At 71.0% G+C, this 112,039-nt stretch carries 103 protein-coding genes, 2 tRNA genes and 3 pseudogenes (1 of these 108 cut by a window edge); 65 read left to right on the top strand and 43 right to left on the bottom strand.

Annotation, left to right across the window (positions count from 1 at the left end; all coding sequences use genetic code 11):
• Positions 1 to 108: 108 nt before the first annotated feature.
• Positions 109 to 945, bottom strand: a complete 837-nt coding sequence (locus ACFWEE_RS08890) for a siderophore-interacting protein (RefSeq protein WP_386887711.1) — start codon at positions 943 to 945, stop codon at positions 109 to 111.
• A 428-nt stretch (positions 946 to 1,373) separates the two neighbouring features.
• Between ACFWEE_RS08890 and ACFWEE_RS08895 the strand changes: the two genes are divergently transcribed.
• The 5 genes from ACFWEE_RS08895 (at position 1,374) to ACFWEE_RS08915 (ending at position 10,824) form a co-directional block, all read left to right on the top strand.
• A complete protein-coding gene (locus ACFWEE_RS08895; protein ID WP_386887713.1) occupies positions 1,374 to 3,491 on the top strand; it encodes a glycosyl hydrolase family 28-related protein in 2,118 nt (705 codons plus the stop codon).
• Between the two features lie 341 nt (positions 3,492 to 3,832).
• Positions 3,833 to 6,136: an esterase-like activity of phytase family protein gene (locus ACFWEE_RS08900; protein WP_386887715.1), complete on the top strand. Its 2,304-nt coding sequence runs from the start codon at positions 3,833 to 3,835 to the stop codon at positions 6,134 to 6,136.
• A 757-nt stretch (positions 6,137 to 6,893) separates the two neighbouring features.
• Positions 6,894 to 7,655 carry a polysaccharide deacetylase family protein gene (locus ACFWEE_RS08905; protein ID WP_386887716.1) on the top strand — a complete coding sequence of 254 codons (762 nt, stop codon included), beginning with the start codon at positions 6,894 to 6,896 and terminating at the stop codon, positions 7,653 to 7,655.
• 569 nt (positions 7,656 to 8,224) lie between these two features.
• Positions 8,225 to 8,824, top strand: a complete 600-nt coding sequence (locus ACFWEE_RS08910; RefSeq protein WP_386887718.1) for a hypothetical protein — start codon at positions 8,225 to 8,227, stop codon at positions 8,822 to 8,824.
• Positions 8,825 to 9,111: 287 nt separating this feature from the next.
• Positions 9,112 to 10,824, top strand: a complete 1,713-nt coding sequence (locus ACFWEE_RS08915; RefSeq protein WP_386887942.1) for a serine/threonine-protein kinase — start codon at positions 9,112 to 9,114, stop codon at positions 10,822 to 10,824.
• A gap of 90 nt (positions 10,825 to 10,914) precedes the next feature.
• On the opposite strand, the gene ACFWEE_RS08920 is transcribed toward ACFWEE_RS08915, so the two are convergent.
• The 9 genes and pseudogenes from ACFWEE_RS08920 to ACFWEE_RS08960 all read right to left on the bottom strand — a co-directional run bounded on the left by ACFWEE_RS08920 (position 10,915) and on the right by ACFWEE_RS08960 (position 17,267).
• Positions 10,915 to 11,550 carry an SUKH-4 family immunity protein gene (locus ACFWEE_RS08920; RefSeq protein ID WP_386887719.1) on the bottom strand — a complete coding sequence of 212 codons (636 nt, stop codon included), beginning with the start codon at positions 11,548 to 11,550 and terminating at the stop codon, positions 10,915 to 10,917.
• Positions 11,551 to 11,763: 213 nt separating this feature from the next.
• A complete protein-coding gene (locus ACFWEE_RS08925) occupies positions 11,764 to 12,495 on the bottom strand; it encodes a hypothetical protein (RefSeq protein WP_386887944.1) in 732 nt (243 codons plus the stop codon).
• Between the two features lie 335 nt (positions 12,496 to 12,830).
• Positions 12,831 to 13,676 (bottom strand): PIG-L family deacetylase, encoded by an 846-nt coding sequence (locus ACFWEE_RS08930; RefSeq protein ID WP_386887720.1) that lies wholly within the window; start codon positions 13,674 to 13,676, stop codon positions 12,831 to 12,833.
• A gap of 299 nt (positions 13,677 to 13,975) precedes the next feature.
• Positions 13,976 to 14,365: a DNA-binding protein gene (locus ACFWEE_RS08935; protein ID WP_386887721.1), complete on the bottom strand. Its 390-nt coding sequence runs from the start codon at positions 14,363 to 14,365 to the stop codon at positions 13,976 to 13,978.
• Positions 14,362 to 14,610: a hypothetical protein gene (locus tag ACFWEE_RS08940; RefSeq protein WP_386887723.1), complete on the bottom strand. Its 249-nt coding sequence runs from the start codon at positions 14,608 to 14,610 to the stop codon at positions 14,362 to 14,364. Before ACFWEE_RS08940 ends, ACFWEE_RS08935 begins: the two co-directional genes overlap by 4 nt.
• Positions 14,611 to 14,784: 174 nt before the next feature.
• Positions 14,785 to 15,417 carry a hypothetical protein gene (locus ACFWEE_RS08945; protein ID WP_386887724.1) on the bottom strand — a complete coding sequence of 211 codons (633 nt, stop codon included), beginning with the start codon at positions 15,415 to 15,417 and terminating at the stop codon, positions 14,785 to 14,787.
• Positions 15,414 to 15,851, bottom strand: coding sequence for a hypothetical protein (locus tag ACFWEE_RS08950; RefSeq protein ID WP_386887726.1), 438 nt, complete (start codon positions 15,849 to 15,851; stop codon positions 15,414 to 15,416). Before ACFWEE_RS08950 ends, ACFWEE_RS08945 begins: the two co-directional genes overlap by 4 nt.
• A 404-nt stretch (positions 15,852 to 16,255) precedes the next feature.
• Positions 16,256 to 16,923 (bottom strand): annotated as a pseudogene (locus ACFWEE_RS08955) (nucleotidyl transferase AbiEii/AbiGii toxin family protein); the annotation flags it as partial.
• On the bottom strand, positions 16,920 to 17,267 hold the full coding sequence (locus ACFWEE_RS08960) for a transcriptional regulator (RefSeq protein WP_386887728.1): 348 nt from the start codon (positions 17,265 to 17,267) through the stop codon (positions 16,920 to 16,922). The pseudogene ACFWEE_RS08955 and the gene ACFWEE_RS08960, both read right to left, overlap by 4 nt.
• 909 nt (positions 17,268 to 18,176) lie before the next feature.
• On the opposite strand from ACFWEE_RS08960, the gene ACFWEE_RS08965 reads away from it, so the two are divergent.
• On the top strand, positions 18,177 to 18,692 hold the full coding sequence (locus ACFWEE_RS08965; RefSeq protein ID WP_386887730.1) for a hypothetical protein: 516 nt from the start codon (positions 18,177 to 18,179) through the stop codon (positions 18,690 to 18,692).
• 7 nt (positions 18,693 to 18,699) lie between these two features.
• Entirely contained in the window at positions 18,700 to 19,455 is a 756-nt protein-coding gene (locus ACFWEE_RS08970; RefSeq protein WP_386887732.1) for a hypothetical protein, read from the top strand.
• Between the two features lie 223 nt (positions 19,456 to 19,678).
• On the opposite strand, the gene ACFWEE_RS08975 is transcribed toward ACFWEE_RS08970, so the two are convergent.
• From ACFWEE_RS08975 to ACFWEE_RS09005, 7 genes are all read right to left on the bottom strand, one after another.
• Positions 19,679 to 20,008: a MazG-like family protein gene (locus tag ACFWEE_RS08975; protein WP_386887734.1), complete on the bottom strand. Its 330-nt coding sequence runs from the start codon at positions 20,006 to 20,008 to the stop codon at positions 19,679 to 19,681.
• Positions 20,009 to 20,034: 26 nt separating this feature from the next.
• Complete coding sequence (locus tag ACFWEE_RS08980) at positions 20,035 to 21,357, bottom strand: UDP-glucose dehydrogenase family protein (RefSeq protein ID WP_386887736.1); 1,323 nt, start codon at positions 21,355 to 21,357, stop codon at positions 20,035 to 20,037.
• 106 nt (positions 21,358 to 21,463) lie between these two features.
• Positions 21,464 to 22,696 (bottom strand): hypothetical protein, encoded by a 1,233-nt coding sequence (locus ACFWEE_RS08985; RefSeq protein WP_386887945.1) that lies wholly within the window; start codon positions 22,694 to 22,696, stop codon positions 21,464 to 21,466.
• 135 nt (positions 22,697 to 22,831) lie between these two features.
• Complete coding sequence (locus ACFWEE_RS08990; RefSeq protein WP_386887738.1) at positions 22,832 to 23,053, bottom strand: hypothetical protein; 222 nt, start codon at positions 23,051 to 23,053, stop codon at positions 22,832 to 22,834.
• Entirely contained in the window at positions 23,050 to 23,496 is a 447-nt protein-coding gene (locus tag ACFWEE_RS08995) for a hypothetical protein (protein WP_386887740.1), read from the bottom strand. Before ACFWEE_RS08995 ends, ACFWEE_RS08990 begins: the two co-directional genes overlap by 4 nt.
• A 55-nt stretch (positions 23,497 to 23,551) precedes the next feature.
• Complete coding sequence (locus ACFWEE_RS09000) at positions 23,552 to 24,781, bottom strand: helix-turn-helix domain-containing protein (RefSeq protein WP_386887741.1); 1,230 nt, start codon at positions 24,779 to 24,781, stop codon at positions 23,552 to 23,554.
• Between the two features lie 219 nt (positions 24,782 to 25,000).
• Positions 25,001 to 25,071: transfer RNA gene (locus ACFWEE_RS09005), tRNA-Gly, on the bottom strand.
• Positions 25,072 to 25,380: 309 nt separating this feature from the next.
• Between ACFWEE_RS09005 and ACFWEE_RS09010 the strand changes: the two genes are divergently transcribed.
• The 3 genes from ACFWEE_RS09010 to ACFWEE_RS09020 all read left to right on the top strand — a co-directional run bounded on the left by ACFWEE_RS09010 (position 25,381) and on the right by ACFWEE_RS09020 (position 26,910).
• The gene (locus ACFWEE_RS09010) at positions 25,381 to 25,611 is read left to right on the top strand and encodes a hypothetical protein (RefSeq protein WP_386887961.1); all 231 of its coding nucleotides are present in this window, start codon (positions 25,381 to 25,383) and stop codon (positions 25,609 to 25,611) included.
• 175 nt (positions 25,612 to 25,786) lie between these two features.
• The gene (dcd, locus tag ACFWEE_RS09015; RefSeq protein ID WP_386887743.1) at positions 25,787 to 26,362 is read left to right on the top strand and encodes a dCTP deaminase; all 576 of its coding nucleotides are present in this window, start codon (positions 25,787 to 25,789) and stop codon (positions 26,360 to 26,362) included.
• A 44-nt stretch (positions 26,363 to 26,406) separates the two neighbouring features.
• A complete protein-coding gene (locus tag ACFWEE_RS09020; RefSeq protein WP_386887745.1) occupies positions 26,407 to 26,910 on the top strand; it encodes a phosphoribosyltransferase in 504 nt (167 codons plus the stop codon).
• Between the two features lie 89 nt (positions 26,911 to 26,999).
• Here the strand turns inward: ACFWEE_RS09020 and ACFWEE_RS09025 are convergent, their stop codons facing one another.
• The 3 genes from ACFWEE_RS09025 to ACFWEE_RS09035 all read right to left on the bottom strand — a co-directional run bounded on the left by ACFWEE_RS09025 (position 27,000) and on the right by ACFWEE_RS09035 (position 31,144).
• Complete coding sequence (locus ACFWEE_RS09025; protein ID WP_386887747.1) at positions 27,000 to 27,962, bottom strand: YIP1 family protein; 963 nt, start codon at positions 27,960 to 27,962, stop codon at positions 27,000 to 27,002.
• Between the two features lie 283 nt (positions 27,963 to 28,245).
• Positions 28,246 to 30,507 (bottom strand): (Fe-S)-binding protein, encoded by a 2,262-nt coding sequence (locus ACFWEE_RS09030; protein ID WP_386887749.1) that lies wholly within the window; start codon positions 30,505 to 30,507, stop codon positions 28,246 to 28,248.
• A gap of 82 nt (positions 30,508 to 30,589) precedes the next feature.
• Positions 30,590 to 31,144, bottom strand: a complete 555-nt coding sequence (locus tag ACFWEE_RS09035; RefSeq protein ID WP_386887750.1) for a sugar transferase — start codon at positions 31,142 to 31,144, stop codon at positions 30,590 to 30,592.
• 585 nt (positions 31,145 to 31,729) lie between these two features.
• Between ACFWEE_RS09035 and dnaK the strand changes: the two genes are divergently transcribed.
• From dnaK to ACFWEE_RS09055, 4 genes are all read left to right on the top strand, one after another.
• Complete coding sequence (gene dnaK, locus ACFWEE_RS09040) at positions 31,730 to 33,580, top strand: molecular chaperone DnaK (protein WP_386887752.1); 1,851 nt, start codon at positions 31,730 to 31,732, stop codon at positions 33,578 to 33,580.
• Positions 33,577 to 34,215, top strand: coding sequence for a nucleotide exchange factor GrpE (grpE, locus tag ACFWEE_RS09045; protein ID WP_386887754.1), 639 nt, complete (start codon positions 33,577 to 33,579; stop codon positions 34,213 to 34,215). Before dnaK ends, grpE begins: the two co-directional genes overlap by 4 nt.
• 174 nt (positions 34,216 to 34,389) lie before the next feature.
• Entirely contained in the window at positions 34,390 to 35,577 is a 1,188-nt protein-coding gene (gene dnaJ / locus ACFWEE_RS09050; RefSeq protein WP_386887756.1) for a molecular chaperone DnaJ, read from the top strand.
• 1 nt (position 35,578) lies between these two features.
• The gene (locus ACFWEE_RS09055; protein ID WP_386887758.1) at positions 35,579 to 36,025 is read left to right on the top strand and encodes a heat shock protein transcriptional repressor HspR; all 447 of its coding nucleotides are present in this window, start codon (positions 35,579 to 35,581) and stop codon (positions 36,023 to 36,025) included.
• Between the two features lie 147 nt (positions 36,026 to 36,172).
• Here the strand turns inward: ACFWEE_RS09055 and ACFWEE_RS09060 are convergent, their stop codons facing one another.
• Entirely contained in the window at positions 36,173 to 37,156 is a 984-nt protein-coding gene (locus tag ACFWEE_RS09060; RefSeq protein ID WP_386887760.1) for a helix-turn-helix transcriptional regulator, read from the bottom strand.
• 140 nt (positions 37,157 to 37,296) lie between these two features.
• On the opposite strand from ACFWEE_RS09060, the gene ACFWEE_RS09065 reads away from it, so the two are divergent.
• Both ACFWEE_RS09065 and ACFWEE_RS09070 read left to right on the top strand, forming a co-directional pair.
• Positions 37,297 to 37,626: a hypothetical protein gene (locus tag ACFWEE_RS09065; RefSeq protein ID WP_386887761.1), complete on the top strand. Its 330-nt coding sequence runs from the start codon at positions 37,297 to 37,299 to the stop codon at positions 37,624 to 37,626.
• Entirely contained in the window at positions 37,623 to 37,943 is a 321-nt protein-coding gene (locus ACFWEE_RS09070; protein WP_275492963.1) for a (2Fe-2S)-binding protein, read from the top strand. Before ACFWEE_RS09065 ends, ACFWEE_RS09070 begins: the two co-directional genes overlap by 4 nt.
• Positions 37,944 to 38,090: 147 nt before the next feature.
• Here ACFWEE_RS09070 and ACFWEE_RS09075 read toward each other — a convergent pair whose 3' ends face one another.
• Complete coding sequence (locus ACFWEE_RS09075; RefSeq protein ID WP_386887763.1) at positions 38,091 to 38,495, bottom strand: pyridoxamine 5'-phosphate oxidase family protein; 405 nt, start codon at positions 38,493 to 38,495, stop codon at positions 38,091 to 38,093.
• Between the two features lie 183 nt (positions 38,496 to 38,678).
• On the opposite strand from ACFWEE_RS09075, the gene clpB reads away from it, so the two are divergent.
• The 4 genes from clpB (at position 38,679) to ACFWEE_RS09095 (ending at position 43,157) form a co-directional block, all read left to right on the top strand.
• Entirely contained in the window at positions 38,679 to 41,306 is a 2,628-nt protein-coding gene (clpB, locus tag ACFWEE_RS09080; protein ID WP_386887765.1) for an ATP-dependent chaperone ClpB, read from the top strand.
• A gap of 219 nt (positions 41,307 to 41,525) precedes the next feature.
• Positions 41,526 to 42,074, top strand: a complete 549-nt coding sequence (locus ACFWEE_RS09085; protein WP_386887767.1) for a YbjN domain-containing protein — start codon at positions 41,526 to 41,528, stop codon at positions 42,072 to 42,074.
• Between the two features lie 250 nt (positions 42,075 to 42,324).
• Entirely contained in the window at positions 42,325 to 42,810 is a 486-nt protein-coding gene (locus tag ACFWEE_RS09090; protein ID WP_386887768.1) for a prevent-host-death family protein, read from the top strand.
• Positions 42,807 to 43,157: a hypothetical protein gene (locus tag ACFWEE_RS09095; RefSeq protein WP_386887770.1), complete on the top strand. Its 351-nt coding sequence runs from the start codon at positions 42,807 to 42,809 to the stop codon at positions 43,155 to 43,157. The genes ACFWEE_RS09090 and ACFWEE_RS09095 overlap by 4 nt, the downstream gene beginning before the upstream one ends.
• Positions 43,158 to 43,235: 78 nt before the next feature.
• Here ACFWEE_RS09095 and ACFWEE_RS09100 read toward each other — a convergent pair whose 3' ends face one another.
• On the bottom strand, positions 43,236 to 44,402 hold the full coding sequence (locus tag ACFWEE_RS09100) for a pyridoxal phosphate-dependent aminotransferase (RefSeq protein WP_386887772.1): 1,167 nt from the start codon (positions 44,400 to 44,402) through the stop codon (positions 43,236 to 43,238).
• Positions 44,403 to 45,280: 878 nt separating this feature from the next.
• On the opposite strand from ACFWEE_RS09100, the pseudogene ACFWEE_RS09105 reads away from it, so the two are divergent.
• From ACFWEE_RS09105 to ACFWEE_RS09160, 12 genes and pseudogenes are all read left to right on the top strand, one after another.
• Positions 45,281 to 45,793 (top strand): annotated as a pseudogene (locus ACFWEE_RS09105) (DUF2617 family protein); the annotation flags it as partial.
• 318 nt (positions 45,794 to 46,111) lie between these two features.
• On the top strand, positions 46,112 to 47,713 hold the full coding sequence (locus tag ACFWEE_RS09110) for a polyamine aminopropyltransferase (protein WP_386887774.1): 1,602 nt from the start codon (positions 46,112 to 46,114) through the stop codon (positions 47,711 to 47,713).
• Positions 47,714 to 47,747: 34 nt separating this feature from the next.
• Positions 47,748 to 48,761 carry an SRPBCC domain-containing protein gene (locus ACFWEE_RS09115; RefSeq protein WP_386887775.1) on the top strand — a complete coding sequence of 338 codons (1,014 nt, stop codon included), beginning with the start codon at positions 47,748 to 47,750 and terminating at the stop codon, positions 48,759 to 48,761.
• A 21-nt stretch (positions 48,762 to 48,782) separates the two neighbouring features.
• Positions 48,783 to 49,574 (top strand): aldose 1-epimerase, encoded by a 792-nt coding sequence (locus ACFWEE_RS09120; RefSeq protein WP_386887777.1) that lies wholly within the window; start codon positions 48,783 to 48,785, stop codon positions 49,572 to 49,574.
• Positions 49,575 to 49,606: 32 nt separating this feature from the next.
• Complete coding sequence (gene pyrE / locus ACFWEE_RS09125; RefSeq protein ID WP_386887779.1) at positions 49,607 to 50,146, top strand: orotate phosphoribosyltransferase; 540 nt, start codon at positions 49,607 to 49,609, stop codon at positions 50,144 to 50,146.
• A 205-nt stretch (positions 50,147 to 50,351) separates the two neighbouring features.
• On the top strand, positions 50,352 to 51,374 hold the full coding sequence (gene fbaA, locus ACFWEE_RS09130) for a class II fructose-bisphosphate aldolase (RefSeq protein WP_327177002.1): 1,023 nt from the start codon (positions 50,352 to 50,354) through the stop codon (positions 51,372 to 51,374).
• Between the two features lie 181 nt (positions 51,375 to 51,555).
• On the top strand, positions 51,556 to 52,716 hold the full coding sequence (locus ACFWEE_RS09135) for a MalY/PatB family protein (RefSeq protein ID WP_386887781.1): 1,161 nt from the start codon (positions 51,556 to 51,558) through the stop codon (positions 52,714 to 52,716).
• A gap of 68 nt (positions 52,717 to 52,784) precedes the next feature.
• The gene (locus ACFWEE_RS09140; protein ID WP_386887783.1) at positions 52,785 to 54,437 is read left to right on the top strand and encodes an MFS transporter; all 1,653 of its coding nucleotides are present in this window, start codon (positions 52,785 to 52,787) and stop codon (positions 54,435 to 54,437) included.
• Between the two features lie 128 nt (positions 54,438 to 54,565).
• Complete coding sequence (locus tag ACFWEE_RS09145) at positions 54,566 to 54,979, top strand: DUF3151 domain-containing protein (protein ID WP_386887784.1); 414 nt, start codon at positions 54,566 to 54,568, stop codon at positions 54,977 to 54,979.
• A 274-nt stretch (positions 54,980 to 55,253) separates the two neighbouring features.
• Positions 55,254 to 56,102, top strand: a complete 849-nt coding sequence (locus ACFWEE_RS09150) for a tryptophan 2,3-dioxygenase family protein (protein WP_386887785.1) — start codon at positions 55,254 to 55,256, stop codon at positions 56,100 to 56,102.
• A complete protein-coding gene (kynU, locus tag ACFWEE_RS09155) occupies positions 56,095 to 57,318 on the top strand; it encodes a kynureninase (protein WP_386887787.1) in 1,224 nt (407 codons plus the stop codon). The genes ACFWEE_RS09150 and kynU overlap by 8 nt, the downstream gene beginning before the upstream one ends.
• A gap of 212 nt (positions 57,319 to 57,530) precedes the next feature.
• A complete protein-coding gene (locus ACFWEE_RS09160; RefSeq protein ID WP_386887789.1) occupies positions 57,531 to 58,421 on the top strand; it encodes an alpha/beta hydrolase in 891 nt (296 codons plus the stop codon).
• A gap of 51 nt (positions 58,422 to 58,472) precedes the next feature.
• Here ACFWEE_RS09160 and ACFWEE_RS09165 read toward each other — a convergent pair whose 3' ends face one another.
• The gene (locus tag ACFWEE_RS09165) at positions 58,473 to 59,054 is read right to left on the bottom strand and encodes an XRE family transcriptional regulator (protein ID WP_386887791.1); all 582 of its coding nucleotides are present in this window, start codon (positions 59,052 to 59,054) and stop codon (positions 58,473 to 58,475) included.
• Positions 59,055 to 59,101: 47 nt separating this feature from the next.
• Here ACFWEE_RS09165 and ACFWEE_RS09170 point away from each other — a divergent pair, with 47 nt between their 5' ends.
• The 4 genes from ACFWEE_RS09170 to ACFWEE_RS09185 all read left to right on the top strand — a co-directional run bounded on the left by ACFWEE_RS09170 (position 59,102) and on the right by ACFWEE_RS09185 (position 63,521).
• Positions 59,102 to 60,073: a class I SAM-dependent methyltransferase gene (locus ACFWEE_RS09170; RefSeq protein WP_386887793.1), complete on the top strand. Its 972-nt coding sequence runs from the start codon at positions 59,102 to 59,104 to the stop codon at positions 60,071 to 60,073.
• 82 nt (positions 60,074 to 60,155) lie between these two features.
• A complete protein-coding gene (locus ACFWEE_RS09175) occupies positions 60,156 to 61,514 on the top strand; it encodes a sensor histidine kinase (protein WP_386887794.1) in 1,359 nt (452 codons plus the stop codon).
• A 32-nt stretch (positions 61,515 to 61,546) separates the two neighbouring features.
• Positions 61,547 to 62,173: a response regulator gene (locus ACFWEE_RS09180; RefSeq protein WP_386887947.1), complete on the top strand. Its 627-nt coding sequence runs from the start codon at positions 61,547 to 61,549 to the stop codon at positions 62,171 to 62,173.
• Between the two features lie 142 nt (positions 62,174 to 62,315).
• Positions 62,316 to 63,521 carry a cytochrome P450 gene (locus tag ACFWEE_RS09185; RefSeq protein WP_386887796.1) on the top strand — a complete coding sequence of 402 codons (1,206 nt, stop codon included), beginning with the start codon at positions 62,316 to 62,318 and terminating at the stop codon, positions 63,519 to 63,521.
• Positions 63,522 to 63,607: 86 nt separating this feature from the next.
• Here the strand turns inward: ACFWEE_RS09185 and ACFWEE_RS09190 are convergent, their stop codons facing one another.
• Together ACFWEE_RS09190 and ACFWEE_RS09195 are read right to left on the bottom strand one after the other, a co-directional pair.
• Complete coding sequence (locus ACFWEE_RS09190; protein ID WP_386887798.1) at positions 63,608 to 65,248, bottom strand: ABC transporter permease; 1,641 nt, start codon at positions 65,246 to 65,248, stop codon at positions 63,608 to 63,610.
• Positions 65,245 to 66,183 carry an ABC transporter ATP-binding protein gene (locus ACFWEE_RS09195; protein ID WP_386887800.1) on the bottom strand — a complete coding sequence of 313 codons (939 nt, stop codon included), beginning with the start codon at positions 66,181 to 66,183 and terminating at the stop codon, positions 65,245 to 65,247. Before ACFWEE_RS09195 ends, ACFWEE_RS09190 begins: the two co-directional genes overlap by 4 nt.
• 185 nt (positions 66,184 to 66,368) lie before the next feature.
• On the opposite strand from ACFWEE_RS09195, the gene ACFWEE_RS09200 reads away from it, so the two are divergent.
• Together ACFWEE_RS09200 and ACFWEE_RS09205 are read left to right on the top strand one after the other, a co-directional pair.
• Entirely contained in the window at positions 66,369 to 66,941 is a 573-nt protein-coding gene (locus ACFWEE_RS09200) for a GbsR/MarR family transcriptional regulator (RefSeq protein WP_386887802.1), read from the top strand.
• A 70-nt stretch (positions 66,942 to 67,011) separates the two neighbouring features.
• On the top strand, positions 67,012 to 67,815 hold the full coding sequence (locus ACFWEE_RS09205) for a hypothetical protein (protein ID WP_386887804.1): 804 nt from the start codon (positions 67,012 to 67,014) through the stop codon (positions 67,813 to 67,815).
• 157 nt (positions 67,816 to 67,972) lie between these two features.
• On the opposite strand, the gene ACFWEE_RS09210 is transcribed toward ACFWEE_RS09205, so the two are convergent.
• Positions 67,973 to 68,851, bottom strand: coding sequence for a diacylglycerol kinase (locus ACFWEE_RS09210; RefSeq protein WP_386887805.1), 879 nt, complete (start codon positions 68,849 to 68,851; stop codon positions 67,973 to 67,975).
• Positions 68,852 to 69,036: 185 nt separating this feature from the next.
• Between ACFWEE_RS09210 and ACFWEE_RS09215 the strand changes: the two genes are divergently transcribed.
• On the top strand, positions 69,037 to 70,320 hold the full coding sequence (locus ACFWEE_RS09215) for an adenylosuccinate synthase (protein WP_386887806.1): 1,284 nt from the start codon (positions 69,037 to 69,039) through the stop codon (positions 70,318 to 70,320).
• Positions 70,321 to 70,571: 251 nt separating this feature from the next.
• Here ACFWEE_RS09215 and ACFWEE_RS09220 read toward each other — a convergent pair whose 3' ends face one another.
• The gene (locus ACFWEE_RS09220; protein WP_386887808.1) at positions 70,572 to 72,086 is read right to left on the bottom strand and encodes a PstS family phosphate ABC transporter substrate-binding protein; all 1,515 of its coding nucleotides are present in this window, start codon (positions 72,084 to 72,086) and stop codon (positions 70,572 to 70,574) included.
• Between the two features lie 218 nt (positions 72,087 to 72,304).
• On the bottom strand, positions 72,305 to 74,626 hold the full coding sequence (locus tag ACFWEE_RS09225) for a protein kinase (protein WP_386887810.1): 2,322 nt from the start codon (positions 74,624 to 74,626) through the stop codon (positions 72,305 to 72,307).
• Between the two features lie 519 nt (positions 74,627 to 75,145).
• On the opposite strand from ACFWEE_RS09225, the gene ACFWEE_RS09230 reads away from it, so the two are divergent.
• Together ACFWEE_RS09230 and ACFWEE_RS09235 are read left to right on the top strand one after the other, a co-directional pair.
• A complete protein-coding gene (locus tag ACFWEE_RS09230) occupies positions 75,146 to 76,036 on the top strand; it encodes a glycoside hydrolase family 19 protein (RefSeq protein WP_386887811.1) in 891 nt (296 codons plus the stop codon).
• 156 nt (positions 76,037 to 76,192) lie between these two features.
• A complete protein-coding gene (locus ACFWEE_RS09235) occupies positions 76,193 to 76,726 on the top strand; it encodes a hypothetical protein (protein ID WP_386887813.1) in 534 nt (177 codons plus the stop codon).
• A 217-nt stretch (positions 76,727 to 76,943) separates the two neighbouring features.
• Here ACFWEE_RS09235 and ACFWEE_RS09240 read toward each other — a convergent pair whose 3' ends face one another.
• A complete protein-coding gene (locus ACFWEE_RS09240) occupies positions 76,944 to 77,189 on the bottom strand; it encodes a DUF6332 family protein (RefSeq protein ID WP_386887815.1) in 246 nt (81 codons plus the stop codon).
• A gap of 246 nt (positions 77,190 to 77,435) precedes the next feature.
• Here ACFWEE_RS09240 and ACFWEE_RS09245 point away from each other — a divergent pair, with 246 nt between their 5' ends.
• From ACFWEE_RS09245 to ACFWEE_RS09265, 5 genes are all read left to right on the top strand, one after another.
• Positions 77,436 to 77,597, top strand: coding sequence for a hydrophobic protein (locus tag ACFWEE_RS09245; protein WP_266707077.1), 162 nt, complete (start codon positions 77,436 to 77,438; stop codon positions 77,595 to 77,597).
• A gap of 254 nt (positions 77,598 to 77,851) precedes the next feature.
• The gene (locus tag ACFWEE_RS09250; RefSeq protein ID WP_386887817.1) at positions 77,852 to 78,205 is read left to right on the top strand and encodes a PRC-barrel domain-containing protein; all 354 of its coding nucleotides are present in this window, start codon (positions 77,852 to 77,854) and stop codon (positions 78,203 to 78,205) included.
• A gap of 723 nt (positions 78,206 to 78,928) precedes the next feature.
• Positions 78,929 to 80,311 carry an aspartate aminotransferase family protein gene (locus ACFWEE_RS09255; RefSeq protein WP_386887819.1) on the top strand — a complete coding sequence of 461 codons (1,383 nt, stop codon included), beginning with the start codon at positions 78,929 to 78,931 and terminating at the stop codon, positions 80,309 to 80,311.
• A 294-nt stretch (positions 80,312 to 80,605) separates the two neighbouring features.
• Positions 80,606 to 81,295, top strand: coding sequence for a GntR family transcriptional regulator (locus tag ACFWEE_RS09260; protein ID WP_386887821.1), 690 nt, complete (start codon positions 80,606 to 80,608; stop codon positions 81,293 to 81,295).
• Between the two features lie 265 nt (positions 81,296 to 81,560).
• Positions 81,561 to 82,211, top strand: coding sequence for a hypothetical protein (locus ACFWEE_RS09265; protein ID WP_386887823.1), 651 nt, complete (start codon positions 81,561 to 81,563; stop codon positions 82,209 to 82,211).
• A gap of 85 nt (positions 82,212 to 82,296) precedes the next feature.
• Here ACFWEE_RS09265 and ACFWEE_RS09270 read toward each other — a convergent pair whose 3' ends face one another.
• Positions 82,297 to 83,097: an SLATT domain-containing protein gene (locus ACFWEE_RS09270; RefSeq protein ID WP_386887824.1), complete on the bottom strand. Its 801-nt coding sequence runs from the start codon at positions 83,095 to 83,097 to the stop codon at positions 82,297 to 82,299.
• 368 nt (positions 83,098 to 83,465) lie between these two features.
• Here ACFWEE_RS09270 and ACFWEE_RS09275 point away from each other — a divergent pair, with 368 nt between their 5' ends.
• From ACFWEE_RS09275 to ACFWEE_RS09285, 3 genes are all read left to right on the top strand, one after another.
• On the top strand, positions 83,466 to 83,801 hold the full coding sequence (locus ACFWEE_RS09275; protein ID WP_386887826.1) for a YbaB/EbfC family nucleoid-associated protein: 336 nt from the start codon (positions 83,466 to 83,468) through the stop codon (positions 83,799 to 83,801).
• 148 nt (positions 83,802 to 83,949) lie between these two features.
• Positions 83,950 to 84,549, top strand: a complete 600-nt coding sequence (recR, locus tag ACFWEE_RS09280; RefSeq protein WP_327177030.1) for a recombination mediator RecR — start codon at positions 83,950 to 83,952, stop codon at positions 84,547 to 84,549.
• A 62-nt stretch (positions 84,550 to 84,611) separates the two neighbouring features.
• Complete coding sequence (locus ACFWEE_RS09285; protein ID WP_386887828.1) at positions 84,612 to 85,277, top strand: DUF5063 domain-containing protein; 666 nt, start codon at positions 84,612 to 84,614, stop codon at positions 85,275 to 85,277.
• A 15-nt stretch (positions 85,278 to 85,292) separates the two neighbouring features.
• On the opposite strand, the gene ACFWEE_RS09290 is transcribed toward ACFWEE_RS09285, so the two are convergent.
• A complete protein-coding gene (locus ACFWEE_RS09290; protein WP_386887830.1) occupies positions 85,293 to 86,057 on the bottom strand; it encodes an SDR family NAD(P)-dependent oxidoreductase in 765 nt (254 codons plus the stop codon).
• Between the two features lie 145 nt (positions 86,058 to 86,202).
• On the opposite strand from ACFWEE_RS09290, the gene ACFWEE_RS09295 reads away from it, so the two are divergent.
• From ACFWEE_RS09295 to ACFWEE_RS09315, 5 genes are all read left to right on the top strand, one after another.
• A complete protein-coding gene (locus ACFWEE_RS09295) occupies positions 86,203 to 86,874 on the top strand; it encodes a TetR/AcrR family transcriptional regulator (RefSeq protein ID WP_386887832.1) in 672 nt (223 codons plus the stop codon).
• Positions 86,875 to 87,178: 304 nt separating this feature from the next.
• Positions 87,179 to 88,450, top strand: coding sequence for an aspartate kinase (locus ACFWEE_RS09300; protein WP_386887834.1), 1,272 nt, complete (start codon positions 87,179 to 87,181; stop codon positions 88,448 to 88,450).
• A complete protein-coding gene (locus tag ACFWEE_RS09305; RefSeq protein WP_386887835.1) occupies positions 88,447 to 89,526 on the top strand; it encodes an aspartate-semialdehyde dehydrogenase in 1,080 nt (359 codons plus the stop codon). Before ACFWEE_RS09300 ends, ACFWEE_RS09305 begins: the two co-directional genes overlap by 4 nt.
• Before the next feature lie 633 nt (positions 89,527 to 90,159).
• Positions 90,160 to 90,744, top strand: coding sequence for a SigE family RNA polymerase sigma factor (locus ACFWEE_RS09310; RefSeq protein WP_386887949.1), 585 nt, complete (start codon positions 90,160 to 90,162; stop codon positions 90,742 to 90,744).
• A complete protein-coding gene (locus ACFWEE_RS09315) occupies positions 90,741 to 92,147 on the top strand; it encodes a hypothetical protein (protein ID WP_386887837.1) in 1,407 nt (468 codons plus the stop codon). The genes ACFWEE_RS09310 and ACFWEE_RS09315 overlap by 4 nt, the downstream gene beginning before the upstream one ends.
• 81 nt (positions 92,148 to 92,228) lie before the next feature.
• Here the strand turns inward: ACFWEE_RS09315 and ACFWEE_RS09320 are convergent, their stop codons facing one another.
• Both ACFWEE_RS09320 and ACFWEE_RS09325 read right to left on the bottom strand, forming a co-directional pair.
• Entirely contained in the window at positions 92,229 to 93,110 is an 882-nt protein-coding gene (locus ACFWEE_RS09320; protein WP_386887839.1) for an SURF1 family protein, read from the bottom strand.
• A 97-nt stretch (positions 93,111 to 93,207) separates the two neighbouring features.
• Complete coding sequence (locus tag ACFWEE_RS09325; RefSeq protein WP_386887840.1) at positions 93,208 to 95,079, bottom strand: S9 family peptidase; 1,872 nt, start codon at positions 95,077 to 95,079, stop codon at positions 93,208 to 93,210.
• 344 nt (positions 95,080 to 95,423) lie between these two features.
• Between ACFWEE_RS09325 and ACFWEE_RS09330 the strand changes: the two genes are divergently transcribed.
• Entirely contained in the window at positions 95,424 to 95,870 is a 447-nt protein-coding gene (locus ACFWEE_RS09330) for a nuclear transport factor 2 family protein (protein ID WP_386887842.1), read from the top strand.
• Positions 95,871 to 96,052: 182 nt separating this feature from the next.
• Here the strand turns inward: ACFWEE_RS09330 and ACFWEE_RS09335 are convergent, their stop codons facing one another.
• Positions 96,053 to 96,847: an SGNH/GDSL hydrolase family protein gene (locus tag ACFWEE_RS09335; RefSeq protein ID WP_386887844.1), complete on the bottom strand. Its 795-nt coding sequence runs from the start codon at positions 96,845 to 96,847 to the stop codon at positions 96,053 to 96,055.
• A gap of 457 nt (positions 96,848 to 97,304) precedes the next feature.
• Here ACFWEE_RS09335 and ACFWEE_RS09340 point away from each other — a divergent pair.
• Positions 97,305 to 97,454, top strand: a pseudogene (locus ACFWEE_RS09340) (class I tRNA ligase family protein); the annotation flags it as partial.
• Positions 97,449 to 97,544, top strand: a complete 96-nt coding sequence (locus ACFWEE_RS09345) for a hypothetical protein (protein WP_386887951.1) — start codon at positions 97,449 to 97,451, stop codon at positions 97,542 to 97,544. The pseudogene ACFWEE_RS09340 and the gene ACFWEE_RS09345, both read left to right, overlap by 6 nt.
• Positions 97,545 to 97,682: 138 nt before the next feature.
• On the opposite strand, the gene ACFWEE_RS09350 is transcribed toward ACFWEE_RS09345, so the two are convergent.
• The gene (locus tag ACFWEE_RS09350) at positions 97,683 to 98,903 is read right to left on the bottom strand and encodes a helix-turn-helix transcriptional regulator (protein WP_386887846.1); all 1,221 of its coding nucleotides are present in this window, start codon (positions 98,901 to 98,903) and stop codon (positions 97,683 to 97,685) included.
• Positions 98,904 to 99,077: 174 nt separating this feature from the next.
• Between ACFWEE_RS09350 and gltX the strand changes: the two genes are divergently transcribed.
• Complete coding sequence (gene gltX / locus ACFWEE_RS09355; RefSeq protein WP_386887952.1) at positions 99,078 to 100,448, top strand: glutamate--tRNA ligase; 1,371 nt, start codon at positions 99,078 to 99,080, stop codon at positions 100,446 to 100,448.
• 125 nt (positions 100,449 to 100,573) lie between these two features.
• Positions 100,574 to 100,828 carry a Sec-independent protein translocase subunit TatA gene (tatA, locus tag ACFWEE_RS09360; protein ID WP_386887848.1) on the top strand — a complete coding sequence of 85 codons (255 nt, stop codon included), beginning with the start codon at positions 100,574 to 100,576 and terminating at the stop codon, positions 100,826 to 100,828.
• Positions 100,829 to 100,919: 91 nt separating this feature from the next.
• Here tatA and ACFWEE_RS09365 read toward each other — a convergent pair whose 3' ends face one another.
• From ACFWEE_RS09365 to ACFWEE_RS09380, 4 genes are all read right to left on the bottom strand, one after another.
• On the bottom strand, positions 100,920 to 101,153 hold the full coding sequence (locus tag ACFWEE_RS09365) for a hypothetical protein (protein ID WP_327177043.1): 234 nt from the start codon (positions 101,151 to 101,153) through the stop codon (positions 100,920 to 100,922).
• Between the two features lie 303 nt (positions 101,154 to 101,456).
• Positions 101,457 to 101,530 (bottom strand) — tRNA-Pro (locus ACFWEE_RS09370).
• Positions 101,531 to 101,595: 65 nt separating this feature from the next.
• The gene (locus ACFWEE_RS09375) at positions 101,596 to 102,345 is read right to left on the bottom strand and encodes a Pr6Pr family membrane protein (protein WP_386887850.1); all 750 of its coding nucleotides are present in this window, start codon (positions 102,343 to 102,345) and stop codon (positions 101,596 to 101,598) included.
• 167 nt (positions 102,346 to 102,512) lie between these two features.
• Complete coding sequence (locus ACFWEE_RS09380) at positions 102,513 to 103,451, bottom strand: metallophosphoesterase (RefSeq protein WP_386887852.1); 939 nt, start codon at positions 103,449 to 103,451, stop codon at positions 102,513 to 102,515.
• Between the two features lie 93 nt (positions 103,452 to 103,544).
• Between ACFWEE_RS09380 and ACFWEE_RS09385 the strand changes: the two genes are divergently transcribed.
• Positions 103,545 to 104,009, top strand: coding sequence for a GatB/YqeY domain-containing protein (locus tag ACFWEE_RS09385; protein ID WP_386887853.1), 465 nt, complete (start codon positions 103,545 to 103,547; stop codon positions 104,007 to 104,009).
• Between the two features lie 115 nt (positions 104,010 to 104,124).
• Here ACFWEE_RS09385 and ACFWEE_RS09390 read toward each other — a convergent pair whose 3' ends face one another.
• Positions 104,125 to 106,374 carry a transglycosylase domain-containing protein gene (locus ACFWEE_RS09390; RefSeq protein WP_386887854.1) on the bottom strand — a complete coding sequence of 750 codons (2,250 nt, stop codon included), beginning with the start codon at positions 106,372 to 106,374 and terminating at the stop codon, positions 104,125 to 104,127.
• A gap of 617 nt (positions 106,375 to 106,991) precedes the next feature.
• On the opposite strand from ACFWEE_RS09390, the gene ACFWEE_RS09395 reads away from it, so the two are divergent.
• Complete coding sequence (locus ACFWEE_RS09395) at positions 106,992 to 107,342, top strand: WhiB family transcriptional regulator (RefSeq protein ID WP_327177088.1); 351 nt, start codon at positions 106,992 to 106,994, stop codon at positions 107,340 to 107,342.
• Between the two features lie 183 nt (positions 107,343 to 107,525).
• Here ACFWEE_RS09395 and ACFWEE_RS09400 read toward each other — a convergent pair whose 3' ends face one another.
• Positions 107,526 to 108,953: an ArsA-related P-loop ATPase gene (locus ACFWEE_RS09400; RefSeq protein WP_386887856.1), complete on the bottom strand. Its 1,428-nt coding sequence runs from the start codon at positions 108,951 to 108,953 to the stop codon at positions 107,526 to 107,528.
• Positions 108,950 to 109,924: an ArsA-related P-loop ATPase gene (locus ACFWEE_RS09405; RefSeq protein WP_386887858.1), complete on the bottom strand. Its 975-nt coding sequence runs from the start codon at positions 109,922 to 109,924 to the stop codon at positions 108,950 to 108,952. The genes ACFWEE_RS09400 and ACFWEE_RS09405 overlap by 4 nt, the downstream gene beginning before the upstream one ends.
• 70 nt (positions 109,925 to 109,994) lie before the next feature.
• Here ACFWEE_RS09405 and ACFWEE_RS09410 point away from each other — a divergent pair, with 70 nt between their 5' ends.
• From ACFWEE_RS09410 to ACFWEE_RS09425, 4 genes are all read left to right on the top strand, one after another.
• Positions 109,995 to 110,153, top strand: a complete 159-nt coding sequence (locus ACFWEE_RS09410) for a DUF4177 domain-containing protein (protein ID WP_003967454.1) — start codon at positions 109,995 to 109,997, stop codon at positions 110,151 to 110,153.
• The gene (locus ACFWEE_RS09415) at positions 110,153 to 110,623 is read left to right on the top strand and encodes a RidA family protein (protein ID WP_386887860.1); all 471 of its coding nucleotides are present in this window, start codon (positions 110,153 to 110,155) and stop codon (positions 110,621 to 110,623) included. The genes ACFWEE_RS09410 and ACFWEE_RS09415 overlap by 1 nt, the downstream gene beginning before the upstream one ends.
• A 260-nt stretch (positions 110,624 to 110,883) precedes the next feature.
• A complete protein-coding gene (locus tag ACFWEE_RS09420) occupies positions 110,884 to 111,780 on the top strand; it encodes an NUDIX hydrolase (RefSeq protein WP_386887862.1) in 897 nt (298 codons plus the stop codon).
• On the top strand, positions 111,777 to 112,039 hold the 5' portion of the coding sequence (locus tag ACFWEE_RS09425) for an MBL fold metallo-hydrolase (RefSeq protein WP_386887864.1). 568 nt of this gene lie beyond the right edge of the window; 263 of the gene's 831 nt are visible here — the first part of the coding sequence; its start codon is at positions 111,777 to 111,779; the stop codon falls past the right edge of the window. Before ACFWEE_RS09420 ends, ACFWEE_RS09425 begins: the two co-directional genes overlap by 4 nt.

Consider the following 112,039-nt stretch of genomic DNA (forward strand, 5'->3'; position numbering starts at 1 on the left):
CGGCACGGTGATCCGTGCCGCCCGCGCCCCTGCCCGTCGTTCGTCGTCTGCCGTCTGCCGTCTGCCGTCTGCCGTCGTCGCCGTCGTGCCTCGTCCCGCGCCACGCCCTCAGGCGGCGGCGCGTACGACCCGCTCCGCCCTCTCGCTCTTCCAGAAGCCGGAGAAGGTGATCCGGTCCTTCGGCAGGCCCGCGCGGACGAGGTGGCGGCGGCCCTCGGTGGCGAGGGTGGACTCGCCGACGACGAAGGCGTACCCGGCCGCGTCCACGGTGGCGTGGCGGCGGAGCTCCTCCAGGGCGGCGGTGCCGGGCACCGCGGTCGCGTCGTCGCGGACGACCCAGGTCACGGAGACGCCGGCCGGTGCGTCGAGCGGGCGGCGGTCCTCGGCGAGCGGGATCTCCTGGATGACCCGTCCCACGGTGTCGCGCGGGAGGGAACGGAGGATGCCGGCCGTCGACGGCAGGCCGCTCTCGTCCGCCACCACCAGCACCTCGGTGGCATCGTCGGGGCGGTCGAAGATGCCTCCCTGGTCCAGCAGGGCGACCGGGTCGCCGGGGCGGGCCGCGCACGCCCAGATCGCCGCGCCGCCCTCGGGCTCGCCCCCGGGGCCGAAGTGCACCACGAAGTCGATGTCCATCTCGGCCGCCTCGGGGCGGAAGTCGGCCACGGTGTAGTTGGCGCAGTGCGGCCGTACGTCCTCGGGGAGGGCGTAGTACGGGTCCCACCAGCGCTGCGCACCCGCGAGCTCCGGCATGACGAACTCTTCCTGGTGCGGTCGGCGCAGGAAGAGCCGGAACCAGTGGTCGTACCCCCGCCAGGGGAAGTCGCCGAGGTCGGCACCGGTGATCGTCACCCGCTGCATCGACGGGGAGAAGCGCGCGCTGCGGACCACTTCGCCGCGGAACAGAACGGGATGCTTCGGCATGAGCCTGGGGGTTTTCGCCACGAAGGAAGGTTAGCCTAAGTTAACTCGTCGTCAACAGGTGCGCGGGGTGTTTTCCCGCGCCGGGCGCCCGCCCCAGCTCACGCCAGCCTCCGCGCCCCCTCCGGTCCGCCCGCCCCAGCTCACGCCGGCCTCCGCGCCCGCACCGGCCCGCCCGCTCCGGTCCGCCCGCCCCAGCCCGTGCCTGCCTCGCCCCGCCCCGCGTCCGCTCCCGCCCCGGGCGCCGCGCCCTCTCACATCTGCAACGAACCACCAACATGCTGCAAAAAACCAATGGCGCACTGCCTGTTGAGTGAGAAGTGACAGGAAAACCTCACGCACGAGCCTTGTGGCGGCCCGTGCGGGGTCCCTACTGTCGGCTCACCTCACGACGCCCGATCCGCCTCGAACGTCCCGGGCGGTTCGCGCCCGACACGAGAATCGAGCTGGCGATGGCACGGATGGCACGGAGCAGCAGACGAAGGGCGGGACGGAGAACCGTGGCGGCCGTCGTCGCCGCCGCGGGGATCTGCCTCGGTCTCGGCGGCGGTACGGCCCAGGCGGACGCCCCCGGCACCCGCACCGCCACGGCCCCGTCCGCCACGGCCCCGTCCGGTACGGGCAGGGCGGCGGCCCCCGTGGTGACCCGTGCCGGACTGGATCCGGCGCTGGTGGCGGGGACCGGCGCGGACCTCGGGACGGCCGAGCAGGAGGCGGAGAACGCCGTCACCGACGGCACGGTCATCGGCCCCGACCGGCGTGCGTACACCCTCCCGGCGGAGGCCTCCGGGCGTCGGGCGGTGACCCTGGAGCCGGGCCAGTACGTCGAGTTCACGCTGCCGGCCGCCGCCAACGCGATCACCGTGCGGTACAGCATCCCGGACGCGCCGGACGGCGGCGGCATCACCGCCCCGCTCGACGTGACCGCGACCGGGGCAGCCGGGCACGGGCGTACGCCCGCGACCAGGAAGACCCTCACGCTGACGTCCCGGTACTCCTGGCTGTACAACCAGTACCCGTTCTCCAACGACCCCGGTGCCGGTCTGCTGCACGACGACTGGTGGATCACGGAGTGCGGCTGCGTGCCCGCCGCCACCAGCCCCGCCCCGGTGATCGACAAGCCGTTCCGGCCCAGCCACTTCTACGACGAACAGCGCCTGACCCTGGGCCGTACCTACCGGGCGGGCGACACCGTCCGGCTCTCCGTGCCCGCGCGGGCCGGGGCGGTGACCACGACCGTCGACGTCCTCGACTCGCAGCTGGTGGCGCCGCCGCGCGTGCCGGTCCTCGCGGCGAACGTCCTCGCCTTCGGCGCGGACCCGACCGGCCGGAAGGACTCGGCCGGTGCGATCGACCGGGCCATCGTCTTCGCCCGGCGTGCGCACCTCCCCGTGTACCTCCCGCCGGGCACGTACCAGGTCAACCGCCACATCGTCGTGGACGACGTCACGATCGAGGGTGCCGGAAGCTGGTACACGATCATCAAGGGGAGCCAGGTCGCGCTGGACACCCCGGCCGACGACGGCTCCGTCCACACCGGTGTCGGCTTCTACGGCAAGGACGCGGCGTCCGGCGGCAGCCACCGCGTACGCCTCTCGGGCTTCGCCATCGAGGGCGACGTCCGTGAACGCATCGACACCGACCAGGTCAACGGCGTCGGAGGGTCGCTCAGCGACTCCGTGATCGAAGGGCTCTACGTCCACCACACCAAGGTCGGCATGTGGTTCGACGGTCCGATGTCGAACCTGCGGATCATCGGCAACACCATCACCGACCAGATCGCCGACGGCATCAACTTCCATACCGGCGTGACCGATTCGGTCGTACGGAACAACTTCGTGCGCAACTCCGGCGACGACGCCCTCGCCCTGTGGTCGGAGAAGAGCGCCGACGCGCGCAACACCATCGACCACAACACCGTGCAGTCGCCGGTCCTCGCCAACGGCATCGCGATCTACGGTGGTTCGGACACCACCGTCTCCCACAACCTTGTCGCCGACCCGGTCCGCGAGGGCAGCGCCCTGCACGTCGGCTCCCGCTTCGGCGCCGAACCCTTCGCCGGATACCTCCACTTCACCGGCAACACCACGGTCCGTGCCGGTACGTACGAGCTGAACTGGAACATCGGGCTCGGCGCCCTCTGGTTCTACGCGCTGGAGCGGGACATCGACGCGGACATCCGGGTCACCGGCGACAGCTACCTCGACTCCACCTACAACGCGCTCATGCTGGTCGCCGACTGGCCGGTGAAGGACACCTACCGGATCACCGGAGTGCACTTCAAGGACGTACGGGTGGACGGCACCGGCACCTCGGTGATCAGCGCCCGCGCCGCCGGGTCGGCATCCTTCGAGAACGTCGACGCCCGCAACGTCGGCGCGGTCGGCATCAACAACTGCGGTTCGTTCAACTTTCCCGCCACCGGTTCGGAGTTCAGCCTGACCGACCTCGGCGGCAACGACGGCGGCGGCACCACCGGCCCCTGGTTCGGCGCCTGGCAACTGCCCAACACCCTCACCTGCGACGACCGCCCGCCCGTCGTCGCACCCCCGGCGCCGTCGGCGTGGTGACCCGTACACGCTGACCCGTACACGCTGACCCGTACACGCTGACCCGTACGCGGTGACCCCGTACGCGGTGACCCGTACGGTCCGGCCCGGTCTCGACTCCCGCTCCGCGACGAGGAGTCGGCCGGGCCGGACCACCTCCGCGCGCGGCTTCGGGACGAGCGGGCGCGGGCGCGCCCCGGCCCGTCCGTCCGGCGGCCCCGGACGTGCGGGTCGGGTCCACCGCGCGGGCGCGATTTCACCGGAGTTCACGCATCCGCCGCCTCCCGCTCGCCCGGAGCTGGGACCATCGCGGCCGTCTCAGTCGTGGATCGCCGCGCACCGTCGCGCGCAACGGAGGACAGATGCCCCCGAAGAGGACGTACGCAGCACTCGGAGCCCTGGTCGTGACCGGTGGCCTGCTGGCCGGTACCGGCGCGGCGAGCGCGCACCAGCAGGCGCGGGGGCCGGTCGCCTTCCAGCGCACCGCGACCTACCCGGTCTTCCAGAACCGGCCCGCGGGCGAGGACCCGGCCACGGCCACCGTCGCCGAGATCTCGGCGACCAGCGAGGACGGCCGGACCCTCGTCTACACCGACGCCCTGGCCCGCCGTATCGGCTTCCTCGACATCAGCGACCCCGCCAAGCCGCGCGGACTCGGCACGCTGTCGCTGGCCGAGCTCGGCGACGCCGAGGACGAGCCGACCTCCGTCGCCGTGGTCGGCGGCCACGTCCTCGTGGTGGTCAACACCAGCCCGGACCACGCCCACCCCTCCGGCCGCCTCGACGTGATCTCGCTGCGCGACCGCCACCGGGTCCGCAGCTTCGACCTGGGCGGCCAGCCGGACTCCATCGCGATCACCCACGACCAGCGGTACGCCGCCGTCGCCATCGAGAACGAGCGCGACGAGGAGGCGACCCCGGCCGGGGGCGAGGAGGGCGACCTGCCGCAGGCCCCGGCAGGCTTCGTGCAGATCGTCGACCTGAAGGGGGCCTCGCCGCAGCGGTGGCGCACCCGGCCGGTACCGCTCACCAGCCCCGACGGCACCGCCCTGCCCGTACTGGCCGCCGCCGGCCTCACCGAGCCCACCGACCCGGAGCCGGAGTACGTCTCCGTCAACAGCCGCGACCAGCTCGCCGTCACCCTCCAGGAGAACAACGGCGTCGTGCTGGTCGACCTGCCGACCGGCCGGATCACCAAGGCGTTCAGCGCCGGTACGGACACCGTGCGCGGGATCGACACCGCCAAGGACGGCGTGATCGACCAGACCGGCTCGATCACCGACGTGCCGCGCGAGCCCGACGCGATCAGCTGGGTCGACGACCGCTACCTCGCGACCGCCAACGAAGGTGACTGGAAGGGCGGCACCCGCGGCTGGTCCGTCTTCGACAGCCGTACCGGCACGGTCGCCTGGGACGCGGGCAACACCTTCGAACGGCTCGCCGTCCGCCACGGCCTCCACGACGAGGACCGCTCGGCGAAGAAGGGCACCGAGCCCGAGGGCGTGGTGGTCGCCACCTTCCACGGAGTGCGCTACGCCTTCGTCGGCTCCGAGCGGAGCAACTTCGTCGCCGTCTACGACCTGACCCGCCCGACCGCCCCCGTCTTCCGGCAGATCCTGCCCACCACCAACGGCCCCGAAGGACTGCTGCCGATCCCCTCGCGGGACCTGCTCGCGGTCTCCAGCGAGGAGGACGACGCCTCGGTCAACGTACGGGCGTCCGTCAGCCTCTTCCGGCTCGGCAACGGCACCCCCGCGTTCCCGAGCATCCTCTCCGCCTCGGACTCCACCGGCGCCCCGATCGGCTGGGGTGCCCTCGGCGCCCTCTCCGCCGCCCCCGGCAAGCCGCACGAGCTGTACACCGTGACCGACGCGGCGTACTCCCTGACCCGGATCCTGACCGTCGACACGGCCCGCCGCCCCGCGGTCATCACCCGCGCCCTCCAGGTCAAGGACGCTGCGGGCAACCCGGTCGGCTACGACGCCGAGGGCATCCACGCCCGCCCGCAGGGCGGATTCTGGCTCGCGGTGGAGGGCGCGACGGGCGCGGGCAACCAGCTGGTCCGCCTCGACCGCGACGGCACCACCCGCCAGGTCGTCCCGCTCCCCGCGGACGTCGCCGCCGGGCTGACGAAGCAGGGCTTCGAAGGCGTCACCGCCACCACCGACCGCCAGGGCCACGAGATCGTCTGGGCCACCCTGCAACGCGAGGTCAAGGGCGACCCCACCGGCGTCGTCCGCCTCGGCCGGTACGACGTCCAGGCCGGCACCTGGAGCTGGTACGGCTACCAGCTCGGCACCACGACCACCCCGGGCGACTGGATCGGGCTCTCCGAGATCACGGCGGTCGGCGACAAACTGGCCCTCATCGAGCGCGACAAGCTCAACGGTCCCGCCGCCACGATCAAGCGGATCTACACGGTGGACCTGCCCAAGTCCGCCGCTGCCGAGGGCACGTTGCAGGTGCTCCCGAAGACCCTGGCCAAGGATGTGCTGCCCGAGCTCCGGGCCACCGGCGGCTGGACCCAGGAGAAGCTCGAAGGGCTCACCGTGGGAGCCGACGGCCAGGTGTACGCCGTCACCGACAACGACGGCCTCGCCGACGCCACGGGCGAGACGGTGTTCCTGCGGCTGGGGTCGCGGGGGGCGGTGTTCGGGCGCGGGTGAGGCCCTGGAGCTGACGCCCTGGAGCTGACGCCCTGGGGTGAGGCGTCCCTCCGGGGGGCCACCTCGGCGTCGCGTGCTTCCCGGGGGCCGAACCCGCACCCTGTCGGACGGTCGTCGGCTGTCAGCCGACGACCGTCCGCGCGTTGCCCGGGCGCCGGACGGGGCGTCGGCGCCCGGGGCCGCCATCGCGGGCATCATGAGCGGGGCCCGCTCCGACGCGGCGAGGACCTCACCAGCAGCATCCTCGAATCGGTGGCCAAGGATTCCGCCGAGGATGCGTCGAAGGAGGCGGGCGAGAAATACGCCGCAGGCCGGTACGCGATTCTGGATTCCAGCGCGGCGACTGTGAACAGAGCGATTCTCAGCAATCAGGCGGTGCGTACACGGCCCCGGACACCGTCGCCCAAGTTACTCGGCCCTGGTGGAGAACACCTACCGCCCCGGGCACAAGGCCGACGTCGACGGGCTGCGGGCCTTCGTGAAGGCGTACGCGAAGGCGGTGGCTCCCCGACTTCCGTGCGCGTAGCCGTGTGCGTAGTCGTGCGGGTCGACCGTACCGCCCCCGCAGCCCGTGGGGCCGATGCGCTCCGCGCCTGTCGCGGAAGCCCTGCGTTTGTCGCCGCCCCCCTGCAGCTTTGTCCGTGATCCGTAACCGAGCTTCCTCGTCCAGCTGTTCGCATGTGTAGATGGGTCCACGGCAGCGGACAGGACACCGGCGGGCACGGCACCGGCGGGCACGGCGAAGGGGCGGGCGGACATGGGGCGGCACAAGGGAAAGGGATGGCACGGCAAGGTTTTCGCGGCGGCGGTCGGAGTGACGGGGGCGGCCGTTGCCGCCTCCATGTGGACGGCGCAGGCCGACACCTCCGTCCGGCGTCAGCCGCAGGCTCACGCCTCGGCACCCGCCGTCCGCCCCGTGGCGGTGGGCATCGTCCACGCCTCCGACCAGGGCCCCAAGGGCGTCAACATCACCATCGACGACGGGCCGGACCCGACCTGGACGCCGAAGGTGCTGGAACTGCTCAAGGAGAACGGCGTGAAGGCGACGTTCTGCATGGTGGGTACGCAGGCCAAGGCGTACCCGGACCTGGTCAAGGCGGTCGTGGCGGACGGTCACCGGCTCTGCGACCACACGATCTCCCACGACACCGCCATGGACAAGAAGTCCGAGGCCTACCAGTCGAAGGAGATCCTGGACGCCGAACGCATGATCACCGAGGCGTCCGGGGGTGTCCGGCCGATGTACTACCGGGCTCCGGGCGGCGCCTTCACCCCCTACAGCCGTCAACTGGCCGCGTCCCGGGGGATGCGCCCGCTGGGCTGGAACGTCGACACCAAGGACTTCGAGCACCCCGGGGTGGAGGCCATCGTCGCGACCGTCAAGAGCGAGATAGCCAACGGCCCGACCATCCTCTTCCACGACGCGGGCGGTGACCGCGCCGAGACCGTGGACGCCCTCCGCGAGGTGCTGCCCTGGCTCAAGGAGCAGGGGTACTCCTTCGGTTTCCCCGTACGGTGAACGAGGCTCCCGCGTAGGAATCCTGGCCGCCGACCACGGAGCGGCCCGCCCAGCCCCAGCCCCCCCCGGCTCCGCCACCGGGGCACCCCGATCGGCACATGTCTTGGTGAGGCCGGCGACGTCGAAGGACGCCGTCCGGCCTCACACTGCGTTCCGGGGTGGGCTGAGGTGAGCGGGGCGAGGCCGGTGGCGCGTTCAGTGGCGCCCACAGGTCCCCGACCGACGGACCCGGCGACAAGGCCGGGCATTGCCCGAGTCGGCGCTGTGCCCGTACCGGCAATCCAGTCACTGTCCACTGCTGCGGTGCCCGAATTACTGCTCGGCTGACGAGTTCCCGGGAATTAATTGCACGCAACTGCTGCAATTCTGAAAAAGGGGGTCGTCCCGGACGGCGGCACGAGAATACCGACGCCATGGGCCACAAGTAATGGAGTTTGCGATGATTCGGCGGACGGTCGGTGTTGCATGTCACCGGCAGGTTGAAGTCGCAGGTGGCTGCGTGGAGTTGATCATTTTCGTGGTAGAGTATTAGTGAATTCACAGAACGCCGCGAGCAAAAGGGGAATGGCGTGAACACCGAGAAGGTTACGGCTCGACGTCTTACGGCCGACGAGATTTCAGGCTTGGGGCCCCAGGACAACATTTTTGTTCCGGCAGGCGTGGAAGGCCTCTCTCTCGACTGCTACGCCCCGGCTTTTCTGACGGCGCCGGGCAAGGACTTCGAGGGCGGGTCCTTCGTCGCGAAGACGGTCTTCGGTGAGGAGGTCCACGTCCTCCCGGACAACGCCGACGAGGGCGGTGTCTGGATCGCCGACGAGTCGGGTGAGGCGATCGAGGTCCTGCAGGGAGCCGGCGTCCTGCTGAACCTCGCGCTCTTCGTGCCCAACGGAAGCAAGGAGTCCCTGGACTCGCTCTACGCCTCCGCGCGGGAAGCCTTCGGCGCGGGGGTCGTCCAGCGCTGGAGCGAGGAAGTCGTCGCGGTGCCGGACGTCAAGGTCGATCTGTACGAGGAGCCGGCCCGGGCCCGGAAGGGTTCGAACGGTCAGAACCGCGACCGTCGCGCCCTGGACATCTATCCCACCCGCGTCCGGTTCCTGGAGCCCAGCGACGGCTGGAAGTTCATCGTCGAGCCGCACAAGGAGATCGTCGACGACACCCCGACGATCTGACCTGGCCTGACCTGAACCGATCCGGCCCGATCGGATCCGGCCCGGTCTGATGTGCCTGATCCGGCCTGACGGCGGTCGGAGCGCCCGGCCGGGATTCTCCCGGCCGGGCGCTCTGCGTATGGTCGCCCTGTGCGTGGGTGGCGCGCCGGGCCCGTGCGGGCCCAAGGGCGCGGGCCGCTACGGGATTTCGCCGCCCCGCAGGGCGTCCGCCCCTACGGAACACGTCTGTGGCTCTGCCACGTAGGCTGCTCGCGTTGGCCGACGCGGCGGAGTGGGGGAGCGGGCCGATGGGTGAGGTCAGGGATGTCTTCGAGCCACTTCAGGCGGCGGATCCGCCGGTGGTCGGTGGCTACCGGCTCGTCGCCCGGCTGGGCGCCGGGGGTATGGGCAGGGTTTACCTCTCGTACACCCCGGGCGGCCGGCCGGTCGCGATCAAGGTCGTACGGCCGGAGCTGGCGGACGACCCGGGTTTCCAGCGGCGGTTCGGCAGGGAGATCAGGGCGGCCCAGCGGGTTCGGGGGGCGTACACCGCCGAGCTGATCGACGCCGACGCCCAGGGTGAACCCCCTTGGCTGGCCACGCTGTACGTGCCCGGGCCGTCCTTGTCGGCGGCCGTGGCCCTGCGTGGTCCGCTGTCGACTCCGGCCCTGCTCTGGCTGATGGCGGGGATGGCCGAGGCCTTGCAGGCCATCCACGCCGAGGGCATCGTCCACCGGGACCTGAAGCCGTCGAACGTGCTGCTGGCCGCCGACGGGCCGCGGGTGATCGATTTCGGCATCGCGAAGGCGACCGACGGGACCTCGTACACGACCACGGGGCACGCGGTCGGAACGCCCGCGTACATGGCCCCGGAGCAGGCATCCGGGGAAGAGATCACCTCGGCGACCGATGTCTTCGCGCTCGCCCAGACAGCGGCCTTCGCGGCCCTGGGCAGGCCGCTCTACGGCGAGGGCCAGGGCATCAACGTGCTGTACCGGATCGTGCACTCCGGACCCGACCTCTCCCTGCTCCCCGAGCCCCTGCGTCCGCTCTTCGCCCGGTGCCTGTCCCTCGACCCGGCCGAGCGGGCCACTCCGACGGAGGTCGTGGAGTGGTGCCGACAGCGGCTGGGGGGTGACGCCGAAGAGGGCGCCCCGGCCGTGTGGCGGGAGTTCAGCGCTCACGACGCCGTGCTCCCCCCACCGTTGCCCGACCCCACCCCGGCACAGACGCGCCTGCAGCCCCAGACCCAGCCCCAGCGGTCCCATCAGCCCCAGCCCGAGCCGTGGTCGCAGCAGCAGCCGGGTCCGCCGTTCGGCTTCCCGGGCCCCCCGGACCCGCCGTCGCCGTTGACGACGCCGGAGCGCAAGGCGCGCAGGCGGCGCGTCCTGCTGACGGCCGCCGCGAGCCTGGTGGTGGGCACGCTGCTGGCGGCAACGCTGGCGGAACCGGTCATGGACGCGGTACGCCAGGCCGCTCACCAGGTCCTCACCGCCCCTTCGGGGTCCGCCACGAGACCGGGCGCACGGCCGTCGGCTTCCGCGACGGGGTCCTCGCTGTCCTCCGTCGACTCCTCCGGCACGGGCACCGAAGGAGGCGCACCGGGGCCCGCCTCCGCCTCGCCCCGGGATCCGAGACCGCAGCCGTACCCGCTGGTCAGACTGGATACGAAGAACTCGGTGAACCTCGACGACCCGAGCGTGGACGCGGAAGGCCGCACGGGGGACCTCCGCTTCGGATGCAAGACGCTCGGTTGCGAACTGGTGGGCCGCACCAGCGTGTTGGAGCTGATGCCCGCGGAGACGGCCACCACCCTCGCCGACTGCCGTGCCTACCTGCGGGGCGACAAGAACCACAGCATCCCGCTCGTGGCCACGGCCAACGGGAGCGAGATCTGCATCAAGAGCGCCGAGGGCGACATCGCGCTGCTGGTGATCTGGCTGAAGTCGACCGCGTTGCCGGAGGCCGGCTTCCTCCAGGCGGACGTGACGGTCTGGCGGGGAGCGGCGCAGGCGGGGTGACCCGGCCCGTACGGGGTGATCCGGTTCGTCGCCCGGTGTGCGGGCACGGAACCCCGGAGAACGTGGCACGTGGGCGCCGTCGGCCGGCGATCACCCGTAGAGGGAGCGCCCGGCCGGGCTGTCCCCCGTGAAGCGCCCGCCCGCGGCGATCTCCTCGCCGACCACGGACCAGACGGTCTCGTCGTCCCGGAACGGGAGCGCGTCGATGCCGTTCGTCTCCTGACGAATGCGTTCGACCTCGCCCTCCAGGCGCTCGAACTCCGCTTCCTCGTCGCCGTCGAAGGCGAACTCTTCGAGCAGACGCTGAAAGCGGAGGGTCACCTGGACTAGGGAGGAGACGTCCGTGTGGAGCTCCCGTACGGTCTCCTCGTCGGCATCGAAGGCGTAGACCTTGCCGGTACCGGGGGCCAGGGCGAGGTGGGCGTTGAGCAGCCAGCCGAAGACGGGCCACCCGCCCGCGTCCGGCGAGGCGTCCCCGAGGTCCTCGAAGCCCTGGAAGCCATCGAGGTCCAGGACGTCCAAGACCTCCTGGACCAGCGGCAGTCGGCCGGACTCCTCGTCGGGCTTCCGCAGCAGAAGCGTCCCGGTCGGAACGCCGACGGACCGCAGGAACCGGGCGCCCTCGGTGTCCGCCACCGCGGGCGGGAAGGCGCTGGTGGCCAGGGTCGCGATCCGTTCCGCGCCGAAGAGGGCGACGAGTTCCCCGCGGGTCACATCGAAGAGCACTTCCGGGACTCCGTACGTCGGCGGGCGCGGGCGGGGGTGCGGGTGCGGGCGCGGGCGGGGGCGCCGTGGGGCGATCTCCCGTTGCGACGCGGGCGCGGCGGTACTCCACCTGGAGGAGGGGGACGTGGCCGAGTACGTACGGCGGCGCATCTCGTCTCACGGCGGCCGACAGGACCAGGCGGATTCCCGGTCGATGCCGGCCGGTGCGGTTCGTCAGACGATGACGGGGACGGTCTCGGAGGGGTCGGTGGACCAGTTGGTGACGATGGGCTTCTCGACCGTGGCGGTGTCGGGGAGCTTGAGTTCGGCCGGGTCGGGGTCGTCGTCGGTGGTGGCGATGATGACGTTCTCGAACTCCTTGCCACCGTCGCCGTCGGTGGTCTTGGGGCTGATACCGGTGTACGCGACAGCGGATCCGGTGAGCTTGATGGGGTCCTCGCCGCCCTGTCCGACCGGGGAGGCCACTCCGTCGGCCCCGGAGCCGAACGACACGCTGGGCGTGTTGACGTCCAGGTAGCAGGTGATGCCGGACTTGGCCTTGGCGGTGACGAGGTAGTAGCCGCCGGCCTGCGACTTCGCGGTGACCGTGAAGTCCAGGTCATTGGTGCCGCAGGACTGTCCGTAGCCGCTCTTGTCGCCGTTGCCGTTGCCGCCGCCGGAGGCCGCGGTCGCGTCATCGGATCCGCCGGAGCCGGAGCCGGAGCCGGAACTGGAGCCGGAGTCGCCGGAACCGGACGCTCCGGAGCCGGAGTCGCTTGGGCCGGACGCACCGGCGGAGACGGCGGCGCCGGACGCGGGGCTGGAACTTGCGGCGGAGGAAGCCGAGGAGCTGCCGGCGTCCTCGGTGTCGTCAGCGCTGCAGGAGGTGGAGGTGGCGGCGAGAGCTGTCACGGCTGCGGCGGCGAGGAAGAGACGAGTGGAACGTGCGGCGAGGCGCGAACGCATCATGATCTCCAGCGGCGATTCGGTTGCGGTGCTTCCTGCTTTCACCGATGACACTAAGGCCGGGTCGATATTCAAATGATCCTGGACATGTCCGGTTTCTGTCTCAGCGACATCGGACCCGCGGAATGGCGTCGGGCACCACAACTCCCTCTGCGGGGACGTGCCCGTGCCGACCACGGCTCCGGCCCGGCCGCCCCGGCGATACCGCCGGGGCGGAGAGACAAGGCAGCTGCGGCGGCTCCGGACGCTCCGGGCGCGGGCCGGGCCGACCGTGCGAAGCCGCAGTGCGAGGCAGTGCGAGGCAGTGCGAGGCAGTGCGAGGCCTGCCGGGAGAATCAACGCAGTCCGGCGAAGAGATCGTTCTCGCGCCCAGCCGCGCCCGTGGTGTCCTTGACGCCGTCCTTGACGCGTACGAACGTCTCCACGCCCATGAACTCGGCGAACCGCTCCTTGCCCATCTTGAGGAAGAAGATGTTCTCGCCCTGGCTGGCGTGTGCGGCCAGCGAATCGAACTTCTGACCGCTGAACGCCGTGGTGTCCACCCACGTGGTGATCTCGTCGTCGGGGAGCCCGATCTCGGCCATCGCGGCGGCCTCGGCGGGGTCCGGCTCCGGCATGTCCTCCTGGAACTCGCGCATGGTCTCACCGAAGCGCTGCATCATCGAGCGCGGCATGGTCGTCCAGTACACCTTCGGTGTCAGGGCGGTCATCTCCAGCGCGGCCATCGTGATGCGGTGGGCCTGGATGTGGTCGGGGTGGCCGTAGAAACCGTTCTCGTCGTAGGTGACCACCACATCGGGCCGGTAGTGCCGCATGAGCTCTGCCAGTCGGGCGGCGCCCTCCTCGACGGGGGTCTGCCAGAAGGAGCCGGGGGCGTCGTTGCTCGGCCAGCCGACCATCCCGGAGTCCGCGTAGTCCAGCGTCTCCAGGTCGCTGATCTTCAGGACTTCACGGCTCGCCTCCAGCTCACGGCGGCGCATCGCGGCGACGGCCGCAGGATCATGCCCGGGTTCGCCCGGTTTGACGCCTCCCGGTCCGTCACCGCAACCACCGTCGGTACACGTCACCAGCACGGTCCGGATCCCCTCCGCCGCGTACCGCGCGAGAACCCCTCCCGTTCCGGTGGCCTCGTCGTCGGGGTGGGCATGCACTGCCATGAGGGTCAACGGCCGGTCAGTCATGAAAGAACAGTCCTCCTGCGGAATTACGTCGTGGTCTGGTCCGAGTGCACGGCGGGTGCACCGCGATGCGGTCCTGGCCGGTGGCGAACCGGCTGGGCCCGTCCGGTCCTGGCGAACCGGCCGACATCGTGGCCCGACGACGTTCTGTCCGCCGTGTGTCCGCCCATGCGTCCCCGGTCCCCCTGGTGCAACCGTGCAGACCGGGCCGGCTGTTCCCGGCCCGTCCGATCGGCCCCGCAGGAGGATCGTGGGCCTCCTGAGCCTGCCCTGTCCGGCCCTCATGCCGTCGCTGTCGGACGTCACCAGGAGGTCGTGGCGCAGAACTTGGCCATGTCGTCGCTGTCGGAGGTCAGCAGGGCGACGGGTTTCGGCCGGCGGAGCGCGACCTCGGCGACCGTGGCGTCGATGGCGTACGTGTGTTCGTGCAGTCCAGCGCTCTTGAGGAGCTCAGCCGCCGCTTTCGCCGCCTGCTCGGTGACCGGCTCCACCTTGATGCGGGACAGGGCCCAGTCCAGGCGAGGGATGTCGGTACGGGAGTGGGTCGCCTCCGCGATGGTGTTCGCCCCGATCACCAGGTCGGCTCCCATGTCGTGGAAGACCTGCAGCATCGCGAGGAGCTTGCGGTCCTGTGCGATCCAGGCGGAGAGCCCTTTCGAGTCCAGGACGACGGTCTCGATGCGCTCGCTCACGCGGCATCCGCGCCCGGGGAGGAGCCGGCGGAGCCAAAGATCTTCCCGCGCGCCTCGGCGAGCTCCTCATCGCTGAAAGGGCCGTGTTCTTCCTCGTGGCGGCGAAGGTCGTCGCCCAGGAGCTGGTGCCGGATCTGGCGGGCTACCGCTTCCGCCACGTACCCGGAGACGTTGTCCGTGAGCTTGCGGAGCTCCGCCACCTGATCGCTCGGGAGCGTAACGGTGATGCGAGTCGTTGAGGACATACGCCAAGCATGCTGGGGTATGCGTGGGGAATCTCGTGGTTCCTGCCCTGAGGTGGGCCAGGATCTCCCGTGCCGACCGAAACCGCAGACCTTGCGGCGGCAGCGAGCTCTGGGCGGTGATTCCATGGCCGGCTGGCGGATGTCCGTAGTGTCAGGGTGCGTGACTGTCGGCCTTCACCAGGTGGTCAGATCGACCCTGTGGACGCAATGAGGGTCGGACAGGCCTGCCGCCCAGCGTTCTTCTTCGTCGAGGAGTGAGGGCAGGGCGGCCAGCAGGGCGGTCGGTGTGCCATCGAGCCGGATGTCGGCCGCGATCATGCCGTACGCCTTCTCGGAGGCGAGGTAGAGCCGCATGCTGTCCCGCCCGGTGAAGAGGAACCCGCAGAGCGCGGGGCTGGGCGGGATCTCCACGTACGGCCAGGCCAATGCGCGCAGCACCCGTAGCGCTTGATCCGCGCGGGTCGGGTCCGCCGGTTCGAGGTCGGCGGTGTCCACCGTCACCAGAGGCATGCCCATCACGGTGGTGTCCGTGCGGGGGCGGGCGAGGGAAACGAGCGTGCGTGTCCACCCGAGCACCATCGGTGCGGTCACTGGCTCCCCGTCGTCGTCCGTCAACGGCACTTCATAGGCGACCAGCCCATGCCCCTCCACCGCATCGGCGGCTCCGGTCACGACCCGGATGGAATCGTGCGTGGGCAGCACGCCGCGCAGGAAGATCCCCTCGACGAGGGGCGCCGCTGTGTAGTCGAGAAGGAAGCGCGTGAGGTACGCCTGCTGCTCGACTGTCTCCATGGCGAGGTTGCTCACTCGTTGATCCAATTCGGACACTTGGTCATGCCCTTGCAGTAAGCCGTGACGACGCCGACCTTCTTACCCGTACCAGCGTCGTACTCGCCGGCGGCCGTACGACGGGCGTACTGGACGATGACCACGATACTTACCAGCTTGGTCCCGTTTCGGGCGACTCCGTAGTACTCGAGCCTCCCTCCACTCTTCCTGTCCACCTTTCCGGCCAAGGCCGCGTCGACCACCCGGCACTTCTTGATGTTGTGTTTGCCGGAAAAGTGGTTCCAGCCGAGCTCGCCGTTGCCGTAACGCGTGGGGATGACGCGCCCCTCCGGATCCTCCTGCTCGCACTTCACCCTCTTGTCCCAGTGCCGCACCATCGACGCCTCGGCCGCCGGCGCGACCACAAGACAACTGCCGGCAACCGTAGCCGCCACCACGTTGATCATCCTCATGGCCGGACCGTGCCACCGAACGGCGCGGTGTAGTCCTCCCCCGCGAACAGAATCGATTTTCTCGCCGATGCACGCGCCCGATGCGTGCGGTGAAGCTAACGGGCGTTACAGAGAACGAACTGAACAACAAGAAAGGCCCCGGTCGATGACCTGAGCCTTCTTCGTGGAGCGGGTGGCGAGAATCGAACTCGCGCTCTGAGCTTGGGAATCAGCGGTGCTTTGGCAACCAGCGAGGAATTGACCTGCACGTTCGGCCGGGTAATGCGACGGCCGTGGTGGTGCCTGGACGCCGTACGTGACCACTGTTGTCCGCTCTGAAGGGCACGGGTGGGGCACGGCCTCTGAGGGTTGCGTAGCCGACGTACATCTTGCTGAGCACGCCCGTTCTTCGTGCGGCCATCAGCTTCGTCCGGAGTTTCCATCTCTTGGAGTCGCTCGCCGATGTCGGTGGCCCATCCCTGTGCCCACTGGCGCAGCCCGGTGATCGCTTGTTCGTCGAGCCCGTAGGCGGCGAACTCCGTGTCGTCGATCCAGTCGGCTCCACCCAGTCGCGCTTGAAGCTCGCTCAGGTCGAAGGAGTCACGTGCGTGACGCCGTCCGAGCTCTTCGAGTTCGACGTGGCTCCAGCGGCTCGCGGCTGCCTGTACGTCGATGAGGTCCCTGGCGAGTCCGCGGTCGGACAGCGCGCGGACCTTGGTTCCGACGACATCTTCGAGGGACAACACCAACCCGTGTTGGGTGTGGACGGGTGGCCGCCAGAATGCTTCCTTGAGGATGTCGACCTCGCACTCTTCGTGGCTGACGGGATCGGTGACGATCAGGCGCGCGGAGAGAGAGGGTCTGCTTCCAGAGCGCTGACTTGCCACCCGTGTTGTTCCAGGCCGGCGCGCACGGCAGCAGCAATGTCCTCCATGCGATCAGGGTTCTCGGTCGCGACGTCGAGGTCTTGGCTGAGCCGGTCGACCAGGCCGTGCGCCTGGACCGCATAACCGCCGGTGAGTGCCAGAGGGTATGCGACGCCTTCCGCGAGCACGTCCGCGAGCAGGCGACGATGCAGGTCGGTGAGGTTCACGCAGCAGCCTGGGCGCTGTGAGCCAGCTCGTCGAAGGAGTGTTCCCAGACTTCACGGACATCACGGCTGATCAGTGTGCGCAGGGTGGGCCACAGACTGACGAGGAGGCCGTGATTGAGGAACCGGACCAGATCGTCGTGCTGGCCTTCGGCCAACACGATGCGGTAGTAGCTCATCCGCAGCCGGGGCTGGTCGAGGTCGAACGTGGTCAGGCCCGACCACGCCAGGTGAAGCGGCAGGCTCACTGTGCCGTGCTCAGGGCCGGCAAGCTCCGAGAGTGCTGCCGGCGCGCGCCGGGCGAACTTGGCGCGGCGGAGATCGGACATGCTGGGCTGTGATGCCATACGTCGATTATCCAGGGGGGAGCCCATCTGGGTCGACCGGACGGTGACAAGGTGCCGCATACAAAGAAGCCCCGGGCCGTTGGCCTGGGGCTTTCTAGTGGAGCGGGTGACGAGAATCGAACTCGCGCTCTGAGCTTGGGAATCACCCGGCACTCAGGCGTCAATGTGTTGCCTGACCTGCGGGAACAGCCTGATAGTTACCGGATCTGAGCGTCGTACCGGCAGCCGCAATGACCGCTTTTTACCGCTCCTACTGGCACGGTGTGGCATGGCCACCAACGGCGCACGCCATAGGTACGCCGCGTGGCGGTTGACGTCGGAATCGGGATCGGTCCCGGTTGCCTAGGTTCCCAGTGCTTCACGACATGGTCTCCCTCCTCATCGGAGTGCACCAGGACCGAGCCCGTCGATCCGGCTTTGAGCCGTTGACTCTCTCCACATGCAGACGTTTCCCGTCCGGAGTGCTCGGCCGGACAATCCGAGCTGCCCAGATGGTGTCGAGCGTGTACAGGAGGTCGTGCCCCGGTCGGCGATCTGCGTTGCTGCCCACGATGCCGGCCCGGCGAAGTGGATGCCCGCGCGTTGCCTGGCTAGCCCGAGGTCGTCACGCCCGGGCGGACGAGAAGCCGCCGGAAGTACATCGGAAGGGCGGCGCGGGCGACGCTTCGGATGACGAGTGATGAATGCTCGAAAATGTGTTCCCCTTGCTTTGAGTAATTGACGGGTAGATCCTGTAAGGCTGCGCAGTGCATCTGCGGTGCGCGAGAAGGCTCGTTCGATGAGCCGGTTGGTTGATGATCGTAATCGGCTGACTCTTGATCGGTTTTTATCGCTAGACTGTCAGGCCGTCACCGGATGTGAGTGCGATGGCAGTAAAAGTTGCGGTCTTCGCAGCGGGAGAGGGAACAAATGGGTGACCCCGAGATTGATGCCATGTCCGCCGTTACCGATGCACTGAGAAATCTTGAAGAGGAGGCTCAAGGGAGAGTTTTGCGCTGGGCGGCTGAGCGCTACGGCGTAATGATCGGATATTCAACGGCTAGTAAGAATTCAAGTGGCGGGGAATTCGTGGCTGTCGAAGTGAGTGAAGAAGAGATTTCTGCGGAGGCTCCCAAGTTCGAGCACTTTGCCGAACTGTTCAATGCGGCGGCCCCCAAGACTGACGTTGATAGGGCGCTTGTGGCAGGGTACTGGTTTCAGGCAGTTCAAGGGGGTCCTTCATTTCAAGCACTTGACTTGAACAGGGAGCTAAAAAACCTTGGGCATGCACTGAAAAATGTCACGGATGCATTGAAGGGTAACCAGGAAAAGAAGCCGGCTCGAGTAATTCAGCTGCGGAAGGCGGGAAGCTCGAGGCAGGCGCGGAAGCTCTATAAGCTGACGCACGAAGGTCTCGTGTATGTTCAAGGGCTGATTGCGAGCTGAGTGCGATATGACTCCAGATGAGGCCCTTGCGGTTCTTCCTGTCGGGCTCCGTAACGACATCGTGGAATCCTTTAACCGCATTGTAAGTAACTTCAGAGAACATCGCTGGGAGCCTGCAGAGCTGAACGGAGGGAAACTATGCGAGGGAATTTATACTGCCATCAGCGGGTATGTTGATGGCCGGTATGGAATTCGTTCATCTAAGCCCCGTGACATGGTCCGCGCTTGCCGTGAGCTTGAGCAGCAGCCGACCTCAGTGCCGCGATCCATCAAGGTTCAGATTCCTCGAATGTTGCTTGCTTTGTACGAGATTCGCAACAATCGTGGCGTAGGGCATGCTGGTGGTGACATCGACCCGAATTTGATGGATGCTACGGCGGTTCTTTATATGAGTAAATGGCTCATGGCGGAACTGGTGAGGGTATTTCATGACCTCACGACCGAGCAGGCGGCTCACTTGGTGGAAAGCCTAATTGAGCGTGATGTTCCTCAGGTTTGGGTTGAGGGGAGTAGGAAGAGGATCCTGATACCAGGAATGACCTGGAGGCAGAAGATGCTTCTCTTGCTGCTGTCTGAAAATGGATCGGTTCCGGAGGATAGTCTAATTAAGTGGCTTGAATATTCCAATGCTGCACGCTTTAAGCGGGATGTTCTAAGGCCAGCACATAAAGAAAGTCTGATCGACTACGATGAGGAGAAACTGACGGTACGTCTCCTTCCGCCTGGAGTGGTGCAGGCGGAACTCCTGGTGAGGCCCGCTTAAGCTCCAAATCCGCGTCGGATCGGTGTATGACGATTTAGGTCCTGCCGTGTGAGGAATTGCGGGAAGTCTTTAGGTAGCCGTCGAACTTGACAGGTCGCCAGAGCGGTCCATTGGTATGACGTGGTGACCATGATCTTCGAGGTTCCACCAAGGAGTACGCCCCCAACCTGGATTCTGATTCGGCCGCGCCATATATGCGCGGCCGACGGTGTCTCAAAGGATGTCAGGCCACAGCGACTGCCTCCCGGCCCCTGCGCGTCCGCCGGTGGAGGACCTCGTCGAAGGTGGCGCGGGCGCCCGTGGGGTCGATGTAGTGCATGGCTAGGAGGGCGGCGATGACGGCGCCGACGAGGTCGTTCTGCACCTCGGACCAGGCGTGGTCGCCCCCGCAGGTGGTGAGGCCTTTCAGGCCGTGTAGGGCGTGCATGGCCTCGCCAGCCTCTTCGGCGACCTTGCCGACCTGAAGGGCCTTGAGCTCCTCGTCGGGGAGGTGGGCTCCTGCCGCGCGGCAGACGGCGGAGAGCTTCTCGATGTTGTCCCACAGTGTGTCCACGCTGGATCTCCGATCGATGTGTTCGGTTATTCCTGTGCGGGTCGTCCGAGCTGGCGTACGGTCCATCCGGCCATGCGCCAGGCGTCGGCGTCGATAAGGTTGCGGAGGTCGACGAGGACCGGGTCCGCGACCAGGGGGGCGAGGGCCTTGGGGTCGGCCTCGCGGAAGTGGTGCCATTCGGTGGCCAGGACGACGAGTTCGGCGCCCTGGACGGACCCTTCCAGGTTCTCGGCGTAGTCGAGTTCGGGGTTGCGGCGTAGTGCGGTGGGGTTGGCGTGCGGGTCGTGGACGGTGACGGTCGCGCCGCGCTGGTGCATGAGGGCGGCGATGGCGAGGGCGGGTGATTCGCGTACGTCGTTGGTGCCGGCCTTGAAGGAGGCGCCCCAGACGGTGACACGTACGCCGTCGACCGGCCGGCCGAGGGTTTGCTCGATGAGCTTCAGGGCGGCGGCGGGCCGGGATTCGTTGACCTCTTCCGCCGCGCGCAGCATGGTCGCGGCCTCGGTGGCGCCCAGGGCGCGGGCGGATGCGGTGAAGGCGCGTACGTCCTTCGGGAGGCACCCGCCGCCGTAGCCCGGACCGGCGTTGAGGCCGCCGCGGCCGATGCGCGGGTCGACGCCGATGGCCTCGATCAGCTGCTGGACGTCGGCCCCTGCCGCGGCGCACATGTCGGCGACGCCGTTGATGAAGGAGATCTTCATGCCGAGGTAGGCGTTGGCGGCGCCCTTGAGGAGCTCGGCGGTGGCGGGGTCGGTCACGAAGAGCGGGATGCCGTTGGCCAGGAGCGGTGCGTAGACCTCTCGTACGACGTCCTCCGCGTGGGGCGAGGGGACGCCGACGACGATCCGGTCGGGCCGCAGGGTGTCGTCGATGGCGCGACCTTCGCGGAGGAACTCGGGGTTCCAGACGACCTCCACGTCCTTGCCGGCCGGGGAGAGCCGGGCGAGGAGGGCGCCGAGGTCCCGCGCGGTGCCCACGGTGACGGTGGACTTGCCGATGACGACCGCCGGGCGGGTCAGGTGCGGTGCGAGGGCGCGGGCCACGCCGAAGACCTGCCCGGTGTCGTAGCTGCGCCCGTCGGCGTCGATGGGCGTGCCGACCGCGAGGAAGTGGACGTCGGCGAACTTGGCCGCCTCGGCGAGGCTGGTGGTGAACCGCAGTCGCCCGGAGGCGGTGTGGGTGGCGAGGAGTTCGGGCAGGCCCTCCTCGTAGATGGGGCTCTTGCCCGCGTTGAGGCGGTCGATCTTCGCCTGGTCCAGGTCCACGCCGATGACCTCGTGGCCGATCTCGGCCATGGCGGCGGCGTGGGGGATGCCCAGGTGACCGCAGCCGATGACGGATACGCGCATGGGACCGACGCTCCTTTCCCTGTCTTCGCCCGCCCGGGGAATCCGGGCCGGCCGGGTGCGCCACGCTAGCGTCCGCATCCGGCGCGGCCGTCCTTGTGCAGGTGGATCAACCGGACTGCTGCTTCAGCAGATTGACGAGAGCGGGCAGCGCCTCGGCGGCTGTGGAACGGCACACCAGGTCACCGTCCTGGGGCCCCTCCAGCGGGTAGGGCAGGAACCGGCCGTCGTGCCAGAAGCCCTCCGGATCCAGGTAGATGACCTGCATGCCGCGTGCGCGGGCGCGGGCTTGGACCTTGCGTCGGTCGGCGTGCAGGCCGACGACGAGGAGGGCCTTGGCGCCGTCGACCCATTCGACGTCTGGTACCGCCTGGTCGTACCGGCGCATGAAGCACTCGTCGAGTCCGGCGCGGGCGGCTAGCACGTCGAAGTTGTTGGTGATGACCGGTCCGACGAGGTGGCCGGCGTCCTTCAGTTCCTTGAGCGCCCACATGGCTGGGGTGGGCTCGGCGAGGAAACAGGCGCGGAACAGTTCAACGAATTCCGCCGTCTTCTCCTCCGGCTCCGTCAGCACCTCGTGGAGGAGCGTGTCGGCCGTCGGGGAGAGAGTGAAGCGGTGCTCACGCGGCTCGTGGCCTTGGCGGTCGGTGACCCGGTAGATCTCGTGGAGCCGGTGCAGGGGCGGAATCCCCGCCTCGACCGACGTACCGCAGCCGATCTCCACCTGGAACGGCAGCAGGTCCGCGAGCACGGAGAGGTCCGGGACACGGGTAGGTGTGCCGGGTCTGTCCTTGGAGCGGATGCCGGTGGAGAGGACGTTCCAGGGCAGTTGCCGGACGGAGGGCGGCGGCGTGTAGGCCACGGAGGCGATGTGCACGTCCAGGCTCTGGTAGCCGGAGGGGAGCAGCCGACCCGCGGCGGCGTCCTGGGGGTGGACGTCGTACTCGGTGATCCGGCACTTCAGATCGCGTCGCACCCATAAGAAGCCGCCGGGGGCCTCTCGCCAGCCACCGGCGTCGAGCGAGTCCAGGAGGGCGTCGTGGTGCGCGGCGATCTCGTCGGCCGGTGCGGACGCGGAGTGATAGAGGTACAGGTCGGTCAGACCGATGGCGGGTGCGGCCGTGGTGGGGACCAAGCCGTACCGGTACCGGTAGTGGATGATCCGCCGCCGGGCGTCGTCGGGGTTCTCCCAGCCGGACTGGCCGGCCGTGGCCTTCTCCTGGGTGCGGCGCCAGATGCCCTCCTCGATGTAGCGGGGGCGGTCGGCATCGCCGAAGTACGTATTCCAGACCTGCTGCTGGTCGGGGACGAGCTGGTCGATGACGATGTACGGGATGTCCACGAACCCTCCCTGGATAAGCACGCGTGGATGTTCCAGGTGCATGACGGTGGCGATGGTGTGCGCCGCCCGAGGAGTGAGCGGCTCGAGACACTCCGGCGTCGGCGCGCGGGCAGGCGTCCGGACGCCGGAGCAGTCTCAGCGGCCGGAGGCCGGGTGCGGCAGGCTCGCTTCCGGTGCGATGACGGCGGGCCGATAGCCGGCGCCTTCGAGGAGCGGGCCCACGTGCTCACGTAGCGCACAGGCCGGACCGACCAGGCCGACGACGGCCAGGAACCCGAGCGCGAGCCGATTGCCGAGCTCGGACCGTACGAGGGTGGGTGCGGCGTGATGCGGATGACCGCGGTGTCTTCCGGTCACGGGGTCCCGCCGAGGGCGTTCTCGTGGGCGACGAGAAGACGGCTGGTCTGGGCGTACAGCCGCTCCAGCTCCGCCGAGGTGAGGATGAGCGCGCCGTCGAGGGTCGAGCCGTCGTCGCAGTGGAGGACGACGGGTACCGAGCCCTGGCGGGCACGCGGGTCGTAGACCGCGTCCCGGCTGGGCAGCAGCGTGGCGTGGGTGGCCTTCACCGGTACGGGCCTGAGCGTCGCCCCGTCGGCGGGCGCGGACCACGCGGCTCCGCCGCCGGGCGGGCGCAGGTGGTAGGTCGTCGCGGAGCCCTCACCGGGGAGGGCGACCACGACACCGAGACGGCCCTCACGGGAGATATCGGTAGCGAGGTCGCCGAGTCGGGGAACGAACGGAGCTGCCGTTCCCAACTCGACGCCTTGCGACGGAAGGTGGGGAGAACGTCGTCCAGTCATGCCCCGAAGTTAGGAGCGTGCGAGCCCTCGAATATGAGCGGGAGGAATACGACTCCTATCCGTCCAGGTGGAAGCGGTCGGACATGCGTCGCAACTTCTCTCGGGTGGCGGCCCGTTCGGCGTGGACGATGCTGCGGAGCGTGGAGCGGGCGATGGGATGGTTCCGCACGAGCTGGGGCGCGATCCGCTCCGCTGTCTCCAGCTCGGCCAGGGCCTTGTCGCGGTTCCCGTCCCACAGCCATGCTCGCGCGACGTCCATGTGGTGGTGCCCCTGACGGGAGTTGGGAAGGGCCCCCACCAGCGTCGGGCTGGTACGGCGGTTTATCTCCAGCGCCTGGCTCTGCTTGCCCATCTCCAGCGCCACGCTGATCGCGTGGATCTGAACGTTCCCCGCGGAGAACGTCAGCGAGTGCCGGTCGTAGACCGGTGCGCCGACGTACGCGTCCATGCGCTCCGCGGCATCCTTCGCGAAGCCGATCCGTTCCTCGGCCTCCGAGGAACGGCCTGCCCGAGCAGCGGAGACCGCTGCCCGCAGTTGCAGGGTGCCCCAAGCTCGCACGGCCAGCGGATCGCCGTCCTCGTACGGCTGCTGCACCGAGGTGATCGCCTTGTCCGAGAGCGCGAGCGCGTCGGCCCAGTCGGCCGTGGCCCACATGTCCCAGACCCGCATCCAGTCGGCCACGGCGGGCAACACGGGGTCTCCGGAAAGCCTGGCCGACCACGCGGCCCGCTCGCACGCCATGGCCACCAGTTCGGGGTGCCCGAGGGCGTGGGCGGCGGTGTGCGCGAACTTGCAGCACACGGCGTAGACGGCGTACGCCTCCTCTCGCTCGTGGCCGTCTGACTCCTCCGCCAGGGCCCGTGCCTCGCGGAACAGGTCCGGCAAGACGCGGAGGATCGCCACGTTGGAGGCGGTGTCCCGGAGCCGGTGCAGCCGCGTCACCTCACGCCACAGTTGCGATGTCGGCCGGGGAGTCCCGTCGAAGACGGGCGCGAGGTCGTAGCGGCGCAGCTCTCGCAGGATCGAGGAGGCGGCGATCTGCCACTGGTTGTCGTCGGGCGAGCTGTTGTACGGGCGCCCGATCAGGTCGTTCGGATGGATGTGCAGCTCGGCGGCGACCTGGTTGAGCAACCCGACCCGGTCGAGCTCGATCAGGCCGCGTTCCATCTTGGACACCCAGCCCTGCGACTTCCCCAGGGCTGCCGCCAGATCGGCTTGCGGCATGCCCAACCGCAGTCGCGCTCTGCGAGCGCGCCGGCCGATCTCCTCGGCTTCCTCCAGCATCAGGACACCTCCAGGCTGCCGGAGCGCCTGGCTCGGTACCGGGGTTTCCGTGCAGAGTTCGTCATCAGCAAGGTACCCAGAACGACGCATGCGCGTGAGGCGAGTTGCCGTAGGAATGCCGCAGAGGGGCGGGAGGAAGGCACGCGGAGGGCACGCCGCCCCTCAACTGGTCTAGACAACAAGAAAGGCCCCGGTCAATGACCTGGGCCTTCTTCGAAGAGCGGGTGACGAGAATCGAACTCGCGCTCTGAGCTTGGGAAGCTCATGTTCTACCATTAAACTACACCCGCAGCGCGCACCGATGATCGGCTGTGCATGCTCGCACACTGTACCTCATGGCAGGGCCCCGGCGAATCCGTCGAGGGTCCTTTCTGCGTTTCGGGGGACTTGTCGGGGTGTGGGGTGGGCGGGGTGCGGGTGTGGGGGTGACGGGGGCGCGGTGGGCGGGAGTTGGGGGCGTAGGTTGGAGCCGCGCGTGGGTGGGACCGCTGGGGAACGGGGTGTGGACCGGCGAGTGGTGCGGCGTGTGGAGTGGGTCCCGTTCATCCCCTAATGTGTGGGTTTCTCGTTCGAGGCCGGCTGGTTGGGGAAGGGACTTGATGGAGTCGTTGAAGGCAGTGGAGTCGCTCGCGAAGGCGGAGTCGCCGGTCAAGGCTGTGGAGTCGGTGGAGCGCACCGTCGTCCGTTGCGCGGAGGGGCATGTGTTCGCCACCTCGTCGTTCCCGATGCAGCAGCTCGGGCCGGACCGGCTCGGGCCCGGGCGGCTGATCCGGTGCCCGCGGTGCGCTCGGCTGCGCAGCTCGGTCCCGGTGGTGCCGGGCAGGCGGTAGCCGGGCCACCCGGTAGCCCGGAGGGGGTCCGGGGAGACGGGCGGCGGACGGGCCGGTGTGAAGGGCCGACGGGGGGTCGGCGGGGAGCCGGCGGAGGCCGTCCGCGGTGGTGAGGGCAGGCGCGCGGGTGCGGTCCGGTTGGGGCGGGCTCGCGCGTTCTGCGTATCCTCGGATCGTGCTTCTCTCTGACAAAGACCTCCGGAACGAGATCGACAGCGGGCGGGTCGTCATCGACCCGTTCGATCCGTCGATGGTTCAGCCTTCGAGCATCGATGTGCGGCTGGACCGCTACTTCCGGGTGTTCGAGAACCACCGCTACCCCCACATCGACCCCGCCGTCGAGCAGCCCGACCTGACCCGGACGGTCGAGCCGGAGGGGGACGAGCCGTTCATCCTGCACCCCGGTGAGTTCGTGCTGGCGTCGACGTACGAGGTCATCACGCTGCCGGACGACCTGGCCTCGCGGCTGGAGGGGAAGAGTTCGCTCGGGCGGCTCGGGCTGGTGACGCACTCCACCGCCGGGTTCATCGACCCGGGGTTCTCGGGGCACGTGACGCTGGAGCTGTCGAACCTGGCGACGCTGCCGATAAAGCTGTGGCCGGGGATGAAGATCGGGCAGCTGTGCATGTTCCGGCTGACCTCGCCGTCGGAGTTCCCCTACGGTTCGGAGCGGTACGGCTCCCGTTACCAGGGGCAGCGCGGTCCGACGGCCTCGCGTTCGTATCTGAACTTCCACCGGACCCAGGTCTGACGCGCACGACCGGGGCCGAGACGAGGGACGCCGAGGTGACGGGCATGGCAGCTGCCGAGGACCGGGAGAACCTGACCTACGAGGGGTTCGGGCTCGCCGTGCGCGAGCTCGCCCAGGCGGTCGCCGACGACGGGTACGAGCCCGACGTGGTGCTGAGCATCGCACGGGGCGGCGTGTTCGTGGCCGGCGGTCTGGCGTACGCGCTGGACTGCAAGAACATCCACCTGGTGAACGTGGAGTTCTACACCGGTGTGGGCACCACCCTGGAGATGCCGGTCATGCTGGCGCCCGTCCCGAACGTCGTGGACTTCACGCGCAAGAAGGTCCTGATCGCCGACGACGTCGCCGACACCGGCAAGACGCTGAAGCTGGTCCGCGACTTCTGCCTGGACCACGTCGCCGAGGTGCGCAGCGCGGTCATCTACGAAAAGCCGCAGTCGCTCGTGACGTGCGAGTACGTGTGGAAGAAGACCGACCGGTGGATCAACTTCCCGTGGAGCGTGGAGAAGCCCGTGGTGCGCCGCACCGGGCAGGTTCTCGACTCCTGAAGCCCGCCGCCACCCATGACGAAGGGCCCGGACCGCCGTGTGGCGGTCCGGGCCCTTCGTCGTGCGCGGGGTGCTGCGGCTCGGACGGCTCAGATCGTGCCGAGCTTGAGGATGGAGAGCAGGCCGATCAGCTGGATCGCCGAGGCGCCCAGGGCCTTGGGCCACGGCAGGTCGTGCGACTTGCTGACCATGGAGGTGAAGAGGGCTCCGGCGGCCAGCAGGGTGATCCAGCCGACGATCTGGACGAAGGAGTTCTCGCCGCCCAGGAAGAGGGCGAAGATCAGCCGCGGGGCGTCGGTGATCGACATGATCAGCATGGACAGGCCCACGGTGGGCTGCCAGGATCCGTCGCCGCCGAGCTGGCGGGCCAGGGTGTGGGTCACCGCGCCGAGGACCAGGCCGCCGATCACGAAGCCGACGCCGGTGAAGAGGACGTACGGGACGGCGGCGGAGATGGTGGCGTTGATGGCCTCTTCGCGGGCCTGGTCGAAGCCGAACAGCGCCAGCAGCCCGTAGACGAAGGTGACGATCAGGGCGGGGCCCCAGACGGGGTGGTCCCGCATCTGCCAGAACGTCGCACCCGGCCGCAGCACGATCCCCGCCAGCAGGTCCTTCCAGGCCAGGCGGGGGCCGGCCGGCTGGGCCGGGGCGTTGCCCGCCTGGTAGGTGCTGCCGTCGGTGTACGGGTCGTCGCCGATGCTGAACGCCTGCGTGTGCCCGGGGTTGTTCGCGTACGGGTCCTGGCGCGGGGGCTCCTGGTACGGGTCGCCGAAGTACTCCGGCTCGCCGTGCCCGCCCGGCTGCTGCCCGCGTCCGTCGTTGCCGCGGGGCGCGGAGGTGTAGCCGCCGCCGTTGCCGTACGGGGTCGCGCGCGGCGCGCCGTACTGCGGCGGGGCGGGGGTGCCGCCGCCCGCCTGCGGCCACTGCTGACCGCCGTACGGGGGCTGCGGTGCCTGCCCTCCGTACGACTGCCGCTGCTGCGGGTGTCGCGCTTGCTGCGGTTGTTGCGGGGTGCGGTTGTCCCGGCCGCGTCCGATCCTGAATCCAGCCACGTGATCGAACGTACCTGGTCCGCGGGGCGCCCAGTGAGGGGGCGGGGGGACCGGGACGGCTTTGCGGCTGAGCTGTGACATCCCGTACGGGTTTCCGTACGCCTCCCCGTACGGGTGAAATCGGGCACCGATACGAGTGAGGTCGGGCACCGGCGCGGGTGAAGTCGGGCACGGGGGCGGGTGGAATCGGATGCCCGTGCGGGTGAAATCGCGGGGTGGTACGCGAGAAGCGGCCGGTCCTGCCCCCGAGGCAGGTCCGACCGCTTCTCGCTGTGCGGGGTGGTTACGCGGCCGGTTCCGGTTCGGGCTCCGGCTGGGGTTCGGGCTCGGGCTCGACGGGCTTCTTCACGGACTCCAGGAGGAGCTGCGAGACGTCGACGACCTGGACCGACTCCTTGGCCTTGCCGTCGTTCTTCTTGCCGTTGACCGAGTCGGTCAGCATGACGAGGCAGAACGGGCAGGCCGTCGAGACGATGTCCGGGTTGAGGGAGAGGGCTTCGTCGACACGCTCGTTGTTGATGCGCTTGCCGATCCGCTCCTCCATCCACATCCGCGCGCCGCCGGCGCCGCAGCAGAAGCCGCGCTCCTTGTGGCGGTGCATCTCCTCGTTCCGCAGGCCGGGAACGCTCTTGATGATCTCGCGCGGCGGCGTGTAGACCTTGTTGTGACGGCCCAGGTAGCAGGGGTCGTGGTAGGTGATCAGACCCTCGACCGGGGTCACCGGCACGAGCTTGCCCTCGTCCACCAGGTGCTGGAGCAGCTGGGTGTGGTGGATGACCTCGTACTCGCCGCCGAGCTGCGGGTACTCGTTGGCGATGGTGTTGAAGCAGTGCGGGCAGGTCGCGACGATCTTCTTCGTCGCCTTCGCCTTCTTGGTCGAGTCGTCCTCGTCGTCCTCGCCGAACGCCATGTTCAGCATCGCGACGTTCTCCTGGCCGAGCTGCTGGAAGAGCGGCTCGTTGCCGAGGCGGCGCGCGGAGTCACCGGTGCACTTCTCGTCGCCGCCCATGATCGCGAACTTCACGCCCGCGATGTGGAGCAGTTCGGCGAAGGCCTTGGTGGTCTTCTTCGCCCGGTCCTCCAGGGCGCCGGCGCAGCCGACCCAGTAGAGGTAGTCGACCTCGGTGAGGTCCTCGACGTCCTTGCCGACGATCGGGACCTCGAAGTCGACCTCCTTGGTCCACTCGACGCGCTGCTTCTTGGCGAGCCCCCAGGGGTTGCCCTTCTTCTCCAGGTTCTTGAGCATCGTGCCCGCCTCGGACGGGAACGCGGACTCGATCATCACCTGGTAGCGGCGCATGTCGACGATGTGATCGATGTGCTCGATGTCGACCGGGCACTGCTCGACGCAGGCGCCGCAGGTCGTGCAGGACCAGAGGACGTCCGGGTCGATGACGCCGTTCTCCTCGGCGGTGCCGATCAGCGGGCGCTCGGCCTCGGCGAGGGCCGCGGCCGGGACGTCCTTGAGCTGCTCCTCGGTGGCCTTCTCGTTGCCCTCCATGTCCTTGCCGCCGCCGGCCAGCAGGTACGGCGCCTTGGCGTGCGCGTGGTCGCGCAGGGACATGATGAGGAGCTTCGGGGAGAGCGGCTTGCCGGTGTTCCAGGCGGGGCACTGCGACTGGCAGCGTCCGCACTCGGTGCAGGTGGAGAAGTCGAGGATGCCCTTCCAGGAGAACTGCTCGACCTGGGAGACGCCGAAGACGTCGTCCTCGCCCGGGTCCTCGAAGTCGATCTCCTTGCCGCCGCTGGTCATCGGCTGGAGCTCGCCGAGCGCGACGGCTCCGTCCGCGTTCCGCTTGAACCAGATGTTCGGGAAGGCGAGGAAGCGGTGCCAGGCGACACCCATGTTGGTGTTGAGCCCGACGGTGATCGCCCAGCCCATGGTGACGCCGAGCTTGATCATCGCGGTGAGGTAGACGAGGTTCTGCAGCGTGCCCAGGCTCAGGCCCTTGAACGCGGCGACCAGGGGGTACGAGGCGAAGTAGGCGGCCTCGTAGCCGTCCACGTGGTGCAGGGCGCCCTCGAGGCCGCGCAGGGTCAGGATCGCGAGGCCGATGACGAGGATGACCGCCTCGACGAAGTACGCCTGACCCATCTTGGAGCCCGCGAAGCGGGACTTGCGGCCCGGGCGGGACGGCAGGTTCAGCTGGCGGATCGCGATGAGGACGAGGATGCCCACCGTGGTCGCGAGCGCGATGAACTCCGTGTACACCTCGTACGGCAGCCAGCCGCCGAGGACCGGGAGCACCCAGTCGGCCTTGAACAGCTGTCCGTAGGCCGTGACGATGGTCAGGCCCAGGGTCAGGAAGCCGACGGCGACGAACCAGTGCGCGACGCCGACGATGCCCCACCGGTTCATCCGGGTGTGGCCGACGAACTCCTTGGCCAGGGTGATCGTGCGGTTCCTGGGGTTGTCGGTGCGGCTGCCCGCGGGGACCGGCTGTCCGAGGCGGACGAACCGGTAGATCTGCGCGACGGCTCGGGAAATGAGCGCAACGCCGACCACGGTCAGCACCAGCGACACGATGATCGCGGCGAGTTGCATGTAGGGGCTCCTCGGGCCTGCGAGGGTGGGATTTTGACACTACTAAGCAGTAACTTAATCAGTCTGTGCTGACCCTATCCACTTATTCCAGTGGGCTGTAGCCGGGCAGGCGGTGATCTGTGTCGCTCAGGCCGCCCTTGGCCCGCCGGGTCGTTCCGCGGAGGGTCGCGCGCACAGGAGTGTGCACGGATTCCACCAGGATTGCCAGATCGAGCCCGATTCGCTGGATTTGGGTACGGCTCCGGGCCAGCGTCTGGGCGTAGTGCAGGTCGAGCAGCGCCGTCTCGTCCCAGGGCATCCCCGAGCGGGCGCGCACCTGCGCGAGCCCGGTCAGCCCGGGGCGCAGCTCCAGCCGCCAGCGGCGCGGCCCGCCGTCCAGGAGGCGGGGGTCGTCCGGCGCGAGCGGCGCCGGACCGACGAGCGACAGTTCCCCGCGCACGACGTGCGCCAGCCGGGAGACCACGTCGAGCCGCAGCCGCCGGGTGCGCAGCGAACGCAGGACGAACGGGCGCCCGCCGAGCCCGGCGCGGACGCGTCCGTCGATCACCTCGCGCGGGCCGTGCCGTACGGCGAGGGCGAGGGCGGCGGCCAGCAGTACGGGGGCCGCCAGGAGCAGCAGGGCCGACCCGAGGGTCACGTCCAGGAGCCGTTTGGCTCCCCCGGCGGGGGGCAGGGGCGGGTCCGGTGGCCCTGCCGCGTCGTCCGGCGGGGCGCCCGCGGGCCTCCGTCGCCACGGTGCGGGCCGCCTCGGCGGCCGGACCGGCTGGAGCGACTGCCACCATGCGCCGCCGCTCTGTCTGTAGCGCCGCTGCCTCGCGTTCCGCATCGCGCCCGCCCGGGTTTCGGAGTTCGGTGGGGCCGGGGCCGGTGCGTTTTGACCGGCTCACGGCATTTTGTGACAGAACAATCCCACGGTGCGATGGTGGGACGGGGGGAGTGGCGCGCGCCGCGTTCTGCGTGTCTCGCCCGGGCCGTGCCGGACACGGCCGAGGGGCGGGGCCGGGAGGGAGAGGCGCGCCGACCGTGTGGCGGGTGGGGCGCGTGGGGTGTTCGCCCGGAGTGCCGGAGGGGCACGTACCCCCGCTGAGCTGCACATTCATCGTATGGCGCCAAGGATCGGCACTTAAGTTGAGTCGGCATGACTCAGGTCTGTTGACTCTGCGGCGGGTGTCATGCATCCTTGAGTCAGATCCGCTCAAGTAGTTCTTCAGGAGGAATCGAAATGGCACGTGCGGTCGGCATCGACCTGGGCACGACTAACTCCGTCGTCAGCGTTCTCGAAGGCGGCGAGCCCACCGTCATCACCAACGCCGAAGGCGCCAGGACCACGCCGTCCGTCGTCGCCTTCGCGAAGAACGGCGAGGTGCTCGTCGGCGAGGTGGCCAAGCGTCAGGCCGTCACCAACGTCGACAGGACCATCCGCTCCGTCAAGCGCCACATGGGCACGGACTGGAAGATCGACCTCGACGGCAAGTCCTTCAACCCGCAGCAGATGAGCGCCTTCATCCTGCAGAAGCTGAAGCGCGACGCCGAGGCGTACCTGGGCGAGAAGGTGACCGACGCGGTCATCACCGTCCCGGCGTACTTCAACGACTCCGAGCGTCAGGCGACGAAGGAGGCCGGTGAGATCGCGGGCCTCAACGTCCTGCGCATCGTCAACGAGCCGACCGCCGCCGCGCTGGCGTACGGCCTGGACAAGGACGACCAGACGATCCTCGTCTTCGACCTCGGCGGCGGCACCTTCGACGTGTCGCTCCTGGAGATCGGTGACGGCGTCGTCGAGGTGAAGGCCACCAACGGTGACAACCACCTCGGTGGTGACGACTGGGACCAGCGCGTCGTCGACCACCTGGTGAAGCAGTTCGCCAACGGCCACGGCGTGGACCTGTCCAAGGACAAGATGGCTCTCCAGCGTCTCCGCGAGGCCGCGGAGAAGGCGAAGATCGAGCTCTCGTCCTCGACCGAGACCACGATCAACCTCCCCTACATCACGGCGTCCGCCGAGGGCCCGCTGCACCTGGACGAGAAGCTCACGCGCGCCCAGTTCCAGCAGCTGACCTCCGACCTGCTGGACCGGTGCAAGAGCCCGTTCCACAACGTCATCAAGGACGCGGGCATCGCGCTCTCCGAGATCGACCACGTCGTTCTCGTCGGTGGCTCGACCCGTATGCCGGCCGTCGCCGAGCTCGTCAAGGAGCTGACCGGTGGCCAGGAGGCCAACAAGGGCGTGAACCCGGACGAGGTCGTCGCCATCGGCGCCTCGCTCCAGGCCGGTGTCCTGAAGGGCGAGGTCAAGGACGTCCTGCTCCTCGACGTCACCCCGCTGTCCCTCGGTATCGAGACCAAGGGCGGCATCATGACCAAGCTCATCGAGCGGAACACGACGATCCCGACCAAGCGGTCCGAGATCTTCACCACCGCCGAGGACAACCAGCCCTCCGTGCAGATCCAGGTCTACCAGGGCGAGCGCGAGATCGCGGCGTACAACAAGAAGCTCGGGATGTTCGAGCTGACGGGCCTGCCGCCGGCCCCGCGCGGCGTGCCGCAGATCGAGGTCACCTTCGACATCGACGCCAACGGCATCATGCACGTCGGAGCCAAGGACCTCGGCACCGGCAAGGAGCAGAAGATGACCGTCACCGGTGGCTCCTCGCTGCCGAAGGACGAGGTCAACCGGATGCGCGAAGAGGCCGAGCAGTACGCCGACGAGGACCACCGTCGCCGTGAGGCCGCCGAGACGCGCAACCAGGGCGAGCAGCTCGTCTACCAGACGGAGAAGTTCCTCAAGGACAACGAGGACAAGGTCCCCGGCGACGTCAAGACGGAGGTGGAGACCGCGATCGGCGAGCTGAAGGAGAAGCTCAAGGGCGAGGACACCGCCGAGATCCGTACGGCCACCGAGAAGGTCGCCGCCGTCTCCCAGAAGCTGGGCCAGGCGATGTACGCCAACGCCCAGGCCGAGGGTGCCGCCGCCGGTGAGCCCGGCGCCGAGCAGGCCCGTCCGGCCGACGACGACGTCGTCGACGCCGAGATCGTGGACGACGAGAAGGACAGCAAGGGCGGTGCGGTGTGACGGAGGAGACCCCGGGCTTCGAGGAGAAGCCCGACGTCCCCTCCGGCGCCACCGACGACGACGCCGAGCCGAAGGCCGCCTCCGAGGAGGCGGCCCCGGCCGGGGACGCTGACCAGACCGCAGGCCTGACCGCACAGCTGGACCAGGTGCGCACGGCGCTCGCCGAGCGCACCGCGGACCTCCAGCGGCTGCAGGCCGAGTACCAGAACTACCGTCGCCGCGTCGAGCGGGACCGGGTCACGGTGAAGGAGATCGCCTCGGCGAACCTCCTGACCGAGCTCCTCCCCGTCCTCGACGACGTCGGCCGGGCCCGCGAGCACGGTGAGCTCGTCGGCGGCTTCAAGTCGGTGGCCGACTCCCTGGAGTCGATCGTCACCAAGCTGGGTCTCCAGCAGTTCGGCGAGGAGGGCGAGCCCTTCGACCCGACGATCCACGAAGCCCTGATGCACAGCTACGCGCCGGACGTCACCGAGACGACCTGCGTGGCGATCCTTCAGCCGGGGTACCGCTTCGGCGAGCGCACGATCCGCCCCGCGCGGGTCGCCGTCGCCGAGCCGCAGCCGGGCGCCACGCCCGCCGCGGCGAAGGAGGAGAAGGCAGACGACGAGGAGAGCGGTGGCACTGAGGAGGTCTGACATCACGTCGGACCACCCGGTCGCACACCGACCGGCCGGGCGGCCGGCCCCAGGGCCGGCCGCCAGGGCCTCGTCGGGGAACCGGCGTGGACCGGGGAGCGACCGCGCTCCCCGTGAGCCGGACCAGTCTTACGCGAGAGGCCCCTGGCCGATCGTCCGGAAGGAGGGACGTCGATGAGCACGAAGGACTTCGTCGAGAAGGACTACTACAAGGTCCTCGGCGTCCCGAAGGACGCCACCGACGCCGAGATCAAGAAGGCGTACCGGAAACTCGCCCGCGAGTTCCACCCGGACGCCAACAAGAGCGACGCCAAGGCGGAGGAGCGCTTCAAGGAGATCTCCGAGGCGAACGACGTCCTCGGGGACGCCAAGCGGCGCAAGGAGTACGACGAGGCGCGCGCCCTCTTCGGCAACGGCGGGTTCCGGCCCGGTCCCGGTGCCGGGGGCGGTTTCCCCGGCGGCTTCGACCTGGGCGACCTCTTCGGAGGCGCCCAGGGCGGTGCGGGCCAGGGCGGCGGCTTCGGCGGCGGGGGCGGCCTCGGCGACGTGTTCGGCGGGCTGTTCAACCGCGGCGGCGGCGCCGGTACCCGCGTCCAGCCGCGCCGGGGCCAGGACATCGAGACCGAGGTGACGCTCAGCTTCACCGAGGCCGTCGACGGGGCCACGGTCCCGCTGCGGATGTCCAGCCAGGCGCCCTGCAAGGCGTGCTCCGGCACCGGTGACAAGAACGGCACCCCGCGGGTCTGCCCGACCTGTGTCGGCACGGGGCAGGTCTCGCGCGGCAGCGGTGGCGGGTTCTCGCTCACCGACCCGTGCGTGGACTGCAAGGGCCGCGGCCTGATCGCCGAGAACCCCTGCGAGGTCTGCAAGGGCAGCGGACGCGCCAAGTCCGCCCGCACCATGCAGGTCCGCATCCCGGCGGGCGTCTCCGACGGGCAGCGCATCCGGCTGCGCGGCAAGGGCGGCCAGGGCGAGCGCGGCGGTCCGGCCGGCGACCTCTACGTCGCCGTTCACGTCGACGCGCACCCGGTCTTCGGCCGCAAGGGCGACAACCTCACGGTCACCGTGCCCGTCACCTTCCCGGAGGCGGCGCTCGGCGGCGAGGTGAAGGTGCCCACCCTCGGTGGCCCTCCGGTCACCCTCAAGATCCCCGCGGGTACCCCGAACGGGCGTACGATGCGCGCCCGTGGCAAGGGCGCCGTGCGCAAGGACGGCACCCGGGGCGACCTCCTCGTCACCGTGGAGGTCGCGGTGCCCACGGAGCTGGGCGACGAAGCCAGAGAAGCGCTGGAGGCCTACCGCAAGGCGACCGCGGTCCAGGACCCGCGGGCCGACCTGTTCCAGGCCGCGAAGGGAGCTTGAGATGGACGGCCGCCGACGTAATCCGTACGAACTGACCGACGAGACCCCGGTGTACGTGATCTCGATCGCGGCCCAGCTCTCGGGCCTGCACCCGCAGACGCTCCGTCAGTACGACCGCCTCGGCCTGGTCTCCCCGGACCGCACGGCCGGGCGCGGGCGGCGTTACTCGGCCCGTGACATCGAACTGCTGCGCACCGTCCAGCAGTTGTCCCAGGACGAGGGCATCAACCTGGCCGGCATCAAGCGCATCATCGAGCTGGAGAACCAGGTCGCCGCGCTCCAGCAGCGCGTCGCCGAGCTGTCCGCCGCGGTGGACGGGGCGGCGGTCGCCATGCGGCAGCGCGAGGCCCAGGTGCACGCCTCGTACCGGCGCGACCTCGTGCCGTACCAGGACGTGCAGCAGACCAGTGCGCTGGTCGTCTGGCGGCCCAAGCGGCCCAAGGACTGACGCCGGACGGGCGCGTGCCGCCCGTCCCGCGCGTGGGGCCCGCCTTCCGGTGATCGCCGGGGGCGGGCCCTTCCTGCGCGTGGGGCGTGGCGCGTGCCTCGGTGCCGGTGCCGGGCGCCGGGGCCGGTGCGGTGCCTGTGCAGGCGGTCAGGCGTCCTCGTTGAGGATGCCCGACTGGGCGATCAGGAAGCCGAGTTGGGCGCGGCTGCTGCTGCCGAGGGTGGCGGCGAGCTTGGCGATGTGCGCGCGGCAGGTGCGTACGTTCATCCCCAGCCGGCGCGCGATCGAGTCGTCCACGTGCCCCTCGACGAGGAGATGGGCGATGGAGCGCTGGACGGCGCTGATGCCGTCCGGCGTCGGCTCGTACCGGACCTCCTCCAGCAGCGGGGTGGCGCGGGTCCAGAACTTCTCGAAGACCGACGCGAGATAGCCGACCAGCCCCGGGTGGCGGAGTTCCAGGGCGACTTGGCGGTCGTCCTGGGCCGGGATGAAGGCGACGGTGCGGTCGAAGACGATGAGGCGTTCGACGAGCTCCTCGGACGTCCTGATCTCCACGTTCACGTCGGCGATGCGTTCGGCGTAGGCCAGGGTGCTGGGGCTGTAGCGGACGGTGTGCTGGTACAGCGTCCGCATCCGGATGCCGCGGTCCACGACGGAGAGGCCGCGCTCCAGCGCCCTGCCGAGACGGTCCTCGTTCCGTCCGCCGCCGGGCTGGATGGTGAGGACTTCGGTGCGGCACTCCGCGGTGGCGATGTCCAGGGCGCCGTTGATACGGTTCACGCCCTCCAGCACGGTGATGGCGTGGGTGGCCGGCGGCCCCTGGGCGCTGATCTCCATGAAGGGCTGGAAGGACTGGGCGAGTCGGACCGAGTGCCGTCTGCGCTCCTGTATCTCCCGCTCCAGGGGGTTCACGTGCTGCGCGAGCGCGGTGGACGGCGGTACGGGCCGCAGCCAGTCCGGGTCGTCGGGATCGGCGTGCAGCAGGGCGAACTCCATCAGGCACGGCGCCGGTCCGACCTCGTCGCGCGCGATGCGTCCGGAGCGCAGCGCGCCCGAATAGAGACGCTTTCCGTCCTCACACAGTTCGGTGATCCCATGAGGATGTGTCGTTTTTGTGTCTCTTGTGATCATTTCTCCACCCCCCAGGTTCCTGAACATGCAAGAACATGATGCATCGACTCTGTGGTGTTCACAGGGTCGCGTGAGACATCGTCTTAGGAGCGGGGGAGATGAATCCACAAGTGAGGACGAAGCCGATTATGGATAAGCGAATGCTTCGCTCGGTGCTTGCCGCCTCGTTCGTCGCAGCCTTGGGTCTTGGGCTGGTGGGCGCGGGCGACATCGGCTGGGACGGTGAGGCGGCTGCTGTCCCGGGGGACATTGGCTGGGACAACCAGGCTCGGACGACACCCGGTGACATCGGCTGGGATTCGCTGAACAAGGTCCAGGGCGACATCGGCTGGGACTCACTGGCCGCCGCCCGGACCGACATCGGCTGGCCCGTGCCGGGCAAGGATCAGGGCGACATCGGCTGGGACTCGTCGAACAAGGTCCAGGGCGACATCGGCTGGGACGCGCTTCCGGCCTCCGCGGACGCATGACCACCCCGCCGGACGACCGGATCTTCCGGCGCGAGATGGCCTCGGCCTATCGCTCGGGGTGGCACTTCGTCGATCTGCTCACCGCTCTGCCGGGCCCGGGCGACTCGTTGATGGTCACCCTGCTCGGAGAGCCCGTCGTCGTCGTGATGGAGGAGGGCGAAGAGATTCGCGCCTACCGCTGTCTGCGCAGGCCACGTGGCGCCCCACAGCCCGTCCGTTGCGCGGTCAGGTACGGCATGATCTTCGTCAATCTGGACCAGCGCGACCATGAACTGTTCGACCCCGAGACCATTTCCGCCACCCCCCGAAGCGCCTGAGCGATTCCCCCGAAGTACAGCATCGCTCAAGCGCTGTCCCCCACACAGCGGCGCCACCGTGACCTGACACGGTGGCGCCGTTGTGCTTGCTCCGGGACGTTTCGCAGGGGACGCCTCGCCCGTCGGGTAGCGCCCCGGCGGCGGCGGTCAGGCCCGCCCCAGCGCCCGGTCCAGGGCGATCTCGATGACGACGCGGGTCGGGTTGACCCTCGGCTCGCGTCCGTACCGCTCGGTGTGGCGGCGCTCGGCGTCCTCGACGGCCTCCCGCTCCGTGCGGATCGTCGCGCGACCCTCCAGCGTCGCCCAGCGCGCGCGGTGCATCTGGCAGACCGCGACCCGCGCCCCCTCGGGCCCCGCCGCCCGGATGTGGGCGACCTTGCGGCTGGCGCCGTCGGTGATGATGCGGGCCAGCCCCGCCCCGGGGTCGTACGTCACGCAGACGGGCACCACGTGCGGGGTGCCGTCCGGGCGCAGGGTGGTCAGGGTGCAGAGGTGGTACTCGCGCCAGAAGGCGAGGTATTCGGGGCTGGGGTCGCGCACGTCGAGGGCCATGGCCGAAGCGTAAGGCGTGCTGCGGGGCCGTCCCCCGGGGGCACTTCCCGTGCCCTCGCCGGGCCAGGCCCGCTCGAAACCCAGCCTTGAGTGGAATAGACTCAACTTTGTGCACGTTGGTCGAAGCATGGGCCAGGTGGAGAGCCTGGGTAAGACGCGATCGTTGAGGAGGAGACAGCGCACGTGGACGCCGAGCTGACGAACAAGAGCAGGGACGCCCTCACCGCGGCCACCGGCAGGGCCGTGAAGGACGGACACCCCGATCTCACCCCCGCACACCTGCTGCTCGCGCTGCTCGCGGGCGAGGACAACGAGAACATCATCGATCTGCTGGCCGCCGTGGAGGCCGACCAGGCCGCCGTACGCACCGAGACCGAGCGGCTGCTCGGCGCGCTGCCCAGCGTCACCGGTTCCACCGTGGCACCGCCGCAGCCCAACCGCGAGCTGCTCGCCGTCGTCGAGGACGCCGCGCGCCGCGCCAAGGACCTCGGCGACGAGTACGTCTCCACCGAGCACCTGCTGATCGCGGTCGCCGAGAAGGGCGGCCGGGCCGGTGAGATCCTCGGGGCTCAGGGGGCCAGTGCGAAGAAGCTGCTGGCCGCGTTCGAGAAGAGCAGGGGAGGGCGACGGGTGACCACACCCGACCCGGAGGGTCAGTACAAGGCCCTGGAGAAGTTCGGTACGGACTTCACGGCCGCGGCCCGTGAGGGCAAGCTCGACCCGGTCATCGGCCGGGACCAGGAGATCCGCCGCGTCGTACAGGTGCTGTCGCGCCGTACGAAGAACAACCCGGTCCTCATCGGCGAACCCGGCGTCGGCAAGACCGCCGTGGTCGAAGGGCTCGCCCAGCGCATCGTCAAGGGCGACGTGCCCGAGTCGCTGCGCGACAAGCGGCTCGTCTCCCTCGACCTGGGGGCGATGGTCGCGGGCGCGAAGTACCGCGGCGAGTTCGAGGAGCGGCTGAAGACCGTCCTCTCCGAGATCAAGGAGAGCGACGGCCGGATCATCACCTTCATCGACGAGCTGCACACCGTGGTCGGCGCGGGCGCCGGCGGCGACTCCGCCATGGACGCGGGCAACATGCTCAAGCCCATGCTGGCCCGCGGCGAGCTGCGGATGGTCGGTGCGACCACGCTCGACGAGTACCGCGAGCGGATCGAGAAGGACCCCGCCCTGGAACGCCGCTTCCAGCAGGTGCTGGTCGCCGAGCCCAGCGTCGAGGACACCATCGCGATCCTGCGCGGACTCAAGGGGCGCTACGAGGCGCACCACAAGGTCTCCATCGCGGACGCGGCGCTGGTGGCCGCCGCGACCCTGTCCGACCGCTACATCACCTCCCGCTTCCTCCCGGACAAGGCGATCGACCTCGTGGACGAGGCCGCCTCCCGGCTGCGCATGGAGATCGACTCCTCGCCCGTCGAGATCGACGAGCTGCAACGCGCCGTGGACCGCCTCCACATGGAGGAGCTGGCGCTGAAGAACGAGACCGACCCCGCCTCCCGGCAGCGGCTGGAGAAGCTCCGCCGCGACCTCGCCGACAAGGAGGAGGAGCTGCGCGGCCTCACCGCCCGCTGGGAGAAGGAGAAGCAGGGCCTCAACCGGGTCGGTGAGCTGAAGGAACGCCTCGACGACCTGCGCGGCCAGGCCGAACGCGCCCAGCGCGACGGCGACTTCGACACCGCGTCCAAGCTGCTCTACGGCGAGATCCCCGGCCTGGAGCGCGAGTTGGAGGCGGCCACCGAGGAAGAACAGGTCGCGGCCGAGACGCCCAAGGAGACCCTGGTCAAGGACGAGGTCGGCTCCGACGACATCGCCGACGTGGTCGGCGCCTGGACGGGCATCCCGGCCGGCCGGCTGCTGGAGGGCGAGACGCAGAAACTGCTGCGGATGGAGGAGGAGCTCGGCAAGCGGCTGGTCGGCCAGAGCGAGGCCGTCCGCGCGGTGTCGGACGCGGTACGCCGCACCCGGGCCGGAATCGCCGACCCGGACCGGCCGACCGGCTCGTTCCTCTTCCTCGGCCCCACCGGCGTCGGCAAGACGGAGCTCGCGAAGGCGCTGGCGGACTTCCTCTTCGACGACGAACGGGCCATGGTCCGCGTCGACATGAGCGAGTACAGCGAGAAGCACAGCGTCGCCCGGCTCGTCGGCGCCCCGCCCGGCTACGTCGGTTACGAGGAGGGCGGCCAGCTCACGGAGGCGGTCCGCCGCCGCCCGTACAGCGTCGTGCTGCTGGACGAGGTGGAGAAGGCGCACCCGGAGGTCTTCGACATCCTGCTCCAGGTGCTGGACGACGGCCGGCTCACGGACGGCCAGGGCCGGACGGTGGACTTCCGCAACACCATCCTGATCCTGACCTCCAACCTCGGCAGCCAGTTCCTCGTCGACCCGCTGCTCAAGCCCGAGGCGAAGAAGGACCGGGTGCTGGAGGTCGTACGGGCCTCGTTCAAGCCGGAGTTCCTCAACCGGCTGGACGACCTGGTCGTCTTCTCCGCGCTCACCGGCGACGAGCTCGCCCACATCGCGGGGCTCCAGATCGGCCGCCTCGCGCGCAGGCTCGCCGACCGCCGGCTCACCCTCGACGTCACCCCGGCCGCGCTGGCCTGGCTCGCCGAGAAGGGCAACGACCCGGCCTACGGCGCCCGGCCGCTGCGCCGCCTCATCCAGACGGCGATCGGCGACCAGCTCGCGAAGGAGATCCTCGCGGGCGAGATCGCGGACGGCGACACCGTACGGGTGGACGTCTTCGGGGACGGCAGCGACGGCAGCGCGTCCGGTGGGGACGGCGGGCTCATCGTGGGCGCGGTGCGCTGAGGTCCGCGGGGACCGGAACCTGCGGGGGCGAGGCTACGGGGACGGCGGCGCGCCGTCCCCGTACCCGGACGGCCCTGCCGGTTCCTGTCCGCCGGTCCCTTCCGCCAGTCCTCCCTCCACCGATCCTGTCCGCCGGGAGCGGATCGGGCCCGCGGGGGGTTGCCATTCCCCGCCTGCGATGGGAGAGGATGGCGTACAACCGCACGAAGGGAAATAACGGTGAGCATCGATCCGTCCTCGATTCCTAATTTCGGGGGCCAGCCCGAACCGCAGGCGGCAGGACCGGAGGGCCCCGTCGTCCCTGACCAGGACCTCGTCAAGCAGCTCCTGGAGCAGATGGAGCTCAAGTTCGTCGTCGACGACGAGGGCGACCTCGCGGCGCCGTGGGAAGAGTTCCGCACGTACTTCATGTTCCGCGGCGAGGCGGACCAGCAGGTCTTCTCGGTGCGGACGTTCTACGACCGCCCGCACGCCCTCGACCAGCGCGCCGTCCTGCTGGACGCCATCGACGACTGGAACCGCCGCACCCTGTGGCCCAAGGTCTACACGCACTCCCACGAGGGCGAGGAGGGCGAGGCCGGTTCGGTCCGCCTGATCGGTGAGGCGCAGATGCTCATCGGCACCGGCGTCAGCCTGGAGCACTTCGTCTCCTCCACGGTGAGCTGGGTCCGCGCCTCCATCGAGTTCGACAAGTGGCTCGTCGAGCGCCTCGGCCTCGCGCCGGCCGAGGAGAAGGCCGAGTCCGCGGACGAGACGCCCGAGGACTGACCCACCGCGCTCCGCTCCCGCACGACGCACCCGCAGGACGCCCGGCCGGGGCGGCGGTCACCACGACCGCCGCCCCGGCCGTCGGTGTTTCCGGGGGCCAGACGGCCTCACGGCCTCATGCGGCGAGCCGTGCGAGGCGCTCCACGGCCTGTCGGAGCACCTCCTCCCGCTTGCAGGGGGTCAAGGTGAGCGCATCGGATGTCGGACAGTCTCCCTTGCGATCAGATCGTGATCTGAGTACGCTCTGATTATGTCTACCGCACGTCTGGAAGCAGAAACGGAATCCGTCACCTTCACCGACCTCTCCCGCAATCCCAAGGGGGTCGCGGCCAGGGCTGCTGCCTTGGGGCGGCTTCGGGTCACGCATCGAGACGCGCCGGACATGGTCTTGACTACGGCTGTGCGTGCGGAGGGTGCGGAGGAGAACCTGACCACCGCTTCGCGGCTCTTCCTCGCACTGATGAAGCAGGACGACGGTGCCAGGGCACTCCTTCTCGCATTGCCCGAGGTGTTTCCTTGGGCGCGGCACCTGGACGCGGAGGAGGTTCGGGCCTTCACCGTCGAGCTTCTTGAAGCTTTGTCGGACGCCGCCGAGCTGGGGGCGGGAGAGGCCGTGCATCGCGCGATCGTCTCCTGGCGCGCCACGGCTCGTATCAATGCTGATCCCGAGCAGCTCAGGGAATCGCTCCGTCCGCTCGATGGTGACGACCTCGGCCACGTCGAGGTGCGTGGGTGAGCCCGAAGAAGGGGGACCGGGTCAGCGTTCCGCCCCTCAACGGGTGGAACGTCGTCTTCGGGACCACGGAGGCGGTGACGGGCTGGGAGGAACTGTGCCGTGTGGCGTTGTCGAGCGCGCATCGTTGCCTGGACGCGCTCCGAAGCGATCCCGTGTCCCGGACCAACTGGAGCCGCCAGCATCAGCTACGAGGCAGGCACGCGACCAAAGTATGGAAGGGCTCAGACCTCGAGCAGTGGGAGTACGAGGTCACCAGTGGCGGTCGAGTGCGCTACCTGATCAGCGCGGAAACTTCCACTGTGATCCTCGTGCATGCCTCGCCACGGCATCCGAAAGACACCGAGTGAAACTGAGCCGTTGTTGGGACGGGGCCCGCCAACAGGCCCCGTCCCCGCCCCTTGGCGGAACGCCTTCCACGCGCTCCGTCAGACCGCCAACCGCTTGACGCGGGTAACCGCTTCTTCCAACACACTCTTCCGCTTGCAGAAGGCGAACCGGACCTGGGTGCGGCCTGCCTCCTGGTCGTCGTAGAAGACGGAGTTGGGGACGGCGACGACCCCGGCGCGTCCGGGGAGGGCGCGGCAGAAGGCGACGCCGTCCTTCTCGCCGAGGGGGGCCACGTCGGTGGTGATGAAGTAGGTGCCCTGGGGCCGGTACACGGCGAAGCCGGCGGCGGTGAGGCCCGCCGCGAGGAGGTCGCGCTTGGCGCGCAGGTCCTCGCGGAGGGCGGTGAAGAACGCGTCGGGGAGGGCCAGTGCCTCGGCGACGGCGTACTGGAGCGGGCCGCCGCTCACGAAGGTGAGGTACTGCTTCGCGGTGCGGACGGCGGTGACCAGGGCGGCGGAACCGGTGACCCAGCCGATCTTCCAGCCGGTGAACGAGAACGTCTTGCCGGCCGAGGAGATGGAGACCGTCCGGTCGCGCATCCCGGGCAGGGAGATGAGTGGCACGTGGTCCTCGTCGAAGGCCAGGTGCTCGTAGACCTCGTCGGTGACGACCAGGAGGTCGTGTTCCACCGCGAGGGCGGCGATGGCGGTCAGCTCCTCGCGGGTGAGGACCGTGCCGGTCGGGTTGTGCGGGCTGTTCAGGAGGAGCAGCCGGGTGCGCCGGGTGATGGAGTCCCGGAGTGCGTCCAGATCGGGGCGGAAGTCCGGGGCGCGCAGGGTGAGGGGGACGCGGACGCCGCCGGCCATGGCGATGCACGCCGCGTACGAGTCGTAGAAGGGCTCGAAGGCGACGACCTCGTCGCCCGGCTCCAGGAGGGCCAGCATGGTCGCGGCGATGGCCTCGGTGGCGCCCGCGGTGACCAGGACCTCGGTGCCGGGGTCGAAGGTGAGGCCGTAGAAGCGGTCCTGGTGGGCGGCGACGGCGGTACGCAGCTCGGGGATGCCCGGGCCCGGCGGGTACTGGTTGCCCCTGCCGTCGCGCAGGGCGCGGACCGCGGCCTCGCGGACCTCCTCGGGGCCGTCGGTGTCGGGGAAGCCCTGCCCCAGGTTGATGGCTCCGGTCGTGAGCGCCAGGGTCGACATCTCCGCGAAGATCGTCGTCCCGTGCCCGTCCAGCCTGCGGTTCAGCAGCGGCCTGCGGCTCATCTCTCCACCGTCCTCGATGCGGGCCGGCGTCTCCGGGACCCGTGGTCATCCTGTCGGCAAGCTCTGGAGTTGCTCAAGTCCGCTTTGACACGGATGGGGGCGGGGCATCCCGGGGGCATCCGGATTGGTTTTCGGAGGCGGCGGGGGCCGCCACGGGGGACGGAAAGGATGTGAGGGCGTGACGTACGTCCTGTTGGGGCTGATCGCGCTCGCGGTGGCGGGGGTCGTGGTGACGGCCGCGAGGTGGTCGGCGAGGAACCGGCCGGTGTCCCGCGGGTCCGCGTCCCGGAGCGGACCGCGCGGGTACACGGTGAGGACGACGAAGGCGCGCCGTTCGTCGGGGCGCGGGCGGTCGTCCGGGGACAGCTGGTGGGCGGGTGACGGCGGCTCGTCGGGGGACAGCGGTTCCAGCCACTCGGGCGGGCACTCCGGCGGGCACTCCTGCGGGGGCGGGCACGCGTGCGGCGGAGGATCCTCGTGCGGCGGGGGATCCTCGTGCGGCGGGGGAGGCGGCTGCGGCGGCGGCAGCTGACGCGGTCCGGTGCGCCCGGTGGGCGCTCGCGGAGAGGAGTCCAGAGGCCCGGCCGGAGGTGATCAACTCCGGCCGGGTCCCGTCGTGTTGTGGAATCCGCGGTGGCCGGGGAGTACACGGGGGCTTCCTGGTTGAACAGTTGAGCTGTAGGGCCCCCCAGGGGATGGAAACCACGCCAAGTTGGTCAAAAACGCGGTGAGTGCGGCGTAGTTCGTGATTCCCTCGTTTGACAGAACATTTCAGCCCACGGACCCCAGTTGGGCCGGATCTGGCGCCTCCCACCTCCCCCATGTCTCCTCCGGTGGCGTCCCCTGCTCATGTGTCCCTGCGTTTGCGGAGCCGACCCATGCTCACGTCCCTCCAGACGGCCTATTCCGACACCCGCGCTGCCGACCTGGCGTGGGCGCTCGGCAAGGAGCCGCTGCCCGCCCTCGCCGTGCTGGATCTCCAGCTCGGCGGCGCCACCATGCAGTTGAGGCTGCTCGGCGCCTCTCATCAGGTCCTGTTGGAGGAGGGCGGCCGTACCTGTTCGGAGACCGTGGCCTGCCTCCCGGGCACGCGCACCCCGCTTCCTCTGGGGGTGGCCGAGCAGCTCGGCGACCGGGAGTACGAGTTCGCCGCGCGCGTGGAGACCCTCAACGAGGGGCAGTTCGCCGCGCGGGCACAGGAGTTGCTCGCCCTGGTGGCCGAGCACCCGCACGGGCTGGCGGGCACCTTTCCGGGCAGCCCGTACGCCTTCACCGCGATGCTGGCGCAGCGCTCGGAGGGGCAGGTGCGGTGGCGTACGTGGCACGCGTACCCGCAGGAAGGGCAGTTGGTGGCCACGCGGACCCGGTTCGGGGTGCGGATTCCGGTGCCGCCGAGCGGTGCGGCGACGCCCAGGTCGGGCGTGGCGCCGGGGGTGGGGACGGCGGGCGTTCCGGCGTTCGTGGAGCGCTCAACTCCCGTGCTGGCTACAGCCTTTCCGGTCGCTTCGGCTGTTTCCGGGGTGGCCGCCGTTTCTGCCGGGGCCGGTGCGCCCGCCCTGGTGCTCTGAGGTGACCGAAAAGCGCGCGGCGTGCGGGGTGTTGGCGTGCGCCGGTGGGCGGTTGGCGCACGCCGGGCGCTCGCTGCGGCGCCTCATGTGCACCCTTGCGGGTGACAAGGTGCGAAGGATTCGTGACGTAGCGTTCCGGGCATGATCGACCAGCAGGTGCCCCTTCTCGGGGGTGCGGCGCCCCTTCCCGTACACCCGCGGACCGGCCGCTTCCTCGTGCTGGCCTCCGTGTTCGTCTGTGCCGCCTGTGGCCTGGTGTACGAGCTCGAACTGGTCGCCATGGCCTCGTACTTGATCGGCGACTCCGTGACGCAGGCCTCGGTGGTGCTCTCCGTGATGGTCTTCGCGATGGGCATCGGCTCACTGCTCGCGAAACGTTTACGCTGCCACGCCGCCGTCGGCTTCGCCCTGATCGAGGTGGCGCTCGCGCTGGTCGGCGGGTTCTCCGCCCTCGTGCTGTACGCCTCCTTCGCCTGGCTCGGGGAGTCGCGCGTCGCACTGGTCGGGTTCTCGGTGGCGATCGGCGTCCTGATCGGGGCGGAGATCCCGCTGCTGATGACGCTGATCCAGCGGGTCGACCGGCAGGACGCGGGCGGGACCGTCGCGGACCTCTTCGCGGCGGACTACGTGGGCGCCCTGGTCGGCGGGCTGGCCTTCCCCTTCCTGCTGCTGCCGATGCTGGGACAGCTGACCGGCGCGCTGTTCACCGGGGCGGTCAACGCGGCGGCGGGCGGGGCCCTGATCCTCTGGCTCTTCCGCCGCGACCTCACCGCCCGGTCCCGTTGGCTCCTCGTCCTCGCCGGGATCTGCGCGATGGCGCTGCTGGCCACCGCCACCGTGCTGGTGGACGACTTCGAGCGGGCCGCACGCCGGGCGGTGTACGGGGGCGAGGTGCGGGTCGCGGTGCAGACGGGGGTGCAGGAGATCGTCCTCACCGGCTCCGGGCGCGACACCCTGGACCTCTACCTCGACGGCCGGCTGCGGGTCAGCGCCCGCGACGAGTCCCGGTACCACGAAGCCCTCGTGCACCCCGCGATGCGGGGACCGCACGCCCGGGTGCTGGTGCTCGGCGGCGGCGACGGGCTGGCCGCCCGCGAGGTGTTGCGCTACCCCGACGTGACCCGGGTGACGGTGGTCGAGCTGGACCCGGGGGTCACCCGGCTGGCCCGTACCGACCCCGCGCTCTCCGCGCTCAACGGCCGCGCCTACGCGGACCCGCGGCTGACGGCCGTCAACGCGGACGCGTTCACCTGGCTGCGGACCGCGCACGACCGCTACGACGTGGTCATATCCGATCTGCCCGACCCCGGGATCACGGCGAGCACCAAGCTATACTCCGCCGAGTTCTACGGCCTGGTCAGGCGGGCGGTCGCCCCGGGCGGCCGGTTCGTGGTGCACGCGGGGCCGCCGGGAAAGCGCCCGCGCACCTACTGGACGGTCGACGCCACCGTGCACGCGGCGGGCATGGCCACCCGGCCGTACCGGGTCCTCGGGCGGCGTACCGGGTTCGGCGCGAGTCCGGACCGGGTGGCGGGCGACACGGGTGCGGAGGAGGACTGGGGCTTCGTGCTGGCCGCCCCCGGCGGTACGCCGCCGGTGCTCGGGCTCGACCGGGGAACCCCCGCCCTGCGGTCCCTCGGCGCGGAGGGCCTGGCGGCGGCCGGCCGGGCCGCGGAGGCGATGCGGCTGCCCGGACAGCCACCGTCGACGCTGCTGCATCCGCGGTACGCCTCGGAGACCTGACGCGAGGGGCGGAGAGTTGAGTAGGCTCGGACGCATGGAGCATGAGGTGTTCGTTCCGGTTCCGCTCGCGTCCCTGCGGAGCGCGCTCGGCGATCCCGCCCGGGTGGCGCGCTGCGTCCCGTCCCTCCAGCAGGACGCCGCCGCGTCCGAGGCACTTTCCGGCCGGCTGAGGTTCCGGGTGGACGGCCACACGATCACCTACCGGGGTGCCCTGGAGCTCGCCGCGACGGGCGAGGACACCGTCACCCTCACCGGGGAGGGCACCGCCGCCCGGGGTGCCGGGGCGGTGAAGCTGGCCCTGACGATCACCCTCGTCGAGGACTCCGGGAGCGAGGGAGCGGCCGAGGGCGCGTCCGGTACGACCCTCCGCTACTCCGGCACGGCCACCGGTGACGGTCGGCTCGCCGAACTCGATGCCGAAGCCGTCCGCGTCGCCGCCCGTCGTCTGCTCGACCGCTTCACCCAGCAGCTCGTCACGGAGAGCCTCGCCGCCCACGGGACGCCCGGGACGCCGGGGACGCACGAGACGCCCGGGGCGTCAGGGGCCGGTGAGGCGGGCGAGGTGCCGGGAACGGCCGGTACGCCCTCCGCCGGTACGTCCTCCGTCGAGCAGCCCCCGGCCGGTACGCCTTCCGCCGAGCAGCCCTCCGGCGCCGCTCCGTACGGGGACGCCGACAGCAGCACCGGCATGGAGGCGCGGGCGGACGCGGAGACGCGCCCCGACGGCGGCGACACGGACTCCCCGGCCGGTGCGGGCACCGGATCCCTCTTCGACGCCCCGGTACCGCCCTCCTCGCTCGACGCGGGCGCCGGCATCGAGTTCGCCGTCCCGGACGAGCCGCCCGCCGAGGCCGCGCACGCCCGGCGCACCATGATCGGGCGGAGCGCCGAGGAGGTGGACCACGCGCCGCCGCGCGGCCGGTACGCCCCCGTGCCCTCGCCGGAGACCACCACCGCCTCCTCCACCCTGCGGTGGGTGGCCCCGGCGGCGGCCCTCGCGCTCGCCTCCGCCGTGGTCGTGGGGCGGGCGCTGCGGCGCCGTAGGTGAGTGCGCCAGTAGGGTCGTCGCGTGAGTAGCGAGAAGAGCGTCCGGCTGACCGCCGGCGACGCCGAGTTGACCATCGACCCCGTCCGAGGGTGCCGTATCACCAGCCTGCGGATCGGGGGCACCGAACTGCTGCGGCAGGGTGAGCGGTACGGCTGCTTCCCCATGGTGCCGTGGGTCGGGAGAACCGCGTACGGCAAGTTCCGCAACGGCGACACGGTGCACACCCTGCCGCTCAATTCGCCGCCGCACGCCATCCACGGCACCGGTCGCGACACCTCCTGGACCACCGCGCGCGAGGTGGAGGGCGAGGCCGCCTTCACGTACGACCTCGCCGAACCCTGGCCGTACGAGGGGCGGGTGACGCAGACCTTCGAACTCTCCGAGGACGCCCTGACGATCCGCATGGCCGTGGAGACGTACGGCGACTCCTTCCCGGCGCAGGCCGGCTGGCACCCCTGGTTCCTGCGCAACATCGGCGGACAGGACGCCCGGCTCTCCTTCGACGCCGCCTGGCAGGAGGAGCGCGGCGAGGACCACATGCCGACCGGCCGCCGGATCGACCCGCTCCCCGGGCCCTGGGACGACTGCTTCGGGATGCCGGACGGGGTGAAGGCCACGGTCACCTGGCCGGAGCAGCTGGAGCTGACCGTCACCAGCCGCGACGAGTGGGTCGTGATCTACGACGAGCAGGACGAGGCGCTCTGCGTGGAACCGCAGTCCGGCCCGCCCAACGGGCTCAATTCCACTCCGCGCCTGGTCACGCCGATCGAGCCGCTGGAGATGGAGACCACCTGGAGCTGGGCTCGGCTCTGAGGAAGCCTGCCCCGCCACGTACTCTCGACGGTATGACTGACGTACGCGCTGACCTGCTCCAGCAGATCAAGGACAAGGCCGTGGTGCACGGCAAGGTGACCCTCTCCTCGGGTCTGGAAGCCGACTGGTACATCGACCTGCGCCGGGTCACGCTGGACGGCAAGGCCGCGCCGCTGGTCGGCCAGGTCATGCTCGACGCCACCGCCGAGCTGGACTACGACTGCGTCGGCGGTCTGACCCTGGGGGCCGACCCGGTCGCCACCTCGATGCTGCACGCCTCCGCCGCGCGCGGTAAGTCGCTGGACGCGTTCGTCGTCCGCAAGGCGCAGAAGGCGCACGGGATGCAGCGCCGCATCGAGGGCACCGACGTCAAGGGCCGCCGCTGCCTGGTGGTCGAGGACACCTCGACCACCGGCGGATCGCCGCTGACCGCCGTCGAGGCCGTCCGCGAGGCCGGTGGCGAGGTCGTCGCCGTCGCCACGATCGTGGAGCGGGGCGCCGCCCCGGCCATCGCCGAGGCCGGACTGCCGTACCTGCACGTCTACTCGGTCGCCGATCTCGACCTGGCCTGAGCCAACCAGAGGGGGGCTTCCCCTCTGACCTGCGGTTTTCTCCGGGGCGCACTGTTTCACGTGAAACGGTGCGCCCCGGAGCCGTTTCTACGGGGGTCCTCCGGGTGGAGTCCCCGCAGGAGTCTGGGAAGATGGGCACGACGATGACGTCGCCCCCAGGTCAGGGACCAGCACTGCACACCCGCACATCCCAAGGAGCGGACAGATGCCCATCGCAACCCCCGAGGTCTACGCCGAGATGCTCGACCGGGCGAAGGCAGGCAAGTTCGCCTACCCGGCCATCAACGTGACCTCGACCCAGACGCTCCACGCGGCTCTGCGCGGTTTCGCCGAGGCCGAGAGCGACGGCATCGTCCAGATCTCCACCGGTGGTGCGGAGTTCCTGGGCGGTCAGTACAACAAGGACATGGTGACGGGCGCCGTGGCCCTCGCCGAGTTCGCGCACATCGTCGCCGCCAAGTACGACATCACCGTCGCGCTGCACACCGACCACTGCCCCAAGGACAAGCTGGACGGCTACGTCCGCCCGCTGCTCGACATCTCCGCCGAGCGCGTCGCCAAGGGCCTCAACCCGCTGTTCCAGTCCCACATGTGGGATGGCTCGGCCGAGACCCTGGCGGACAACCTGGCCATCGGTCAGGAGCTGCTCGCCAAGGCCGCCGCCGCCAAGATCATCCTTGAGGTCGAGATCACCCCGACCGGTGGCGAGGAGGACGGCGTCACGCACGAGATCAACGACGAGCTGTACACCACCGTCGACGACGCGCTGCGCACCGCCGAGGCGCTCGGCCTGGGCGAGAAGGGCCGCTACCTGCTGGCCGCCTCCTTCGGCAACGTCCACGGCGTCTACAAGCCGGGCAACGTCGTGCTCCGCCCCGAGCTCCTGAAGGACCTCCAGGAGGGCGTCGGCGCCAAGTACGGCAAGACCTCCCCGTTCGACTTCGTCTTCCACGGCGGCTCCGGCTCCACCGCCCAGGAGATCGCCACCGCGCTGGAGAACGGCGTCGTGAAGATGAACCTCGACACCGACACCCAGTACGCCTTCACCCGCCCGATCGCGGACCACATGTTCCGCAACTACGACGGCGTGCTGAAGGTCGACGGCGAGGTCGGCAACAAGAAGACGTACGACCCCCGCACCTGGGGCAAGTCCGCCGAGGCGGGCATGGCCGTGCGTGTCACCGAGGCCTGCGCCAACCTGCGCTCCACGGGCACGAAGCTGAAGTAGGCGCGTACGGGGCCGCGAGGTCCCGTGCCGCGTTCGTCGCGGGCCCGACACTCCTGGGTGATCCCCGGTGAGGTCGGGCCCGTGGCATGTACGGCCGCGGGCACGGCACCCGGAGCGACACCGGACGCCGCTCCCGGGCCGTGCACGACCTGTGTACGACCGAACCATGTGAGGCACCGCTGTGAGTCCGTCCTACGATTTCGACACCGTCGTCGACCGCCGGGGTACCTGGAGCGTGCAGTGGGACGGGGTCGCCGACCGGTTCGGGGTGGACGGGCTGCTGCCGTTCACCATCTCCGACATGGACTTCCGGACCGCGCCCGAGGTGCTGGACGCGCTCCGCGCCTGGATCGACCACGGGGTGTTCGGGTACACCGACTGGCAGCAGGACGACTTCCGTTCGGCGATAGCCCACTGGTACGCCACCCGCTACGACACCGCTGTCGACACCGGGCAGCTCGTCTACGGCCCTTCGGTGCTCAACCAGCTCTCCCAGCTGCTGCGGATGTGGACCGGGGCCGGCGACGCGGTGGTCACCCACACCCCGACGTACGACGGTTTCCGCAAGGCGATCCTCGGTCTGGGGCGCGAGATGCGCGGGGTGCCGGTCGGTGACGACGCGGCACTGGAGAGGGAACTCGCCCGCCCCGACGCGAAGGTGCTGCTGCTCTGCTCGCCCCAGAACCCCACCGGGCGGGTGTGGACTAAGGCCGAGCTCACGCGGATGGCGGAGCTCGCCGCGCGCCACGACGTGCGGGTGATCAGCGACGAGATCCACTCGGACTTCGCGCACGAGGGCCATCACCACGTGCCGTGGACCCGGGTGGCGGACCGGGGCCCCGCGGGCTGGGCGCTCATCACCTCCGGGTCGAAGTCCTTCAACTTCCCCGGACTGAGCGGCTCGTACGGGCTGATCGGAGACCCGGCGGACCGGGCGGAATACCTGCGGCGGATGGCCACGGCCGAGGGGCTGGAGTCCCCGGCGGTGCTCGCGCTGGTCGCCCACATCACCGCGTACCGGGAGTGCGGGCCCTGGCTCGACGAACTGCGCGCCTACATCGCCGGGAACCTCGCCCTGGTCGAGGAGCGGCTGCGCGCCGCCTTCCCGGAGCTGGACTGGCGCCCGCCACAGGCCGGTTACCTCGCCTGGATCGACCTGAGGCCGCTGGGCCTGGACGACGACGCCCTCCAGCGGGTGCTGATCGAGCGGGAGAAGGTCGCCATCATGCCGGGCGGGGTCTACGGCTCCGACGGCTTCGTACGGCTCAACGTCGGCTGCCCGCGCGCCAAGGCGGAGGCGGGCGTCGACGCGCTGGTCCGGGCGATCCGCTCGCTCCGGTAGCCCGCGCGGGGGCACGGGGAGGCCGGTGCCCACTGGCCGCTCCGGCGGGCAGCGGCGATGCTGCCCCCATGGGTGAAACCCCCGAGGGACCCCCGGCGTCCGGGGAACGCACGCCCGCGCGGGCGGACGGCGGGGCCGGTGCCGGTGCGCCGAAGGCCGCCGGGGAGATCCGGGCCGCCTCGGCGCCCGGGCGGTGGATCGTCCTGACCACCGTCCTCGGCTCCGGCATGGCGATGCTGGACTCCACCGTCATCAACGTGGCGCTGCCCCGGATCGGCGAGGACCTCGGCACCGACCTCGCGGCGCTCCAATGGACCGTCAACGCCTACATGCTGACCCTCGCCGGGCTGATCCTGCTCGGCGGGGCGCTCGGCGACCGGTACGGGCGGCGGCGGGTCTTCGTCGTCGGCGTGGTCTGGTTCGCCCTCGCCTCGCTGGTCTGCGCCGTCGCACCGAACGCCGCCGTGCTCGTCGCGGCGCGCGCGTTCCAGGGCATCGGCGGGGCGCTGCTCACCCCAGGGTCGCTGGCGCTCATCCAGGCGAGCTTCCACCCGGACGACCGGGCCCGGGCGGTCGGGCTCTGGTCCGGCTTCGGCGGGGTCGGCGCCGCCATCGGGCCGTTCGTGGGCGGCTGGCTCGTCGACGGGCCCGGCTGGCGGTGGGTCTTCCTGCTCAACCTCCCGGTCGCCGCGCTCTGCGTACCGGTCGCGCTGCGCCATGTGCCGGAGTCCCGGGACCCGCGCGCCCACGGGCGCTTCGACGTCCTCGGGGCGGTGCTCGGCGCGGTGGCGCTGGCCCTGGTGACGTACGCGCTGATCGAGGCGCCGGGGAGCGGCGCCTCGCCCGCGGTGATCGGGGCGGCGGTGAGCGGGGTGGTGGCCGGGGCGGCGTTCGTGCGGGTGGAGCGGCGGCGGCCCGACCCCATGGTGCCTCCGGCGATCTTCCGCTCGCGGCTGTTCACCGCCGTCAACCTGGTGACGTTCTGCGTGTACGCGGCGCTGGGCGGCTTCTTCTTCCTCTCCGCGATCCAGCTCCAGGTCGTCGCCGGGTACTCGGCGCTCGGCGCGGGCACCGCGCTGCTCCCGACGACCGTGCTGATGCTCTTCTTCTCGGCCGCCTCCGGCGAACTGGGCCACCGCATCGGCCCCCGCATCCCGCTCACCGCGGGCCCGCTGCTGGCCGCCGGGGGCATGCTCCTGATGCTGCGGGTCGGGCCCGGCAGCGCCTCGCTCACCGGTTACCTGAGTGAGGTGCTGCCCGCCGTGGTGGTGCTGGGCCTGGGCCTCGTCACCCTCGTCGCGCCGCTCACCGCGACCGTGCTGGCCGCGGTGGACACCGGGCAGGCGGGGCTGGCCAGCGGCATCAACAACGCCGCCGCCCGTGCCGCCGGGCTGATCGCGGTCGCCGCGCTGCCGCTGCTGGCGGGCATGGGCCCGGAGGCGTACCGGGACGCGGGCGAGTTCGCCGCGACCTTCCGGCGGGCGATGCCGATGTGCGCGGGGCTCCTGGTGGCGGGCGCGGTGCTCGCCTTCTGCACGGTGCGGACGCCCGCCCCGGGCCCGGCCCCGTCGTCGGAGGCCGACCGCGAGCCCGCCGAGGGCGGCGGTGCGGAGGGCGGCGGGGCCCATCCGGCGGGGGCGCCCTGCCGTCCCGAGTGCACCGTGCACTGCGGGGTCGTCTCGCCGCCCCTGGAGCCCGCCCGGCGGCGCCCCGGGGAGTGACCGCACGCCCCGGGCCCGGAGCGTGACCCGGGCGGGGCCGGGGCGTCCTGAGGGGGGTTCTGGCGACGGGCCCGGTGGTGGGCCGGGCGGTGTCCCGGAACGCCGGGGTGCCAGGCACACTGGGACCCATGTCCATCCACGAGAACCTGCTCGGGGGCCCCGCCCCGACCCACCTGCCCGACGACCCGGAGCCGCGCGGGCTGCTCGCCGGCGGCACCCCGCCCGCCGAGGTCGCGGCGAAGTACCCCACCTCCTCGCTCGCCTGGGCGCAGCTGGCCGACGACGCCTTCGAGGGCGGCCGGGTCATCGAGTCGTACGCCTACGCCCGCACCGGCTACCACCGCGGGCTCGACGCCCTGCGCCGGGCCGGCTGGAAGGGCCACGGGCCCGTGCCGTTCGAGCACGAGCCGAACCGCGGCTTCCTCCGCGCCCTGCACGCCCTCGCGCGTGCCGCCGGGGCCATCGGCGAGCAGGAGGAGTACGAGCGCTGCTCGACCTTCCTCCGCGACTCCTCGCCGACCGCGGCCGACATCCTGAGCTGATCCAGGCCCCGGCCCGAACCGGACGCCGAGCTGATCCCACCGGCAGCCGCCGACGGCCGTGAGGCGTACGTCGTGCCTGGTCAACCGGCCCGCAGCCCGCTTTGTCGGCTGCGGGCCGGTATGCGTCGCGGCGGGCGCGGGCCGGGCGGATCAAGTTCCTCGCGGCCGAGCACCCCGCGCGTTTCCGGTCATAGGATGCGCCGCAGGGGACCGGAGCCCACCCAGCTAGGACGGGGCGGACCGCTACCCGGAAGCTCGTGTCGAGGAGACAGCGATGTCGGCGAAACACCCCGATTCCGAAGAGACCGGTGCGGAGACCCCGTACCTCGATTTCGCGGGAACGACTCCTTACGAGGACTACGTCCAGGCGGACGTTCTCACCCATTTGCAGCAGCTGCGCTCCGACGATCCGGGCGAGATGGTCTTCCTCGTCACCACCCAGGTCATGGAGCTGTGGTTCACCGTCCTGGTCCACGAGTGGGAGACGGCCGCGCTGGCCCTGCGCGAGGACCGGCTGCCGGACGCGCGGGACGCCCTGAAGCGCTCGCTGCGCGAGCTGGAGGCCCTGAACGCGTCCTGGCGACCGCTGGCCCAGCTCACCCCCGCCCAGTTCAACTCCTACCGGGGCGCGCTCGGCGAGGGCTCCGGCTTCCAGTCGGCGATGTACCGGCGGATGGAGTTCCTGCTCGGCGACAAGTCCGCGTCCATGCTCGTACCGCACCGGGGTTCCCCGCGCGTGTACGCAGAGCTGGAGAAGGCGCTGAGCCAGCCGAGCCTCTACGACGAGACGCTGGCGCTGCTCGCGCGGCGCGGGCACCCGGTGCCGCAGTCGGTCCTCGGCCGTGACCTGCGGCAGAAGTACGAGCCCTCCCCGGTGGTCGAGGCCGTCTGGACCCGGATCTACGCCGAACCGGAGAAGTACGACGAGCTGGTGCGCCTCGGCGAGCTGCTCACGGACGTCGGCGAGCTGGTCTGGCGCTGGCGCAACGACCACCTGGTGGCGACCCGGCGGGCCATGGGCTCGAAGACCGGAACCGGCGGTTCCGCCGGAGTGGCGTGGCTGGAGAAGCGCGCCTCGAAGAACGTGTTCCCCGAACTCTGGACGGCCCGCAGTCATGTCTGAGACCAACCACCGCCGACTGGCGGACCGCGCGGCCAAGCTCGACGCCGCCGACGAACTCGCCGATGTGCGCGAGCTGTTCACCCTCGACGAGGCCGTCTACCTGGACGGCAACTCGCTCGGCGCGCTCCCCGTCCACGTGCCCGACCGGCTGCACGAGGTGCTCACCCGCGAGTGGGGCGAGCTGCGCATCCGGTCCTGGGACGAGAGCGGCTGGTGGACCGCGCCCGAGCGGGTCGGCGACCGCATCGCGCCGATCGTCGGCGCGGCACCGGGCCGGATCGTGGCCGGCGACTCCACCAGCGTCAACATCTTCAAGGCGCTGGTCGCCGCGACCCGGCTCGCTCCGGGCGGCCGGGACGAGATCGTGGTCGACGCCTCGACGTTCCCGACCGACGGCTACATCGCCGGTTCGGCCGCTCGGATGACCGGCCACCGGATCGTCCCGGTCGACCCCGCAGACGTACCGACGGCCGTCAACTCCCGCACCGCGGCAGTCCTGTTGAATCACGTCGACTACCGCACCGGCCGGCTGCACGACCTGCCCACGCTCACGGCCGCCGTGCAGCGCGCGGGGGCCGTCGTGGTCTGGGACCTCTGCCACAGCGCCGGTGCGCTGCCGGTCGGCCTGGACGAGCACGGCGTGGACCTGGCGGTCGGCTGCACGTACAAGTACCTGAACGGCGGCCCGGGTTCGCCCGCGTACCTGTACGTCGCCGAGCGCCACCAGGGCGTCTTCGACTCCCCGCTGCCGGGGTGGAACTCGCACGCCGACCCGTTCGGCATGACCCCCGGGTACGAGCCTGCCGAGGGCTCCGCCCGGGGCCGGGTCGGCACGCCCGACATCCTCTCCATGCTGGCGCTGGAGTCCGCCCTCGACGTGTGGGACGGCGTCCCGATCGAGGCCGTACGCGCCAAGTCCCTCGCGCTGACGGACTTTTTCCTGGAGTGCGTCGAGGCTTACGCCCCCGGGGGCCGGGTCGTCTCCGTCACCCCGGCCGCGCACGCCGAGCGCGGCAGCCAGGTCGCGCTGCGGTGCGCCGAGGCCGGACCGGTGATGCGTGAACTGATCGCCCGGGGCGTCGTCGGCGACCTGCGCCGCCCCGACGTGCTCCGGTTCGGATTCACCCCGCTGTACGTCGGCTTCGCCGACGCGGAGCGGGCCGCGCGGGTGCTGGCCGGGGTGCTGGCGGACGTGCCGGCGGGGTCGGCCGGGTAGGACCGGCAGGGCAGGTGGGACGTGTGCCGGAAGTGGCGCCGGCCGCCCGGACGCCGCCGGACGGGCGGGACTTTCGACACACGGCCCGGCTCCCGGGCGGTCGCGGGCGGGGCCCGGTGGCGAACCGGCTCCGTCCGGCGGTCGCTCCGGGGACTGGTACGGTCCCCGCAGGTCGGACAAGTGGGGCAGCCCCGAGGATGGTTGGAGCAAGAATGTCGGATTCCGCCGCGCGTGACCGGGACGCCGCGCGTGATCGTGACGCCGTCGAGGAGAAGTCGGCGTTCGCGCATCCGGAGGTCGCCCCCGACCGGACCGCCGCCTACGGCGACCACCCCGACCAGGTGGTCGACTTCTACGCCCCGCGCGACGGGCGGACCGGAGTGCCGCTCGTCGTGCTGCTCCACGGGGGCGCCTGGCGCGCTCCGTACGACCGCCGCCATGTGTCGCCGCTCGCCGGGTTCCTGGCCCGCCGGGGCTTCGCCGTCGCCAGCGTCGAGTACCGGCGCGGCGGCGCCGGGGCCCCGGCGGGGGAGGGCAACACCGCCGGGCGCTGGCCCGAGACCTTCGACGACGTGGCCGCCGCGATGGACGCCCTCCCCGCGCTCGTGGCGCGGGAGTTGCCCGAGGCCGACCCGCGGCGGACCGTCGTCACCGGCCACTCGGCGGGCGGCCACCTCGCGCTCTGGGCGGCGGCCCGGCATGTGCTGCCCGCGGGTTCGCCGTGGCGGCTGCCCGAACCTCCGCCGTTGCGCGGGGTGGTGGCGCTGGCCCCGGTCGCCGACCTGATGACCGCCGCGAAGCTCGGCATCTGCTCGGGGGCCGTCCACGAACTCCTGGGCGGCGAGGAGGGGTTCGCCGAGCGGCGCCCGCACGTCGACCCGGCCGCGCTGCTGCCCACCGGCATCGCGACCGTCGTGGTGCAGGGGTGCACCGACGTGGTCGTGCCGCAGCCGGTCGCGGAGGCGTTCGTCGCCGCCGCCGCGGCGGCGGGGGAGACGGTCGGGCTGACCCTGCTGGACGAGGTCGGCCACTTCCCGCTCATCGACCCCTCGGCGGACGCCTGTGCGGTGGTCGCCGCGGAGCTGGAGCAGCTCGCCTGGTGAAGGGCCGCGCCCGGGTGGCGGCCGGGCACCGCCGGGGCCTGGCCGGGCGGTTCAGCGCTCCGGCCGCAGGTGGGTGCGCCGGCCGTCGCGGTCGAAGATCGCGAGGATCTCCGCCGGGCCGCCGCGCGCGCCGAAGGCGTGCGGGACCATCGTGGAGAACTCCGCGGCCTCGCCGGTCTCGACCGTGATGGTCCGCTCCCCCAGCAGCAGCACGACCGTGCCGGAGAGCACGGTGAACCAGTCCTTGCCGCCGGGGTGGACCTTCAGCTCGTCCCGCCCGTGCCGGGGCTCGGGCGCGGTGATGCCCATCCGGACCACGGTGACGCCCGGCTGCCCGCCCTCCCGGTTCAGCAGCCAGGTGGTCGTGCCGCACTCCGCGTCGTGCTGCGGGCGGATCACCACGTCCTCGTCGGAGACGGACTCCACCAGCGCGTCCAGGGTGGTTCCGAGGGCGCGCGCGATCGAGCCGAGCTGATCGAGGCCGATCCGCCGGTGCCCGGTCTCGATACGGCTCAGGGTGGAGGGGCTGAGGAAGCACCGCGCGGCCAGATCGTCGAGCGACCAGCCCTGGGCGGTGCGGAGGCCGCGTATCCGCTTGCGTACCAGGGCGTCGAGTTCTCCGTCTTGCGTCATACGCAAGATGCTATGCCTTTGACGCAAGGCGTGCGTAGGCTCGAAGCATGAGCGAACACGAGGGACACCGGCACGGGCACGGCCGGCAGCAGGGACACCAGCACGGGCGCACCCCCGGCCACCAGCACGGACACGGTCACCAGCACGGCCACGGACACGGCCAGGGGCACGACCCGCAGGACGCCGACTTCTCGGTCCTGACCGAGATGCTGGACCTCGACGCCGAGGTCCTGCACGAGCACCTGGACGAGCTGACCGGCTGGATCGACGAACTCTCCGGCGGGACGGCGGAGAAACCCGGCGGGCGGGGCCTCCGGGTGCTCGACCTGGGCAGCGGCACCGGTGCGGGCACCTTCGCCCTGCTCCAGCGTTTCCCCGGCGCCGACGTCACCGCCGTGGACGCCTCGCCCGCGATGGCCGCCCGGCTGGAGGAGAAGGCCGCCGCGCTCGGGGTCGCCGGCCGGGTCCGTACCGTGGTCGCCGACCTCGACACCGAGGCCCTGCCCGCCGGGCCCTTCGATCTGGTGTGGGCCTCCGCCTCGCTCCACCACATGGCCGACCCGGGCAGCGTCCTCGCCCAGGTCCGCGAGGTGCTGCGCCCCGGCGGGCTCATGGTCGCGGTCGAGCTCGAAGGCTTGCCGCGCTTCCTCCCCGACGACCTCGGCATCGGCCGCCCCGGTCTGGAGAGCCGCGTCCACGCGGCCCAGGCCGAGGGCCGGGCGGCGGCCGGGATGCACATGACCGAGGACTGGGGGGCGAGGCTGCGGGAGGCCGGGCTCGACGTGGTGGCCGAACGGGTCGTCGCCATCGACCTGGCCGCCCCGCTGCCCGCCGCCGCCGGCCGCTACGTCCTGGCCTCCCTCACCCGGGTCCGGTCCGCGCTGGGGGACGTACTCGACGCCGGGGACCTCGCCACCCTCGACGCGCTCACCGACGCGGACGGCCCGCACGGTGTGCCGCGCCGCGACGACCTCACCGTCCGCACCGAGCGGAGCGTCTGGGTGGCCGTCCGCGGGTGAGTCCGTAGTCCCTGAGACGGAGGCCCCGGTATCCGCTTCCGTGGGGACGACCCGGGCGGGTGCCCCGCCCTACCGTGGGCACGTGACCGAGACCCGAGCCCAGACGAAGACGAGAACACCGGAGTTCCAGGTGGCGGCGGGCGCGTTGGGCGGCCTGCGGAAGGACCTCCTCCAGGACGTGTTCGCCTACCGCCCGCTGCCACCGCTCGACGGCGACGGGCCGCTGCTGGGCCTGCTCCCGGCGGACGTGCGCAAGAAGCTGGTGTGGACCCCGCACGCGCTGGTGCTGGGAGCCGCGCTGATCTGCGTGTTCCTCGGCATGGCCCAGTCCGGGGACGAGCTGGTGCTCTCCCTGGTGCCGGCGATAGCCGTGGCCCTGACCCTGGTCCGTCCGGTGGCCGCGTTCTGGGCCTCCGTGCTGGGCACGCTGGTGGTCGCCGGGGGCGGCGGCGCCGGGCCGTGGGCGGCGAGCAGTCTGTGGGGGCACCTGGTCGTGCTGGTCGTCGTCGCGGCCCGCACCCGGCCGCGTACCGCCGCCTGGGCCTGGATTCTCACCGTGCTGCTGGGCGTGCTCATGGAGAGCGCGGCCTACTCCGACGGCACGTCGACCGCCGCCCCGATGTTCGTCGTGTCGGCGCTCGCCCTGCTCGTGGTGACCGTCGTCCAGGTCCGGCGCGAGGCCAGGCGCGAAGTGGACGAGGCCGAGCGGGAGGTGACGGTCCAGCGCACCGTCACGGCCGTCGAGCGCGACCGGCGCACGCTCCTCGAGGAGCGCACCACCATCGCCCGCGAGCTGCACGACGTGGTCGCCCACCACATGTCGGTGGTGGCGATCCAGGCCGAGGCCGCCCCGTACCGGGTGGAGAACCCGCCGCCCGAGCTGGCGCAGGCGTTCGTCACCATCCGCGAGAACGCGGTCGCCGCGCTCACCGAACTGCGGCGCGTGCTCGGTGTCGTACGGGCGGAGGACCAGGAGGCGCCGGACGCCCCGCAGCCCACCCTCGCCCGGCTCGACCGGCTGCTGGACAACGTCCGCGAGGCGGGCCTGGAGACGGAGAAGACGGTCACCGGGGCGGTGCGCGTACTGCCGCAGGGCGTCGAGCTGTCGGCGTACCGGATCGTCCAGGAGGCGCTGAGCAACACCCTGCGCCACGCCCCGGGCGCCACCGCCGCCGTCGAGATCGCCTACGTCCTCGGCGGGCTCGGGGTGCGGGTCGTCAACGGGCCGCCGACCGGGCCGGTCGACGCCTCGCCGGGCGCCGGGCACGGCATCACCGGGATGCGCGAACGGGTCGCGATGCTGGAGGGCGAGATGACGGCGGGGGAGACCGAGGAGGGCGGCTACGAGGTCGCCGTGTTCCTCCCCGTTCCGCGGGCGGGGGACGCGGGCGCCTCCGCGACCGGCACCGGCACCGGCACGGACCAGGAGGCCGCGGCGTGAGCGACATCGGGGTTCTGATCGTCGACGACCAGATGATGGTCCGCGAGGGCTTCTCGGTGCTGCTCAACGCCATGCCCGGGATCGAGGTCGTCGGCGAGGCCGTCGACGGGCGGCAGGCGGTCGAGCGGGTCGCCGCGCTCGCCCCGGACGTGGTGCTGATGGACATCCGGATGCCGGAGATGAACGGCATCGAGGCCACCCGTGAGATCGTCGCCGCCGACGCGGAGGCGAAGGTGCTCGTGCTCACCACCTTCGACCTGGACGAGTACGTCTACCAGGCCCTGCGCGCCGGTGCCTCCGGCTTCCTGCTCAAGGACGCCTCGGCCAGGCAACTCGCCGAGGGAGTACGGGTGGTGGCCTCCGGCGAGGCGCTGCTCGCGCCCACCGTGACGCGTCGGCTGATCACCGAGTTCTCCAAGCTCGCCCAGGCGCCGAAAGCTCCCGCCCTGGCCCGGATCGGAGACCTCACCGAGCGCGAGACGGAGGTGCTGGTGCTGGTCGCGCAGGGGCTCTCCAACGCGGAGATCGCCGCGCATCTGGTGGTCGCCGAATCCACCGTCAAGACCCATGTGAGCCGGGTCCTGGTGAAGCTGGGGCTGCGCGACCGGACCCAGGCGGCGGTCTTCGCCTACGAAGCGCGGCTGGTCACGCCGGGGTAGGCGGTGCCCGACGGCTGGTCACGCCGGGGCAGGCGGTGTCCTACGGACGGTCACGCCGGGGCTGGCGGTGTCCGGGCCTTCGCCCGCCGGACACCGCGGAGGCCTGTCCCCGCGCCCCGGTACCTGCCGGTAGCGTCGGGTCATGCACGTCTCCTTCGACCCCTGGTCACCCGCGTTCGTCGCCGATCCGTACCCCGCCTACACCGCGCTGCGCGCCGCAGGCCGGGTCCACTGGTTCGAGCCGACCCGGCAGTGGCTGATCCCGCACTACGCCGACGTGTCGGGGCTGCTCCGGGACCGGCGGCTCGGCCGGACGTATCTGCACCGCTTCACCCACGAGGAGTTCGGCCGCACCCCGCCGCCCGCCGCGCACGAGCCGTTCACCACCCTCAACGGCCAGGGGCTCCTCGACCTGGAGGCGCCCGACCACACCCGCATCCGGCGCCTCGTCTCGAAGGCGTTCACCCCGCGCACGGTCGAGCGGCTCGCGCCCACCGTGGCGCGGCTGGCGGCCGAGCTGGTCGACGCGTTCGTCGCCGAGGGCGGTGGCGACCTGCTCACGGCGATCGCCGAACCGCTGCCGGTCGCCGTGATCGCCGAGATGCTGGGCGTACCGGAGTCGGACCGGGCGCTGCTGCGCCCCTGGTCGGCCGCGATCTGCGGGATGTTCGAGCTGAACCCGTCAAAGGAGACCGCGCGGGCGGCGGTATCGGCGTCCACCGAGTTCTCCGCCTACCTGCGCGAACTCATCGCCGTACGGCGGGAGAAGCCGGGCGAGGACCTGATCTCCGGCCTCATCGCCGCCCACGACGAGGACGAGCGGCTCACCGAGCAGGAGATGATCTCCACCTGCGTGCTGCTGCTGAACGCGGGCCACGAGGCGACCGTCAACACCACCGTGAGCGGGTGGCGCACCCTCTTCCACCACCCCGAACAACTCGCCGCGCTCCGGGCGGACCACGGTCTGCTGTCCACAGCTGTGGAAGAACTCCTGCGGTACGACACCCCGTTGCAGATGTTCGAGCGCTGGGTGCTGGACGACATCGAGATCGCCGGTACGGTCGTCCCGCGCGGCTCCGAGGTGGCGCTGCTCTTCGGCTCCGCCAACCGCGACCCGGAGCGCTTCGCCGACCCGGACACCCTCGACCTGTCGCGCCCGGACAACCCGCACATCACCTTCGGCGCGGGCATCCACTACTGCCTGGGCGCCCCGCTGGCCCGCATCGAACTCGCGGCGTCCTTCGGCGAGTTGCTGCGCAAGGCGCCCGGGATGCGGCTGACCGAGGAGCCGGAGTGGCACCCGGGGTACGTCATCCGGGGGCTGAAGGAGCTCCGCGTGGAGGTGTGACCCGTACGCGCCGGGGCCCGCGGGATCTCCTCCGCGCAGGTCGCGCAGGTCGCGCAAGCCCCGCGGCCCCCCCCCGGCGCGGGGCGTCACCCCCGCAGGTCCCGGCGGCGCAGGGCGGCGAGGCCCGCCACCACCAGGGCCGCCGCCACGGCGGTCAGCGCGATCAGGGCCGTTGCCCGCAGGTCGCCACCGGGGAGCTTCGGCAGATGGGTGAAGGGCGACACGTCCAGCACCGCCTGCGGCAGGTCCACCGCCGGGCCGATCCAGCCGAGCGCCAGGCAGAGCCCCGCCGCGCCCCAGGAAGCGGCGGCGGCGATCCGGGGCGCCGCCCCGTAGAGCAGGACGGCCACCCCGCCCAGCAGCCAGATCGCGGGGAGCTGGACCAGGGCGGCGCCGAGCACGGCCGGGAGGCGGTGACCGTAACCGGCGGCGAGGCCGAGGCCGCCCGCACCCGTCACGAGGACCGAACCGCCGAACGCGATCAGCAGGTGCCCGCCGGCCCAGGCGGTCCGGGCGGCGCCCGCCACGAGGACGGGTTCGGCCCGGCCGCCGGTCTCCTCGGCGAGCGGCCTCAGTGCCGAGGAGACGACGTACAGGGCCGCCACCATGCCGAGCATCCCGGCCATCGCGGCGAGGAACGCGTCGGTCAGTCCGGCGGCGCCGCCCATCCGCGCGATGATCTCGCGGGTCTGCTCGTTGTCGCCGACGAGGTCGGCGGCCCCGTCCGCCAGCCGGCCGAAGACGAGCCCGGTGACCGCGAACGACACGGTCCACCCGGCCAGCGCACCGCGCTGGAGCCGCATCGCCAGCCCGTACGGGGTGGCGATCCTGCCGCGCGCGGCACCGGGGCGGGTGGCGAAGAGGCCGCTGCCCAGGTCCCGACGGCCGGCGAGCGCGACGGCGAGGGCGAGGAGCGCCGCGGTACCGGCCACGAAGATCAGCGGCACCCACCAGCGCTCGCCCGCGTACGCGCGGGTGTTCTCCACCCAGCCGAACGGGGAGAGCCGGGTCAGCACCGAGGAGGCGCCGGGGCTCGCCGCGTCACCGGCGGCCTTCACCACGAACGCCGCGCCGAGGGCGGCGGCGGTCACCCCCTTCGCGGCGCGCGCGCCCCCGGTGAGCTGGGCGGCGACGGCGGCGGTTGCGGCGAAGAGCAGGCCCGTACCGGCGACCGCGAGCCCCAGCGCGTACGCGCCGGGGCCGCCGCAGCCGGCGGCCGTCAGGAGGAGCACCACGAGCGCGGCGAGCGCCAGATCGGCGACGGCGGCGGCGAGCAGGGCGGCGGTCAGCGGGGCCCTGCGGCCGACCGGCGCGGCCGAGAGCATCTCCTGACGGCCGGTCTCCTCCTCCTCGCGGGTGTGGCGCACGACGACGATCAGCGACATCACGGCGGCCAGCCCGGCCCCGAAGCCGCCCATCCGCCAGCTGACGAGCGCACCGGCGGAGTCGCCGAGGACGGGGCCGTACAGCGCGCGGAGGCTGCCGTTGGCGTTCGTCGTCGCGGCGAGCGCGGCGCGGTCGGCGACGTCCGGGTAGAGGGAGGCGAAGGAACCGGCCACGGAGGCGAACGAGCCGCCGATCGCCAGCAGCCACACGGGGATCAGCACCCGGTCGCGGCGGAGCGCGAGGCACAGCAGGGCGAGGGTGCCGGTGAACGGGCCGGAGCGGGCGGCGGTGGCATCACCGGAACCGGTGCGGGGCAGCGCGCCCGAGGCGGCGGAGGTCATCGCGGGGCCGCCTCGTCCTCGTCGCGGTCGCGCCGCCCGTCCTCCGGGGCGCCGTCCGCCGCGTAGTGGCGCAGGAACAGTTCCTCCAGCGTCGGCGGCGCGCAGCTCAGCGCGCGCACCCCGGCGGCGGCCAGCGCCGCGAGGACCGCGTCGAGCTTGTCGGTGTCCACCTGGCATTTGATCCGGGTGGACCGCACGTCGAGGCCGTGCACCCCGGGCAGCTGCGCCAACCCGGCGGGCACGGAGATGAGTTCGGCGGTGATGCCGGTACGCGTCAGATGCCGCATCCCGGCCGGCGAACCGGTCTCCACCGTGCGGCCCCGGCGGACGATGCTCACCCGGTCGCAAAGGGCCTCGACCTCGCTGAGCAGGTGGCTGGAGAGCAGCACCGTGCGCCCCCGGTCGCGCGCCTCGGTGACGCACTCGCGGAACACCGACTCCATCAACGGGTCGAGCCCGCTGGTCGGTTCGTCCAGGATCAGCAGCTCGGCGTCGGAGGCGAACGCGGCGACCAGGGCGACCTTCTGGCGATTGCCCTTGGAGTACGTACGCCCCTTCTTCGCCGGGTCCAGCTCGAACCGCGCGATCAGCGCGTCGCGCCGGGTCCGGTCGAGCCCGCCGCGCAACCTCCCGTACAGATCGATCACTTCGCCGCCGCTGAGGTTCCGCCAGAGCGTGACGTCGCCCGGTACGTACGCGAGCCGGCGGTGCAGGGCGACCGCGTCCCGCCAGGGGTCCCGGCCGAGCATCCGCGCGGTTCCGGAGTCGGCGCGCAGCATGCCGAGCAGGACGCGGATGGTGGTGGACTTCCCGGCGCCGTTGGGGCCGAGGAAACCGTGCACCTCCCCGTGTTCCACGGTGAGTTCGAGACCGTCCAGTGCTGGGGTCCGGCCGAACGACTTGTGCAGTCCGGACACGGAGATGGCCGTCGTCATGGCTCTGAACGTACGCTGGTTTCACAAATTTCTGAAGTTAAAGAACCGTATAAAGTCGGGAGGCGGGTGGCCTGCGGAGCCGGGTCATGTGGGACACCCCTGAGGGGAAAACCGGGCCTACGCAGACCGAGTTGGCCGGGTTGGCCGGGTTGGCCGGGTGAGCCGGATCGGGAGGAGGGAGCGCGATGGGCGAGGTCACGGGCGCTGCGGGCGCTACGGACGCGGAGGTTCGGGACGGGGCGGCGCGGGACGGGGAGGCCGTCTCGCGGTTCGTCGAGCGGTTCGCGGCGGACATGACGGAGGCGGGCATGCAGCGCATGGCCTCCCGGGTCTTCGCCGCGCTCCTCGCCGACGACGACGCCACCATGACCTCGGCCGAACTCGCCTCCGAGCTCCGGATCAGTCCGGCCGCGGTCTCCGGCGCGATCGGCTACCTCACCCAGGTCGGCATGGTCGGCCGGGAACGCGAACCGGGCTCCCGCCGCGACCGCTACCGGCTCCACCACGAGATCTGGTACACCACCTTCGCCGGACGCGACCGGGTCATGACCCGTTGGGAGCAGACCCTCCGCGAGGGCGCCCGCTCCCTCGGCGAGGACACCCCGGCGGGCCTGCGGCTCGCGGAGACGGCGGAGTTCTTCGAGTTCGTGCAGTCCGAGATCGTGACGATGATGGAGCGGTGGAACGCCCGTCAGGAGGCCCGTCGGAGATCCGAGGGACCGGAGGCGTGGGCGGTGGTCCCTGCCGCTGACCGCTGATTGCTGACCGCTGACCGCTGACCGCTGATTGCTGTCCGCTGACCTGTGCACGAGCGCCCTGGAGGCACGCATGAAGATCCGGCCCGTGCGGCCACGCGACGCCGTTCTGGCGGGCGCCGTCCTCGTCGGGCTGGTGGCCCTGACCGGGGGCGCGGAGGCCGTCGCCCGCCACGTGGTGGACGGGCGGGTGGAGAAGCTGGCCGGTGAGCGGCTGGGTTCCGAGGTGACGGCCGACACCGACGGCTGGGGCCTCGTGGCTCTCGCCGGCGGCGAGCTGGGCACCCTCACCCTGCACGCGGAGGACGCCACCCTCGACGGCTTCGACGGCGTCACGGTCGACGCGGAACTCCGGGACCTCGTCGTCCCCCACGGCGACGGCCGGGCCTCGGTCTCCGGCAGCAGCGCCCGGGCCGAGATGCCGGCCGGCGCCCTGCGCGACCGGGTCACGGCAGCCGGCGGGGCGTTCGCGGCGATGGTCGGCGACGTCGAACCCCGGCCCGAGGACGGGACGCTGCGGATCACGCTGGGCCCGGGCGGGCTCGGCCAGGCCGACATACGGCCCGAGGTGCGCGACGGCACCGTCCGCTTCACCCTGGCCGGCGCGAAGATGCTCGGCGTGGACGCCCCGAAGTCGCTGACCGCCCGCATCGAGTCCGCCCTCACCGACCTGTCCCCGAGCGGTACGGGCAGTGCGGGCGGAGCAGGCGGTGCGGCCGGTACGGGCGGCGGCGCGGCCGGTCCGGAGAGCGCGGCGGACGCGCTGGGCCTCCGCCCCACCGCCGTCACGGTCACCGAGGACGGGCTGCGGGTGGACCTGAAGGGCGGACCGGCCACGTTCGACCAAGACGTCGGGGCTCAGGACGGGGACCGCTGAGCCCACGGGGGACGGGGCCCCGGCCGGAGCAGGGCCGGGGACCGCCGGGGCAGGGCAGCCGAGCCGGGACCGCCGGGGCAGGGCAGCCGAGCCGGGACCGCCGGAAAGGGCAGCCGGTGCCGGGACCGCCGGGACAGGGCAGCCGGGACCTCTGGTCTCAGGCCGCCGCCGCGGCGGCCGGGACCATCAGCCCCCAGGCGTCCGCCCGCACCGTCCACGTCCGCCGCCGGACCGGGCCGTGCAGCTGTATGTCGGCGCGGTAGCGGAAATCGGGGCCGGAGACCGTGACCGCCTCGGCCTCCGCCGTCACGGTCTCGCCGCTCGACGTGCGCACCACCACCTCCGCCAGGCCGCCGCCGCTCCGCGAGGTCACGGTCACGCCCTCCACGGGCCGGTCCAGGTCGTGGAGGAGGACCCCGTCCGCCTCCACGCGGAGGCGGTAGCCGGACGCGCCGGGGGAGCTCGCCGCCGGGGCGGGGCGGACGAGGGTGCGGACCAGCGAGAGACAGGTGTCCCAGACGGCCGTGACCCCGCTGTGGGGCCCCGGTCCAGGGCCGTCCGCTGTCTGGCCGGGGGCGGGCGGGGGTGCCGGGACGTCCACGCCGCCCAGGACCACGCCGTCGCTGTCGTCGACGAGCAGGTCGAGACGGTGCACCGCCCCGTCCAGCGCCGTCCGTGCCGCCGCCACCGCGCCGTGCGGCACGCCCAGGGCGTGGGCGAGGCGGAGGGCGGGCGGGGCGCCGACGGGGACGAGCGCCAGGGCGCTGTCGGCCAGCTCCCGGTCGCGGTGCAGCTGGGCCACCGCCCGGAGCAGAGCGTGGTCGTCGCCGATGACCACCGGCCGCCTGCTGCCCCGCCGGGACAGGGCGCGGGCGAACTCCTCCGGGGTGTCCGGAAGGGAGATCTTGGCGTGCGCTCCGGCGTTCAGCACGTCCTTCGCGATACGGACGGACTCGCCGTCGGTCCGGCGGGCAACCGGGTCGATGACCACCAGCAGCTGGTGGCCGTCGTCGCCGGGGGGCTCTGCAGCCGACACCTCGGTCCTTCCTCGGGTAGCATCTTGGTGCAAGAGCCCCTTGCGCTATTGCGCCAGGGGCTTCGTCTATTCCGGGGCACCCGGTTCGACGGCTCAGGCTTTGTCGTACATCGTCGTATGGCAAGTACGACCTTTACGTACGCCCCTGACCTTGGACATGCCCCGCCCGGAAGGGGTGTACGCCTGTGCCCGCACTTGTGCTGCTCGGTGCTCAGTGGGGTGACGAGGGCAAGGGGAAGGCCACCGATCTCCTCGGTGGATCCGTCGACTATGTGGTGCGATACCAGGGCGGCAACAACGCCGGTCACACGGTTGTCGTAGGCGACCAGAAGTACGCACTGCATCTCCTCCCCTCCGGAATCCTGTCACCGGGTTGTACCCCGGTGATCGGTAACGGTGTCGTGGTCGACCCGGCGGTGCTGCTCTCCGAGCTGAGCGGACTGAACGAGCGGGGCGTCGACACGTCCAAGCTCCTGATCAGCGGCAACGCTCATTTGATCACCCCGTACAACGTGACGCTCGACAAGGTGACGGAACGCTTCCTCGGCAAGCGGAAGATCGGCACGACCGGCCGTGGAATCGGCCCGACGTACGCCGACAAGATCAACCGTGTCGGTATTCGCGTCCAGGACCTCTACGACGAGTCGATCCTCGTCCAGAAGGTCGAGGCGGCCCTGGAGCAGAAGAACCAGCTTCTGGCCAAGGTCTTCAACCGCCGCGCGATCGAGGCGGAGGGCATCGTCGAGGAGATGCTCCAGTACGCGGAGCAGATCAAGCCGTACGTCGCCGACACCACGCTGATCCTCAACAACGCCATCGACGACGGCAAGGTCGTCCTGTTCGAGGGCGGCCAGGGCACCCTGCTCGACGTCGACCACGGCACGTACCCCTTCGTCACCTCGTCGAACCCGACCGCGGGCGGCGCCTGCACCGGCGCCGGCGTCGGCCCGACGAAGATCACGCGGGTCATCGGCATCCTCAAGGCCTACACCACGCGCGTCGGCTCCGGCCCGTTCCCGACGGAGCTGCTGGACGCGGACGGCGAGGCGCTGCGCCGTATCGGTGGCGAGCGCGGTGTCACCACCGGCCGCGACCGTCGCTGCGGCTGGTTCGACGCGGTCATCGCGCGGTACGCGACCCGGGTCAACGGCCTGACCGACTTCTTCCTCACCAAGCTCGACGTGCTCACCGGCTGGGAGCAGATCCCGGTCTGCGTGGCGTACGAGATCGACGGCAAGCGCGTCGAGGAGCTGCCCTACAGCCAGACCGACTTCCACCACGCGAAGCCGATCTACGAGATGCTGCCGGGCTGGTCCGAGGACATCACCAAGGCGAAGACCTTCTCCGACCTGCCGAAGAACGCGCAGGCCTACGTGAAGGCGCTGGAGGAGATGTCGGGCGCGCCGATCTCCGCGATCGGTGTCGGCCCCGGCCGCACCGAGACGATCGAGATCAACTCGTTCCTGTAAGGAGCCCGCGGGGGCCTGTCGGGGCTCCCGAAGGACCCCGCTTACGACGACGGCCGCGGGCCGGGACACGTTCTGTGTCCCGGCCCGCGGCCGTTCCGTTCGCGGGGGCCCGTCCGCGGTGGCTCCGTTCCGTTCGTTTCCGGGTCCCGCCGTCCTGGTGGTGGCCGTGTCTGCCGTGTCTGCCATGACTGCCGTGTCGGCCGTGGCCGCTGTGTCTGCCCTGGTGACGGCGGTGCCGGGAAGGGGCGTCGTCAGGAGCGGGGGCGGTCGCCGCACAGGGGGTACGCCTGCGGGGCCGAGCAGGGCACGTGGCCGTGGGTGCGCAGGACCTGCTGGTCGTGGCTGTTCACGTAGTCGAGGAAGCGGGCCGCGAGCGAGTCGGGGGCCGGATCCCGGTACGTGTACGCGTACTCGACCACCCAGTACGGGTAACCGTTCGAAGTGATCCTCTCGGGGGACGGTTCCTTGGCGTCGATGGTGACGCGGTGCAGCCCCTTCGGGGCGGCCGTACCCGTGCGCAGCTCGCTGTAGCCGATCGCCCCGTCCACGGCGCCGACGGTGCGCAGCACCTCGTCGGTGCTGCCCAGTTCGCACCGGGTGACCAGCGCCTTCGGGTCGTCGCGGGTGAGGCAGTCGCGGGAGGACGTGGGGATGGGCTCGTTGCCGCCCAGCACCCGGCGCTGGAGCGCCACCCTGGTACCCGAGTTCGCGTCCCGGCTGACGAGCCGGATCTCCAGGTCCGGGTTGCCGGGGAAGTGGTTCCAGTTGCGGATCTCCCCCCGGTAGATCCGCCGTACGTCGTCGAGCGACAGATCCCTCACCCGCACCTTGTCGTTGACGACGAGGGAGAACAGCACGACGGCGACCCGGCTGTTCTCGTGCAGGTCCGGGTAGCCGCCCGGCTTCGGGCCGTCGGCGAAGACGACCGTGGCGGGGGAGGCACCGCGCTCGTCGAGCAGCCTGACTCCGGCGTCACTGCCGTGCATGTCCACGTCGATCGAGGAGCCCTCGCAGGCCTCCGTGTACAGCTTCGCCAGCCGGCTCACCGCCGGCTGGAACGCGGTGGAGCCCGCCACCCTCAGGGAGCCCCGGGCGCATTCCACCGGCGGCGGGGTGCGGTCGAGCGCCAGGATGATCGAGGAGAGGGTCACGACCCCGATGGTCAGCGCCACGGTGATGGACCGGGCGGCCCTGCTGAACACCGGCGGCTTCTCGTCGGGACGGGCCGCGCTGTTGACCCGTACGTCTCCGTCCCGGATACCTCCGACGACCCTGATCGGACTGCCCACCTCGCCGCCGGTGAGCAGCACGAGGAGCTTGAAGTGCTGGTGGCGGTTGAGGGGCACCCGGGGCAGCCGTATCAGACCGCCCTCCTGCCGCATTCCCGCGGCGGGGGTGAAGTGCTCCATCAGATGCCCGGTCTCGACGGGCTGCGTGACCGCTATCCCGCGCACCGTACGGTCGGTGAACTCCACGGTGAGGCCGTGCCGTTCGATGCCGGTGTAGTCGTCGCGGGAGATGGACTGCGAACCGTCGTTCTCGATGCGCAGCAGGACGAGGGTGGCGTCCGACATGTCGGGTGTCTCGTCGAACAACCCCAGCCGGACGTTGACGCCGCTGCCGATCGGGGTGTCCATCTGGACGCGGTATCCGATGCGCCGCTGGGCCGGGATGCGGCGCTCGTACCAGAGCACCCCCACGGAGACCAGCACGCCGACCGCGGCGGTCGCGACGGCCACGACGTTCTCGGCGCTCAACCATTCCACGGCTGTCTCGCACCCCTTCGTGCGTACCGAACCGGGCGCGCGCGGCGCGTCCTTGGGCGGCCACCGTACGAGTGGGAGGGCGGGGGCGGAGCGGGGGAAGGCGTCTTGTCCGCGGGTGTTCGCCTCTCGTTCAGCTCGCCTCTCGTTCAGGTCGCCTCTCGGTCGGCCGGCCTCTCGCTCCGCGCGGGGGCCGGGAGTTCGGGTGGGGCGGGTGGGTGTCAGAAGGCCCGGTAGTACTCGGCGGGTTCGCCGTCCGCGCTCATCCCGTAGACGAGCAGACGTTCCCGTCCTTCGAAGGTGTCGATCCGCAGGTACTGCGAGCCGTTGGAGAAGCAGTCGGGATCGGCGCGGTCCGCCGCCGAGAGCATGTCCGGCCCGGCGATCAGCAGTTCGCCCGCTCCTCCGACGACGGCGCTGCTCGCGCAGTCGACGGGGGCGACGTTCGGCAGTCCGGTGTCGGGGTCCAGCTTCGGGGTTCTCGACACGTACCGGATGAGCGGGGCGCCCACCGGACCCTGGGTGACGGTGACGGCGTACCGGTACAGGTGCCTTTCCCCGCGGCCGAGGTGGGGCATGGGCGCGCGCTTCCAGGTCCCGAGGAAGGCGGCCGGGACGGCACGGGTACCGCTCGCGGCCCGCCGGAAGAGGGAGTGGACCGCCCCGGAGGTCCACTCCATGATGTCGGGCGAGCGCACCGCGAGCGTCTGGTGGGCGGCCGGAGTGCAGCGGTCGGCGGGGATGCCGGTGGTCACGTCGCTCGCGCCGAAGACGATGTGGTCCTCGTCGGCGTCGACGAGGACGGACCGGCCCATGCAGAGGCGCCCGCCGAAGACCTGTACCCAGGTGGCGGTCTTGTGACCCCGGGTGCCCTGCCCGATCTCGATCCGGCCCGTCGCGTACGGGGCGTCGTCGGCGCCCTTGAGCACGCCTTCCCAGGCCCCGAGGTAGACCTCGGGGACGTCGCCGGGGCCGTTGGGCCCCCAGGGGCGGGAGCCGTAGCTTCCGTCGTCGCCGGTGCTAACGCCGGTGCCCACATCGGTGCCCAAGTCGGTGCTCTGCGCGGGGTTCCCGAAGAGGCCGAGACCGACGAGCCGGCTGAATCCGCTGAGCCCGCCCGCGGTGTAGTGCTGGAGGGCCAGACCGGCGCCGAAGAGCCCGGTGGCCGCCGCGCAGGCGGCGACCAGTGCCGTGCGCCCCAGGGGACGTCCTCCCGCGTGGGTGCGGGGGGCCCTTCGGAGGCCCGCCGGGGATGTGGCCGTGGACGACGAGGCGGGTGACGAGGAGGGCGACGAAGCGGACGTCGTCGGAGGTGTTCTCGAGGGTGAGCTCACGGGTGTGTTCGTGGATGCACGCGTGGGTGTGGCCGAGCGTGAATCCCGGGGGGTCGTCGGAGGTGCTTCCGGGGATGGTGTCGGGCCGCCGCTGGGGGCGTGCGACGGGTGTGCGCGGGGTGCGCGGTCCGGTGACCGGTGCTGGAGGTCGGCACGTACGGGGGCGGCGTGATCCGGCGTGGCGGGTTCGGGGCCGGGGCGGTCCGGGGTCGGGTGGCCCGGGGTGAGGTGGGCCGGGGCGGAATCGTCCGGGTCGGGGTGGTCCGGGGCGGGGCGGGCCGGGTCGGGGTGGTCCGGGGCGGGTGTCTCCGCGTCCAGCAGCCGGGCCGACTGGGAGCCGAGCAGGGCCAGGAGTTCGGGCGGCAGCCATGCTTCGGGCCGCTTGGACGACCGGGGCCCCGACTTCGCCAGATCGGCGGCGGTGGGGCGACGGTGGGGGTCGCGGTGCAGGCAGGACCGCACCAGGGGCCCGAGCTCGGCGGGCAGCGCGGTCAGGTCCGGCTCGTTGTTCGCGATCCGGAACATGATGGCGTGGACCCCGCTGTCGGAGGCCCCGAAGGGCTGCACCCCGGTCGCCGCGTACGCGAGGACCGCGCCGACGCAGAAGATGTCCGAGGCGGCGGTGACTTTCTCGCCCCGTACCTGCTCGGGCGACATGAACCCCGGCGAGCCGATCACCGCGCCGGTGCTGGTCAGGCCGCCGTCCGTGACCGTCTCGACGGCGCGGGCGATGCCGAAGTCGATGATGCGGGGGCCGTCCACGGTGAGCAGGATGTTGGACGGCTTCAGGTCGCGGTGGACGAGTCCCGCCGCATGGATGTGGGTCAGCGCCCGCCCGAGGCCGGCGGCCAGGAAACGCACGGAGAGCACCGGCAACGGCCTTACCTCCGCGACGGGTTCGGGCCTGCCGCGCTCGGCGGCTTCCCATCGCCCCTCCGCCCAGGTGCGTTGGGCCCGCCGCGGGCGCCGGTCACCCACGACGGTACGGAGCGAGGGGCCCGGCACGTACGCGATGGCCACCCACGGAAGGGCGGCTTCCGTGTCCGCCGCGATGACCGGGGCGGTGCCCGCGCCACCGACGCGCTCCAGCGCGGCGACCTCCCGGGCGAACCGGATCCGGAACTCGTCCACCACCGCGAACTGGGCGTGCACGACCTTCACCGCGACGGTCCGCCCGCCCTCCGAGCGGGCGAGATAGACGCGGCCCATGCCTCCCGTGCCGAGGCGTCCGAGGAGCCGGAACGGGCCTACCCGAGGAGGATCTTGAGGAGTCAGCGGGTCCACGCCGGGATACTCGCATATCGGTCGCCCGGGTGGCGCGGTCCCGCGCTTCGGCTGCCTCATCCGGAGTGGTCCCGGAGCGTGCCGCGCACGAGGAGATCCTGCCGCGCACCCGGGTGCTCCGGTCGCTCGCCCCTTCGAACTGAGTTGCGGTGCGAGGGGGTCGAGGTGGGGTGAGGTCGCCCGGATTCTTTTCCGGGGCGCTGGCCCGTCCGTCGAAGGGAACTGCCCAACACCTGCGTGTTTAGCCCCTGTTGAGGGGCGCTGCGTGACGTCCGCCGACGTGGACGGTCCGTGGGGCGAGGGTCTGCGGGCGGCGAACGAAGCTTGGTCCAGACCTTGACAGGTCCAGACCACTCTCGCTTGAGTGTCCGCACCCCCACAAGCCGGCGCGCCCCCGGACCGGCCAGAAGTCCGGACGCAGCGTCGCACCGAAGGAGTGATCACGTGTTCCGACGCGTCATGGGCCTTCTCGCCGCGGCAGCGGCCGTAGCGGCCACGGTCGTCGTTCTTCCCGCCGGTACGGCCTCCGCCGCGACCTGCGCCGCCGCCTGGAACTCCTCGTCCGTCTACTGGGGCGGCGACTCCGCTTCCCGCAACGGGCACAACTGGACCGCCAAGTGGTGGACCCAGAACGAGGTTCCCGGCACCACCGACGTCTGGGCCGACGCCGGCACCTGTGGCAGCGGCACCACCGACCCCGGCACGCCGAGCACCTCCGGCTTCGTCGTCAGCGAGTCGCAGTTCAACCAGATGTTCCCGAGCCGGAACTCCTTCTACACGTACTCCGGGCTGACCGCCGCCCTGAGCGCGTACCCCGGCTTCGCCACCACCGGCAGCGACACCGTCAAGCGCCAGGAGGCGGCTGCCTTCCTCGCCAACGTCAGCCACGAGACGGGCGGGCTGGTGTACGTGGTCGAGCAGAACACGGCCAACTACTCGCACTACTGCGACACCTCGCAGTCCTACGGCTGCCCGGCCGGCCAGTCCGCGTACTACGGCCGCGGCCCGATCCAGCTGAGCTGGAACTTCAACTACAAGGCCGCCGGTGACGCCCTCGGCATCAACCTGCTGTCCAACCCCAACCTCGTCCAGACGGACGCGGCCGTGGCCTGGAAGACCGCTCTCTGGTACTGGAACACCCAGAGCGGCCCCGGCACGATGACCCCGCACAACGCCATGGTCAACGGTGCCGGGTTCGGTGAGACGATCCGCTCGATCAACGGCTCCATCGAGTGCAACGGCGGCAACCCCGCCCAGGTCCAGAGCCGCGTCAACTCGTACCAGTCGTTCACCTCGATCCTGGGCGTCGCCCCGGGCTCGAACCTGAGCTGCTGATCCCCTTCCCGCTTCGGGGCAGCTCCATGAACTGCCTCCGCGCCACCGTCTCCACCTCCTCCTCCGCTTGACCGGGCGGGGGGTGCGACCGGCCCCCGGCCGAGCCGCACCCCCCGCCTCGGCGTTCCACAGGGGGCGTTGGCAAGATCCGTGTGCATGACATCCGAGACATCCGACAGCGGCAGCCTGCCCACCCCCACCACGACCGCCGAGCGGATCGCCCTCGTCGACCACGTGCTCGGCCTGCCGTTCCCGCAGGGCGACGAGGCTGAGGACAGCGGGGTACGGAGCAGCGGCCCCGGCCACCATCTGCTCATCCTGCGGGCGAGCGAGGACTTCTGGGACGGGCGGGAGGAAGAGGCGGTGGAACCGGCCGAGGAGGAGATCGAGGCCGAGTTCAGTGCCGTGGCCACGGCACTCACCGAACGCTGGGGCGAGCCCGGGACGATCGACCTGTGGCCCTGGCTGGCCGGTGACGACGAGCCGGAGATGGCCTCCGCTGCCCCCGAACCCCTGGGGCAGCTCTGCAATCTGGCCGGCAGCATGCAGGTCTGGCACATCCCCGGCACCACCCGCTGGCTCGGCCTCACGGTGGGCCAGGCCGACCCGGAGTTCCCGATCTGGCTGCTTGCCGCAGTCGGTGAGAACGAGGTGCTGGAGTCCCGGGGCCCGGAGTCCCGAGACCTGTAGTCCGGGGACCCGGAGTCCGGAGACCCGTAGTCCGGGGACCTGGAGCCCCGAGACCTGTGGTCCGGGGACCCGGAGCCCGGGGTGCTGGGTGAGGAGGAGACCCGGGACGGCGAGGGCGCCGGCCTCTGGGTCCGCGTACGGGACGCCTCCGCGGTGGAACACCAACCCGTACCGGGTTCCCGCCCGTTGACGGATGCCGGAAGGGTGGTGACCGGGCTCAGGGGTGGTACCGGCCGAACCGCCACAGCACGTGCACGACGCGGAGCACCGCGAGCAGCCCTCCGATCGAGGCTCCTGTGATGAGGAGAGCCTTGTCGGTAGTGCGGGAGAGGTCCCAGACGACTGCGGGCCCTGCGATCGCGCCGAAGACGAGGGCGCCGAGGAAGCACGCGCTGAGCAGCGCGTAGCCGATCTCCACGGTGATCTCGTCCCGGTCTTCCTGAGTCCTTCGCCCCGTTGCCATGGCCAGAGCGTGGCAGCGGGCGTGGTCCAGGTCCAGTGGGTGGGGTCGGGCGTGAGGCCTGAGCCGGGGCCGGGGCGCGGGTGTGGGCGGGTCGGGGCGGCGGCTCCAGGGTGGGGGAACGGTTCGGTGGAGGGTGCATTCCGGGAGGGCGGGTGCGCTTGCCCCGTAAATTCCCGAAGAAACAGAGGAGTTTGTGTGTGTGGGGCGAAGTTGTAGGGGCAGCAGAAGTTCTGGAGGTTGATAATCATGGTTCCCCTGCTTCTCGTTCTTCTTCTGGCCGTCATTCTTTTCGGTGCTGGATTCGCGCTCAAGGCGCTGTGGATCGTCGCAGCGATCGTCCTTGTTCTCTGGCTGATCGGTTTCGTGGCCCGCCCGAAGGGTGGCAGCCACCGCTGGTACCGGTGGTAGTCAGCGCGAACCTTCCGTGTGAGCAACGCGCTGTAGCAAGAGGGTCCGCTCCCGATGGGCGGGCCCTTTTCGCGTTCCCGGGTTTCTTTCGGAGTGGCGCGTCGGGTCTTTTGCGATACCCGTCAAGGGAATTGGGGTGCATGGGGTGGACGATGCCGGGCAGGCGAAGGTCAGGACGGAAAACGCACCTGCGGCGAAATTACCGTCCGATTGAGCCTGACATCCCATCCGGCAACGAGAGAGGAAGCCTGGAGATGAGCGAGAACATCTGGGGCTACCAGCCCACGGCCGGCCACACCGCCGGCACCGACCTGATCGGCTACAAGGTCGAAGCGACCGACGGCAGTATCGGCAAGGTCGACAAGCACTCCGACGAGGTCGGCTCCTCCTATCTGGTGGTCGACACCGGAGTCTGGATCTTCGGTAGGCACGTCCTGCTTCCGGCGGGCACGGTGCGCCGGGTCGATCCGGACGAGAAGAGGGTCTACGTGGACCTGGACAAGGAGCAGATCAAGAGTGCTCCGGAGTTCGACAAGGACTCGCACCTGGGGAACACCGAGTTCTTCGAGACCACGGGTGAGCACTACGGACGCCACCGTCGCATCTGACGCCGACGTGCGTCAGGACGGGTCCCGGGCTCGCGGCGCTTCACCCTCCACGGGATGGCGCCCCGAGGAGAAGTCATCACGGAGTCGAGACCGCAGCACGGCACTGTGGCGCTGGTGAGCGCTGCTGGACGCGGCGCGCGGTTGAACGAATCCGGCGGGTCGGGCCAGGCAGAGTCTTTCTGCCAGGCCCGGCCCGCTTTCCGCGCGCCCGGACTTCTCCATGAACCGTGGCGGTGACGTGTTCCAGCGAATCCAGCCGTGGGAGCAGCGGCGAACATCCGTGTTTCGGGGAGAGATTCAGGCGGGTGGATCGCGTGTTCGGAGCGATGGCGATCCATGTGCTGAGCGAGCCGAGCAGGGCGCGGATGACGGCCCAGGCGATTGCCCGCCGGATTGCCGCCGAATGGTGCGCTGGTGTGTGTGAAACCTTCATCGGGGTGCCTTTCCTCCGTGCCCGCTCCCTGAGAAGAGGAGCCGACATCCTTGGTCCGTCACTCCTGTACAGAGCACCGCCGGGTCGGAAAGGTTGATGTTCCCCAGGCCCACATCGCACGAACGAGTGATGCGTACCGGCGACGGCGACGGTGACGGTGGCGGTGGCGCTTGTCGGCTGGAGGAGGGGCAGGAATGGGATGATTCGGTGTGAACCCCACGCACCCGCACGTCAACTCCCCTGTGCGCGGTCATGGAACCGCGCATGTCCCACCCCCTACGCTCGCCGACATGACCGCTGAAGCCCTTCGTGGCCCCCGAGACCCGTTCGTCGACCAGGCCGCCGGTGCGGCCGTGAAGGCAGCCGACCGGGCGCACGTCTTCCACTCCTGGTCCGCGCAGGGCCTCCTCGATCCGCTCGCCGTGGCGGGGGCGGAGGGCTCGTACTTCTGGGACTACGAAGGCAACCGGTACCTCGACTTCACGAGCGGTCTCGTCTTCACCAACATCGGCTATCAGCATCCGGTCGTCGTGGCCGCGATCCAGGAGCAGGCGGGCAAACTCGCCACCTTCGCGCCCGCGTTCGCGATCGAGGCCCGGTCCGAAGCGGCGCGGCTGATCGCCTCCCACACCCCGGGCGCCCTGGACAAGATCTTCTTCACCAACGGCGGGGCCGAGGCGGTGGAGAACGCCGTGCGACTGGCGCGGGTGCACACCGGCCGTACGAAGGTGCTCTCGGCGTACCGCTCGTACCACGGGGCCACCTCCGCCGCGATCAACCTCACGGGTGACCCGAGGCGTTGGGCGTCCGACACCGGGTCGGCGGGGGTGGTGCGGTTCTGGGCGCCGTTCCTGTACCGCTCGCCGTTCCACGCGACGTCCGGGGCGGAGGAGTGTGCCCGCGCCCTTCAGCACCTGGAGGACACCATCGCCTTCGAGGGGCCCGGCACGATCGCGGCGATCGTGCTGGAGACCGTCCCCGGCACGGCGGGCATCATGATCCCGCCGCCCGGCTACCTCCCGGGCGTGCGCGAGATCTGCGACCGGTACGGCATCGTCTTCGTGCTGGACGAGGTGATGGCCGGCTTCGGGCGTACCGGTAAGTGGTTCGCGGCCGATCACGACGGCGTGGTGCCCGACCTGATGACCTTCGCGAAGGGGGTCAACTCCGGTTACGTGCCGCTCGGCGGCGTCGCGATCAACGCCGAGATCGCGGCCACCTTCGAGACCCGCCCCTACCCCGGCGGACTCACCTACTCCGGGCATCCGCTGGCCTGCGCCGCCGCCGTCGCCACGATCCGGGTGATGGAGGAGGAGAAGGTCGTCGAGAGGGCCGCGCGCCTCGGCGAGACGGTGCTGGGACCGGGACTCCGCGAGTTGGCCGAGCGCCACCCCTCGGTCGGCGAGGTGCGGGGCGTGGGCGCGTTCTGGGCGCTGGAACTGGTACGGAACGGGGAGACACGCGAGCCGCTCGTCCCGTACAACGCGACGGGGGAGGCCGCGGCGCCGATGGCCGCCTTCGGGGCGGCGGCGAAGAAGCGGGGGCTGTGGCCCTTCATCAACATGAACCGCACCCATGTCGTGCCGCCCTGCACCGTCAGCGACGCCGAGGCGCGGGAAGGTCTCGCGGCACTCGACGAAGCCCTCACGGTCGCGGACGGCTACACGGTCTGAGCGGGCGCGGCCACGGTCCGAGCGGGCTCGGCGGACATGGGCACGGTCCGGGCGGGCGCGACGGGCGCGGGCACGGACCGCGCCGGTGCCGCCTGAAGCGGCGCCCCGCGGAGCCGTTTGCGGCGCGGCGAGAGAAATGACCGTTATCCGTGTCCCGAGCCGGAAGATCTCCCGTCGAAGGTGACGGACCCTCACATCTGTCCCCGCGCACCCCTCCCCGGCGGCCCTGCCCGGATCCGGGCAGAGCGGCCCTGCCTTAAGGTGTCCCGAACAGAAAAATGGGGAGGGAACGGGATGAGCCCGCACGGAGGTGTGACCCGCAACACGCTGCGCCGCCAGATCTCCGGTGCGCTGCGTGACGAAGTGCTCGCGGGGCGTCTTCCGTCGGGCAAGGAGTTCACGGTCAAGCAGATCGCCGAGCAGTACGGGGTCTCCGCGACGCCCGTCCGCGAGGCCCTCTTCGACCTCGCCTCGCAGGGCCTTCTCGTCTCCGACGAGCATCGCGGGTTCCAGGTCCGAGCGTTCTCCGCCGAGGACTACCGCTCCATCGTGCAGGCGCGTTCCGTCATCGTGGAGGGCGTCTTCAGCGGCTGCCACCCCATCACGGTCCGGGGCGAGGCGATGGTGTCCGTGCGACGCCGTGCCTCCGAGGCCGCCCGCGCCGCGAAGGGCGGCGACCTTGACGTACTGATCGGCTACGACCTGCGGTTCTGGCGCGAGCTGAGCGCGTTCCTCGGCAACCCGAACATCAGCGACTTCCTCGCGACCCTCCGCGTGCAGGGCTGGGTCTTCCTGGTGCACCGGCTCCGTACGAGCGCCGAACGGAACCGGCTGCTCTGGCTCGACCACGAGGCACTCGCCGACGCGGTCACCTCCGGGGACCGGACACGCGTGCTGGCGATGCTGCGCGGCTACTACGCCCGGGAGCAGGAGTGGGCGGAACGGCTCCTGGCGATGGAACGGATCGCGACGGACGGATACTGAGGCGTCCCGCCCGCCCAGGGACCTGGTGCGCCTCGGGCGGCCGTGAGGCGTCCCGCCCGCCCGGTGGGGCCTCGTGCGGCCGTGAGACCTTGTGCGGTCCGTGGACCTCGTGCGGTCCGTGAGGCGTCGTGCGGTCCCTGAGGCGACGTGCCCCCGTCGTGTCCGGATTCGTCCTGGTCCCGTGACCGCAGAGACCCTGTGCGTGGCCCACCCGCCGCATTACGCTGTCCCGACGAGCGCCCAACCCGTGTGAGAGCGAGACTTCGTGGCCTGTGACCTGTGGCTCGTCCCCCTCGTCGATGTGCTGTGCCACAGCCCCGACAACCCGTTCGCCGAAGAGATCGCCGTCTTCGACAACGCGCTGGGGGAGGCCGGTCTGCCGCCCGTCCCCGTTTACGCGTACATGCCGGGCCTCACGGGGGACGTGGCCCCGGTCGCGGGGTTCGACTACGAGGCGCTGCACTACCTGCGCCGTGCCTATCTGCTCCAGCTCAGCGGGCTGGCGGTCACGCCCGTCGACGGCCTCGGTGGGGACTACGAACAGCTCCTGGAGATGTTCGAGCAGAGCGCGCAGCAGTCTCACCTGGTCTGGCACTTCGACCACGCGGGGGCGTACGTCCCGGTGGACTTCCCCGTTCCGCTCTCCAACGACGCGCTGCTGGAGGGCGGGGGGCCGCTCGGGTCCTCGCACGGCCTGCTGCGCGAACTGGAGTTCGTCGCTCCGGCCATCGGCATCGACCCGGCGAACCCGCCGGCCGCGCCCGCGCCGCCCACCCGGCCCACCGAGCTGGAGGAGCCGGCCGACCCGATCGCGTACGACGCGAGCCCGTTCGCCCGGGAGCGGCACGTCTGGCTGGGCCTGCACGCGGCGGCGACCCGCAGCCTCGCGCAGGGCTCGATGATCATCTTCAGCTGACCGCTGCTGACCGCTGCTGACCGCGCGCCCCGCAGGAGCGCGGGGACACGCGGAAAGGACACGCGGGGGAGCGCGCGGCGGCACCTCACCGGGGCGGCTCCGGCGGTCGTTGCCGGGGCATGTTCGGCCGGGTCACCGAGGGCATCGAGAAGCGGCCCGGGGGCCCGGTCTGCTCGCCCCGGCCGATCCCGGTGCCCGTCACCAGGGACTGCGTCCCCATCGGGGCGGGTCCGGCGCGGAACTCCACCATCCAGTCCGCCGTCTCGGACCGTACGAGCTCCGTGATGTCCTCGGAGAAGCGCCGCAGCACCCCGAGGCAGCGCTCGGCCGCCTCGCTCGCGGTGCCCTCCGTCGGGCCGAGCACTTCGCGTACGGACTCCGAGGCCCAGTCGAACTGGAGCATCTGGAGCCTGCGCTGCACGGCCTGCGCGGTGGCCAGATCCCTTATCCAGCCGGAGGTCAGGCCGAAGTACCGGTCGCAGGCCATGCAGGCCGCCCCGAGCAGCAACGAGAAGTAGCCGTACCCCGCCGAGCCGTCCAGCGCGCCCGTCAGGTCGAGCAGCGGCAGCGTCGCTCCCGCGACGACCCCGACCGAGGTGCCGACGCGCAGTCCGCGCGCGCCGCGCCGCTTCCAGGTGCGGTCCTTCAGGTACCAGGCCGCGGTCTCCAGCGCGCCCGTCTCGACCCACCGGTACAGCTCGTCCAGGCGCTCGGCCGGCTCGCCCCAGTCGCCGAGCGGGAACGGTCGCGCGACGAGATCGCGTCCCCGTCCCGCCGGGCCGCCCGGTTCCGGGGCGGAATGCGTGACTCCGGTGCTGTCACCGGATGACCCCGCGGCGGATTCCTTGCGGGGCGGCCCCTCGGGCGGCATCTCCGGCTGGCTCACCGGGGCACTCCTCTGCACTCTGCGTGGAACTACGGAGGGTCTGTCTCGGGTATCTCCACGGACTCTCACCGACTCCGCCGTCTGGCTCGCTGCGCCAGCTTCGCCCGCGGGCCGTGCTGACTCTGCGTGACCGGCGGTGCGATCGTGTGTGGCGGTACGCATGCCCTTCCTACCGCCGAATGGTGGGCCGTGGGAGCGAAATCGCTGCATTACAGCGTGCTGTCGGCCTCTGGTCAGGTATAGGGCGTTTTCCTGGGGTCGAGAATCTCACTCGAAAGAGTTGCTTCCGATGGGTGGAGCGGGGCACCCGGCGAGCACGTAGGCTCGTTTTAGCCAAACATCCGCCCTCGAAAAGCCCAGGAGTGACCATGATTCCCGGTGGTGGTCAGCCCAATATGCAGCAGCTGCTGCAGCAGGCCCAGAAGATGCAGCAGGACCTCGCGGCGGCCCAGGAGGAGCTGGCGCGGACCGAGGTGGAGGGGCAGTCGGGCGGCGGTCTGGTCAAGGCCACCGTGAACGGCTCCGGCGAACTGCGCGCCCTCGTGATCGACCCCAAGGCGGTGGACCCCGAGGACACCGAGACCCTGGCCGACCTCGTCGTCGCGGCGGTCCAGGCGGCCAACGAGAACGCCTCCGCGCTCCAGCAGCAGAAGCTGGGCCCGCTGGCGCAGGGCCTGGGCGGCATGCCCGGACTCCCGTTCTGAGCCGTCCCGCCGACCGGGCGGGCCGGTGCGCGGGCCGGATCGACGGACTCGGCCGGCCCGCGAAACAGAGCCGAGCCGTCCGGCACCCCTATGGGTACCCACGCGTACCCACTACGGTACGAGCAGCGATTGAAGGAAAGGCGTTCCGTTGTACGAAGGCGTTGTTCAGGACCTCATCGACGAACTGGGCAGGCTCCCGGGCGTCGGTCCCAAGAGCGCGCAGCGGATCGCCTTCCACGTGCTGCAGGCGGAGCCGACCGACGTGAGGCGCCTCGCCCATGCCCTCCTCGAGGTCAAGGACAAGGTCCGCTTCTGCTCGGTCTGCGGCAACGTCGCGCAGCAGGAGCAGTGCAACATCTGCCGCGACACGCGCCGCGACCTGACGGTCATCTGCGTGGTCGAGGAGCCGAAGGACGTCGTCGCGATCGAGCGGACCCGTGAGTTCCGGGGCCGGTACCACGTGCTCGGCGGCGCGATCAGCCCCATCGAGGGCGTCGGCCCCGACGATCTGCGCATCCGCGAGCTGCTGACCCGGCTCGCCGACGGCTCCGTCACCGAGTTGATCCTGGCGACCGACCCGAACCTGGAGGGCGAGGCCACCGCGACGTACCTGGCGCGGATGATCAAGCCCATGGGGCTCCGTGTCACCCGCCTCGCCAGTGGTCTGCCCGTGGGCGGCGACCTGGAGTACGCGGACGAAGTGACCCTGGGCCGCGCCTTCGAGGGGAGACGGCTTCTCGATGTCTGACGCGGGTACGTTGCAGAGGTTCCAGCCACCGTCCGTGCAGGTGCCCACCGGAGGTTCCCCCGATGTCTGACGCCACGCTGAACTCCGTCACGCAGGACCCGGACGACTTCGCCGTCCAGATCGCGGACCAGATCAAGACGTTCATCGTCGCGGTCACCGAGGTGTCCAAGGTCGAAGAGCCGGAGGAGGCCGTTCCGGTCCTGCTCCTCCAGGTCTCCCAGCTGCTGCTCGCGGGCGGCCGGCTCGGCGCGTACGAGGACATCCTCCCGGACGAGCGGTACGAGCCCGACCTCGGCGCGGAGCCGGACGCGGACGGCCTGCGGGAGCGGTTCGCGGCCCTGCTGGAGCCCATCGACGTCTACTCCGAGGTCTTCGACCCGTACGAGCCCCGCAAGGCGCCCGTGCCGCACCGGATCTCCGACGACCTGGCCGACCTCGTCACCGACCTCGGCCACGGTCTCGCCCACTACGAGGCGGACCGCGCGGCCGAGGCGCTGTGGTGGTGGCAGTTCTCGTACTTCTCCAACTGGGGCTCGACTGCCTCCGCGACCCTGCGGGCCCTGCAGTCGCTGATCGCGCACATCCGCCTCAACCAGCCGCTGGCGGAGCTGGACGGGCTCGACACCGACCAGGACCCGGGCGACGACGACCTCGCCGAGGCCGCGGGCCTGGTGATGGTCCAGGAGATCGCGGGGCCGCTGGGGCTGCGCCCGGTGAAGCAGCAGTAAGGATCCGGGGGCGGGTCAGACCGCCGACCAGCCGTTGTCCACGGCGAGGACCACGCCGTTGATGTTGCTCGCCGCGTCCGAGGCGAGGAAGACGATCGCCGCGGCCTGCTCCTCGGCGGAGGCCGGCTTCCCGACGTTGCCCATGTAGGAGCCGAGGACGGCCGGGCCGAGCGCGTCACGGTCGGCGTTCACCTGGATGTTGGTGACGGTGCCGCCGGGGGCGATGGCGTTGGTGCGGACGCCCTGGGCGCGGTACATGACGGCGGTCGACTTGGTGAGGCCCGCGATGCCGTGCTTCGACGCGGTGTACGCGGCGCCCGCCGCCGAGCCGCGCAGGCTCGCCTCCGACGCGGTGTTCACGATCGCGCCCTTCCCGGCCGCCAGCATGTGTGGCAGCGCGGCCCGTGTCAGCAGGAACGGCGCGGTGAGGTTGACGCGTATGACCCGCTCCCACTCGGTGTCCGTGACGTCCGCCGCCGCCGACATGGAGTCCATGATTCCGGCGTTGTTGACCAGCACGTCCAGGCCGCCGAAGGTCTCCACCGCGGTACGCACGACCTCGTCCACCACGGCCTGCTCGCTCAGGTCGCCCACCACCGCGACGGCGGTGCCGCCGCCCGCCGTGATGTCGGCGACGGTCTGCTCGGCCCGCGCCCGGTCCAGGTCGGCGACGAGGACCCGCGCGCCCCGGGCGGCGAACTGGAGGGCGGTGGCCCGGCCGATGCCGGAGCCCGCGCCGGTGACCACGACGCCGCGGTCCTGGAAGTCGTTGGTGCTCATGGTGGTGCTCCCTCGCTCTGGTGTTCCGTCTCGGACTGTACGGTTTTTTGGCGCACAGTGCCAGAAAGGCATTGAGTACCACAAAGGCTGGACCGTGCCAGAAAGGCTCCCCGCGTCATAGTGCTGAGATCGTTAGGGTGGGGCCATGGGAGACGCTCCGACCTCTGCCGCGCCGTCCGTCCGCGCCGGCCGCCCGCCGCTGACCGAGCGCCGCAAGGCGGCCACCCGGCTGGAGATCGCGGAGGTCGCGGTGCGGCTCTTCGCCCGGAAGGGCGTCGCCGCCACCTCCGCCGACGAGATCGCCGCGGAGGCGGGCGTCTCGACCCGCACGCTCTGGCGGTACTTCCCGACCAAGGAGGCGTGCGTGCAGCCGCTGCTCGCGGTCGGCGTCGACTCGCTCGCCGAGGCACTCCGCGCGAGCTCCGGCGAGGAACCGCTGATCGACGCGCTGGAGGCCATGCGGCCCGACACCATGCGGCCCACCGCCGGTTCGGAGGACGTGCTCAGCCTGGTCCGGCTCACCCGCACCGAACCGGGGCTCCGGGCCGTGTGGTTGCAGACCCACCTGGAGGCAGAGCCGGTCCTCGCGGAAGCCCTCGCCGAGCGCACCGGGGAATCACCGGACGCCCTCGCGCCCCGAGTTGCCGCCGCCATGATCAACGTCGCGTTGCGGGTCGCCGCCGAGGAGTACGCCTGGAAGCGGGAGCGGACGGACCGCACCCTGGACGAGGTCGCGCGCGACGCCCTGCGGATCGCGGCCGAGGTCCTGCGGCAGGGGCCGGGCTCCGTGGAGGAGGCCGGGGCCGCCGGTCGGTGACGGCTCCCCGGTGAGCGCCCGCCCGGGAGGGGGCTCCTGGGCGGGGCCGGTGCCGGGTGGGCACCGGGCGGGTCCGGTTCCCCGGGCGGTTCCTGGCTTGCGGAGGCGACGCGAACCGTGTGGGCTGGACCACAGACGCGCGTGGTGGCCCGCAGGACGGGCATAGGCCCCGTACGAGCGGCTCGGGTCGACACGCCGGACCAGGTGGTGGGCGGGACATCTCACCATCTGGTAAGGACGGGGAGATTCCGGGCCGCTCGTTAAACTGAGCCGACCGCAGTAACGGAATGAGCGAGGAGCGCACGTGGGCCTGGTCGTGCAGAAGTACGGAGGCTCATCCGTAGCCGATGCCGAGGGCATCAAGCGCGTCGCCAAGCGAGTCGTCGATGCCAAGAAGAGCGGCAACCAGGTGGTTGTCGTGGTGTCCGCGATGGGCGACACGACGGACGAGCTGATCGATCTCGCCGAGCAGGTATCGCCGATGCCTGCCGGGCGTGAGTTCGACATGCTACTGACCGCCGGAGAGCGGATCTCCATGGCCCTGCTGGCCATGGCGATCAAAAACCTGGGCCACGAGGCCCAGTCGTTCACGGGCAGCCAGGCCGGTGTCATCACCGACTCCGTCCACAACAAGGCGCGCATCATCGATGTCACGCCCGGCCGCATCCGGACCTCGATCGACGAGGGCAACATCGCCATCGTCGCCGGGTTCCAGGGCGTGAGCCAGGAGGGCAAGAACATCACCACCCTCGGCCGCGGTGGTTCCGACACCACCGCCGTCGCCCTCGCAGCGGCGCTGGAAGCCGAGGTATGCGAGATCTACACCGACGTGGACGGCGTCTTCACCGCCGACCCCCGGGTCGTCAAGAAGGCCCGGAAGATCGAGTGGATCTCCTTCGAGGACATGCTGGAGCTGGCCGCGTCCGGCTCCAAGGTGCTGCTGCACCGCTGCGTCGAGTACGCACGCCGATACAACATCCCGATCCATGTCCGCTCGTCCTTCTCCGGACTGCGCGGCACCTGGGTCAGCAACGAGCCGCAAGGGGACCAGCAGGTGGAGCACGCGATCATCTCCGGAGTCGCCCATGACGTCTCCGAGGCCAAGATCACCGTCGTCGGCGTCCCCGACAAGCCGGGCGAGGCCGCCGCGATCTTCCGCACCATCGCCAACGCGGAAGTCAACATCGACATGGTGGTGCAGAACGTCTCCGCCGCCGCGACGGGGCTGACGGACATCTCCTTCACCCTGCCCAAGGCCGAGGGCCGCAAGGCCATCGACGCCCTGGAGCGGGCCAAGGGCACCATCGGTTTCGACTCGCTGCGCTACGACGACCAGATCGCCAAGATCTCGCTGGTCGGCGCGGGCATGAAGACCAACCCGGGCGTCACCGCCGGATTCTTCGAGGCGCTCTCCGACGCCGGTGTGAACATCGAGCTGATCTCGACCTCCGAGATCCGCATCTCGGTCGTCACCCGCGCCGACGACGTCAACGAGGCCGTCCGCGCCGTGCACACCGCCTTCGGCCTCGACAGCGACTCCGACGAGGCCGTCGTCTACGGAGGCACCGGCCGATGACCGCACGCCGCCCCTCGCTCGCGGTCGTCGGTGCGACCGGGGCGAGCGGCGGCGTCATGCTCCAGATCCTTTCGCAGCACGCGGACGTCTGGGGCGAGGTGAAACTGATCGCCTCCCCGCGTTCGGCCGGCCGCAAGCTGGCCGTACGCGGCGAGGAGCAGGACGTCCTCCCGATCGGTGAGGATGTCTTCGACGGCGTCGACGTCGCCGTCTTCCTGGTGCCCGACCGGGTTGCCGCACTCTGGGCGCCCGTCGCCGCCTCCCGGGGCGCCGTGGTCGTCGACGGCTCCGCCGCCTTCCGCCTCGACGAGGACGTGCCGCTGGTCGTCCCCGAGGTCAACCCGCACGCCGCCCGCACCCGCCCGCGCGGGATCGTGGCCTCGCCGGACTGCACCACGCTCTCGCTGATCGTCCCGGTCGGCGCACTGCACGCCGAGTTCGGCCTCCGCGAACTGACCGTCTCCACCTACCAGGCCGTGAGCGGCCGGGGCCGCGACGGTGTCGCCGCCCTGCGCGAGGAACTCGGCCTGGTCGCCGGCAGCCTCGCCGCGGGTACGGAGCTGGGCACCCGCCCCGGAGACGTACGCCGCGTCCTCGGCGACCGGCCCGCCGGCCCGTTTCCTGCCCCCGTCGCGCTCAACGTCGTGCCCTGGGCGGGCGGCGACGCGGGCGACGGCTGGTCCTCCGAGGAACTCGCCCTCCGCGAGGAATGCCGCAAGATCCTCGGCCTGCCGGACCTGCGCACCGCCATCACCTGCGTGTACGTCCCCGTCGTCATCACGCACTCGATGTCCGTGCACGCGCGCTTCGAGAACGAGGTCACCGTCGACCGGGCCCACGAGATCCTGGCGACCGCCCCCGGTGTCGTACTCGTCGACAGCCCCGCCGAGGGCGAATTCCCGACCCCGGCGGACGTCGTGGGCACCGACCCCACCTGGGTCGGCCGGGTCCGCCGCTCCCTCGACGACCCGCAGGCCCTGGAGATGTTCCTCTGCGGGGACAACCTGCGAAAAGGCGGGGCCCTGAATGTGGCCCAGATCGCGGAATCCCTGGCGGCCTCCGTGGGCGAGGTCTGAATCCCGGGGGCTGAATCCCGGGGCCTGAATCCCGGGGTGGGAATCCGTGAGTCGGAGTCCCGGGGGCCGAATCCCGGCGCGGGTTCGCCGCGGGCCGCGTTCTGCACCCGCCTCCCGGGCCGGCACAGGGGTCGCCTTCCGGCCCCCTGTCACTGTCCCCGGTCCTCCGCCCCGGCTCTCTTCGGGCTCTCGCCAGGCTCTCTCCAGGTCCTCTCCAGGCTCTCTTCAGGCTCTCTTCAAGGCCGCCGAATTTCGTACGCAATCGAAATGTCTCATCGAAACAGTTTTGTGGGATCTGTGAAGGTCACATGTTCAATTCGGCTTCCTTAACCCCTTGAGCTGGGGCGTTGTCATATCCGACGATGACCCTGTGGTCCTGTGCAACCGTGAGTCGGCTGTTCGGCGTCTTCGCCGTCACTTCTTGCGCGACGGGCGCACCAATAGGGCAATTGGGGAAGAGCGGGTACGTATGAGGGCGAGTCGCAGAGAGCTGAACGCGCTGCCGCACGCGTACAACCCTGACGGGGGGCAGCGTGTCCAACTTGCGTGGCAGAGGTTCTCGAAATCCCGGCGGTCGTCCCCTTGCGGGGGGTCTCCGTGCTCCCGTTCCGCAGGCCCCGCACGGTCGGCGGCATGCCGGTGATCGCCCCGCTGAGCGCCGCGAGCACGACGGGCCCCGTACGGCTCTCCTCGCAGCGCGAGGGTGCTGAAGAGGCGGTGGCGGCCGGAACGACGGTCGACCATCTGACCGAGACCTACCGCGCCCACTACCGTTCGCTGCTCGGCCTCGCCGCGCTCCTGCTGGACGACACCGCCTCCTGCGAGGACGTCGTGCAGGAGGCGTTCATCCGGGTGCACTCCGCCCGCAACCGGGTGCGCGAACCCGAGAAGACGCTCGCCTACCTCCGTCAGACGGTCGTCAACCTCTCCCGTTCCGCGCTCCGCCGCCGCATCCTCGGGCTGAAGCTCCTCTCCAAGCCCATGCCGGACATGGCCAGCGCGGAGGAGGGGGCGTACGACCAGCTGGAGCGGGACGCGCTGATCAAGGCGATGAAGGGCCTCCAGCGGCGCCAGCGGGAAGTTCTCGTCCTGCGCTACTTCGCGGACATGACCGAAGCGCAGGTCGCCGACACCCTCGGTATCTCGCTGGGTTCGGTGAAGGCGTACGGTTCGCGCGGGATCGCCGCCCTGCGCCTGGTGATGGAGGCGCAGGCATGAGCGGTCGCCCCTTCAGCAGCGAGCCGGACCGGACGGGAAGCGGAACTGTGAACGACGGGCCGAACACGAGCCATGGGCCGAAGGCGGGCCCCGGTCCCGAACGCCCGGCCGACGCGGCCGAGCCGACCGGCCGCACCCTCGGAGCCGATGAGGAGCACGGTCCTCCCGGGCGCACACCGGCCGGTCGGTACGGAGAAACGCCCGGCGGTCCGGGCGGTGGAGCCTTTGACCGGCACGAGAGGGCGCCCCGCGCGCTCGACGACCTGTCCCGCCCCCGCGAGGAGGCGTCCGCCTCCTGCGACGAGGCGTCCGGGGCGACCGCACCGACCCTGCTCTTCCCGGCACGCTCCACGACCGCGGGCTTCGGCGGACGCACCGGTGACCCGGTCCCCGGCGACGACGGCGACACCGCCGACGAACAGGCGCTGCGGAACCTGCTGCGGGGAGCCGTCCGGGACCTCGAACCCGCCGAGAACGCGCTGGCCCAACTGCACCGGGCCATACCCGTCCGGCGGGCGCGCCGCCGCCAGGCGGTCGTCGGCGCGGCTGCCGCGGCCCTGCTGATCGGTACCGCAGTGCCCGCCTTCGTGCACGTGGCGAACTCCGAGAGCGCGGCCACCGCGGCACCCGCCCCCGCCGGACACGGCACGAACTCCCAGAGCCAGCAGGGCGATGCCTCCGGGGCGGCGGTGGGAGAGAAGCCGAGCGACGGACAGCCCGCGCAGGGGACGGGCGGCGGGCACGAGGGAACGTCCGACCCCAGCGGTACGCCTTCCGCGACCGAGGGCCCGGCCGAATCCGACAGCACCCGCTCCGGAGCCGTCAGCCGGGAGGAGCTCGCCTCGATCGCCTCTCTGCCCGCCTGCGCACCCGGCCAGCTCGGCATCGTCTCGGCGTCCACCGGAACGGCCGACTCGAACGGCACGGTGTACGGAAGCTTCCGCATCGCCAACACGTCCGCCGCGAAGTGCTCGGTCAGCAGCGCCGGGACGGTGGGCTTCACCGCGTCGGGCGCCGCCGACGCGACGAAGATCGACGTCGTGCAGCACGTCGCGGGCGACCCCGCCGCCGGACTGCCCGACCCCGCGGTCGAGCCCGCCGCGGTGCTGCTGAAGCCCGAGATGTCGTACGAGGTGCAGTTCGCCTTCGTACCGACCGACACCTGTCCCACGGCCACCGCCCCCACGCCCACGCCGACCGAAGCCGCGACGCCGGGCACCGGTGCGGTCGAGGAGCAGGCGGCGAGCGTGGAGACGCAGCTCCTGACGGAGGACGCCGTCCCGGCCGAGGGGTCCATCGCCGTGACGCACACCCCGGAAGCGGGTGCGCCGACGGCCGAGACCACGATCAGCCACGCCTGCGCGGGCACCATCTACCGGACGGGCATCCTCGCGGAGTCCTGACACGTGGTGCGCAACCGTCGGGCGCCGACCGCCCGACGGGAGCGGCCGGACACGGCCCGGCGTCCGACCCCGCGCGTGGGGTCACCCGTTGCGCGGCGGCGTCCCGGACGAGGTGCCGACGGGTTCACCCGGTTCAGCGGCGGCCGGCGTTGACCGGGGTGCGGCGGCCGGGTCGGGGATCAGGCCCAGGGCGATGTCCCGGGCCGCTTCGGCCTCGCGCCGCAGCAGGCGGAACCACATGAAGAGCACGAACGCGGCGAAGACGAACCACTCCCCGGTGTAGCCCAGGTTCTGGAAGGCCTTCAGGTCGAGACCGCTGCCCTCGACCGCTGCCGCCGGGACCGCCCGCATGCCGTTGCCGGAGTCGTCCGCGCCGCCGATGCCGCTCGCGGGGAGCGTGATCCAGGCGTCGTACACGTCGTACGGGACGAGGTTCACCAGCGTCGCGGCGCTGATGATGCCGAGTTCCCCGTCGGGGAGGCCGCCCGCGTTGTTCACGCCGGTGCTGGTGGCGCTCTCCGACGCCTGGAGGTCGCCGGTCACCGTGATCTCACCGGTGGGCGCCGGGGGGACCGTGTTGTTCTCCCGCGCGTGATCCGGCTCGCCGGGCATCCAGCCGCGTACGACGGGCAGCGCCTTGCCGCCGTCCGTACGCAGCAGGTCCAGGACGTAGAAGCCGTCGCGGTCGTCCAGCTCGCGCCCCGGGACCAGGAACTGGTCGGCGAACGTCCCCGTCGCCGTGGCGGGACGCCCCGACGTGACCGTGTCCACGGGCAGCAGGGAGTCCAGCGGCTTCGCCTGGCGGGTGCCCGGGTCCGGCTGCTTCTCGGCCTGTTCGTGCGACTGCACGCGGTCCTCGAAGCGGCCGAGCTGCCAGGTGCCCATGAACACGCAGAACGGAATGGCCAGCACGACGAAGAGGTTGATCCCCCACCATCGCGGGGTCAGCAGGAACCGGTACACCCCTTTACCGTACGGTCCCCGCCCCGCCGACCGGGAGCGGGGGCGCCCATTTATCCAGCCCTTACGAGGGCGCCCCGGTCCCGGTACGGGTGTCCCGCTACTTCTTAGGGGCCGTCGTCGCGGTGGTCTCCGCGGCCGTTTCCCGGGCGGGCTCCGGCAGATGCCGCAGCGCGAAGTCCAGCTCCAGGCCCACCTGCTTGATCCGCTCCTCCACCACCAGCGAGCCGTGACCCGCGTCGTAGCGGTAGACCTCGTGCACCGCGCCCCGGGCCTTCAGCCGGTCCACGTAGTTCTCCACCTGACGGATGGGGCAGCGCGGATCGTTGACGCCCGCCGAGATGTAGACCGGGGCGCGCACCGCGTCGACGTACGTCAGCGGCGACGACGCCTCGAACCGCTCGGGCACCTCCTCCGGAGTGCCGCCCAGCAACGTCCGGTCCATCGCCTTCAGGGCCTCCATCTCGTCGTGGTACGCCGTGACGTAGTCCGCGACCGGGACGGCCGCCAGCCCCAGCGCCCAGGCCTCCGGCTGGGTACCGAGACCGAGCAGGGTCAGATAACCGCCCCAGGACCCACCGGCCAGGACCAGCCGGTCCGGGTCGGCGAGACCCGACGCGACCGCCCACTCCCGGACCGCCGCGATGTCCTCCAGTTCGATCAGCCCGACCCGGTGCTTCAGCGCGTCGGTCCAGGCCCGGCCGTACCCCGTCGAGCCCCGGTAGTTCACCCGCACCACCGCGAAGCCGTGGTCCACCCAGGCCGCCGGGCCGGACGCGAACGCGTCGCTGTCGTGCCACGTCGGCCCACCGTGGATCTCGAAGACCGTCGGGAACGGGCCCTCGCCCGAGGCCGGCGTCTGCACCAGCGCGTGCACCCGCCCGCCCGGACCCTCCACCCACGCGTCCCGCACCGGCACCGATACGGGGGCCTTCGGCCCCGGCGGGTCCAGCACCACCGCGCCCGTGGTCGAACGGACGACCGGCGGCTGGGCCGCAGAGGACCAGAGGTACTCCACCGTCCCGTCCGGCCGGGCCGTGGCGCCCGACACCGAACCGGCGGGCGTCTCCACCCGCACCGGAGCCGAGCCGCCCGGCTCGTGGCGCCACAGCTCACTGCGGGCCTCGAAGCCGTGCTCGACGAGGATCGCGGAGGCGTCCGGATACCACTCGGCACTCACGTCGCCGGGGAGGTCGATCGCCAGCTCCGTCTCCGTGCCCGCCACCGGGTCCCAGATCATCGGCTCCCAGCGGCCCCGCCGCTGGTGCCCGACGAGCAGCCGGGTGTCACCGGCGACGGGAGCGAACCCCATCACCGAAAGGCCCAGCTCCTTCGTACCGCCCTCGGTGTCGTCGAGCTCGGCCACCGTCGAGCCGTCCGGCCGCACCACCCGCAGCGCCGAATGCATCGCGTCGCCGTGCTCCGTGTGCTCCAGGGCGATCAGACTGCCGTCGTACGACAGATCACCGACACCGGCCGACTCGCGGTGCCGGTAGATCTCCACGTCCCCCGCGCCGTCCGGCCGCGCCAGATGGACCGTGGTCCCGTCCTCGTCGGTGGACCGCCCGACGACCGCGCTGCCGTCCCGCCCGATCGCGAGGCCCGCCGGATACGACGGCTCCAGACCCGGCGCCGCCAGAACGTCCTCGCCGCCACCGAACGGCTGCCGCATCCAGACGCCGAACTCGTCCCCGTACGACGGGGCGGCCGGATCGTCGGAGCTGCGACCGTCGTCGAACCACCAGATCCACTCACCGTCCGGCGAGAGCACAGCCTCCGTGGTGCCGTCCGGCCGGTCCGTGACCATGCGCTGCTCACCGGATTTCCGGTCCCACGCGTAGATCTCGTACGTGCCGGTCGCATTGGACACGAACAGGCTGCGGTCCGGGGCGTCCTCCGCCCAGTCGGGCAGGGAGACGCGCGGTGCACGGAACCGCTTCTCCCAGTCGGGCATGGCTTCTGCGCTACTCATACCCCCATCAAACCCGATGGTGAGGATCTGGTGCACAGCCCCTCGGGGAACCGGAAATCCGGGCGAAAGCGCGGGCGTGGGCCCTTGGGGAGACCGGAACGGCGCGGAACAGCTCGGAACAGCTCCGAGTAATGTCCGGCGATCGGGCCGCGGCTTTTCCGGCCGCGGACACGGAGGGGGAGAGGCGAGGCCGGGCCGCGGACAGGCCGAGGACGACTCACCCCCACCCGAGCCAGAGGGGGGACTCGGCGCACGCAGGTGGACCGTGAGAAGGGCACATTGATGATCGGTCACCATCCTTGCAGGTCAAGGCGATTGTCAGTGGTGGGGTTCACACTCCTTCCATGACTGCAGAGATGAGCGCGGGCACGGTCTCGACCGCTGTTCTGCGCAAGGCCGTGGAGACGTACTGGACCGCCGCCGACGCCCGTGACTGGGAGGCGTTCGCGGCCACGCTCGACGACGACGTGGTGTACGAAGTGCCGCAGACCCGCGAGGTGGTGCGGGGCAAGGAGAGATGCGTCCGGTTCAACCGGGAGTACCCGGGCGACTGGCACGTGCGCGTCGACCGGATCGTGGCCGACCTGCCCGAACACCCGGCCGGAGCGGGCGAGGCCGGGCTCGGTGGCCAGGCCGCCGCGCGCACGCTCTTCACCGTGGGGGAGGCGGAGTTGGACGGCATCCACTTCTTCTCGTTCGACACCAGGGGCCGCATCACCGCCGTCACCGACTTCTGGCCGGAGCCGTACGAGCCGCCGACCGGGCGTGAATACCTCGTCGAACGCGTCTGAGAACGACGCGCCCGACGGCCTTTGGCCGTCGACGGCTCGACGCGCCTGACGGCACAGGGCCCCCGCGCCGGTCTGCGGCGGAGGAGCCCTGTGCGTGTGGGGGGTGGCGCTCTGCGGGCCGTCAGTGGTGCGTGCCGTCAGTGGTGCGGGCGCCGACCGTCCGACGGAAGGGCGGGCAGAGCCTAGAGCGCCGACTTGAAGGCGGGCAGGTAGCCGCCCGACTGTCCGGCGGCCTTCGGGTGGTAGGAGTTGTAGACCGGCAGCGTGACGCTGTTGAGCCAGGCGTCGCCCGAGCAGAGCTCGTGGCCGGTGAACTCGTCCACCACGCTGGAGTAGGTGAACCCGGCGTTGGCCGCGCGCTTGGCGATGACGGAGTTCAGCACGTCCGCACCGTTGTTGATCGCCTTCCGGGAGTTCTCGCTGAGTCCCAGGACGCAGCTGCCGGAGATCTTGTAGAAGCGGGGATAGCTCAGCACGACCACGTGCGCCGAGGGGGCCTTCGCGTGGATGGAGGAGTAGAGGGAGTCGAGGCTGCCCGGCAGGACGTTCTGCGCCTTGGTGACGGCCGCGTTCACGCTGCTGATGCAGGTGGCCTCGCTCGACAGGACGCAGGTTTGCATGACATCGGCGAAGCCGACGTCGTTGCCGCCCACCGAGATGCTGACCAGTGCGGTCGACGAGCTGAGCGCGCTCAGCTGGCCGCTGGCGACGGTCGACGTCGTCGCGCCCGAACACGCGACGAAGGCGAAGGAGGACGGGGAGTTGGCGGCGGCCCAGAGGTACGGATACGCCTTGGTCGAGCGGTGGCAGTCGCCGCTGTCCGAGATGTAGCTGCCGGCGCCCACTCCGGAGGAGTAGGAGTCGCCGAGAGCGACGTAACCGCCCGTAGCGGCGGAGGCCGGCTGAGCGGCTCCCAGCGCTGCGACGGCCGCGATGGCCAGGGTGGAAAAGGATGCCCAGAATCTACGCACTGACATGGCCGGTGGCCCCTTCGGAAGGGTGGGGGGTGCGAGGGGAGTTCGTGGCGCAGACAGTTTTTAGCAGCTCGAAGTACCGGCCGGTAATGGTTGTGCGAGAAGTCGTCTGATATGCCCGAATGATCGTTCGGTGGGCGTAGCTCCGCGCGTAGATAAACCCTGAACACCGGTCAAAATCGGGGCACTTGGGGGCGCAGCGCGGGAGTGCGCGCTACAGGGCGAGGTGACGTCCGGTGGGCTCTCGTGTGGCGTTCGGGCGATCGCGGGGACCTGACGTACCGCCAAAAACCACTCGCATGAGTGGGGCTGGCCCTGCCTACCATGACGCGCATCGAGGACGCCCCGCCCCGGCCGCACCGTCCGGCAGCCACCATGCCGTGGTCACGCTCCGTGGTGCACCCGCGTGGTGGCCCTGCCGGCCCGGCCCGTACCGGACTCAAGAGGAAGCATCCAGGATGCCCTCTCCTTCGACCACTTCGGCCGTAGTTCGTCACCGCAGAACGCCGAGCTCACCCAGCACTTCGCGCGCCGCCTCAAGGAGAACGGCTTCATCGAGGAGCGCTCGGTCCGGCAGGTGTACGCACCCGCGGACGGACGCATCCTGCCGGCCGGAACCTTCTTCACGGTGCCGCCGCTGCTCTTCGCCAAGATCACGGACGAGGATCTGGAGTCGTACCGCGCGCGCTTCGGCGCCTGACGCCCGCCACGAAGGGAACTGCTGCCGGACGCAGGGGCTATGGGGAGTCCCTGTGCCCGGCATTCAGATCGTTCGCCAATCTCCACCTCCCTCACAAGAGCTGGGCTTGGCGTGAATCCGCCAGGGCGTAAACGCGCCTCAGGAGTCGCCGTGCTCCACCCGCGACACCTCTGGCACCCGAGACATCTCTGCCGCCCGAGACACCTCTGCCGCAGGCGCCACCGGCGGCCCGTGCTCGCCGGCCGGGGCGGGCACGTCCTCCAGCCAGCCGTTCCGCGCCGCGTGCCACCCGAGCTGGAAACGGGTGGTCGCCCTCACCTGCGCCATGAGCCTCTGAAGTCGTCGCTGCACGGTGCGATGGCCCATGCCGAGCTGGCGGGCGATGGCCGAGTCGGTGAGTCCGAGGTGCAGCAGGGCGAGGATTCTGCGGTCGGCGGGGTCGAGGAGGGTGCCGGAGGCGTCCTCGGCGGCTGCGGCCGTACCGGAGGGCCGCAGGAGTGTGCCCCGTTCGAACTGCGCCTCGAAGAGGGAGCTGAGGGCGACGAGCAGTCCGGTGCGGTGGACCACGAGAGCGACTTGGTCGACGTCCTCGCGCCCCGGTTCGAGGGGGAGCAGCGCGATCCGCCGGTCCACGATGACCAGCTTGAGCGGCAGCTTGTCCACCACGGAGATCTGCTGGCCCTGGGCGACGTAGACCTCCAACGCCGCCGGGATTCCCGGGCTCTCCAGCCAGTCGCGTTCGATGACGGACCGCAGCGCGATTCCGCGCCGCATCAGGATGCCCTCGATCTCCGAGTGGTTGTCCTCGTGGGTGATCACGGAGTGCTCCTGCTGCCCGAGCGGCATCAGATTGCACACCTCGGTGGTGGCCTGCTCCTGCATCAGCAGCAGCCTCCGGCGGATCGCCGCCGCCCCCGAAAGCACCTCGACCGGCGCCCCCGAAGCGTGGGCCTGGGCGGAGCGGTGCCGCTCGGCGAGGGTGGCCATCAGGGACTCGACCTGGTGCAGGGAGGACCGGCGGGACTCCAGCAGCGGCCCGAGGGCGAGTACGGGCGAGGCCGCCCGGTAACGCGGTACGCCCCCGGAGGAGGCGGAGCTCGCGAGGCCGCGCACCACGAGGGACTCCAGGGCGTCACGGACGTCCGGGAGGGGGGCGGCCAGTTCCTTGGCCAGCAGCGCGGGTTCACTGTCGGGGCGGTCCACGAGGAGCCGGTAGAGGGCGTCCTCCAGCGGGTCGAGCCCGAGCAGGGTGAGCGGCGCGTTCTCGGTCCCCCCGGCGTCCGGCGCCCCGGACTCGCCGCCCGCCGGGCGGCACCCGGTGGCGCTCAGAGGGGTCTCCGGCCGGGTGTGGGCTCGCACATGGTCCCGCCCCCTTGCTGCCGCCCTCGCACCTGTGCCGGTCACGATATCCGTTGATCATCTTGCGCAGGTAGCTCTGTGGACAACGTCCGCTCGGTCTCGTGGCCCGTCGGTAGGGTGGGCGCTATGTCTGATGCCCCGGTCCGCGTCCGCTTCGCCCCTTCCCCCACCGGCATGTTCCATGTCGGCGGCGCCCGCTCCGCCCTCTACAACTGGGCCGTGGCCCGGCAGTCGGGCGGCACCTTCGTCCTGCGCGTCGAGGACACCGACGCCGCGCGCAACAAGCCCGAGTGGACCGACGGCATCATCAACGCCCTGGCCGCCATCGGCATCCACGAGGAGGACCCCGCCTTCGAAGGCCCCTACTTCCAGTCGCACAACGCCGCCCGCCACACCGAGGCCGGACTCCAGCTGTACGACGCCGGCCGGGCGTACTACTGCGACTGCACGCGCGAGCAGCTCAAGCAGCGCACCGGCTCGGATCACCTCGGGTACGACGGCTTCTGCCGCGACCGCGGCCTGGTCCACGAGGAGGGGCGGGCGCTCCGCTTCCGCACCCCGGACGAGGGCGAGACCGTCGTTGTCGACCTGGTGCGAGGTGAGCCCGCGTTCCCGAACAGCGCCATCGAGGACTTCGTGATCGCCCGGGGCGACGGCTCCCCGGTCTTCCTGATCGCCAATGTCGTGGACGACCTGGACGAGGGCGTCACCCTGGTGGTCCGGGGCGAGGAGCACCTTTCCAACACCCCGAAGCAGCAGCTGCTGTGGGAGGCGCTCGGCGCCGAACCGCCCCGCTGGGCGCACCTCCCGGTGATCGTCAACGAGAAGCGCCAGAAGCTCTCCAAGCGCCGCGACAAGGTGGCGCTGGAGGACTACCTCGCCGAGGGCTTCCTCCCCGAGGCGATGGTCAACTACCTCATGCTGCTCGGCTGGGGCCCCGGCGGTGACCGGGAGATCCTTCCCTACGAGGAGATGGAGCAGCTTTTCCGCATCGAGGACGTCAACACCTCACCGGCGTTCTTCGACGTGAAGAAGCTGACCGCCTTCAACGGCGAGTACATCCGCGCGCTCGCACCGGAGCAGTTCGCCGCGGCCTGCGCGCCGTGGCTGATCGCCCCGCACGCCCCCTGGGCCCCGGACGCCTTCGACACGGCCGTGTTCGAGGCGGCGGCCCCGCTCGCGCAGACCCGGCTGACGGTCCTGTCCGAGATCACCGCCTGCGTCGACTTCCTCTTCCTGGACGAGCCGGTTCGCGACGACGCCTCTTGGACCAAGGCGATGAAGCCCGGCGCCGAGGCCATCCTGCGGGACGCCCGTGCCGCGCTGGCCACCACCGTGTGGCAGGCGGACGACCTGAAGTCGGCGCTGATCACGGTCGGCGAGCAGCACGGTCTGAAGCTGGGCAAGGCCCAGGCGCCCATCCGCGTCGCGCTCACCGGCCGTACGGTCGGGCTGCCGCTCTTCGAGTCCATGGAGCTCCTCGGACGAGAGCGGGTCCTCGGCCGACTGGACGCGGCGTCCGAGAGGCTGGCCGCACAGGCGTAAATCCAGTAGGGGCGGGCCCCACCGTCCGCCCCGTACTTCTTGTACCGTTGCGTTCAAGCAGCAACCATCTGGGCCGGGCGGGCGGCGTGCGAGCCCACGGCCGACACGAGGAAGGCGGGCTCGGCATGCTCCGCAATGGACTGGAACCCTGGCACGTGCTGATCCTGGCGGTCGTCGTCATCGCACTGTTCGGGTCGAAGAAGCTCCCGGAGGCCGCGCGGGCCCTCGGCAAGTCGGCGCGCATCCTGAAGAGCGAGGCGCAGGCGATGAAGAACGACTCCGCCCCCGCCCCGGCAGCCACCCAGGCCCCGGCCACCGCGCAGCCCGCACCGGCGCCCGCCGCCGCGATGGCGGCGGAGCCGCGACCCACCGACGGCTGACCCAGGAACGCCCGCGCCCCCCGCCCCACCGGTTCTCCGTGACCGCGGGACGGGGGGCGCGTCTGCGCGGTGGTGCCCCGAATCCTCCGGATCAGGGGCTGGCAGGGTCGAACCCGTACGCCACGGGCTCGTCCTGCGCATAGGGGTCGCGGCGGTACACGTACAACGCGTCCACCATGAATTCGTCGCCGTCCGGTGATTCGACGCGGCAGGGACGCGTCACCTGAAGGACCGGGGGCTGGTCGGGAACCCGCATGCGAAGACCATCGGCAGGTCCTCCGGCGAGTTCGGCTGTCTCCCACATCGTCGCAGTGTGAAGATCCATGCCCACAACTTTACGGGCTGTCCCGTCCCCTTTGGCGAGCATCGAACAACCGCTACGTCTTCTTACCGTGCAGGTCACCGCTGCCGTCGCTGCCGTCGCCCCTGACCCGGGCGCCGCTGCCGTCACGGCCTCCACGGGCCACCGGGTCGTATCCGGGGCGCCGCTCCCGCGGTTCGGGAACTCCACGTCCGGGGCGGCGGGCAGGGGGAGTGTGTCGGTGCGACAAGGTGGTGCGACGAGGTACAGACAGAAAACAGTTGAGGCGCCTACGGAAATCCGTAGGCGCCTCAACTGTTTTGGCTGTCGGGGTGGCGGGATTTGAACCCACGACCTCTTCGTCCCGAACGAAGCGCGCTGCCAAGCTGCGCTACACCCCGATGTCCACCGGTCTCCCGGCGACATCGATAACTCTAGCCCACCCGCGCCCGGAGGCGAAATCCGGTTACCGGCGGGGCCCGGTCCGGTGGCGGAGCCGGTGTCGTGGCCGGGGCCGGACGTGGTCCAGGGCGATGAGCAGGGTGGCCAGGACGACGAGGAGGAGGGAGAGGGCGAAGGCGTGGGCGAGGACCTCCGAAAATCCGTAGGTGTCCACGTCGAGGAAGGGGTACGGGTAGCGGGGGCCGGCACCGGGGGAGAGCAGGGTCCCCCGGGCCAGGACGAAGCCCAGATAGGTCAGGGCGGAGAACAGCCACAGCGGCAGGAAGCGCAGGCGCAGTGTCCGGGCCGGGGTCAGCAGGAGCCAGTCCAGGGTCACGGCCACGGGCAGGACCGTGTGGAGCAGTGGCCCCGAGACGGCGCGCGCGCCCGTGGCCGGGGCGGCGGGGGTGCCGTCGGCGGAGTAGCCGAAGCTGTTGTCGGTGAGGATCAGGTGGTAGGCTAGGCCGATGATCACCGCGACGAGGAGCACGCCTCCCGTCAGGTGCGGGGCCGCAGGTCCCCGGCCCGTCCAGGAGCGGAACGCGGACCAGCCGAAGACCCCGGCGGTCAGGAGGTTCGCCTGGAAGGTGAACCGGCTCAGCAGCTCCAGCGGCGCGTCGGTGGTCGCCAGCTCGATCGTGAGGCCGCAGACGGCCGCCGCGCACACCAGCGCCCGGAGCACGGCGGCGGTGCGGCGCGGGGTGCGGGCGCCCCGCAGGAACGCGTCCTCGGCCCGGGGCCTGGGCAGCGTCGCGGTTTTCGGGGCGGCGGTCATGGTCCTCACCGTAAAGGCGAGGTTCCCGGCCCGCGATTCATCCGTGGCGGATGGGCCCCGAGCCCGTCCGCCACGGCCGGAGCCGGGGCTCTGGCCCCAGGCCGCGTCCTCGGTACGGGGCCTCGGTACGCGTCCTCGGTACGGGCCTCGGCCCGGGGCCCCGCGTCTCAGGCCCGCGCGGTCAGCGTGAGCAGGGTCGCTTCCGGGGGGCAGGCGAAGCGGACCGGGGTGTAGCGGTTCGTACCGCAGCCGGCCGAGACGTGGAGGTAGGCGCGGTTGCCGTCGGCGGTGTGGCTGGAGAGGCCCTTCACCCGATCCGTGTCCAGGTCGCAGTTGGTGACCAGTGCGCCGTAGAAGGGGATGCAGAGCTGTCCGCCGTGCGTGTGACCGGCCAGGATCAGCGGGTAGCCGTCCTTCGTGAACGCGTCGAGCGAGCGGATGTACGGGGCGTGGACCACGCCGATGGAGAGGTCGGCGCCCGTCTCGGGGCCGCCGGAGACCTCGGCGTACCGGTCGCGCTTGATGTGCGGGTCGTCCAGGCCGGTGAACGCAATGTCCAGGCCGTCGAGCTTCAGCCGGCCCCGGGTGTTGGAGAGGCCGATCCACCCCGCGTCGTCGAAGGCGTCGCGCATCGGCTCCCACGGGTTGTGGACCACGTTCGACGCCGGGGCGTTCCCGTTGAGCCCGTGCTTGCCCGCCGCTTTCTCCTTGAGATAGCGCACCGGGTTGCGGAGCTTGGGGCCGTAGTAGTCGTTCGAGCCGAAGACGTACACCCCGGGGAGTTCCATGAGGGGCCCCAGCGCGTCCAGCAGTTCGGGTACCGCCTCGGGGTCCGAGAGGTTGTCGCCCGTGTTGACCACGAAGTCCGGGCGGAGCCCCGCCAGGGACTGGAGCCAGGCGCGCTTCTTGCGCTGGCCGCTGACCATGTGGACGTCCGAGATCTGGAGTACGCGCAACGGGCGTGCCCCGGGCGGGAGTACCGGGACGGTCACCCGGCGGAGGCGGAACGAGCGGGCCTCGAACCCTGCGGCGTAGGCGAGGCCGGCGACGCCGACCGCCGCACCGGCCGCAGCGACTTTCAGGGGAACTCCGTAGCGTGCGCGCATGCGCCCATCGTCGCAGACCCGGACCGGGCGGGGTCCGGCGGCGGCGGGAAAACAAACGGGCGCCCCGGACCGCGTACCTGACACAATCAGGTCATGACCACGCTCAAGTCCAGGCTCAAGGAAGACCTCACCACCGCCATGAAGGCGCGCGACGAGCTGACCTCGTCCACCCTTCGGCTGACCCTCACCGCGATCACCAAGGAGGAGGTGAGCGGGAAGACCGCTCGCGAACTCTCCGACGACGAGGTGCAGAAGGTCATCGCCAAGGAGGCGAAGAAGCGCCGCGAGGCGGCGGAGGCGTTCGCCCAGGGTGGCCGGACGGAGCAGGCCGAGCGGGAGAAGGCCGAGGGCGAGCTGCTCGACGCGTACCTGCCCAAGCAGCTCTCCGACGAGGAGCTCGACGCGATCGTCGGCTCCGCCGTGGCGGAGGCGAAGGCCGCCGGTGCCGAGGGCCCGCGTGCCATGGGCGCCGTGATGAAGATCGTCAGCCCGAAGGTCGCGGGTCTCGCCGAGGGCGGCCGGGTCGCCGCCGCGGTGAAGAAGTCCCTCGCGGGCTGAGTCCACCCGACCGGCCCGCCGAACCGGCCGAGCCCGGCACCCGGAGGAAGCGAAGTGGGGCGCCCCCGTTCACCGGGAGCGCCCCATCTTCACGCGCTGGACGTTCGGCCGTCGGTCACGGCCCGTTGCCGCCCGCGTCCTGACCGCCGTGACGGCCACCGCTCTGGTTGCCGCCGATGAAGTCCGGCAGGGTGACGGGGGGCGTCGTGTTGGCGCCGGCGTCGCCGGTGTCGTCACCTTCGTCGCCCTCGTCGCGGCCTTTGTTCTTGTCCTTGTCCTTGTCGCCCTTCTCCTCGCCCCGGGGGACGGAGACGGCGTTGAAGGACGGGGTCTCGCCCGCGTCGAGGGCGCCGGTCATCGCGATCTTCCAGATCGGGCCGGGCAGGCAGCCGCCACAGACCTTGTCGTAGTACTGTCCGCCGATCGTGATGTTGTACATCGGCAGCTTCTTGCCGATGTCGGCACCGACCCAGACGGCCGTGGACAGGTTCGGCGTGTAGCCGACGAACCAGGCGTCCACCCGCTCGTTCGTCGTACCGGTCTTGCCCGCGTTGTCGCGGTCGCTCAGACCGGCGGCCGTACCGGTGCCGTCCTCGACCACGCCCTTCAGCATCTGGTTGATCGTGTCCGCGGTCTTCTCGCTCATCGCCCGGGAGCAACCCGACTTGGGCACGGCGAGCTTCTTGCCGTTGGCGTCGGTGATCGACTGGATGGCGATCGGGGTGCAGTACGTGCCCCGGTTGGCGAACGTCGCGTAGGTGGCGGCCATGCCGAGCGGGGTGCTCTCCGCGCCACCGAGGGTGATCGAGGGGTCCTCGCCGAGGGTCTTGCCGTCCCCGCGGGAGTAGCCGACCTTCTTCGCCATCTGGACGGTGTCGCAGAGGCCGACCTTCTGCTCCAGCTTCGCGAAGTAGGTGTTGATGGACTTGCCGAGGGCGCTGGTCATGTCCCAGGTGCCCTTCTCCTCGTCCGTCTCGTTCCCCACGAGCCAGTCCGCGCTGCCCGCGCTGGCGCCCGAGCAGGTGGTGAAGGAGCTCATCGGCAGCGTGATCTCGTGGTCCGTGGAGAAGGACTGGGCCGGGCTGATGCCCTTCTCCAGTGCGGCAGCCGCGGTGATCGGCTTGAAGGTCGAGCCGACCTGGAAGCCGTAGGTGGAGCCGCCCATGGCGGAGCCGACGGCGAGGTTCAGGACCGTCTGGTTCTTCTTCTGGTCCAGGCCGTAGGGGCGGGACTGGGCCATCGAGAGGATCTTGCCGGTGCCGGGCTCGACCTGGACCACCGAGGCGGCGACCTTGTCGTCCTTGTTGACCTTCGCGATGGACGCCTCGTCGGCGGCCTCCTGGGCCCGCGGCGAGAGCGTGGTCTTCACCGTCAGACCGCCGAGGTTCCAGAGCTTCGACCGCTCCTCGCTCGTCTTGCCGAAGGCGGGGTCGTTGAGGATGACCTTGCGTACGTAGTCGCAGAAGAAGCCCGCGCCGCTGACGGCGGTGATGCAGCCGTTCTGCGGGGTCTTGACCTTCAGCTTGATCGGGGTGGCCATGGCCTTGTCGGCCTCGGCCTGCGAGATGCTGCCGGTCGCGGCCATGCGCGCGAGGACCGTGTTGCGGCGCTTGGTCGCCTCCTCCTCGTCGTTGACGGGGTCGTACCGGCTGGGCGACTGGACGATGCCGGCGAGCAGCGCGGCCTCGTCCAGCGTCAGGTCCTTCGCGTGCTTGGAGAAGTACCGCTGGGAGGCGGCCTCCACGCCGTAGGCCTGCTGGCCGAAGAACGTGATGTTGAGGTAGTTCTCGAGGATCTTCTTCTTGCCGAGCTCCTCTTCGACCTGGATCGCGTACTTCAGCTCACGGACCTTGCGGCCCAGGGTCTGCTGGGTGGCCTCGGCGACCTTCTCCGGGTCGTCGCCCGCCTCCTCGACGAACACGTTCTTGACGTACTGCTGGGTGAGGGTCGACGCGCCTTCCGCCGTCCCGCCCGACTGCACGTTGCGGTTCATCGCGCGCAGGATGCCCTTGAGGTCGACCGCCCCGTGCTCGTAGAAGCGCGAGTCCTCGATCGCGACGATCGCGTTCTGCATGTACGGGGAGATGTCCTTGAGCGGTACGACGGTGCGGTCGCGCGAGTACACCGTCGCGATGGCGCCCCCGTCGGCGTCCAGGATCGTGGTGCGCTGGCTGAGCGGTGGTGTCTTGAGGTTGGCGGGGATCTCGTCGAATCCCTCGACCGTCCCCTTGGCGGCGAGACCCAGTGCGCCCGCGGCCGGCATTGCGATGCCCGCCAGCACGGCTCCGGAGAGCGCGGCGACACCGAGGAACTTGGCGGCCTGCTGGGTCGTGGTGAGACCCCCGCCCGAGCGCTTTTTTGGCATGGGGGCAGCCTAATCCGTATCCCTGTACGTTCCGATGGAGCAGGCTCCGCTCGGGATGTTCAGGTACCAACCCGTTACGAGAAGCGGGTTTGAGAGCCGAATCGCGCACGTCACAGGCGTGCCGACCGGTCGGCGGGAGCCTGCGGGCAGACGGGGCGCAGACCTCACCACGCGGGCGCGCGCCGGTGTGACGGCACGGCGCAGTGGCTACGTTGTCATTCGCCGGACACGCGCGCATCCCTTGGCCTAAGCTGCACTCAACTGTCACAGCAGTCCGGCTCCGTATCAACCCCCGCGCACCCGCCGCACGCATCCCCCAGCTCGGCGCCGGTGCAGGAGTACCGCACGCACGGCGTTCCCGAAAACGTCTGGTGTGTCGTGGAGTGTCCCTTGCAACTCGGGTGTACCGTCCCGGTTTTGCACGGTTCGTCTTGCATGTCCTCGCATCACTCCTCTGGGTGATCTGCCGCATACGCATAGTCCGTTCGGGCCATTCAAGATTGGGCCCGAAGGGGGTGTTGTGCTCGGGGCCGCTTCCGTAACGTCCTCAACTGGCAGCGGTGAATATGCCTCTGCCGCCGTGGGGGAGCCTCAATTCGGGAGAGGACGGCGCCGGCATGGGCTGGGTAACCGACTGGAGTGCGCAGGCAGCCTGCCGCACTACCGATCCGGACGAGCTGTTCGTACAAGGGGCAGCGCAGAACAGGGCCAAGGCGGTGTGCACCGGATGCCCGGTGCGGACGGAGTGCCTGGCCGACGCGCTCGACAACCACGTCGAGTTCGGCGTGTGGGGCGGGATGACGGAACGCGAGCGCCGCGCACTGCTGCGCCGCCGCCCCACCGTCACGTCCTGGCGGCGACTGCTGGAGACCGCGCGCAGCGAGTACGAGCGGTCCACGGGCATGCTGCCCGGAGTCATCGACATGGACGACGACGACTTCCAGGAGACGTACGCAGCGGTGGGGTAATTCCCCGCTCCGGCGGCCAGGTTGAGCCGGTGGTCCGGCAGGGATTCATCCGTCGACGTCCCCGTACGGAGTCGCGCGAACGGACCGTAGGACCGTACGGGGAATGCCTCGGGCGAACCGGGGCCGACCCACGGCCGGGCGTGCCCGCGTACGGTCGCGGATCGGCCGGCGGAGTCCGGGCCCTCAGGCCGCCCCGGCGGGATCGCGGCCGGTCGCGCCCGCCGCGAGACGTTCGCCGACGGTCCGCAGTCCCGCCAGATCGTGCACGTCGCCCGGCAGCGCGGCCACCTCGGTCACCAGGACCTCCGGGTGGGCCGCGGTGAAGTGTTCGCGGGTACGCCGCTCGCGGGCGACGAGCTGCATGCGTTCGGCGTGCAGGCGCAGCAGTCCCTCGGTGAGTTCTTCGATCGCGACCACGGGGGCCTCCGACGCGCCGTCCGGGCCGTCCGTGCCTGCGGGGGTGGGGGACTCGGTGGTTTCGGGGGACGGATCGGGAGGGAGGGCTACCGCCGGGTCACGAGGAGCAGTTTTCCCGGGAGCCCGATCCACCATGCCCACCGCCTCAAGATTTTCGGCGGCGGCGAGTGCCTGCTCGGCGGTGAGGCGCGCGGCCTCGCTGCCGTGCGCCCGGTTCAGTACCAGCCCCGCCAGCGGCATCCGCTCCGCCGCCAGCCGTTCCACGAAGTACGCCGCCTCGCGCAGCGCGTCCCGCTCCGGTGTCGCGACCACCAGGAACGCGGTCCCCGGGGCCTGGAGCAGCCGGTACGTGGCGTCGGCCCGGGTCCGGAAGCCGCCGAACATCGAGTCCATGGCGGCCACGAACGTCTGTACGTCCCGGAGGAACTGGCCGCCCAGTAGTTTGCCCAGGGTGCCGGTCATCATCGACATGCCCACGTTGAGGAACTTCATCCCGGCCCGGCCGCCCATCTTCGCGGGCGCCATCAGCAGCCGGATGAACGTGCCGTCGAGGAACGACCCGAGCCGCTTCGGCGCGTCCAGGAAGTCCAGCGCGGAACGCGAGGGCGGGGTGTCGACGATGATCAGGTCCCACTCGTCGCGCGCCCTCAGCTGCCCGAGCTTCTCCATCGCCATGTACTCCTGCGTGCCCGCGAAGCCGGCCGACAGGGACTGGTAGAAGGGGTTCTCCAGGATGGCGCGGGCCCGCTCGGCGTCCGCGTGCGCCTCGACCGTCTCGTCGAAGGTCCGCTTCATGTCGAGCATCATGGCGTGCAGTTCGCCCTCGCCCGCGATGCCCTCCACCCTGCGCGGGACGTTGTCGAGCCGGTCGATGCCCATGGACTGGGCGAGCCTGCGCGCGGGGTCGATGGTGAGGACGACCACCTTGCGCCCGCGCTCCGCCGCCCGTACGCCGAGCGCCGCGGCCGTGGTCGTCTTGCCGACGCCGCCGGAGCCGCAGCACACCACGATCCGGATGCCGGGGTCGTCGAGCAGCGCGTCGGTGTCGAGACCCGGCAGGCGCACCGGATCCGTACCGTGCACCGCTTCCGCGCCGTCCGCCGCTCCCGTGCCGTCCACCGCTGCCTCGCCGCTCTCGCCCTCGGTACCGCCCGCGCCCTTGGTGCCGGGCGCTGCGCCGGACGCCCGCGTCATGACGCCTCCTCTTCCCCTGCGCCCTGTTTGCGGAGCTCCCCGGCCAGGACGTGCAGGGCGGCGAGGTCGATGCCGTCGCCCAGCAGCGGCAGCTCGTCTGTGGGCAGCCCGACCCCGGCCAGCACGGCCCGCTGCTCGCGCTCCAGGCGGACCCGCTGCGCGTGCTCGGCCGCCTGCGCGATCAGCGGGCGGACTAGGGCCGCCGAACCGGTCACGCCCGCACGGGTCAGGGTCTTCGCGATCTCCTTGCGGCGCGCTCCCGACGCGGTGCGCAGCGCCTCCTCGTCCAGCAGGTGGGGGCGGATCATGTTGACGATCACCCGGCCCACCGGGAGCTGGGCGGCGCGCAGTTCCCGGATGCCGTCCGCGGTCTCCTGCACCGGCATCTCCTCCAGCAGGGTCACCAGATGGACCGCGGTGTCGGGGGACTTGAGGACCCGCATCACGGACTGCGCCTGGTGGTGTATCGGGCCGATCCGGGCCAGTCCGGCCACCTCGTCGTTGACGTTGAGGAAGCGGGTGATCCGGCCGGTGGGCGGCGCGTCCATGATCACGTGGTCGTAGACGAAACGACCCTGCTTGTCCGTGCGGCGCACGGCCTCGCACGCCTTGCCGGTCAGCAGGACGTCCCGGACCCCGGGGGCGATGGTGGTGGCGAAATCGATCGCGCCGAGCTTCTTGAGCGCCCGGCCCGCGCTGCCCAGCTTGTAGAACATCTGGAGGTAGTCGAGGAGCGCCTGTTCGGCGTCGATGGCCAGGGCGAACACCTCGCCGCCGCCCGGCACGTCGGCGATCCTGCGCTCCTCGTAGGGCGCGGCGCCCGCGCCGAAGAGCTCGGCGATACCGCCGCGGCCCTCCACCTCGACGAGAAGGGTGCGCCGGCCCTCGGCCGCGAGGGCGAGCGCGAGGGCGGCGGCCACCGTGGTCTTACCGGTGCCGCCCTTGCCGCTGACGACCTGGAACCTGCTCACGCTTCGAGCCTAACCAGTAGGTCGCCGGCCTACGCACGGGAGCGCCCGTGCCAGGCATTACAGTCGGGCCATGACCAAGTGGGAATACGCGACCGTGCCGCTCCTCGTGCACGCGACCAAGCAGATTCTGGACACCTGGGGCGAGGACGGCTGGGAGCTGGTCCAGGTCGTGCCCGGCCCGAACAACCCCGAGCAGCTCGTGGCCTACCTGAAGCGGGAGAAGGCGTAATGGCCGGTACCGTCGAGGCGCGGATCGCCGAGCTCGGACTCACCCTGCCCGACGTCGTCCCGCCGCTGGCCGTGTACCAGCCGGCCGTGCTGTCCGGCGCGTACGTGTACACCTCGGGCCAGCTGCCGATGGTCGAGGGCCGGCTCGGTGTGACCGGCAAGGTCGGCGGCGAGGTGACGGCCGAGGAGGCCAAGGATCTCGCCCGGGTCTGCGCCCTCAACGCCCTCGCGGCCGTGAAGTCGGCCGTCGGTGACCTGGACCGGATCGCCCGGGTCGTCAAGGTCGTCGGATTCGTGGCCTCGGCCCCCGACTTCACCGGACAGCCCGGCGTGGTCAACGGCGCCAGCGAGCTGCTGGGCGAGGTGCTCGGCGACAAGGGCGTGCACGCCCGCAGCGCCGTCGGTGTCGCGGTCCTGCCGCTGGACGCACCGGTCGAGGTCGAGATCCAGGTCGAGCTGATCGACGCCTGACCGTGCGCACGTGTTCCCCGTCCCGTCCGGCCTTCTGGGCCGGGCGGGATCTTTTTCGTACGAGCTTCTGATCCCAGCTGTCGGCCCGGCTGATGCCCGGCTGTGTTGGCCCGGGCTGTCGGTCAAGCGGTCGGTCAAGCGGTCGGTCAAGCGGTCGGTCCAGCGGTTGATCCAGCGGTTGATCCCCGCTGTCGATCCCACCGGCCGGGAACGCGCGTTCCCCCCTCGTACAAATCGGCCGATCCGGATAGCCTCCGGCCATGTCCCAAGGTCAGTGGTACCCACCGGAATGGCCCGACCGGATCAGAGCCCTCGCCGCGGGCGAGCTGACGGCCGTGACCCCCCGGCGCGCCGCCACCGTGATGCTGCTGCGGGACTCCCCCGCCGCGGCCGGTGCCGGACCTGCCGTCCACATGCTGCGGCGGCGTACCACCATGGCCTTCGCCGGCGGCGCGTACGCCTATCCGGGCGGCGGAGTCGACCCGCGCGACGACGACCACCTCGTCGGCTGGGCCGGACCCCCGCTGGAGAGCTGGGCCGCGCGGCTGGGCGTCCCGAGCACGGCGGAGGCCCAGGCCATCGTGTGCGCGGCGGTCCGCGAGACCTTCGAGGAGGCGGGCGTCCTGCTCGCGGGCCCCACCCCCGACACCGTCGTCGGCGACACCACGGGCGCCGACTGGGAGGCGGACCGGGCGGCGCTCGTGGCCCGGGAGATCTCCTTCGCCGGGTTCCTGGAGCGCCGCAAGCTCGTGCTCCGCTCCGACCTGCTCGGCGCCTGGGCCCGGTGGATCACCCCCGAGTTCGAGACCCGGCGCTACGACACCTGGTTCTTCGTCGCGGCGCTCCCGGCGGGCCAGCGCACCCGCAACGCCTCCACCGAGGCCGACCGCACCGTCTGGATCACCCCCGCCGACGCCACCGACGGCCACGCCCGGGGCGAACTCCAGATGATGCCGCCCACCGTGACGACACTGCGCTCCCTCCTGCCGTACCGGACGGCAGAGGAGGCGCTGGAGGCGGCCGGGACCCAGGATCTCGCCCCCGTACTCGCGCGGGCCCGGCTGGAGGGCGACAAGCTGGTGCTGATCTGGCCGGGACACGACGAATTCACCACACCCGTCCCGCCCGCGGGACCCGGAGCCGGAGGAACAGCATGAGCGACGCCGCGCTTCTGCCCGGACAACCGCGCGGACAGGTCGTCTCCGGACCCGCCACCGCCCGCGCGGTCAACGTCCTGGCCCCGAACGCCTCCGCGATGACCCTGGACGGCACCAACACCTGGATCCTCGCCGAACCGGACTCGGACCTCGCGGTCGTCCTGGACCCGGGGCCGCTCGACGACACCCACCTGCGCGCCGTGATCGACACCGCCGCCCGGGCCGGCCGGCGCATCGCGCTCACCCTGCTCACGCACGG

This window comes from Streptomyces sp. NPDC060184, assembly GCF_042728795.1.
Classification (GTDB): domain Bacteria; phylum Actinomycetota; class Actinomycetes; order Streptomycetales; family Streptomycetaceae; genus Streptomyces.

Excerpts from the sequence above, each read along its gene's own strand:
- ACFWEE_RS09145 (WP_386887784.1), top strand. The coding sequence starts at position 54,566 with ATGTCCATCCACGAGAACCTGCTCGGGGGCCCCGCCCCGACCCACCTG.
- ACFWEE_RS09335 (WP_386887844.1), bottom strand. The coding sequence starts at position 96,847 with ATGTCAGTGCGTAGATTCTGGGCATCCTTTTCCACCCTGGCCATCGCG.
- ACFWEE_RS09240 (WP_386887815.1), bottom strand. The coding sequence starts at position 77,189 with ATGGCAACGGGGCGAAGGACTCAGGAAGACCGGGACGAGATCACCGTG.
- ACFWEE_RS09075 (WP_386887763.1), bottom strand. The coding sequence starts at position 38,495 with ATGGCCCTCGACGTGCGCGACCCCAGCCCCGAATACCTCGCCTTCTGG.
- ACFWEE_RS09290 (WP_386887830.1), bottom strand. The coding sequence starts at position 86,057 with ATGAGCACCAACGACTTCCAGGACCGCGGCGTCGTGGTCACCGGCGCG.
- ACFWEE_RS09115 (WP_386887775.1), top strand. The coding sequence starts at position 47,748 with ATGGAGCATGAGGTGTTCGTTCCGGTTCCGCTCGCGTCCCTGCGGAGC.
- ACFWEE_RS09110 (WP_386887774.1), top strand. The coding sequence starts at position 46,112 with ATGATCGACCAGCAGGTGCCCCTTCTCGGGGGTGCGGCGCCCCTTCCC.
- ACFWEE_RS09285 (WP_386887828.1), top strand. The coding sequence starts at position 84,612 with ATGTCTGACGCCACGCTGAACTCCGTCACGCAGGACCCGGACGACTTC.
- ACFWEE_RS09415 (WP_386887860.1), top strand. The coding sequence starts at position 110,153 with ATGGCCGGTACCGTCGAGGCGCGGATCGCCGAGCTCGGACTCACCCTG.
- ACFWEE_RS09100 (WP_386887772.1), bottom strand. The coding sequence starts at position 44,402 with ATGAGCCGCAGGCCGCTGCTGAACCGCAGGCTGGACGGGCACGGGACG.
- ACFWEE_RS09305 (WP_386887835.1), top strand. The coding sequence starts at position 88,447 with ATGACCGCACGCCGCCCCTCGCTCGCGGTCGTCGGTGCGACCGGGGCG.
- ACFWEE_RS09030 (WP_386887749.1), bottom strand. The coding sequence starts at position 30,507 with ATGCAACTCGCCGCGATCATCGTGTCGCTGGTGCTGACCGTGGTCGGC.
- ACFWEE_RS09150 (WP_386887785.1), top strand. The coding sequence starts at position 55,254 with ATGTCGGCGAAACACCCCGATTCCGAAGAGACCGGTGCGGAGACCCCG.
- ACFWEE_RS09375 (WP_386887850.1), bottom strand. The coding sequence starts at position 102,345 with ATGACCGCCGCCCCGAAAACCGCGACGCTGCCCAGGCCCCGGGCCGAG.
- ACFWEE_RS08930 (WP_386887720.1), bottom strand. The coding sequence starts at position 13,676 with ATGACTGACCGGCCGTTGACCCTCATGGCAGTGCATGCCCACCCCGAC.
- ACFWEE_RS09170 (WP_386887793.1), top strand. The coding sequence starts at position 59,102 with ATGAGCGAACACGAGGGACACCGGCACGGGCACGGCCGGCAGCAGGGA.
- dnaJ (WP_386887756.1), top strand. The coding sequence starts at position 34,390 with ATGAGCACGAAGGACTTCGTCGAGAAGGACTACTACAAGGTCCTCGGC.
- ACFWEE_RS09365 (WP_327177043.1), bottom strand. The coding sequence starts at position 101,153 with ATGGATCTTCACACTGCGACGATGTGGGAGACAGCCGAACTCGCCGGA.
- ACFWEE_RS09410 (WP_003967454.1), top strand. The coding sequence starts at position 109,995 with ATGACCAAGTGGGAATACGCGACCGTGCCGCTCCTCGTGCACGCGACC.
- pyrE (WP_386887779.1), top strand. The coding sequence starts at position 49,607 with ATGACTGACGTACGCGCTGACCTGCTCCAGCAGATCAAGGACAAGGCC.
- ACFWEE_RS08905 (WP_386887716.1), top strand. The coding sequence starts at position 6,894 with ATGGGGCGGCACAAGGGAAAGGGATGGCACGGCAAGGTTTTCGCGGCG.
- ACFWEE_RS08895 (WP_386887713.1), top strand. The coding sequence starts at position 1,374 with ATGGCACGGATGGCACGGAGCAGCAGACGAAGGGCGGGACGGAGAACC.
- ACFWEE_RS08900 (WP_386887715.1), top strand. The coding sequence starts at position 3,833 with ATGCCCCCGAAGAGGACGTACGCAGCACTCGGAGCCCTGGTCGTGACC.
- ACFWEE_RS09325 (WP_386887840.1), bottom strand. The coding sequence starts at position 95,079 with ATGAGTAGCGCAGAAGCCATGCCCGACTGGGAGAAGCGGTTCCGTGCA.
- ACFWEE_RS09165 (WP_386887791.1), bottom strand. The coding sequence starts at position 59,054 with ATGACGCAAGACGGAGAACTCGACGCCCTGGTACGCAAGCGGATACGC.
- ACFWEE_RS09310 (WP_386887949.1), top strand. The coding sequence starts at position 90,160 with ATGCCGGTGATCGCCCCGCTGAGCGCCGCGAGCACGACGGGCCCCGTA.
- ACFWEE_RS09190 (WP_386887798.1), bottom strand. The coding sequence starts at position 65,248 with ATGACCTCCGCCGCCTCGGGCGCGCTGCCCCGCACCGGTTCCGGTGAT.
- ACFWEE_RS09420 (WP_386887862.1), top strand. The coding sequence starts at position 110,884 with ATGTCCCAAGGTCAGTGGTACCCACCGGAATGGCCCGACCGGATCAGA.
- ACFWEE_RS09385 (WP_386887853.1), top strand. The coding sequence starts at position 103,545 with ATGACCACGCTCAAGTCCAGGCTCAAGGAAGACCTCACCACCGCCATG.
- tatA (WP_386887848.1), top strand. The coding sequence starts at position 100,574 with ATGCTCCGCAATGGACTGGAACCCTGGCACGTGCTGATCCTGGCGGTC.
- ACFWEE_RS09140 (WP_386887783.1), top strand. The coding sequence starts at position 52,785 with ATGGGTGAAACCCCCGAGGGACCCCCGGCGTCCGGGGAACGCACGCCC.
- ACFWEE_RS09020 (WP_386887745.1), top strand. The coding sequence starts at position 26,407 with ATGGCAGCTGCCGAGGACCGGGAGAACCTGACCTACGAGGGGTTCGGG.
- ACFWEE_RS09400 (WP_386887856.1), bottom strand. The coding sequence starts at position 108,953 with ATGACGCGGGCGTCCGGCGCAGCGCCCGGCACCAAGGGCGCGGGCGGT.
- ACFWEE_RS09255 (WP_386887819.1), top strand. The coding sequence starts at position 78,929 with ATGACCGCTGAAGCCCTTCGTGGCCCCCGAGACCCGTTCGTCGACCAG.
- ACFWEE_RS09000 (WP_386887741.1), bottom strand. The coding sequence starts at position 24,781 with ATGCTGGAGGAAGCCGAGGAGATCGGCCGGCGCGCTCGCAGAGCGCGA.
- ACFWEE_RS09245 (WP_266707077.1), top strand. The coding sequence starts at position 77,436 with ATGGTTCCCCTGCTTCTCGTTCTTCTTCTGGCCGTCATTCTTTTCGGT.
- ACFWEE_RS09395 (WP_327177088.1), top strand. The coding sequence starts at position 106,992 with ATGGGCTGGGTAACCGACTGGAGTGCGCAGGCAGCCTGCCGCACTACC.
- ACFWEE_RS09010 (WP_386887961.1), top strand. The coding sequence starts at position 25,381 with ATGGAGTCGTTGAAGGCAGTGGAGTCGCTCGCGAAGGCGGAGTCGCCG.
- ACFWEE_RS09225 (WP_386887810.1), bottom strand. The coding sequence starts at position 74,626 with ATGGGCCGCGTCTATCTCGCCCGCTCGGAGGGCGGGCGGACCGTCGCG.
- ACFWEE_RS09200 (WP_386887802.1), top strand. The coding sequence starts at position 66,369 with ATGGGCGAGGTCACGGGCGCTGCGGGCGCTACGGACGCGGAGGTTCGG.
- ACFWEE_RS09060 (WP_386887760.1), bottom strand. The coding sequence starts at position 37,156 with ATGATCACAAGAGACACAAAAACGACACATCCTCATGGGATCACCGAA.
- ACFWEE_RS08915 (WP_386887942.1), top strand. The coding sequence starts at position 9,112 with ATGGGTGAGGTCAGGGATGTCTTCGAGCCACTTCAGGCGGCGGATCCG.
- fbaA (WP_327177002.1), top strand. The coding sequence starts at position 50,352 with ATGCCCATCGCAACCCCCGAGGTCTACGCCGAGATGCTCGACCGGGCG.
- gltX (WP_386887952.1), top strand. The coding sequence starts at position 99,078 with ATGTTCCATGTCGGCGGCGCCCGCTCCGCCCTCTACAACTGGGCCGTG.
- ACFWEE_RS09090 (WP_386887768.1), top strand. The coding sequence starts at position 42,325 with ATGTCTACCGCACGTCTGGAAGCAGAAACGGAATCCGTCACCTTCACC.
- ACFWEE_RS08980 (WP_386887736.1), bottom strand. The coding sequence starts at position 21,357 with ATGCGCGTATCCGTCATCGGCTGCGGTCACCTGGGCATCCCCCACGCC.
- ACFWEE_RS09180 (WP_386887947.1), top strand. The coding sequence starts at position 61,547 with ATGATGGTCCGCGAGGGCTTCTCGGTGCTGCTCAACGCCATGCCCGGG.
- ACFWEE_RS09250 (WP_386887817.1), top strand. The coding sequence starts at position 77,852 with ATGAGCGAGAACATCTGGGGCTACCAGCCCACGGCCGGCCACACCGCC.
- ACFWEE_RS09330 (WP_386887842.1), top strand. The coding sequence starts at position 95,424 with ATGACTGCAGAGATGAGCGCGGGCACGGTCTCGACCGCTGTTCTGCGC.
- ACFWEE_RS08995 (WP_386887740.1), bottom strand. The coding sequence starts at position 23,496 with ATGACTGGACGACGTTCTCCCCACCTTCCGTCGCAAGGCGTCGAGTTG.
- ACFWEE_RS09055 (WP_386887758.1), top strand. The coding sequence starts at position 35,579 with ATGGACGGCCGCCGACGTAATCCGTACGAACTGACCGACGAGACCCCG.
- ACFWEE_RS09195 (WP_386887800.1), bottom strand. The coding sequence starts at position 66,183 with ATGACGACGGCCATCTCCGTGTCCGGACTGCACAAGTCGTTCGGCCGG.
- ACFWEE_RS08925 (WP_386887944.1), bottom strand. The coding sequence starts at position 12,495 with ATGCGTTCGCGCCTCGCCGCACGTTCCACTCGTCTCTTCCTCGCCGCC.
- ACFWEE_RS08965 (WP_386887730.1), top strand. The coding sequence starts at position 18,177 with ATGGGTGACCCCGAGATTGATGCCATGTCCGCCGTTACCGATGCACTG.
- ACFWEE_RS09295 (WP_386887832.1), top strand. The coding sequence starts at position 86,203 with ATGGGAGACGCTCCGACCTCTGCCGCGCCGTCCGTCCGCGCCGGCCGC.
- ACFWEE_RS09065 (WP_386887761.1), top strand. The coding sequence starts at position 37,297 with ATGCTTCGCTCGGTGCTTGCCGCCTCGTTCGTCGCAGCCTTGGGTCTT.
- ACFWEE_RS09235 (WP_386887813.1), top strand. The coding sequence starts at position 76,193 with ATGACATCCGAGACATCCGACAGCGGCAGCCTGCCCACCCCCACCACG.
- ACFWEE_RS08940 (WP_386887723.1), bottom strand. The coding sequence starts at position 14,610 with ATGTCCTCAACGACTCGCATCACCGTTACGCTCCCGAGCGATCAGGTG.
- kynU (WP_386887787.1), top strand. The coding sequence starts at position 56,095 with ATGTCTGAGACCAACCACCGCCGACTGGCGGACCGCGCGGCCAAGCTC.
- ACFWEE_RS08970 (WP_386887732.1), top strand. The coding sequence starts at position 18,700 with ATGACTCCAGATGAGGCCCTTGCGGTTCTTCCTGTCGGGCTCCGTAAC.
- ACFWEE_RS09260 (WP_386887821.1), top strand. The coding sequence starts at position 80,606 with ATGAGCCCGCACGGAGGTGTGACCCGCAACACGCTGCGCCGCCAGATC.
- ACFWEE_RS09205 (WP_386887804.1), top strand. The coding sequence starts at position 67,012 with ATGAAGATCCGGCCCGTGCGGCCACGCGACGCCGTTCTGGCGGGCGCC.
- ACFWEE_RS09185 (WP_386887796.1), top strand. The coding sequence starts at position 62,316 with ATGCACGTCTCCTTCGACCCCTGGTCACCCGCGTTCGTCGCCGATCCG.
- dnaK (WP_386887752.1), top strand. The coding sequence starts at position 31,730 with ATGGCACGTGCGGTCGGCATCGACCTGGGCACGACTAACTCCGTCGTC.
- ACFWEE_RS08960 (WP_386887728.1), bottom strand. The coding sequence starts at position 17,267 with ATGGCATCACAGCCCAGCATGTCCGATCTCCGCCGCGCCAAGTTCGCC.
- ACFWEE_RS09160 (WP_386887789.1), top strand. The coding sequence starts at position 57,531 with ATGTCGGATTCCGCCGCGCGTGACCGGGACGCCGCGCGTGATCGTGAC.
- ACFWEE_RS08950 (WP_386887726.1), bottom strand. The coding sequence starts at position 15,851 with ATGAGGATGATCAACGTGGTGGCGGCTACGGTTGCCGGCAGTTGTCTT.
- ACFWEE_RS09380 (WP_386887852.1), bottom strand. The coding sequence starts at position 103,451 with ATGCGCGCACGCTACGGAGTTCCCCTGAAAGTCGCTGCGGCCGGTGCG.
- ACFWEE_RS09390 (WP_386887854.1), bottom strand. The coding sequence starts at position 106,374 with ATGCCAAAAAAGCGCTCGGGCGGGGGTCTCACCACGACCCAGCAGGCC.
- ACFWEE_RS09315 (WP_386887837.1), top strand. The coding sequence starts at position 90,741 with ATGAGCGGTCGCCCCTTCAGCAGCGAGCCGGACCGGACGGGAAGCGGA.
- ACFWEE_RS09275 (WP_386887826.1), top strand. The coding sequence starts at position 83,466 with ATGATTCCCGGTGGTGGTCAGCCCAATATGCAGCAGCTGCTGCAGCAG.
- ACFWEE_RS09070 (WP_275492963.1), top strand. The coding sequence starts at position 37,623 with ATGACCACCCCGCCGGACGACCGGATCTTCCGGCGCGAGATGGCCTCG.